The organism is Limosilactobacillus sp. WILCCON 0051 (genome assembly GCF_039955095.1).
GTDB classification, from domain to species: domain Bacteria; phylum Bacillota; class Bacilli; order Lactobacillales; family Lactobacillaceae; genus Limosilactobacillus; species Limosilactobacillus allomucosae.
This window is the reverse complement of the sequence record NZ_CP154878.1, coordinates 403701-519043: the sequence shown is the minus strand read 5'-3', so window position 1 is coordinate 519043 and position 115343 is coordinate 403701. Positions and strand designations below refer to the sequence as shown.

Below are 115343 nucleotides of genomic sequence, written 5' to 3'. Positions count from 1 at the left end.
TCTCAATAGATAAGTTGGCAACATCGTTTTGCGCCCCTTTCAGAGCATCACGACGTGCCTGCTCAGCATCCTTTTGGGCTTGCTCTTTTACGACCTGCGCATCTTTTTGCGCATCCGTAACGATCTGGTCCCGTTGAGCTTCACCAGTCTTTTTGGCCGTGCTGATAATCTTGGCGGCTTCTTGGTGAGAGTTCTGCAATTCAGTTTGACGCTGTGCAGCCAGCTTTTCTGCTTCGGCACGCGACTTTTCTGCATTGTCGATGTCATCGGAAATCTTGGTTGCCCGCTTGTTCATCATATCCGTAACTGGTTTCCAAGCATAATGCTTAACCAACAGCATCAGGATAATAAATGAAACAATGTAAAACAGCATGTCTCCGACGTATAAGCTATTGGATTGAGCCAGAACACCTTGCAACATCTATTGACACCTCCTTGTAAATTGATAGCTTTAGTTATTTTGAACTACTTGTTCATTACAAGGAAGCCAATAACGATGGCCAGGATAGGCATGGCTTCGATCAAACCAACACCAATGAACATCGTACCACGCAGTGCACCAGACATTTCTGGTTGACGAGCCATCCCATCGATCGTGTGGCTAATAACAAAACCGTTACCAATACCGGCACCCAGTGCCGCACCAAAAGCAGCGATACCTGCAGCAATTGCACCCATTTTTATATCCTCCTTAAGATATGTTTATTCCTCAGCAGAAACCTTCTGAGAAATATAAACCGTAGTTAATGTTACAAAGACATAAGCCTGAATAGCCCCAATGAAGACTGAGAAGCCTTGCCAAACAATTTCAAGTGGCAGACTGACCAGGATCGTTGGAACACCGTGTGAAAAGGCCATCTGTCCAAGCAACTTCAGCAGCAGTTCCCCGGCAAAAATGTTACCAAAGAGCCGCAGACCAAGCGTCAAGAAGTTGGCAAATTCCTCAACCAAGTTAATTGGCAGCATAACAGCATATGGCTTGAGGTAAGAGCCAAAGTAGTGCTTCAAACCGTTTTTGCTGATCCCGGCAAAGTGTGCCAGCATGATCATGCTCAACGAGAAAGTCAGCGTTACGACTGGATCGGCAGTGGGACTTCTCACAATCTCGTTTCCGTTCCATCCGATTTGGAAAATCAGACCCAGCTGGTTTGAGAAGAAGATAAAGGCAAACAGTACGAAGGCCAAGAAGCTGTAGTTGCCAACTTCTGATGCAGGCATTTGTTCCCGCACGATACCGTTTGTAAATTCAATCAACCACTCAATTACGTTTTGACCGCCTTTAGGCTTCATTTGCAGATGCCGTGAAAGACCAAATAAAACAAAGAAGACCAAGACAAAAATAATGGTGCCTGAAATTACGTTAGTCGCATTGAACGTAAGGCCGAATAGCTTAAAAGTATAAGCTTCACCGCCCATTTATATTCCACCTCTTTTCTTTATAACAATAATTTGGTTTGTAAATTGGATTCCATCTCGTTGAAACAACCACGAACTGTCCCAAGTTACGATCATTAATATAGCATTATTTCATTAAAATTTCAAAAAAATATCAGAGCCAAAGAAAGCGTCATCATCAGTTCAATCCGTTACGCAGCAAGCAGTTCGAGTTAATATAATATATAAACCAACCTAATAAATTGTTTATAATTTATATCTATTCATTGACATAAATAAAAAAATGATGACATTTGAGATAAAACGTCATCATTTGTTTCTTTTTTAATTGGTCTAGTTGTTTTTCTTACGTTCGCTGGCAGCCTCATCAGGCAGGATCAGATTTAAAACAATCCCCAAGACCGCTGCCACCGCCAATCCCGAAAACTGATATTGGCCTAACTTTAAGTAGGCATTGCCGATCCCGATCACCAGAATTACCGAGCTGATCATCAAATTACGCTTCTTGTTAAAGTCGATTTGGTCTTCAATCATGACCCGCAGACCGCTAGAGGCAATCACACCAAATAATAGGAAGGAAATCCCACCAATAACGGGACCTGGGATTGATTCAATCAATGCGCTCAGCTTGCCGACAAAACTGAAGAAAACGGCAAACAAGGCAGCCCCTGCCAGAACGTAGACGCTATGAACGCGGGTAATTGCCAGGACGCCAATGTTTTCTCCATAAGATGTCACTGGCGGCCCACCAACGAAGCCGGCAATAATTGAAGCCGTCCCATCACCAGCCAAAGTGTGGTTCAACCCGGGATCCTTAAAGTAGTTGCGTTCGGTCAGCTCGTTAAGGACCATGATATGCCCCATGTGTTCAGTCATGGTAACAAACGCAATTGGCGCCATACTTAAAATCGCGCCCCAATAAAAATGCGGCTGATAGGTCACGAACGGAACCTGAAAATCAGGCAGACTGAACCAATGTGCCGCAGCTACTGGCGTCAGGTCAACAATGCCAAACAGACAGGCAATCACATAGCCGCAAACGATCCCCAGCAGAATCGGAATCAAACCCAAAAAACCTTTGCAAAACATGTTAAAGGCAATCGTAACCAGCAATGTCAGCATGGCAACGGCAAAATAGCGCAGGTCATAATGCGTACCGTTCATCGTAGCATCTTTAGCCGCCGTGCTGGCCAAAGAAAGTCCGATCACCATCACGATTGGGCCGACCACGATTGGCGGCAGCACGCGATCAATCCAGTCCGAGCCAATCATCGTAACGATCAGCGATACCAATAAGTACACACAGCCAACCGCGATCGTACCTTGAGCAATTCCTGGGTAGCCCGTTGATTTCATCAATGCCATCATTGGGACGATAAAACTAAAGCTCGATCCCATATAAGCCGGAATCTTGTGACGTGTGATCAGCAGATACATCAAGGTTCCAACCCCTGAACTGAACAAAGCGATTCCTGGATTCAATCCAACCAGAATCGGCACCAGCACGGTTGAACCAAACATTGAGAACATATGCTGCAATGACAGTCCAACCCACTGACCAAATTCTGGCCTTTCATCAACGTCTAAAACGACGCCATCACGATGTGCCATTCAAAAACACTCCTATGCAGATAAAAATAATAGCCCTTGAGCCTCGGCCCAAAGACTACCTTAAAACAACCTACAAGATGGATGATTATTTTAACGCGTCCTTGGAAACCTCTCTGGATTTCATTAAAGGACCGATATTCAAGTTACTAGACTATAGCTTACTTGTTTTCAGAAAAGCTGTCAACTATCGTCTTCTTGCGTATCCCCATTATCCAAGCCGTAATCGGAACCGTTAGCAAAACTCCAATGAAAGAAGTCAATACCATTATCATCTCGGCAACAAAAATCTTATTGTTCATAATCGTTCCAAATGAGTAATGTAATCCAGCAAACCAGATGAAAAGCGTTAAAAAACCGCCAAAAAAGCCAAAGAACAAAGTATTAAAAGTCGTTCCGATAATCTGTCCACCAATTGCCATGCCGCTTTTCATAATCTGCGCAGTCGAGATATCAGGATGCGCGTTCAATACCTCAGTCAGTCCCGCAGCTACAGCCATCGCTGCTTCAGCAATCGCTCCCAGCGTACTTAGAATCGTCGTTGTAACGGCAACTTTTAGATAGCTGATGCCAATCAGAATCGACATTCCTTCCAGATCCTCACTGTCTTCGGGACCAAAGCCCTGTACCATTGCCCAGTGCTCAACACCAATAATCAGCAGCAGGAGAATTCCCATTACGATCAGCGACGCGTAAAAAGCCGTCACCGTTGTTTTTAGATCATCCTCCCCCATAAAAATCGTTACTGCCAAGATAATGGTTCCAGTCGTCAGCGTTACGAACAATGGCGGAACGTGGAAGGCAATCAGTACGATCGCAAAATATAAAAAGCCAAAGTTTAGCAGCAGGCTTAAAAATGATGTCCATCCCTGCTTGCCGCCAACTAAAATCATCAGAATCATCAAGACCAGTCCCAATGCCGTAATCGTACTCATGCTTTTGCCTTCTTTCCTAATAAAAGCGCTGCTAATGCACTGGCAATCGGAATCGCCAAAACGATGCCGATTCCACTGATCAAGCTTTGAACGGTACCCAGACACATATTCATCGAAAACGTGTAGCCCCAGGAATTGCCATTTTTCAGATACAGCAAAGATGAGGTAAAGGTATCGGCCATAAAAATCAGAAACAAGACGTTAACCAGCGGTCCCATAATGGATTGACCGACGCTGCGACCAGCTAAAAACAGCTGACGCTTAGTTGTAGCTGGATCAAGCTGTTTGAGCTCAAAAATCGTTGCCACGATATCACTTGACTCATCCATTACAGCACCAAGCGATCCCAGCAGCGTCTCGGCCAAAAAGAGCGGTCGCGGAACCTGAGTGACATACTGCATCGACTCATAATAAATTCCGCGTTCCTGTGTCAGATTAAAAACCAGCAGACTGATCAGCATTGCGGCAATCGTACCAAAAACCGTTGCCCCCAAGGTAGCCAGCATCCGCCTGGTAAAACCTAAAATCATGACCAGACTGACAATCGTAAAAATCAGTGCCAGCACGCCAAAAATCAGCAGCACGTGCGCGGCCTGCATTTTTAGGTCCAGCTCAATAGCCAGCACAAACAAAATCGTATTGACGATTACACTAAGCAGAGCTAAACTGCCTTGTCTTCTCATCATCAACAACAGCAGCAAAATTACCAGCCAGACTAAAAAAACAATGACGGTATCGCGCTTATAGCCGGCAATGGTAGCATGCAGCTTACCATTTTTTTCATGAACGCGCGTCAAAAAAACCTCGTTGCCGACTCGATACCTCTGATCCATTGCACCGGAATAAGAATAGGTATTGGTAACCGTGAGCACTTGACCGCGATATTTGCCATTCAGCATTTTAATTCTTAGGTGCTGTTTGGTCTGCCAGTCAACGTTTTTAAACTCATCAGTCTGTTTAACGGCTTTTTCGTTATGCACCTGTTCAACTTTTGCCAATGGTCGCTGATAAAAAGCCTCATTATGAAAGGTAAACAGCAGCGCACCCAGCCCGATAACCAGCAAGATCAAAAACTGCCTTGCAAAACCGGCCGAACCTTTTAATTTCTGCATTCTCTCAGATCCTTTATTGGATTTAATTTTAACAATCAGCTACCATTTTACTATTTTTGACAAGTTTGGCTTCGTTTACCGTCAGTTGTTAAAAAATGTTAAGACTTTTATCCGGCAAAATAAAAAAGCCCAGCCCGTGAGCAGATCACAGACTGAACCTTTAATGTCAGAGCAGACTACTTAGTACCAAAAAGACGGTCACCGGCATCGCCTAATCCTGGGACGATGTAGCCTTGCTCGTTTAAGCGTTCATCCAAAGCTGCCGTGTAGATGTCAACATCCGGATAAGCGGCTTGGATTGCCTTAACGCCTTCTGGAGCAGCAACCAGGCAAGCAAACTTGATGTTCTTTTCTTCACAGCCCCGCTTCTTTAAGGCGCCAATTGCATCAACTGCCGAACCACCCGTTGCCAGCATTGGGTCGACAACGAATAATTGACGTTCCGAAACATCGCTTGGCAGCTTGACGAAATATTCATGTGGCTTAAGCGTTTCTTCATCACGGTACATGCCGATAAAGCCGATCTTGGCTGCCGGAATCAAATCAGTGAATCCTTCAACCATGCCCAGACCAGCCCGCAAGATTGGCACAATAGCAACCTTCTTGCCGGCCAGTTCCTTTTGCGTCGTTTTGCAGATTGGCGTTTTGATTTCAACTTCTTTAAGCGGCATGTTCTTGGAAACCTCGTAAGCAATCAGCGTTGAAATTTCCTTGACCGTTTCGCGGAAAAACTTAGTCCCAACGTTTTTGTCGCGAATCATCGTTAATTTGTGTTGAACCAGTGGATGTTCAATAACTTCAAACTTGCCCATGAATATATAACTCTCCTTAAATGTTTCTCAACTATTGTACCAAAAACGGACCTGGTTGCTTAGGCAAAAAGCAAATTTTATCAATTATTTGACCGGTGCCTCAAAATGCTTGCCGCCAGCCGATTTATTCAGACGGTTCATGTAGGCTGCGCCCAGACCGGTTGCATCCAAACCCTGTACCAGAATGGAGGCAACGTCTTTTTGATCGTCAAAGAATCGCAATCCGGCAAACAAATGTGCACTGGCATCACTGACGTCTTCGCCAAGCGAGTAGATGACGGCATTATCCGGCCAGCTGAATGCATCCAGGATCTGTTTTGCAGCCATCACTCCAACCTTAGATGGCTGCTTGGCAATCCAGGAGTTAACGCTTTGCCAATTCGTCTGCGGATCAACGATGGCTACTGGAACGCCTGGTGCATAATGGCGATACTTCATCCCTGGAGCTTTAGGCGTTTCATTGGTCCCAACATGGTGCTGATCCAAGTCGATTGAACCGATCACAGATTCAATCTGAGCTTTGGTAACGGCACCCGGACGCAGAATGGCGGGCTGTGGCGTCGACAGATCCAGTACCGTTGACTCAACTCCTACCCGTGTCGGACCATTATCAAGAATCCCGAAAATCTTGCCATTCAAATCATGAAAGACGTGCTGAGCCGTTGTCGGACTAGGCTTTCCTGACGTATTGGCAGATGGGCCAACGATCGGAACGCCGGCTTTTAAGATCAGGTCCAGCGTCGGCTGACAGTCAGGGTAGCGAAAGGCCACGGTTGCCAGTCCACCCGTAACCGTTTTTGAAAGCGAGCCTGGCTTGATCTTTAAAATAATCGTCAATGAGCCGGGCCAAAATGCCTTCATCAGCTGACGCGCACTGTTCGGAATCTCAGCCGCGTACCGTTCAACCATTTCAATCGATGCGACATGAACGATCAAAGGGTTGTCGCTGGGCCGCCCTTTAGCAAGATAGACGTTTTTGACCGCGGCTTCATTAGTAGCATCGGCACCCAAACCGTAGACCGTCTCAGTTGGGAAAGCCACTAACTGTCCATCTTTAATGGCTTGAGCTGCTTGATCAATTTCATTCAGCTTAAAAATTCTTGTTTCCAAAATCGTGCTTCCTTCCCAAACTTAAAAGTTCCATGCATGAATCATCCGCATACGATCGGCCATATCATGACGAGTTTCGATTTGAGCATGTGGCGCAACTTGATGACAAAGATCTTGAATGCTTTGTTCCTGGCCAAATCCGGTTTCGCCAAACAGTTGACCGTGCGGCGTTAAGTGATCGCTAATGCTTTCAAACAGCCGATGATAAAAGCCAAGACCATGCTCATCTGCAAACAGAGCAACCGGCGGCTCATAGTCTAAAACGGCCTTATCCATCAAAGAGATTTCCGACGTTGCAATATATGGCGGATTAGTAACGATCAAATCAAATTTTTGATCTGCCAGTCTAGCAAACATATCGCTTTCGATTTCTGGCAGATTAGTTCCATGCAGACGCTGATTGGCAGTCGCTACCCGCAAGGCGCCAGCTGAGATATCGCTAAGCGTTACCTGCCAAAGCGGTCTTTCAAGCTTTAGCGTAATCCCAATCGCACCACTGCCGGTTCCCAAATCCAAAACACGCAGCGGCTTATCTTTTGGCATCGCGGCCAACACCCACTCGACCAGTTCCTCAGTCTCGCTTTCTGGAATCAAGACATCGCGACTGACGATAAACATTCGCCCATAAAACGGTGCTTTGCCAACGACATACTGCGGCGGTTCATGATCGGCCACCCGCTCGATTGCCCGCCGAAACCGCACTGCTTCTTCGGATGGCATGCGATCGCGATTATGCATTAAAAGCGTTGTCGTGTTCCAGTCATGAATCATTTTCAAAATAAACTCAGGCGTCTGCGGATCCAATCCGCGTTCTTTCAAGTATTCGGCTGCCCAGCGCTGAGCCTGAAAATAGTTCCAAGACTCACCGGTTGGTTTATTCATTGCGCAGCTGCTCCAGTTTCTTGGTTTGATCGGCAATGATCAATGCCTCGATAATCTCATCCAGATCGCCAGCCATGATCTTATCCAGCTTGTTAAGCGTCAAGCCGATACGGTGGTCGGTAACCCGGTTTTGCGGATAGTTGTAGGTCCGGATTCGTTCAGAACGATCCCCAGTCCCAATTGCATCCTTACGCTTTTGGTCATAGGCACTCTGTTCTTTTTGCTGATAGTAGTCGTAAACCCGCGCTTTTAAGATCCGCATGGCTTTAGCCCGGTTCTGCTGCTGGGAACGCTCGTCTTGCATCGCCACAACGATACCCGTTGGCAGGTGCGTCATCCGAACGGCAGAGGAAGTCTTGTTGATGTGCTGACCACCGGCACCAGATGAGCGATAAACGTCGGTACGAATGTCTTTAGGATCGATATCAATTTCCACGTCCTCAGCTTCAGGCATTACGCCGACCGTTGCCGTTGACGTGTGTACTCGACCAGCCGATTCCGTTACCGGCACCCGCTGAACTCGGTGTGCACCGTTTTCAAACTTCAGCTTGGAGTAGACCTTATCGCCAGTGATCAGCAAAGAGATTTCCTTAAAGCCGCCGACTTCAGTTTCGTTTTTGTCAACGACTTCAACTTTCCAGCCCTGCTTTTCAGCATAGCGCAGATACATGTCGTACAGATCAGCTGCAAACAGACTGGCCTCGTCTCCACCAGCGGCCCCACGAATCTCCATGATGATGTTTTTGTCATCATTTGGGTCTTTAGGAATCAAAAGCACTTCCAATTCCTTTTCCAGCGTGGCCTGCCGTTCTTTAGACGAGGCAATCTCATCTTTGGTCATCGCCGTTAGATCAGGATCATCAATTTCGCGAAGCATTTCTTCGTCATCTTTAATGGTTTGCGTTACCTGTTTATATTCGTTGTACTTTTCAACGGTTTCACGCAGGCTTCCCTCTTCCTTGGACAATTTCATAAACCGTGCCGTGTCGGCAATCACTTCTGGATCACTGATCAGTTCATTGAGCTCATCATAGCGATCGGCAACCGCTTGAAGCTTGTCAAAGATTTCTTCCATTTCCATGATTATTTCTCCTGTTTCTTATTCAGCAGCGGGTGAAAGTAGTGCTTGCGGCAAACCGGGTAGTACGACTCGTTGCCGCCGATTTGAACCTGTTCTCCTTCATAAACGGGATGACCATCAAGCATGCGCAGATTCATGGTTGCCTTATGCGGGCAGAACCAGCAGATGGTCTTCATTTCTTCGATCTTGTCCGCATAGATCAAAAGATATTTGGAACCTTCAAACAGTTCATTACGAAAGTCATTCTTCAAGCCAAACGTCATGACGGGAATGTTTAATTCATCAACGATCTGCGTCAGCTGTAAGACATGCTCTTTGGACAGAAACTGAGCCTCATCGATCAAGACACAGTAAATGCGCTGGTCAATGTTTTTGACGTATTCATAGACATTGGTGTCTTTCATGATTGGGTGGACTTTTCTTTCCAGACCAATTCGACTGGCAATCGTCCCCCGCCCTGACCGCGTATCCACGCCACTGGTCAGTAAAACAACCGGTTTGCCTTGTTCTTCGTAGTTATGAGCTACTTTTAAGACATCGATCGACTTGCCGGAATTCATCGCGCCATACTTGAAGAATAACTGTGCCACGCTCTTTCACCTTTTCTTTGCAATAGTAACTAAATTATACCGAAAATCAGACCTATTTTAAACCGTCTGACTCAAGGCTGCAATTCAGTCGACACAAGTATAAAATTTTATCACAAATTATCGCTGCTGTGGACCTTTTAGATGATTTGAGCATGATGACTTTCTTTTTTTTGATGCAAAGTTTAAAATTGACCGGTACTATAATAAGTTAAAAATTATTTTGCGGAAGGATTTTTTTATGTCACTGAAAAGCTCATTTGCCGAATTTGCTGGCCGCTCCAGCTATTGGTTTTTGCATACCTTCATGCACGGCGGCAGCTCATTGCCAGGCAAGATTACTTTAAAGCTGGATCCCGACATTCTCCAGTCGTTTGCTAAAAAATATGATCTGGTCATCGTTACTGGAACCAATGGCAAGACCTTGACGACTGCACTAAGCGTCCGCGTCCTGCGCGAAAAATACAGCGATGTCTTGACCAACCCCACCGGCTCAAACATGAAGCAGGGAATCGTTACGACGTTTATCACCGCACCCAAGCCAAAGCAAAAAGGGCTGGCTGTCTTGGAAGTTGACGAGGCCAACGTAGCCATCGTCACCTCCTATATCACGCCAGTTGCCTTTGTCTTTACCAACATTTTCCGTGATCAAATGGACCGCTATGGTGAAATCTACACAACCTATGAAAAAATTCTCAAGGGCGTGCGGATGGCACCAAAAGCCACAATCATTGCCAATGGTGACGAGCAGCTCTTCAACACGCAGAACCTGCCAAACCCCGTTATCTATTACGGCTTTAACCATGAGCATCACGATGACTTGAGAGCGCCAGCCAATACTGACGGTCTGCTTTGTCCTAAATGTCAGCACATTCTGCACTACCACCTGATCACCTACGCTGGCTTGGGCGACTACTTCTGCCCTCATTGTGGCTTTAAGCGTCCTAAGCTTGACTATGCCGTCACCAAGCTGGGAAAACTGACGCCAACCAGCTCGACGTTTGAACTTGACGGCCAGGAATACCGGATTGAAATCGGTGGTCTCTACAACATCTACAATGCGCTGGCAGCCTATGCGCTTGGCCGCTTCCTAGGCGTCAGTCAATCACAGATCAAGCATGCCTTTGAATCCGACGAGCGAGTCTTTGGGCGCCAAGAAGAGATCAACATCGATGGTAAAAAAACGACGCTGATTCTGGTCAAGAACCCCGTTGGCCTCAATCAGGTTCTTGATATGATCGAGACTGATCCTGAACCATTCAGCTTTGTCTTTTTGTTAAACGCCAACTACGCCGATGGAATCGACACCAGCTGGATCTGGGACGGCGACTTTGAAAAGCTGACTCAGCATGACATCAAGCAGTATATGACTGGCGGCGAACGCTACAAGGATATCACCACGCGGCTGACGATGGCCGGCGTCGACAAGATCTGGAAAGAACCAGAACTTGCCAGCGTACTGACCAAAATCAAGGATCTGCCGACTGATCACGTTTATGTTTTAGCCAGCTATACGGCCGTTTTACAGCTCCGTAAACTATTGGCCGAAAAAGGATACATTAAAGGAGGGATGGACTAATGACCAAGTACCATCTGAATCTGGCCCATCTTTATGGAGATCTGCTAAACACCTACAGCGACGTTGGCAACATCATCGCCTTGCGCTATTATGCCAAACAGATGGACGCCGACATTGCCGTTAAGGTTGTCAGTATTGATGAGGAATTTAATCCTGACGAGTTTGACATAGCACTGTTTGGCGGTGGCCAGGACTATGAGCAGCTGGTTGTCTCAAAAGACCTGCCCAACAAGAAAGCTGGAATCGAAAAATTTATCAATGACGGCAAACCGCTGCTGGCGATCTGCGGCGGCTATCAGCTCCTGGGGCACTACTATGTTGGCGCAAACGGTGAAAAGATTCCCGGTCTGGGCGTTTTGGATCACTACACGCTAAGTCAGGATCATAACCGTTTTATTGGTGACATTACCATTAAAAATGAAGAAACTGGGCAAGAATACCATGGCTTTGAAAATCACAACGGCAAGACTTATCTGGGCAAGGGTGAGCGTCCATTGGGCAAGGTCGTTTCCGGTCACGGCAACAATGGCGAGGATGGCAGCGAGGGTGCGATCTACAAAAACGTCTATTGTTCTTATTTCCACGGACCAATCTTGACGCGCAACGGTGAAATCGCCAAAAAGATCCTGTTGGCTGCCCTGCATCACAAATATCCCGCTGCCGATTTTAGTCAGGCAGAGGCCCTGGAAATCAAGCCGACCTTCTAGTCAAAGGAATGGTGAATAAATGATTAATGATGATCTCTATGCTACTTTGATCACGATTATCTTTATTGTTGAAAGCTTTTGGGAATTTCGCTTATATGCCTGGCTGCGCGGTAACCAAGATCTGGCCCGTGATTCTCAGTTAAAGCAGCGGCTGGCTAGCACCATGCGCGTTGAAAGCAAATGGAACTGGGGCTCTTGGCTTTTGATTATTCTCTTGCTGATTGCGCCTGACAACTGGGTGCTGCCTTTTGGATGCCTGCTGGTTTTATTTGAAACGCTGGTCATCAAACGAATGGACAATCTTAAAAATTCAATGCAGAATCAATAATAAAAACGTCACGCAGCGCTGCGTGACGTTTTTTTACTGGTCCTTTTCATTTAGATACGTTGCAAACAAGCGATCTCTGGCATCCAGGAAGGCTTGATTGTCGGCACTTGGATGAACGCGATTGGACAAGACGATCATCCCTTGATCAGTCTGTTTGTCCAAAACCATCCACGTTCCCGTATAACCAGTATGCGAAATAACAAAATGATGATCGCAGCTGCGCGAATGGAACAGTTTCCAGCCAAAGCTGCGCAGATGCTCGCCATTCATCGGCGTCTGATCATAAAACAGGCTGTTGATCGTTGCCAGTTCGACCAGTCCATCCAGATTCGTTTCAAGCAAGGCATGACTGAACTTCAATAGATCATCCAGCGTGGCAAACATTCCCGCGCTGCCGCAGTGCTCGCCTAAGACATAGCCTTTAGGATCATGCGTCTGACCGCGAATCAATCCCCGTTCTTTTTTAATCTCGGTTGGCACGCACTTGGCCGGATCCGGGAAAAACGTCGTATCATTCATCTGCAGCGGTCCTAAGATCCGTTCCGTAATTGCTTTTTGAATCGGCTCACCCAGGATTTTTTCGGCAATCCAGCCAGCATAGATCAAGCCAACGTCAGCATAGCGGATCTGCTTATTTAAATTGGGGCCAACGCGCAGAGTGTTGAGCATTTCTTTAGTCAGCTCAGCGGCCGGCAGCTCATCGCGATGCGGAATATAGCCTTCGATGCTGGAAGTGTGCGTAAGCAGATTGCGAATCGTAACTCGATCATCATTCAGCTCTGGCAGCCAGTTGACGACCGGATCATCCCAGTCCAAAAGTCCCGCGTCCTTTAGCTGCATGATCACGGGAACGGTACCCACGACTTTGGTCAGTGATGCCACATCATAGAGCATGCCATCGATCAGTGGTTCTTTGCTTGGCTGCAGCTGAGCCAGACCGGCCACGTTTTTTAAGGTTGTCTTGCCCTCAAAGATTGCCCAGCTGATGCCAGGAACGATGCCATCATCAACCATGGCATTCAAGGATTGGATCGTATTTTGATATTCGCGCATGTTTTGACCTCTTTAATTAGACTCGGTCTTTATTCTAACACATTCACGGTCAAATCGATGGCTGATCACTAGCCAGCTAAGCCATTGAGCCAGTTGCGATAAAGCTGAATTCCAGGCTGCCGCCACGAATAGTCGATGTCTTGATGATTTTGATCAACATAATAGTTTTTCGGCGGCTGAATGGCCATTCCCTTTTGCTGATCACGCCGATACTCATTGTCGAGCGTATCGGCACTGTATTCGGGATGTCCGGTAATATAGATCGAGTGCCCTTCATCAGCCTGATAGATTAAAGGATCAATCGTCTGGTTGGCGGCCAGTATCTTTAACCCTGCTGGCAGTTGCTTAGGCAGTTCAATTTTGGTATGCCGAGACTGCGGAATCTTGATCGTATTGAGATCTTTTAAAAGCGCTGAATCACAGCTTGCGGTTCCTTGATAAACGCCAAAAAGCTTATGGCTCATTTTCTGCTTGGGTAAGCCGAAATCATTCCAAAGTCCTGCTTGAGCTGCCCAGCATTCATAAATGATCGATTTAACGTGATCGTGAGCCCATTCAACGATCTGTTTAAACTCATCCCAGTAGTCAACGGCTTCAAACGGCAGACATTCGACTGGCGCTCCCGTAATAATCAGGCCATCAAAACATCGCTGGCGAATCTGGTCCAGACAGACATAATGCTGCTTGATTATTTTACTGCTGGTATGACGAAAACGATGGGTGGCCGGATACAGAAACGTCACCGTGCAGTCGATCTGGGTCTCTCGCAGGCGCTGCAGAAACTGCCATTCCGTTGCTTCTTTGGTTGGCATCAGATTTAAAATTAAAATCTCTTTTGGATTGATGACTGCTTCGTTGTTCCAGCGTGACGTTAACTTCAATAAACCGTTGCGTGCATTGACTGCCATGATGATTCCTCCTTAAAAACAAAAAACGTCTTCATCCCGATTTCCCGATTAGTTTAGGAAATCATGGGACGAAGGCGTTTCGTGGTACCACCCATTTTCACTGCCATCTCACAATGACAGTCTCATTCAGTACGGACATACTGGGCGAGATATCGGTCGCTTACCGGCTCAGGTAGCCTATTGACCCCTGAACGAACTCCGAGCTCATCTTCAATCATTATTGGTCGGCCCGCTTTCACCTGATCGGACTCTCTTTAACGACCCGTTGTGATCTACTCTTCTCATCACGGTTCTCATTTTTGTGCTTTATTTTTAATTGATTATTAATCTAACATCTTTTTTTCAAATGTCAAGCACTGACTAACCAGCTAAATCTGATTGCCCAAGAACTGACTGTTGTAAAGATCAGCATAAAAGCCCTGCTTAGCCATTAAGGTTTGGTGGTTGCCCGTTTCAATAATGCGACCATGATTCATGACAATGATCTGCTCAGCATTGCGAATCGTCGACAAACGATGGGCCACGACAAAACTGGTCCGATTCTGCTGAATGTCGTTCATGGCATTTTGAATCAAGGACTCGGTTCGAGTATCGACTGAGCTGGTCGCCTCATCTAAAATTAGAATTTCTGGATTAGCCAAAAATGCCCGGGCAATCGTCAGCAGCTGCCGCTGACCCTGGGAAATATTGGACGCTGATTCATCCAGCACCGTCTGATAGCCATCTGGCAGCTCGCGAATAAAACTGTCGGCATAGGCTAATCTGGCTGCTTGATAAACCTCTTCTTCAGTCGCGTCCTCACGACCATACTTGATGTTGTCAAAGATCGTGCCTTTAAACAGCCAGGTATCCTGCAGCACCATTGCAATGTGCGTCCTTAATTGACTGCGGGTCATCGTCCGCGTATCGTGGCCATCAAGATAGATATGCCCACCCTTGACGTCGTAAAAACGCTCCAAAAGATTGATGATCGTTGACTTACCGGCCCCAGTCGGCCCAACGATTGCGACCATATGATTGGTTGGCGCCTTAAGATTAAAGTCTTGAATCAGCGGCTCGTCATTATAGCTGAACTGAACGTCTTTAAACTCAATCTTAGGCTGATCATGACCTGACAACGGTTCATCTTTTAAGATTCGCTCATCCATTTCCGGTGCATCCAGCACTTCAAAGATTCGCTCAGCTGAGGCAATCGTCTGCTGAATCGTACTGCTCAGATTGGCAACCTGACTCAAAGGCTGTGAGAATTGGTTGGTATACTGCAAGAATGCCTGGACGTTCCCCAGCGTAATCTGGCCATGAATGATCTGTACAGCCCCAATCACGGCAACCAGCAGATAGCCAATGTTTTTGATGCAGTTCATAAATGGGAAGATCAGAATCGAGAAGAACTGTGCCAGCCAGGCAGAATGATAGTACTTCTCGTTTTTCTGCGCGAACTTGGCTTCTTCATCTTCTTCATGATTAAACGTCCGCACGATCGTCTGACCAGCAAAGGTTTCCTCGACTTGTGCATTGATCTTGCCGAGCTCCTCTTGCTGCGTACTGAACAGTTTCTGCGCGCGGGGAGCAATCAAGCCAACGATGCCTAAACTCAAAGGCACGATGATCAGCGCAACCAGCGTCAGTTTCCAGCTGATGGTCAGCATCAACGCCAGCACCCCAACAAACGTAATCACACTGGTAATCATTTGAATCAGGCTCTGCTGCAGCGTGGTGGCAATGTTATCCATATCATTGACCATTCGACTCATCAGATCCCCGTTGCTGTGCGTATCATAGAACTTAACCGGCACGACCTTCATCTTGGCTTTAACGTCACGGCGCAGGTTATAGACCACCTTTTGCGAGATATTGGTCATAATAACCTGCTGTGCCAGACTGAAAAGGCCCGAGAACAGATAAAGCAAAACGACGATGATGGCGATGTGCTTGATCTTGTCAAAATCAATCGGCAATGCGGTCAGATGCTGCCCAGCCTTCATCTGAGCATAGCCCTTCATTATTCCTTGATAGATCGTCGTCGTAGCCTGTCCTAAGATCTTAGGCGAGACGATCGACAAAATTACGGAAATAATGGCCAGCACGATCGAGAAAATCATTCCCCAAGCCCATGGCCGCAGATAGGAAAACAAGCGACCAGTCGTGCCCCAGAAATCCTGTGCCTTAGCTCCCTTGCCGTGTGGTCCGCCATGTGGTCCTCTACGCATGCGCTTCATCTCCTTCCTGAATCTGTGAATGCAGAATCTGTTGATAAGTTGGATTGTCAGCCTTCAACTGAGCATGCGTTCCTTGTCCAACCACGCGTCCTTCATCCAGTACCAAAATCAAATCGGCATCGGCAACCGTTGAAATCCGCTGCGCCACGATCACCGTCACGGCCTGCTTGATCTGCGGGTCGGCTTTTAAGGCCATTCGCAGCCGGGCATCGGTTTTAAAGTCTAGCGCTGAAAATGAATCGTCAAAAACATAAACGGATGCTTTTTTAATGATCGTCCGCGCAATTGCCAACCGCTGCCGCTGACCACCCGAGAAGTTGCTCCCGTTTTGCTCAACGACTGCATCCAGACCGCCAGCTTCCTTGACGAAATCGGCTGCTCGAGCTACTTCCAAGGCATGCCACATCTGTTCATCATCAGCCTGATCATTGCCAAACTGCAGATTGCTGCGAACCGTCCCCGTAAACAGCACGGCTTTTTGCTGCGTTATCGAGATCAAGCTGTGCAGATCATGCTGGCTCAAGCGATTGATTGGCTGATCGTTGACCCGAATCTCGCCTTTTTCAATCTCTAAAAGCCGCGGAATCAGATTCACCAAAGTTGACTTGCCTGATCCCGTTCCGCCAATGATTGCCAGCGTCTGACCAGCTCTAACCTTAAAATTCAGATCGGCTAGCGCCAGTCGTTCAGCGCCATGATAGCGAAAATCAACATGATCAAAGCTTAATGAGGCTGGTTTGCTTAAATCAAGCTTTAGCTGCTGATCCTTTGGCGCATCATGAATGCTGATCGGCTTTTCCAAGACCTCATTGACTCGAACTGCCGACGCCTGCGCCCGCGGAACAAAGACAAAGATCATCGAGAGCATCATGAAGCTGATTAAAATCATTACGGCATAACTTAAAAACGCGATCAGATCACCAACTTCCATTGTCATGTTCGCAATCAGATGGCTGCCCATCCAAATGATGCTGACGTTGGTTAGACTCAAAATCAGGGTCATTACCGGAAACATCAACGAGACCAGCGTAAAGGCCTTGATTCCAGTATCCGTATAGTCGCGATTAGCCTTTTTAAAGCGTTCCTGCTCATAGTCGTCTTGATTAAAGGCCCGAATCACCCGCACGCCAGTCAAGCCTTCTCTAAAAATCAGATTGATGCGGTCGGTCTTTTTCTGAATACTCTTAAACAAAGGCGTGGCCATCGACATGATAATAATAATGACTACTGCCAAGATCGGCAGACTGATCAGAAAAATCTTGGTCAGTCTTGGTTCACGCTGGTAGGCCAAAAAGCAGGCCGCCACCAGCATGATTGGCGACTGAATCATCATCCGCAGCATCTGGACGATCACGTTTTGAATCTGAACCACATCATTGGTCGAGCGCGTAATCAGAGATGAGGTTCCCAACTCTGACATCTCACGCTCCGAAAACCGAAAAACACGCTGATAGATCTGAGCCCGCAGATTTTTGCCGACCTTCATCGCCTGCGTGGCTGCAAAATAGATATTGCCAATTGCCATTAACAGTCCAATCAGCGCGACCCCCATCATGATCCATCCTTCATGAGTAATAAACGACAGATCCTGCTTGACTACCCCACGATTGATAATTTCCGAGGTCAGCGTTGGAATCGTCAAGTCACAAACGACCTGACCAACCATAAATAAAACCGCCAAGACAACGGCCCACCATTGTAGATTACGTTTGGCAATCTTAAGCATGACTATTCTCACCTTCTTTATTTTTTAAACATTCATTTTTGATGTTTTGATCAATTTTTAAAATTAACCGATTAAGTTCCGCTTTTTCCTCATCACTCAGCGTTCCGAATAAGGTTTTGCAGAACCATTGATGACGCTGGTGATTTTCTTTTGCCAGTTCAGTCCCCGCTTTGGTCAGACGGACATGAATGACGCGCTTGTCGCTGACGTCACGCTGTCTTGTGATCAAACCGTCTCTTTCCATTCTGGTCAGAATCTCAGTCATCGAACCCGGCTTGATCTGTGCCAGGCTGGCCAATTCACGCTGCGAGATATTCTCATGTTTCGACAATAGGAACAAGACGCGCCCCTGACCATGAAAGCCACGCTGTTTAGGCTTGGATACCATTCGAATGTCCATACCCAATAAAAACAGATGGCCGAACAGCATTTCATCGCTAATCGACATTTTATTTCCTCCAATTAAAATCGTTAGGTGCATAATAGTTATGTACCTAACGATTTTTTAGTTTACTCTCTTTCCCATAATCGTCAAGCTTTTTTTGAGAATAGAAAAAGCACCCGTTTTAACGGATGCTTTCACTGAGCAAAAAACCATTGCCAACCGTCCAGCGTTCATGACCATTGGCAATGTGGATATTTAGTTAAACTCACCAGTCATTGGATCCATCTGTTGGTATTGACCGGTTGCTGGATTGTATTTGTAGATTCCTTTTAAATGCGAGACATTCGGATCCTGCCCTGCACCGCTGCTGGTCCGCACGTCAACCTGCCAGCTGCCATCACTGGTCTGTGAGGTCATGTATTGGTCGCCATTTTCTGGCTGCAGACCAGCGGCTTGGTTAAGTCCATCAACTACCTGATCGTTAACCGTTGCGGCCGCCTGCGATGACTCATTTGCAGCAGCTGTTTGACTGACTGCCGTTTGAGCTGCTGAAGTCGCTGGCTCGGCTTTCTGAACAGCTGCGGCTGATGATTGAGCAGCCGCACTATCAAGACTGCTGGAAGTTGCGACTGCAGCTGATGAACTGATACTTTGCGACGTTTGGCTGCTGGATTCGCTGGCTTTACTGTTTTTAGCAGCCACGTGCTTCTTTGAGGCGCGCTGATGCGAAACTGCTGTCGCTGAGCTGTTGGAATCGGCTGACTGATTATTGCCGGTCGGAGCGCCGACTGATGCACAGCCCGTTAAGCCCAGCACCATTGCTGCCATCAACAATCCCGTTAGCCAATGCTTCAACTGCTTAATCATGTCAACCGCCCCTTTCCAGATTCAATTTTTCATTACTATTGTAACTCATTTGCAACAATAATGTAATATTTTTTCGAACCGGTATTTATGATATCCGCTGCTGCTTTGACGAATCATCAGCCAACTTGCTGCTTTCGTATTTTGGATCAGACCAGCTGCTTGATGGTTTAATTTGCATTTTAAAACACACGTTCGTATAATTGATTAAAAGTTACCTGAAAGGATGCTATTTTGAGATGCTTGACTACCATAATGAGCCACATGGCGTTTATTTGATGATTGACAATAAGTCTTTTTTTGCCAGCATTGAAAGTGTTCAGCGCGGAATCGACCCATTGGATTCCGTTCTATTGGTCATGGCTGAACACGAAAATAATGGCAGCGGCCTGGTCGTCGCCACCTCGCCACTGGCCAAAAAGCACTTTGGCATTCGCAACGTTGACCGCGGCTACAAGGTTCCCAACGATGCCAGGCTTTTAACCGTTCCACCACGACTGGCGCTTTATCGGCAAAAAAACCGGCAGATCAATCAGATTTTTCGTCGCTATGCTGATGCCGATCATTGGTGGCCATACTCAATCGATGAAAGCATCCTTGATTTAAGCAACACCTGGCCATTTTTTGGCGCAACTCCTGAAAAAGCGGCAGCGGCAATTCAGCGAACCGTTTTTAAAGAACTTGGCTTGCGGACTACAGTTGGGATTGGCGAAAATCCATTACAGGCAAAACTGGCCTTAGATCTGTTCGCCAAGCACGCGCCTAATTTTCAGGGACGGCTTTCATATCATGATTTTGCCGCTCGCATCTGGCCACGGCATGATTTGACCAATATTTGGAGCATTGGGAAAAAAACAGCCACGAAACTAAATCTTTTAGGCATTAATTCCGTTGGTGATCTGGCCCATACCGATCCTCATTGGCTCAAGCACGAATTTGGCGTTGCCGGTACTCATCTTTACGCATTGGCTTGGGGTATTGACCGCACTGATCTTTCTGTGCGGCTGACCCCTAAAAATCCCAGCTGGAGCAGTTCACAGGTCATGCCTAAAGATCTCAGTCATCAAAAAGACATTGAGCAGGGCATCATCAAGGTTGCCAATGATGTAATCGATCGGCTCAGCAGGCATCATCAAAAAGCCGGCCGTATTCGCCTGGGACTTGGCTATGCCAATGGCGTTACTGATAGCAATGGCCGCACCAGCTATAGTCATGAGATGACCATTGAGCCAACTGCTGAACGAAAACTGTTGATCGATCATCTGCTTGGTATTTTTCATCAAGCTTGGTCGGGTGCTGCCGTCCGCAATATTTCCGTTGCATTGAGTCGGCTCAGCGATGCCAACACCCAGCAGATCTCGCTGTTTTGATCGATTGTTGATATTCAACATGACCCCGCTGCCATCTGCGGGGTGATTAAAAATTTAATGAGGTAAACCATGGATGATTCACTTGCCAGTGCTGCTCATCAGATTGCTGAACAGGTCTGGCCATTATTTAAACGATTGCCTAAAACCATCTATCATATTCTGATAGTCAATGATCATTATGACGATCAGTTTAACTTCTTTTTTGAGATTTACCGGCCACATTTTAGAACACATTCCTATCCTCTGTATTCAATGTCCAATCAGCAGCTGGATCAGTTGGAAAAACTGCTGCGTCTGTTGCGTGAACGAGAAGGCCTGCAGATCACCATTGATTTTCGTGGCTTTGACGATCAACGCTGGCCAGGAAGTCAGCGCCGCATTGTCTCCCACCCTTATCAAGCACCGACGTTTAAACAGAATCCGATTATTAAGAATTCCGCAGTTTCGCCCACCATGTCAGCTCCAGTTCGCCTGCCTAAGTATCATGACAAAGAAGCAACCAAGATTGCCAGTGCCTTTTTTAAAAATGAATACATTGACTATGGCATGGGTAAGTGGCATGGCTTTCGCATTGCTGAGCTTAATGAGGTTGAAAATGAATTTGCCGCCTTGCCAATTGAAGCTCCCCAAAATCAGCAGAGCCAATTTGCGATTCGATCATTATTGAAACTCGGCATCGATCAAGGCCAGCCAGTACATCTGCAACTGCAGTTTGGCGGCCGCTGCCATGGCATCAGCGGCATGATCTTAGGCACCACCGAGCAGACCGTTTTTATCAAGCCAGCGCATCAGCACCAGTTGGCCCTGCCATTAAAATTGATTCGCCATGGCGAGCTGCTGGTCAATAATGACATTGATCGTGATCAGCAGTCTGAGTCGCTATAATATCTTTTTCAATTAAATCCTTTGCAGAGTTTTCCACGCCCTGCATCATCCCCAAAAGCCCCCGCCTTATTTTGACGGGGGTTAGATTTTTTTATGTTCTTGAACGCGCATCGACCTTTTCAAACGGTAAATTCCAAAAATTTTGCGTTTGAGCGCCACCGAAAAATCGTTTTGCCTACTGCTGATCAGTTGGCGAGGGCTAAAAAGCGAAATGTTACCAGAAAATCATCGGAAACTAATAAAGGCAGCCCCAATTATGGAACTGCCAAAACACCGTTATATCAACAACTTATCCGCTATTACCTGCCCTATTGTGAAATTTTTCGTTACCAGAAATGTTACCAGAATTTCCTTGTTTTTGAGTGTATCTGCTTGTGAATTAAAATAAAAAAAGTGCATCATATCAACGATTAAGAACGCTGACAGATGCACAATGTTGTTAGGATTGGGTATACAGGGAGCATATCTCAACCGCCTTGAAACATTGATATATCAACCTTTTCAGCGTGGTTAAAAATAACGTCAACCCAAATATCAACCCAAACCGTTTTTATGCATCCATGAACTTGGCGAACTTATCAGCAGTCATTTTCTTTTGATTGGCCGTTACATGAGTATAAACATTAAGCGTGGTTTCAATATTGCTATGGCCTAAACGTTCTTTAACGTCAGATACGGGGATGCCTGCAGCAAACAATAAGCTGCAATGAGTGTGGCGGAAACCATGAACCGTGATATGGCGTAAATGATACTTTTCTTGAATATCATCTAACCAAGTTGTTGGTTTGGTTGGCTGCAGCACCTTATTGTGATTGTTGGTAAAAACTAGCTGATTAAGTTTCATACTGTTATAGCCAAGCATAAACAGGCGCTTTTGCTGCTTAGCCCGCCACTCTTTCAAGCAGGCCATTGTTTCAGCATCAATTGAGATGGTACGAACTGAACCGCGCGTTTTTGGCGATTGAATTAGCAAGCGGTTGTTCATCCCTTTTGAAACAGTCTTATTGATTCTGATCGTACCATTCATAAAGTTAATATCTGACCATTGCAAAGCTAGTGTTTCGCCTTTTCGCATACCTGAAAAAGCAAGCAGACGGAAAAACATATATATTTGATCATCGCCATTGGCCTTGCAGCAGTTTAAGAACTTAATCAATTCATCTTTACTGTAAAAGTTATCAAAATCTTTTGGTTCATAGCCCTTGCGTGGTTTAATTACCTTTTTCATTGGGTTAGTATCGATCAATTCCAAGCGAACCGCATAATCGAAGATATTATTGCTATAAACAACGTATCGATTAAAAGTTTTAGGTGCATCCCTGAACCACTGATTAACTGCTTTTTGGCAGCGTAATACAGTTATTGCATCTATATAGTAATCGCCTAACAATGGTAAAATATGCTTGTTAGCAATTCTATCAGTCGTTGCATAAGTAGATTCCTTAACTGTTTGCTTGTACTGACTGAACCAGAGATCATAAATTTCTTTTAGCTTGTAGCGTTTGACGCGTGGTTTTAACTGACCATTGTCAAACGCTTTTTTTGTTTCATAGTAGGCTGCCAATGCATCATCATAGGTCTTAAAACCACGCTTAAAAGTCTTATGGCTATATCCTTTTTCATTGCTTTGGCCTATATAAAGCGAAAAGCCGTACCTTGTACCATGCTTTGTTTTGTAAGATTTAATTTTCATTTTAGTTAACCTTTCTACTTAATGAGACGAACAATAACAAGTGAGAAAAGGTTAACCCCGCTATTGGGGATGCATGGAAATTGATGCTGCAGGGAATTATTTTAGTTTGTGTTTGTCAGGATCATATGGTTCTGGATTATGGCCGTCAAGATGAATTGCTATTTTCGCAATATCCCAAAGTGCTTGATTTAAAATATCAACAATTTTAATTAGCGTTTCTTCGGTCATACCAGATTTAAGATCACGCTTAGAGCTGCTACTATCGCCTTTTTTTGGTTCTTGATAAAAAGCATCATAAACATAAATAAGTAGATCAATTAATTTATTGTGAACCTCTTCGATAACGCCTAGCTCATCTTCAGCAGGATGGTTATCAAGGCTTTGCATTGCAATATTTGCTTTGGTTTTAAAATCAGCATTTTCATCTAGTTTACCAGTATCAACAAGGTGTTTTATTTCATTTTTTAATTTGTATTTTGGGTATCTTGGTAAATTTTTAAACCAATTATTTTTATCATCAGATAGTCCTTGCAGGTATGATGGCGGAACGTTAAAAAATTCAGATAATTTTTGCCAATATTTTAGCGGTGGTTCTCTTAAACCCTTTTCATAATAAGCAATAGCTTGTGGAGTTACATTTAAATAATTTGCTAAATCTTTTTGTGTTTTATGCTGTTCAAGCCTTAATTCTTTTATTCTATTTCTATTTTTAGGCTGTTTGTTCATATTTTTTCATCACCTTTTAAATATAAATAATACTATTACACGCCAAGATTTATCAACAATTTGTCAATAAAAAAGTAATTATGCCAACAATTTGTTGACTAATATATTTACCCGTTTTATTATTTTGATAAAGCCAACGATTTGTTGAGCTTTAAAGGTGGTGAACAATGATGCAACTTACAGATAGCCAAGTTATCGCTATCAAGCGCAAACGTGGTGAACTAAGTCTTTCTATTGGCGATTTAGCACGTCAAACAGGCGTCAATCGATGGACTTTGAGCGATATTTTAAGCAACGATCATCGCCACGTTTCAAAAGCAACCTATCAAAACCTTACTAATTGGCTTATTGATACGTATGCTGCAGGTGAAAGCAAAACAGACTATGAAACTGTTAAGGGGGTTAAGTGATGGACGAAAAGGAAATTAGCCAAATGGTTAAGGATGCAGTTTTGGACGGTATCAATCGCGCCAAGCATCCCAAATATGACTGGTTAGACGTCAAAGGCGTTTGCGAATGGTTAGGAATCAGCCGCGCCACTCTTTACAAATGGCGCAAGGTTGGCCTGCCATATACCACGATTGATGGAATGGCAATCTACAACAAAGAACAGATTAACAATTGGATGCTTAAACACTAAACAAATTGAGACGAGACGAACAATAACAAGTGAGAAAAAACCGCTGCTGAATCAGCAACGGCAAAAGGGATGGTTTTATGATCACGCAAATTAAAAGCGATATGGCCGCCTTAATCGATATGCAAGGCGAACCAATGACCAAAGCAGGCGCTGCTTTCTGGTACGCATATTTGAACGTGGTAATCTTCGCGGTTTTAGGACTGTATGGAATAGCCGCGCTTAACTTTTGTGAACTGTATCGATATGGCAAACGCTGCTTTAAAGAATCGAGGTGAAACCATGATTAAGGATGCAGCATCCACAAACAATGAATTTTCAGAAATGGAAACCGCAATTTTGGCTTTCATCCCCAATGGTATGGAACGGCCACGACCGTTAAATGAATTAACCATGCTAGTTGTTGGAAAAGATAGCTTGAATGAGCGGCGCAAAGTACGCGACCTAATTAATCATTTGGTAGTAGTGCATCATATTCCAATAGGAGCGCGCTACACCAAGCCAAATGGCTACTATATCGCCACCAATGACCATGAACGCGACCTAGCAATCGAACCATTGATTAGCCAAGTCGTTGAGCTTGAGCGGCGAATTCAATCACTGGTCAATACTGATTTTAGCCAAAACAAAAAACCTGCTGAACTAGAGACCTACCACAATCACTTAGCTAAACAGGTTTTGTTGTTTTAAAAAATATTATTTACGAGGTGTATTTTACCATGAAAAATCAATTATTAGACAACCTATTTGATTTAGAAGAAACTTTAGCCAACTTAAAGAGCATTCAATTGTTGCTAGACCGTCAATTTGACGCCTTGCACGATAGCAATCACAAAGAATATGAACTAGAAACCATGACTGCATCAATTAACTATCTATTAGGTGAATTCAGCAAGAACAACAATCAATCTGAACAGTTGCTGCAAAAGATGGTAAAGGTGATTGCTAATGAACTTGATCGATAACGTTAAGAGGTGAAAACATATGTATGAAAAGATTCCAAATGAGCTGAAGAAACTTTCCCAATGGGGTTATTATCACCGCATCTGGAATGATGAAAAAGGAAAATACAACAAAATCCCCAAAAATCCATACAATGGCGGGGATGGTAAAACCAATGATCAATCCACGTGGTCTGATTTTGATACTGCAATGCAGGCGCTTAAAACTTATCCTGATGCAGACGGTTTAGCATTCTATTTTGCCAATGGCTATGTAGGCTTAGATATTGATCATATTGCTGAAGACCTAAATAATGCCAAGAGTGGCGATACCAACCCAAACAATCTTGTAAACAAAGCCCGTGAATTAACGCATGGCAGTTACATGGAAACCAGTATGAGTGGCGAGGGAATCCACGTTATTTTTAAAGGCGAAATTTTAGGCAAACGGCGGCGCAAAGGTAATTATGAAATGTACCAGTCAGGACGTTTTTTTGCATTGACTGGTAACAGTTTGATGGCTGAACCAGAAATCAAATCGCTTAATAGCCATGATATGAAGATTCTTTATGAGCATTATTTCCACGATGAAAAAGCTGCAGGCCCTACCCAAAAGCAAGTTGAACCCGTTGCTGCTAACAATCTATCAGACGATGAAATTATCGAACGCGCTGAGAATGCATCCAATGGTGAACGCTTTAAATCATTCATGGATGGTGGTTGGGAATCATCCTATAGTAGCCATTCTGAGGCTGACATGGCGTTTGCGAACGATTTAGCTTTTTGGTGTGGTAAAGATTTTGGGCAAATGGATAGAATTTTCAGGCGGTCATCTCTTTACCGCAAAAAATACGATGAAAAGCGCGGCAAAACCACGTATGGCTATGAGCTGCTTAACAAGGCGATTAATGAAACGACAAGCGTATTTAACCCGCATCAACCGCTGAATTTGAATTATGATATGAGCTTTCTACAAAACAACGGGGACGAAACAAAAGGCTTACGGGAAAAAGAAACTAAAACATTGCCAAATTGGGCTTATCTAGACGGCTTAAAAGTTAAAGCATATCCTGCTGCTTTAGGCCATGCAATTTTAGAAGAAAATGATTATTTCTATACAAAGTCAATCGATGGCGCTACCAGTAAAGTTTATTATCAGCTTTATCAATACAACCCTAAAACAGGGCTTTGGGTTGCAATTGGTGATCAAACAATCAAGCATCTAATTTCGGTAAAATTGGTTAGCGTCAACGCTTGGACTGCCAAAACAGCAAGAGAAACATTCCAATACGTATCAGATGGAATTGAAATTAAGCCTATTTCTGAAACTATCGATAACATTCAACCACGTTACGCGCATTTCAAAAATGGCGTTTATGATTTTAAAACGAACCAGATACTGCCACATTCCAAAGAATACTATTTCACTAACGGCCGCGATTATGACCTAGAACCAAATAAAGACGCGCCTGAAACGAATGCTTGGCTAGTTGAATCATTTGGTGATGGCTATAAAACTATGATGGAATATATCGGTTATATGTTTTATAGGAGCTATGAGCCAATTCAAGCATTTGTGATAGTCAAAAGTGGAGGCGGCGAAGGCAAAAGTACCTTTTTCAGAGAGGTAGAAGAACTAATTGGTGATGGTAACTATTCATCCCTGCCATTATCGAACCTTACGCCGCCACTTGGAAATGGCAATAAAAATTTTGACGTTGCTGAACTGTATCATAAACAAGCTAACATTAATGCTGATATTTCAAATAGTATCATTGGCGATACAGGCGCGCTGAAACGAATTACAGGCGGCGATACAATCAGCACTAACGTTAAGAATCACGGAATGATGCAGGCTGAATTTTATGCCAAGTTACTGTTTGGCGCTAACGAACTGCCACCATTCAGGGACAATACACATGGTTTTGAAAGGCGTATTAACGTACTGGAGTTTAGTAGCATCCCTAATTTCAAAGAAAAATATAATTTAAAAACGATTAGGGATGAACGCGGCGCATTTGCTTATGAGTGCATCCAATTGGCAAAGCAGGCTATGGAAAGAAATAGCCTTACTCAAACAGAAAGCATCAAAAAGAACCGCCGCGAATGGATTAACAATAATGATCCCGTGCAAGAATTCATTGATGAATGCTGCACGTTAGGAAAAGATTGCTATATTGAAAAGTCTAATCTTTATGATCAGTACAAAATTTTTTGCCGCAAAAATGCACATAATCCATTAAGCAGCCAAAAATTTAAAGCAGATTTAAAAGTAAAAGGAATTTTTGCAATACGAAAAAGAATCGGTAATGAACGCCCTTATGTTTATGTTGGAATAAGTATGCCATTATATTCTTCAGCTAAAAACATTGTAAAAATGACTAGCTAAGTTTGGACCAACTTTTAACAGTTTGTCCCAACTATGGACCAACTTTTTAACGCTACAAATGCCGTTATATTAACGTTGTCCCAAAAGGACTAAGTTTTTTGAGAAATTAAAATAAAATATTTTATAGTTAGTTAGTTTATTTAGATTATATAAGAATATATAGACAATATATAAAAACTCAAATTTTTAGGACATTTTGGGCCACGCCTACAGCCACAAGGGTTTGAGGGCCATTTCAAATTGGGACAAGTTAGGCCACTTTTTGGGACAAAAGAATAAGCATAGAAAGGAATGATCAATCATGCTGCAGACTGATATTATTTCAAACACTGACCACAAAGAATTGCAATCAAGCATCAATGCTTTTATTGAGAAATATAATTGCGTTTGGGAGGTTAAGCAGATTTTATATTCTACTGCTTGCAATAAAGATGGTGATATTGTTTATTCGGCTGCAATCGTTTTTGACGATTTTGAATAAGGGACTGATGCCACTTGGGAGCATTGTTTAACTTTACAAGCGTGGACGACAAGGCAACTGCTGCTAACGTTAGAACGTTCTTCAGAGAAGATTTATCGCATCTGGAACGCTTATCTGGTCAATCATTAAGGAATGCCCTAGCATCGCCTAGATTGTCGGAGAATGGCAATAATGGCAACCACGCTTTCAATGGTGTTGAGAATGCAGCTATTAATTCAATCGATGCCAAGAACGAATTATCAATCGTGGCTGAGGTCCTTAACCAATGTTCAGAAAGTACCAGAAAGCTAATTACTGATCGTTACATTAGCGACTTAACAGTGTGGCAGGCTGCCAATGCAATTGGTTATGGCCGTACCAGATATATGGAACTATTCAATGCTGCTTGTAATGAGTTTGCAGAACGCTATGCTGCACGCGGCCATGAATTGCGTATCTTTCAATAACTAAACATGAACCCTGCTGATAGCTATCTATTGGCAGGGTTTTGTATTGCAGCATCCCCCCGCCACGTTGCCAATATAAGAGCAATCTGCACATTAACTTGGCTAAACACGCGTGGCAGTTATCAATCTGTTCTTCGAGGGGGCTTTCAGACGCAATGAAAAGCAGCGACCGTTTATAGTTGATCGTTCATGCCTGCTAATGAATCCAATTTCAGCTTTATTTATTAACCACTCGAAGAATTCATTTGTGGACTTAACGAATATCGAATTGATAATTAGCGACCCGTTAAATTGACGGGTTAGCTTGTCTTCATCATTTATGGACTTAGCAAACGTTGCATCGATCATTAACCCCAAGCTATAACGGCTTTCAGACGCAATGAACTATCATGATGCCTTGCAGTCCATTACTTGGCTTAGTCTGAGTTGCTGCAGTCAATCCATAGTCAGGCAAAGCAGTTAGTTATGATCAGATATTTTCATGTTTTATTTTAAATTTCGTTCAATTCAGAAAAAGAACAATCTTTTTGCATTCTTTTTTTAATTGAACTTTTTTTACAGAGTTTTCCACGCCCTGCATCATCCCCAAAAGCCCCCGCCTTATTTTGACGGGGGTTAGATTTTTTTATGTTCTTGAACGCGCATCGACCTTTTCAAACGGTAAATTCCAAAAATTTTGCGTTTGAGCGCCACCGAAGAATCGTTTTGCCTACTGCTGATCAGTTGGCGAGGGCTAAAAAGCGAAATGTTAACCCAAAATAAGAAAAAGCGGCCTAATCAAAAGACCGCTTAAACATTGTTATATCAGTAATTCACTTGCTATTGTTCGCCCCATTAAGTCAACCCAAATATCAACCCAATTTCCTTGTTTTTGAGTGTATCTGCTTGTGAATTAAAATAAAAAAAGTGCATCATATCAACGATTAAGAACGCTGACAGATGCACAATGTTGTTAGGATTGGGTATACAGGGATCGAACCTGTAAATTATGGATTCAGAGTCCACTGCCTTACCATTTGGCTAATACCCAATAAGTTGAGTTGATTGCTTTTAACAACGATTATTAGTATACATAATAATCTATATTGAGTCAACACTTTTTCCAAAATTATTTTTAAAACTATTTATCGTCCAGTTTGTTACTTGAATTTGACTCACCCAATTACGGTTGAGATCAAGTTTCGAATGCAGAATCCATCTAGACAATCCATGCAAGAGACAAAATGCTAAAAGCAGTACTGCTATCCGCAAAATCATAAAATTGCCAACACCAGTTCACCTTCATCATAATACTCAGTCTAATCTAAGCAGACAGTATCCAGTTCAAAATTATAAAAGGACCTTTGATTAATATTTTTCAATAGGAAAATAGCCGACTTTGTGAATGAAATCAAGTCCTAAACGATTGCAATTACCGGACAAAGAGTTTAGTAATTGCAGGTGATATTTTATGAATATATACAGTCCAAAGTTAAAAGGCAAAATCGTTCATGAATACTTTGAACGAAAAGATAACATCAGTATTAGCAAATTAAGCAGACAGCACGACATTGATCCTCGTCGGGTTGGCGAGTGGATCCGCAACTATCGGCTTCGAGGAAAGCTTATTGCCTAACCCATCAAACGAAAATTCAGTCAGAAGTTCAAAGAAGATGTAGTAGACTACCATCAAACCCATGAGGAAACCTTGGAACAAGTTGCCGCAAAATTTGATGTACGTCCAACTTAGGTCAGCTCCTGGAAAAGCATGGCTCAAAAGCACGGTAGCGCAGTCTTGGCATCTCAGAAAGAGAAGGCAGTAAAAACTATGGAGCACAAGCAAAAAGAACCACAACAATGGACGAAAGAAGACAGCGACAAGCATGAAATGACGGCTGAAACGGGTATTTATCGAAATCGCCATCGCCTTGGACCGTTCAAGAACCACTATTTACCGTCGTTCTTTCGTTGCACCAATCAGCTCAGTTTAGCAAATAAAAAGGTCAATGTGCAAAAATCGCACATTGACCTTTTAAAATTATCAAGTTTTACCTTTGTATCACCCACACGGGGATCGAACCCGTAACTCCGCCTTGAGAGGGCGACGTCTTAACCAATTTGACCAGTGGGCAATAGTAACGTACATGTATTAGTTTACGTTACTATGATGGATTTTGTCAATCAATATTTCGAATTATTCATAAGAAAGTTCAATTAAATATACCGATTCGCGTGGAATATGCGACGTCGTAACCCAGACATCATGATATCCCGGAATATCACCACGCGTCTGCTGATAGAAATAATCTAACAGCTCGCCATTTTTGGCAACGAATTCTGGCGCCAACCGATTAACCATTAATTTACTGTCTGGAAAATAAAAATCAGAATCAGCGATCTTCAAATTATCGGGAATCGTAATCGAAATCGCATTTGAATAGAGTGGCATCCGCGTTTTGATCAACTCGGGATGATGATTGATCTTGGACAAAACGTAGTACAAAGTATCAGAATTACTGGCCATCTTATCGCTTCCTTATTCTCTCTTCTCTTAATTTCACCACTGCATTTCATTTTAGCAGAAAGGGCTTAGAAAAGTTAAGTCATTCCTCCAACCGTCTTTCATGATTATTTAACGAAATGTCGAATCAACCAATTAACCAGCCAGAAAAGCAGGCCATAAGCTGCAGTACCCAGTATGATCAGTCCCAGCCAGATCACAGTCTCTTTTTTCAGCTGACCTGAAGCAGCAATCATTGTCGCTGTGCTCATCCCACCAAGCAATGCGTATATTCCTACCGTCATCAATAGGCTTTTTTTAGAGTTGATCCTCTCCAGCAGCCAGTCAAGATAATACCATTGAATCAAGGCAACCAAGCTAATGACAGCTATTATCTTCCAAAAACCAAGCGGCGGTGGAAAATCTGCTCCCAACAGTGCTATTCCGAGACTGCCAATAATAAAGACAGCCGTTTCGCTGATTTTAATTTTTTTCATAACCAAATTCCCCAATTATAATCAAAGGCAATCAAAAAGCATGATTCTGACCATCATCAAAATCATGCTCCTATTGTTATTTTAATCAAAAGTCGTCTTGAGGCCAGCCCGTTCAACTGCCTTTAAAAGCGTTAAGACGATCAATGTCTCAATTGGCCAGGAAATAACCTCTTTGGGCAGTCGTACCATCAATAGTGCCATAAAAGACATCGCACTGCTGCCTTGCCCTATTCCCATCAAATAAAGCCAAAGCGTCGTAAAAAAAACATTGGTAATCAGGATCTGGCAAAATTCATAAATCAAGATTCGCCGCCAGTTGATCTGCTGCTGATATAGGAACATCCCGGCAATTATTCCTGAAATTGCAGCTGATAGAGTGAAGCCAGGGAAAAACATGGCCCCAGAGCTCAACAGCGTATTACTAATCAGATCGTTGATAATCATTGACAGCGCGCCGATCCAGGGCCCCAGTAAAAAGCCAATCAGTGCCGTAGCAATAAAGCCTAAACCAATCTTTAAGACTGCCGGATCACCAATCGACAGCTTCTCCAAAATAATCTGCAGCGCAATCAGCATTGCTGCCAGCGCCATTCTCTTAGTATCAAACTTGGGACCGTGCAGTGACAATATTTTCATAATCAACATCTCCCTAAAATTTTTTGTTAGGGAACAACATTGACCATGGTCTCCGGTGGTGAATGCGGAAAATACAAGCAGCCGCAGCTTCCTTCCGGTTTCCACATTCCGCTCCACCGGACAATAACTCATATTTTCCTACCCCAACGCTTGATATTGTACGACTTAAAGCTTTCCTTTTCAATATTTGATCTAATATCATTCGTATTTTAATTCAGATGGTAATTTAGACATTTGAGATTGGATTTACTCATAAATTACCTGACAACTTAGCGTATAATTTAGTTAGCTTATTTTTTACAGCAAAGAAAGGATTTTAAAAATGGCCACTCAAATCAGCAATCAATTTTTAACCCTGGCAGATGGCAACCAAATGCCGCAAGAAGGTTTTGGATTATATAAAATCACGGATGAAAAAGAAGCCGTCAACGCCATTAAGTGGGCATACGAAGCTGGTTACCGTTTGTTTGATACGGCGCAGATGTATGAAAATGAAGAATTCGTTGGTGAGGGTCTGCGGCAGCTGTCCGCACCACGTGAAAGCTATTTTGTTACGACCAAGGTTTCAGAAGCCAACCAAGGCTACGACCAAACCAAGCAGTCAGTTGTCAGCTCATTAAAAAAGCTTGGCCTAGATTATGTTGACCTGCTTTTGATCCACTGGCCGGTTCACCAACACTTCTTTGAAACCTGGCGAGCCTTTGAAGACTTGAAGGCAGAAGGATTGGTACGTTCGATTGGCGTTTCCAACTATGGCATGGTGCATTTGGAATATCTGGCAACCAAAGCGCGTGAAATGCCGGTTTTGGATCAATTGGAGGTTCATCCCTGGCTGACGGAAAAACCAATGCTAAAGTTCAATGCCGAACACAACATCATTACGCAGGCCTGGAGTCCACTTGGCCGCGGCAAGCGTCTGGATGATCCAGTGCTGCTTAAATTAGCTGCGGCACACGGAAAAACGCCTGCTCAGATTATCCTGCGCTGGCATCTGCAAAACGGCATTGCGATCATTCCAAAATCCGTTCATCAAGACCGCATCAAAGCCAATGCCGATATTTTTGACTTTGAGCTATCACCAGCCGAAATGCAGCAGATTGACGGGTTAAACACCAATCATCGCATCAGTAAGGAACCGGAAATGGTCTACGAGTTCGGCTACCAATACCCATATTAATCTTCAATCGTCATTAGACAGCGTGGTGCAGAGCTTTTCTGCGTCACGCTGTTTTAAAATCTCTTAAATTTCGTGTTAGGCTGTCTTCAAATTAGACGTCACTGGAGCAAAAAGGTAAAATAACCTTACAACTGCCGCAAAGGAGGGAATCGCCATGCGACGTTTTTTTAGCACCATCATGCTTTATGCCGTTATCCTGATTGGCTTTAGCTGGGTCTATCATAATAACGACAATGCACGGGCTGCAGTAAATCGAATCGCCTATGTCGCGCAGGCCAACTTTCAGCAGCTAAAGAGTCGCGTGACTGGTCAAAAGGCTACCACTACCGCTTCAGCCAAGACGCAGCAGACCAGCAGCGATTCAGATTCGGTCAGTGGTCGCTGGAAGAAAACAACGGCCACCGTCTATGTCAGCTATGAAAACCAGACACTGCAGCAGGCCGCCTTGGATGCAATCGCCAAATGGAACGCTACCGGAAGCTTTAAGTTCACGCAGACCAGCAACAGAAAAAATGCCGATATCGTCATGACAACCATGAACAAAGACAATGATGCCGCTGGAATGACTCAGATGAGCGTTGATTCATTAACCGGCTATTTCGTTCATGGCACGGTCTACTTAAATACCGCCTACCTGCTTGATCCCTCCTATGGCTATACCATGGAACGAATCGTCAACACGGCCGAGCATGAATTGGGGCATGCTATCGGGCTGCAGCATACCAACGACATCTCAGTCATGCAGCCAGCCGGATCGCTCTATACCATCCAGCAGCGTGACATTGATGCCGTCAACGAGCTTTACAGCAGCCAGGCCAGCTCCAGCAGCTCAGCTAACTCCAGCATCAAAACCTCAACTCAAAACGTCGCTGCCAATTAAAAAATCGCTAAGATTGATCAACCAATCTTAGCGATTTTATTTTACTTTATACCAGCACCCAGCAGACTGCAGCCAGAACTGCCGGCAGCATCTGCATTGCCCAGACCTTTTTGCCAACCGTCAGACCGCCATAAAAAGCAACGACAATGACAAAGCTCAACAACAACAGCCACACTTTAATCAAAACGGTGCCGCTAAAAAGCCAATAGCTGATGATCAAAGACAGCCCCAGCATACCGTTATAGATGCCTTGATTGGCAAATGACACCCGCGCTTCTTTTTGACCAACGTATTCTTCTGAAAGTCCAAATGCCTTGGCCTGCTTAGCGGGACTGGCAAACATTTCCAACCCCATAATCCCCAGATGCTCAATTCCAACCAGCATTGTTAAAATCAGTGCTAAAATCTCCATGAATATCCCCCATTGATTAAATGTCTAGCTAATTATTGCAAGAAACCTGGTTAAGTGCAAGCAATCAAGGATGCAAAACGCGCCCGTCGCCAGTGGCAAACGAGCGCGTTTCTTATTTAAGATGTCGATAGATGTGAAACAGCCAAAGCCAGGTACCAAGCAAAAAAATACAGTAGCCGGCACTAAGCCAGGCCAGCCAATGAATGAACGGCAAGACTCGCAAAGCCGCGATGACATAAAAGCAGATGGTCAGTACGCACCAAACCGCCAGCCTGGTCTGCACCCGTTTCAGTTCCGTCTGCAGCTTTTCTTTTTTCATGCTTTATTTCACCGTCATTTGCAAAAGCGTTGCTAATAAAGCACCTGCCAACGGTCCCAGCATCGGTACCCAGGCATAGTCCCACATTGCACTTGATTTGTTCGGTACTGGAATGATCGTATAGGCCAATCGCGGTCCCCAGTCACGAGCCGGATTCAGCGCAAAGCCAGTCGTCGTCCCCAAACCGGCCCCAATCACAAAGATCACCAGCCCAACAACGACCGGTTTTAACCCAGTCGTAAAATTCCCTAGATTATAAAGCACCAGCATAAAGACAAACGTCGCAATCAACTCGCTCAAGAAGTTGAACAGATTGCTGCGAATCCCAGGGACGGTTGAAAAAATACCGATATTGTTGTGCTTAGGATCCTTGGTTGCCTTAAAATGCGGCCAGAATTGGATCATGACTAAAACAGCACCTAAAAATGCTCCCAAGAACTGCCCAACTAGATAAGGCGCCACCTGCGACCAGGGAAAGGTTCCAGCTACGGCAAAAGCAATAGTGACCGCGGGATTTAGATGTCCCTGCGCACCAAACGAAGCCGCCACATAGACTCCCATAGTTACGGCAATCCCCCAGGCAAACGTTACATAGAACCAGTCGCTTTGACCACGCGCCATCGTCTTATTTAGATTCAAGCCTGCACCGACACCGCATCCCAAAACGATCAGTGTCAGCGTGCCCAAAAATTCTCCCAGCATTTATGATTCTCCTTAATTAAATGGTTTTAACAATTTAATATTTAGTTTTCAAAACTACATCCATTAAATTAAAAAACGCCATTCGCCAGTCCCAGCGAATGACGCGAAAAATTATTTTTCGTTTTCCTTCATTTGTGCCCGCAATTGATCGCCAACTGCCTCAAAGCCTGGTTTGCCCAACAGACCAAACATGTTCGTCTTGTAGGCCTCAACGCCCGGCTGGTTGAATGGGTTGATCCCGTTTAGGTAGCCGGAAATGCCCATGGCAACCTCAAAGAAGTAGATCAAACTGCCCAGCGTGTATTCATCCTCGCGAGGAATGTGCACTGTCATGACTGGCACGCCACCGGCATTGTGCGCTGCCACGACGGCTTGGTAGGCCTTGGTGTTGACCCAGTCCATGTTCTTGCCCTGCAGGTAGGCCAAACCGTCCAGATCGTTTTCAGCTGCTGGAATCGTGACGTCATGGTTTGGCGTGTCCAGCTTAACGACCGTTTCCATCAGATTGCGCATGCCTTCTTGGATGTATTGACCAAGCGAGTGCAGGTCGGTCGTAAAGTTGGCGCTGGATGGGTAGATGCCCTTTTGATCCTTGCCTTCAGATTCACCAGCCAGCTGCTTCCACCATTCGGCAAACATCGTCATGTTCGGCTCGTAGTTTTCCAGCAGCTCCGTCGTAAAGCCCTTGCGGTACAAAATGTTGCGGTAGGCTGCGTACTGGTAGGCCTCGTTTTGCGTCAGATCTGGGTTGGCGTACGACTTTTCCGCGTCAGCCGCCCCTGCCATCAATTGGTCGATGTCAGCCCCAGAAACGGCGATCGGCAGCAGACCAACTGCACTCAGGACTGAGTAGCGGCCGCCCACGCCATCCGGAATCACAAACGTTTCCCAGCCGGCATCGTCAGCTTCAGTCTTTAAAGCGCCGCGCTTAGCATCAGTCGTAGCGTAGATCCGCTGGTTGGCTCCTTTTTCGCCATACTTTTTGACCAGCAGCTCCCGGAAGATCCGGAAGGCAATGGCTGGTTCCGTAGTCGTACCAGACTTGGAGACCACGTTGACGGAGAAGTCGCGGTCGCCGATCAGCTGAACCAGATCATGCAGGTATGACGAGCTCAGTGAGTTGCCGGCAAACAGAACCAGTGGGAACTTGCGGTCGGCTGGCTTTTGCGAGTAGTAGAACGAGTCGTGCAGAAAGTCAATGGCCATCCGCGTACCCAGGTATGAGCCGCCGATCCCGATTACGACCAGGACTTCTGAATCTGATTGAATCTTTTTGGCCGCCTTTTTGATGCGGTCAAATTCTTCATGATCATATTCCGTTGGCAGATGCAGCCAGTCGCGGAAGTCGGCACCGGCCCCCGTTCCGTTGCGCAGCTCGCTGTCGGCCGCGTTGACCATCGCCTGCATTTCGCCCAGTTCGTTTTCGTGCACGAACTTCTTCAGTGCACTGGCGTCAAATGAAATTTGCGTCATTAAAAAACACTTCTTTCCTTAAATCTATCCAACATATGATTTCACAATAAAATAATAGCCGATTGTGGAGCCGGTTTCAATGCTGATCTGGAACTTGTCACTATTAATGAAATTGTTAATAAGCATTATGCTTGTAAAACACACGGTTGCACAAATAAATACAAAAATCAGACTTCAAAAAGCGCCACCCTTCAAATGGCGACGCTTTAAGCAATCAGAGTGTTGATTCAGTTAAGCAGATTGATTATTTTGAAGCGTCTGCATTAGCTGGGGCACTGACTTCACCGGCTTGAACCTTGTCTTCTTTCTTTAAGCCGAAAGCACAGATGATCGTAACGACTAAAACGATCGCCCCTAAAATATAGTAGGTGTGCTGGAAGCCAAATGCATCGTACCACTTACCTGCTAAAGTCGAGAAGATAAAGACCGAAATCTGCTTGGCAAAATTAGATGCTAGCGCATAAACCGTCGCATACAGTCGCAAATCAAATGAACCGGAGATGTACTTCATGATTGAAACCAAAACCAGCGGCATTTCAAAACCAGCCAACAGCCGTAAGACAATGACCCAGCCAACCGATGGCGACATTGCAGAACCAATAATCCGTACGCCCAGGATCAAGCCATAGATAATCAAGCCGTTTTTTGAACCAATCTTATTGATAATGTAAGGCATTGGAATCATCAGCAGAAATTCAAGCGCCGTCTGCGTACTGGTCATGTAGCTGTATGCCAGCGTCCCTTGAGCCGCAGTATGGAAAAAGCTCTTGAAAAAGATAATAAATTGCTGATCAAAAACATCATAGATTGCTGACGTTCCAATATAAAACAGCGAAAGGTACCAGAAATTCTTTAATTTAAAAATCGAACCCAGCTGCTTCATATTTAATTGTGAGGAAGTCTTGTCAACCCCAACGGCAGCCAGATTATCAAGGTGAATCTTATCGCTAAAGACCAAGCAGCATGTCAGGATCACTGCTGAAACCGTGCAGGCCCAAAAGATTGAGTTGGGGCTCCACAAAAACAGCCGACCACCAACCAGAGAAGCAATTGCACCGGCCAACGAGCCACCCATTCTGGAGTGACCATATTCAAATTTATTAGTCAGACTGGCCCGCTGCACGTATTGCTCAATTACCGAAACCCCACCATTTAAGATAAAGCTAAGATAGATCCCGGTTACAAAGCCAACCAGTGCCGTATTCACCTTTAATAATGGATGAAAGACCCATTGGAAATATGGACCGATTAAAATCATCCCGATTGCAATCGTGATTACCAGGTTCTTTTTCATTACCAAGCGGTCGGAGATAACTCCAAAGATTGGCTGGAAGATCAAAGAAACCCCTGACATCATCGAAAAGACGAACCCAGCTTGAACACCATTGAAATGGGCTTCTTGTTCAAGCCAAAGCGTCAAATAGCCAAAAACGATTGCCCAGGTAAAGTGCGTAATTGGAAAACCCCAAAAATCCTTGGTTGCATGCTTTTTAGGCGTTGTTTGTTCATTATTCATGATAATTCCACCTCAATCTAATCGTAGTTATATGGAACTGGCTTGCCAAAATCTGGCGTACCATCGTCATTCCAATCAAAAGGCTTGACCAGCGTATGGCGATTCGGATCATACAGAGGGTCGCCCTTGATTTCGGTATAGTCGCGGCAGTGATATACCATCAGATCAGTTTTACCGTCTTCGGCCACCGTAAACGAATTATGTCCCGGTCCATACTGGTGTGTCGTCAGGTCACTTTGAAAGACTGGTTCTTTAGACTTGCTCCAGTTGTCCGCATTTAATAGATCAGCATCATCAGAGCAGGTCAACATCCCCATTGCATAGTTTTCGTCAGTTGCACTGGCAGAATAGGTCATAAAGAAGCGGCCGTTGCGGTGAATAACGGCTGGTCCCTCGTTAACCCAAAAGCCGCGGATTTCCCAATCATATTCTGGTTTTGAAAGCATGACCGGTTTAGTAGCCAGCGTCCAGGGATTTTTCATTTTAGCGATGTAGAGATTGGAATTGCCGCGAATGGCTGGATCTTTTTGTGCCCAGACATAGTAGTGGTCGCCTTGCCAATCAAATTCGGTAGCATCTAAAGAGAAGGTGTCCTTATCCGTCTTGATCTGCCCTTTTTCAATCCATTCTTCTTCGGCACAGACAGGATTTTCCTGGTCGCATTCAATGCAAAACATACGATGCTGGAACATGCCATTGTTATCAAATTCTTTGGTATGTGAAGCTGCGAAGTAGATGTACCATTTGCCATCAATAAAATGAATCTCTGGCGCCCAAATCAACTGGCTCATTGGACCACTGCCATCAGGGTGCTTGCGCCAAACCGTTCTTGGTGCAGCATGCGCAAGTCCTTCTAAAGTTCTTGCTCGTCGAATCTCAATCCGATCATATGATGGTACGGAAGCCGTAAAGTAGTAATAGCCATCAGTGTGCTTATAGATATATGGATCCGCACGCTGAATGATTAATGGTGCCGTATAGGCCAATTTACTCATTGATAATTCCTCCTAAAATATTTATCCGGTTAACCTTCTATAATGTAACCGATTTCTGTACGCCTTTATATAACATTTTTAATATTTATCCGCATAAATTATTGATAAACAATATTTTGATTGTCTATAATCAATATTGCAGTTAATGCACAGCGTTTACACAACCTTTTCATTGATTGTTTTTAAGGATTAATCATCTAAGGAGTTTTTTCGTATGGAAACATCCATTTCAAACGACTGGCTACCGGTCTATAAAGCATTGGCAAACCCTATTAGACTTCAGATTATTCAGCTGCTGGCGAGAAAGGCCCAAAGTATTTCTGCACTGGCTGCTCAGCTGGGCGTCAGTGAAACGATTACTGCTAAGCACCTCAATCAGCTAGCCGCAACCGGAATCGTTTCCTTCTCGCATCAAGGACACTTTAAGATTGCCAAGCTGCAGGTTGATCAGATCAATATCAAGTTCCCCAATATCATCTACCCTTCTTATAATGCCTATACGGTTAAGATTCCCGTTGGCCACTATACCAATTTCTCAGTTGCTCCCTCATGCGGTTTGGCAGGACGAGACGGCTATATTGGCCGCGTTGATCATCCATCATATTTCATGGATCCACAGCGCATCTTTGCCGGCATGATCTGGTGGAACAATGGTTTTGTTGAATACCAGTTTCCCAACCATCTGACCAGTCATGATCAGCTGCGAATGATTGACATTACAGCCGAACTGGGCTCAGAATTTCCGTTTTCCAACAACAACTGGCCTTCCGACATCACCGTTTCGCTTAATAGCGTTCCCTTAGGCTACTGGACCAGCCCAGGCGACTTCTCAGACGTCCACGGCAAATACACGCCAGCCTGGGTTCCCAGCAATGTCAATCAGTATGGCTTGCAAAAAGTCTTTCGTATTACCGACCATGGCTCCTATCTTGACGGTGAGCCATGGTCCAAGGTTTCGTTAAGTGATCTCCCCTATCAAAATGATCGTTTCACGCTGCGCTTTGAGATTCAGAATTTTGCAACGCATAAAGGCGGCTGTACGATTTTTGGCAAGGGTTTTGGCAACTATAATCAAGATATTGAGGTGAAGGTCTATTCAGCCGATTGATCAAACAACAGCTAAAGAGCCGCCCAGCAGACAGCTGAGCGGCTCTTTAGTTTTAGATACACAGTAATTAAGATTTTGAGTGGCTAGGATTGTTCAGAGCAGAGAATAGGCAAAGAGTTATAAGAATTATTCGGCATATTCAACATTGCATTCAAGCATCTTGAACAGGTCCTTGATCTGCTGTGGCTTAATAGTAAAGCTCAGGATCGTGTGGTGACCGCCACCGGCATGCATCCAGAATTCAGCCCCATCACGCAGACCAGTCGTTGGCGTCCATAATTGCTTGGCAACTGGCAGATGCGGCGTTTCCTTTTCTGGCTTGTGGCAGTCAACACTGTAACCGATGATCTTGTAGCCGTCACGGAAGTCAGAGAGCGTAACGTCAATGGCCTTGCCTTCTGAACCGGTAAATACCAGCCGAGCCGGATCATCCTTGCCGCCAATGTCCAGTGGATGTACCTCAACGCGTGGCTTATCAGAGGCAATGGTTGGGTCAACTTCCAACATGTGCGAGCCAAGGATAGCTTCGTGACCATGACGCAGATCCAGCGTGTAGTCTTCCATAAAGGCCGTCTTTTCATTGTTGGACAGAATCTTCAGCAGCCGATCCATTCCGGCCGTCTTCCAGTCACCTTCTGCCCCGAAGCCATAGCCATCCCGCATCAGCATTTGCGAAGCCAGACCTGGCAATTGCTTTAAGCCGTGCAGATCTTCAAAGTTGGTGGTAAAGGCCGTGTAACCCTTGTCATCCATGAACTTCTTGATGGCAAGATATTCACGCAGCTGGTAGCGAACCGATTCAACGTACTTTTCATGATCGTTGTCGCCTTCTACCATTTCGTATTGATCTTCAAGCTTCTTGTATTCAGCATCAATGTCTTTTTCATCAACGGCATCAACATATTCAACCAAGTCGCCAACTGGCCAGTAGTCAACGGTCCAGCCCAGACGGATCTCGGCTTCAACCTTGTCGCCTTCCGTAACGGCAACATTGCGCATCGTATCGCCAAAACGAACGATCTTAAGCTTAAAGCTTTCATTGTAGGCAACGGCAACCATTTGCCAATCAGCGATCTCTTGTTGAACGTCTTCATCGCCCCAGTAGCCGTAAACGATCTTGTTGCCCTTGTTAAGGCGCGCGTTGATGTAGGCATATTCACGATCACCATGAGCCGATTGATTCAGGTTCATGTAGTCAAAGTCGATCGTGTCATATGGAATGTTGTTCAGATATTGCGTAGCCAGGTGCAGCAGCGGCTTTTGCAGCAGGCGCGTACCGCGAATCCAGTTTTTGGCTGGCGAGAAAGTGTGCATCCAGGTAACTACCCCGGCAACCTTGTCGTTGTAGTTGGCATCCTTCATAAATTGCGTAATGCCTTCTGCCGTGGTCATAACGCCCTTAAAGACGATTGGGTAGGGGAGCTTGCCCGAAGCATTTAATTTATCGACAATGTCTTGAGCGTCTTTAGCAACTGACTTTAATTGTTCTTCACCGTACAGGAATTGTGAACCGGCAACGAACCAAAATTCATAGTCTGAAATCTTTAACATAAGTTTGATCTCCTTTTACAAGAAGTTTTAGTCTGCTAAGCTGCTGAAAACGGTTTAAGCAGCTTATGTGATAAGAATAGCTTATTTGTCCGTACAATTCAATTACTTTTATCGAAATTTATCTGATGAATTACCAAATGCCGCTAGTGAGCTTTCTTAGCTTCAGATTTAGCCAGATGTTCCCGCAGGCCTGCTTCGATTTCTTCCAGCGACTTGCCACGCGTCTCGATAAAGTACTTGTGCGTGAACCAGACACAGATGAAACAGATGATCCCATAGGTAATAAAGGTATTTGACAAGCCCATGGCACTAAGCATGGATGGGAAAGTCAGCGAGACCAGCATGTCGGCAATCCAGTTGGTAGCCGATGCCAAAGAAGTCCCTAACCCACGAATGTTCAATGGGAAGACCTCACCGATCAGAACCCAGGTGATTGGTGCCCAAGTACATGCGTAAAAGGCAACGTAAACGGTCAAGCAGATGGCGCTGACATAAGCAGCCGCCTTGCCGCCAGCATTAAAGTGCAGGATCCCCGCCATGATAAACAGTGACAGTCCCATGCCGGTAGCACCGACACACAGCATCTTCTTACGGTCAACGTGGTCCATCATCAGCATAGCGACAACCGTTACGATAACGTTGATCGTCCCGATACCAATGTGGGCAAGCAGAGCAGCTGCAACACCCCAGCCAACCTTGGTAAAGATAGTTGGTGCATAAAAGACGACTGAGTTGGAACCAATGATCTGTTGAAAGATTGCCGCGCCCAGACCAGTAATCAGAGCGGGACGAACCAGTGGACTGAACAGTTCCTTCCAGCCACCAGCCTTTTGCTTGGCCTGTTCATGAATTTCTTTTAATGAGTTGTCAACGGCAGCCTTGTCGCCTTTGTTGGTGTTCATCAAGACGGCCCGTGCTTCATCTTCCTTACCGATCTTAACTAAGAAACGAGGCGATTCTGGCAGGAAGAATGAACCAATAAACAGAATAAATGCAGGTAAGGCAGCAAAGCCAAGCATCCAGCGCCAGCCAGTGTACATGCCTTCAAACGTGTAGTTCAAAATGTAGGCCAGCAGAATCCCAATCATGACCATCAGCTGGAACATCGTCGCCACGGCACCATGAATCTTTTTAGGCGCCAATTCGTGCAGATAGGCCGGAATCAAGGCTGAGGTGATCCCAACCCCGATCCCTAAGATGATCCGCGTCACCAGTAAAGTCCAATATTCTGGTGCAAAACCAGATCCCAGAGCCCCAATCGCAAAGATAATCGAAGCCCAGATCAGCAGCTTGCGCCGGCCATACTTGTCCAAAAACTTAGACGTACCCAAAGCACCCAGCGTCGCACCGATCAAAACTGAACTGACGACCCAGCCCTGCTGCCAAGAGTTAAGATGCAGCTGCTTTTGAATGAATAGGATCGCCCCAGAAACCGAGGCAATGTCATACCCAAACAACAGTCCACCTAACGCCCCAAACGTATAGATGAAGCCGTTTGATACTTTCTTCATAATAAATCCATCTCCCAATAATGGTTGTTGTCCCATTACGACTATCAGCTTTTTGAAACCGTTTCCCGGAAAACGCTTACGGTTACTATTATATGTTTTTGTCCGTATAAGTCAATACTGATATTGTTTTTTTATACGCAACATTTTTGCGGATGAATAATAAATACCAAACAAAAAGCCGCCTGCAGTATTTTGCAGACAGCTCGTACATAATTCAGCCGTTATTAGTTTAATTTACGCACTGAATCATTAAAAATCAGTTTGGCATCATATTCAATCGGCTTAACCTCTTCACCATCGATCAAACTCATAATCATCCGGCCAGCATCTAGTCCCATTTTTTCTTTAGGGTGCTCAATCGTCGTCAGACGCGGCGTAAAGTAGCGTCCCAAAACATAGTCGTCAAAACCAACAATGCTGACGTCTTCAGGAATCTTTAGGCCAGCTGAGCGCACCACGTCCATTACTTGAATTGCCAAGGCATCGTTATAGCAGACGATTGCCGTTGGATGATCAGGCCGTTCCATAATTTGAGTCACGCGCTGAAAAATCCGATTCATATCCTGCCCCGACTGATACATGACGGTCTCACTCAAGTACGAGATGTCAGGGTATTCCATATAGGCATTGATAAAGCCTTCCATCCGGCGCGTTCCCTGCAGATCATCAACCTGAAAAATACCCAAGATCCGCTTGTGGCCTTGTTTGATCAAATACTTAGTCATCTCGTATTCAGCTTTTTTATCCTTGATTTCCAAATAAGGCGCCTGCAGCTGCGGGTAGTGGGCGTTGATAAAAACCATTGGCAAATGACTCTGGGCGATTTTTTGATAAAGATCCATATTGGTGTTGGCCAGCGCACTTTGCGTCGGTTCCACGATCAGTCCAGCAATCTGCGTATCAAGCAGCCGCTCCAGACTGCGCCGTTCATTTTCTCTTTGGTTGTGCGTATTGCTGACGATTAAAGAATACCCATGCGCAGAAACGATTCGGTCAATCCCGCTGATAATGTTGGGAAAGATGTAGTCAACCAGATGCGTCGTCACCAACCCGATCATTTTGTTGTTGGCTTTAGGCGGCTGTTGGCTGTCCTGCCAATCATCAACATACATGCCGCCACCTTGGATTCGGTAGACGTAATGCGCGTTCTGCAGCTCGCTGATTGCCCGTCTGACCGTATAGCGGCTGACGCCAAACGTTTCCATCAGGTTTGATTCCGTGGGCAGCTTGTCGCCGACTTGATACTTGCCGGACTCGATCTCTTTTTGAATTGCTTTTCTGATAATTTCATATTTAATCTCTGCCATTGAACCAGCCTCTTATATTTTTCATTGTAATGATGATTAATTCTTATTTTACGATAGTTTTAACAATTTTATGTCATTTAAGCAATAAAAATCCCGCCAATTCGCATTCACAGCGTAATCTTGGCGGGAATTTGTTCAATGCTTGCTGTCAGGCGTGCAGTTAGTTTTCACGCTTGGCATGATCCTTGGAATGCGCGTTGTTTTGACCATAGTAGGCATTGGCACCGTGCTTGCGGTAGTAGTGCTTGTCCAGCAGATACTGCGGCAGCTCCAGGTTTTGACGCGTCAATTGCATGGCATGATAGTCCTCTTCAGCTACTACCTCCAGCACCTTGGCATTGTAGACGGCCTTGTCTGGCGTTGGTCCCCAGGCAAATGGTCCGTGCTGTGAGACCAATGCGGCTGGCGTTGCTTCATAGTCCAAGCCGCGTTCTTTAAACGTCCGCACGATCGTCTTGCCCGTGTTGCCTTCGTAGTCTTCTTCAATCTCTTCTTTGGTCAGAGCATCGGCAGCTGGCACGTCGGTATAGAAGGTATCAGCATGCGTCGTGTTCAGTGCTGGGACGTCCATGTTGGCCGCCGCAAACGAAACGGCCCATGGCGAGTGCGTGTGCACGATCCCGCCAATCTTTGGGAAATGGTTGTACAGATAAGTGTGCGTTGGCGTGTCGGAAGATGGGTTCATGTCACCTTCTACGACCTCGCCCTTCAAGTTGACGACAACCATGTCTTCTGGCTTCAGCTCATCATATGGAACTCCAGATGGCTTGATGACGTACAGCCCCTTTTCACGATCGATTCCTGAAACATTGCCCCACGTAAATGAAACCAGTCCCAGCTTGGGCAGCTGCATGTTGGCTTCATAGACTTCTTGTTTTAATTCTTCAAGCATGTTGTATTCCTCCCAATTAATCCAGCTTCATTGACTCACCAGCTGCTTTTTCAGCCGGCATTGCCTGCTTATAGTTGTCGATAAACTTCTCGTAGCCCTTAACGCTTTCCGGCTCTGGCGACAGCGTAGCGATTTCCTGATTGGCAAAGACCTCGTCATCAAGAAAATCAGCCAGGTCTTTACCATGACTGTCAGCAGCATACAAAGCCAGTACCGCCATGCCCCATGGACCACCTTCACCAGCATTGCTCATGACGCTGATTGGCGTGTTTAAGGCATCAGCCAAGACTTGTTGGGCAACGACCGGCGTCTTAAACAAACCACCCTGTGCAATCAAGACATCAGTGCGGATATGTTCCTCGCGCAGCAGAATGTCCATGCCGATCTTTAATGGCGCAAACGCAGAATAGAGCTGGACCTTAAACAGGTTGGCCAGATTAAACCGGCTGTCCGGCTTGCGAACCAGCAGCGGCCGTCCTTCATCAACCCGCGTGATGTTTTCACCAGACAGATAGCTGAAGTTGACCAGCCCGCCGCCATCCTGCTCACCGCGCAGCGAGGCATCAAACAGTTTTTCATACAATTCGTTTGGCGACAGCGTAACACCAAGCAGCCGCGCGAATTGATTGAAGACTGCCGCCCAGGCGTTGATGTCAGACGAGCAGTTATTGGTGTGAACCATCGCAACCGGCGCTCCATCCGGCGTGGTAACCAGATCGATATCACGGTGAACCTGGCTGAGTTTTTGATCCAGGACAACCATCGAAAATGCCGACGTCCCGGCTGAAATATTGCCGGTGCGCTTACGAACAGCATTAGTGGCAACCATACCAGTTCCAGCGTCACCTTCGCTTGGTGCCAAAAGCGAGCCGGGCTGCAGCAGACCGCTTGGATCCAGCTTTTTAGCCCCAGCCGCCGTCAAATGACCAGCCGTTTCGCCTGCCACCAAGACCTTAGGCAGGATTTCCTTGATATCCCAGTCATATTGATCAACTTCCGGCAGACTGGCAAACTTATCCAGCATTGCAGCATCATAGTCATGCGTAGCCTCATCAATCGGAAACATTCCTGAGGCGTCGCCAATTCCCGTCGTCTTTTCTCCCGTCAGCTGCCAGGTTACGTAACCATCCAGCGTCGTGATAAAGTCAATGTCTTTTACATGTTCTTCATGATTTAAGATTGCCTGGTAAAGATGCGCGATACTCCAGCGTTCTGGAATATTAAAATCAAACAGTTCCGTCAGTTTGGCAGCTGCTTGACCAGTAATGTTGTTGCGCCAGGTTCTAAATGGGACCAGCAGCTGGTTTTCCTTATTAAATGGCATATAGCCGTGCATCATGGCGCTGATGCCGATCGCACCGATTCTAGTCAGCTTTAGATCATATTTTTCACTGATTTCAGCAGCCATCTTGGCATAGCTGGTCTGAATCCCTTCCCAGACCTTTTCTATTGGATAGGTCCAGATATGATGATCCAATTCGTTTTCCCATACGTAGTCTCCACTGGCAATCGTCTGAAAATCATTCGTAACCAGAACCGTTTTAATGCGTGTCGACCCCAGCTCAATCCCCAGGGCTGTCTGGGCATTTTCAATCTTTGTCTTGATTTGTTCTTGATCCATAAGGCAGGCTCCTCCTGACTAAATAATTTGTTATGGATTGATCTTAGATAACGATTACATTTTAATATTTTTGTCCGTATAAATCAACCGGACAATTCAATAAATAAAAAGAGCCGTCATTGGGAGATGGATCATGACGGCCCTTTTGAGAGTAGATAGTAAACGTCTAGGGTAAAGCAATTATTTAACGCAACGAATCATCTGAATGAAGACGCAGGCCAAAACGGCAAAGGCAATTGCTACTGGGAAGACCAGGCTGTAGCCGGCCATGCCAACCAAAGCACTGGTAACGATCGGTCCAGCCGTCTGCCCAAGCGTCGTGGCAATGTTTAAGATCCCGAGGTCCTTGCCGGCTTCTTCTTTGTTTGGCAAGACGTCAACGTTTAAGGCCTGGTCAACGGCACCATAGACGGCATAGCCCAGCCCGGCAAAACCGGCAAACAGAATCATGGAAAATGAAGTCTTCATGACCCATGGCAGCAGATAGCCGATTGCCAATAGCAGCGAGGCAATGTTGACCGGAATCTTGCGCCGGCCCAATTTGTCTGAGATCGCGCCTGAAGTCAAAGAGCCAATCAAGGCAACGACCATTGTGACTACCGACATGATGGAGATCGTCGCCGCCGCGGCCGTCTTGCTTTGACCAATGTAGCTTTCCAGAATGTAAAGCTGGTAGTTTAAGATCATGTAGTAGCTGAAGATCAGCAGCGTCCGTCCGGTGAAGGCCAGCCAAAAGTCGCGCGCGTTGTGCATTGGCGGACGAAATGAGGCTAAGAACTCCTTGAAGCCGCCCTCGACTGGTGGCAGGTCTTTAGAAGACTTTTCCCGCGGCCAGACAACGATCGTGGCAATTCCGGCCAGACCCATCAAGATACCGGCCGTCGCAAAACCGGGGATCTGAATCGTAATGAACTTGGCCCCGATCAGCGTCCCTAATGAAGAGCCGACCGTCGTCCCAGCCGAGTTGAATGCCGACATCGTAGCCCGCATGTCGTCTGGCACTCGATCAGACAATGTTGCAATGACTGGTGCCAGCATCATGTTCAAGCCGAACATGCAGACACAGTAGATGATCCCAATCAGCCAGGCGTTGTCGACGATCCCGATCAAAAACAGGGTTACACCGGCTAAGATGGCGCCCCAAAAGATCCAGGGCGTCCGGCGGCCAAACCGAGAACGCGTCCGGTCAGACAGATTCCCAAACAGCAGATTGGCAACCAAAGAGGCAATGGCCGTAGCCGCGTTGACGTAGCCAAAGATGGTCGTTGAGGCGGCCTCGCCGGCAATGTCGCGCAGGTGCTGCGGCAATAAGACGGCCGAAACGATTGCCAGCCCCGTCATCCAAAGAATGGCGCAGACAAAGAAGCCGGCCGTAAAGCGGATGCGCCCGCTTTTATCTAACTTGATTTCTTCTGGTTTTTTAGCAGTATCCATAGTGATTATCCTCTTTTCATAATCTTGACGTCCCATGGTGCCAATTCAACTTCTTGACCGGCCGCCACTGAGGTATCAGTCAGCAGCTCAGTGGCCGCAAACGGCATTATGATCGCTTGGTTCTCATCTGAATAATTAAAAATAAAATCAATCTTTTCTGCCTGTTCATTAATGCCGCTCTTAACGATCAATGGGAATTGGACCTGATAGCTGCCAGCCAGGCCTAACACGGCAACGATATGCTCAACCAGGCGCATAACGATGGCTTCATTTGGCCAGCAGCCCAGATACCAGGTCATCCCTTTGCCAAACTTATTTTCAGTAATGGCCGCGTATGATTTCCAGTGATGATCATAGGTAGCCAAAACCTTCGCGCCATCAGTTTCCAAAAGCTCAGCCCAGTTGCTGATCTGACCATCAACATCCTTAAAGACGCCAGCACTGTCAGCTAAGCCTTCGCCATTCGGGTCGACAAACATTTCATAATGCGCGCCCACTGCTTGGCTGATGATGCCCGGCTGTCGAGTCGTTCTAACCTTGACGTGCTCGTTGGCAACACCATCTTTAAACGTGTAGAGAACATGGCCGCCATTTTCAACGTAGTCATTCAGTTTCTGTAAGAACTCATCGGTTGCCGTATAAAGCATCGGTACGACCAACAGATCATACTTTGCCGGATCAATCAGCTTAGGATCCAAGACGTCGGTAGCGATGTTTTGACGATAGAAAGCATCATACAAGCGACGGAAAACGTCATTATATTTGGCGTCCTCACCAATGCCAAATTCCATCCACGGTCCAGATGTTGCCGTCAGACTGGCATTATCAACGACAAAAGCAACCTTGGCCGTGTGTTTGAGATTGATCAGATCAGCTGACAGCTTTTTAAAGGCCGCTCCGACTTTTTTGGCTTCGTTATAAACTGGATTCGGTTGGAAATCATGACTTAAGAGCCCTTTCCAATAAGTCTCAAACGAATTGTGAATTGAATGCCAGTGCCAGTATTCAACCATGTTGGCACCACTGGCAACATGTGAGAAGGCCAATTGGAAAAGCTGGCCAGGGTATGGCGTCCAAGTCTTAAATGCCTGAGCCTGCGTTTCTAAGACCAGGTAGTTCTGCTGCTTGATCGAACGAGCGATGTCACCAGCAAAAGAGATTTCGGCCCCTGTCAACTGACGCTGAGAAGGATGATAGACATCGATTCCCACAACGTCTAAAGGCTTGGCAACTGCGAAATGATCAACGTCGGGCTGTACCCCATACGAATAGCCGCGCCATTCAAAATCAAAGTTGTGCGTAATGAATTGATTATCATGCGTATACTCGCGCACGATCGCCGTCTGCCATGCCAGATAATCGGTCACCAGCTGGCGTTGATACTTGGCAAATTCACCGGCCAAGCTGCCATTGATCGTTCCATTAACGTTTGGAAAGTCTTCCCAGGCATTAATCCGGTTTGACCAGTAGTCCAAGCCAAATTCGGCGTTCAAAGCATCCAGATCACCATTAAACGCCTGCTTTAGATAATCGACAAAGCCGGCCTGCACGTTGCGGCTGGAAGTTCCATAATGCTTGGTCTCATTGTCAACCTGATAGCCGATCACGTTATCATACTCACGCGTTACCTGCATCATCTGCCGAATGATTCGCTCAGCATAAAAACGGAAGGTCGGATTGGTAATGTCCATAATCTGACGAGCACCATATGGCAGACGATTTCCTTGTCGTTCAACTAACACATCCGGATATTCTTTCGCCAGCCAGGTTGGAAAAGCATAGGTTGGCGTACCAACTATTACTTTCATACCGTTTTTATCCATTTTATCCAAAGTATAAATCAATTTACTGAAATCAAATTCACCATCATGCGGCTCATAGGTGCTCCAGGTACTTTCACCAATGCGAACCACATTGATTCCGGCTGCCTTCATCATTTCAATGTCTTGATCAATGCGATCGTAAGGGAGATATTCGAAATAATAAGCAACCCCATATAACAACTGTTTCATTTTTGCATCCCTTTCTGCTACAATTTAGTAAGCGATTTCTGAAAGCTGATGTCTATATTATGAAAGCGCTAACCAAAATAGCGAAGGGCCTTTACCATGAAGAAATGTCCCTTTTCCACGAAAGATCATTTATACGGATAAATTGTTCATTTTCGAGGTATAACCAATGCAAAAATATCAATCAAAAATTCTGCAAAATGCAATCCGCCTGCCTGCCATCAATTGGAATCTTTCTTTTTTCGGCGGCCATTTTCAACATGTCAATGCTGGCTGGCATGTCGGCATCGAACAGCATCTGGCTTTTGAGGTGATTCAGATTCTTTCAGGTCAGGAACGCGTCAACCTGCATCGTAAATCCTACCTACTGACGGCTGGCGATATTCTGATTATCCCGCCCAACCTGGCCCATGACATTACCTGTGTTGAAGAGATGGACTATTTCAACTTTCACTTTGACCTGGATGATGCCGGCTTCATTCGCCTGTTGATCGAAAACGGTTTGATCTATTACCCAAACGCCACTCAGCAAAACATGGCCCTGCAGCCCAGTCTGCAGGCACTAAATCAGTTGGTTGACCCAACCATGGACTATTCGTTTGAAAGCAAGCTTTTGATCCAGCGCTATCTTACCGATTTTTTGCTGGCTTTGATTCATCAGACCGGCACGCATTCATCAGCCTATAACCTAAATCAGCTGTCCTATGCCTCATCAATTGCCAGCGAGGTTAAAGAACAGCTCGAACTGCAGATCCATGTTTACCTGACTGAGGGAATTGACCCGCGCGAGGTTGGCAGATTGACGATTGAACAGATCATCAGCACGCTGCAAATCAGTCCCAGCTATGGCTTTGAATTATTTAAAAGCGTCTATGGCGAGTCGCCGCGAGCCTATCTTTCTAAGCTCAAACTGCAAAAAGCCCAGCAGCTGCTGTTGATGCCCAAGCTTTCAATCGGTGAGATCAGTACAGCGCTGGGTTACCAGGAAGCCTCCCATTTTTCCCGCCAGTTCAAGCGCTGGTGTGGTCAAACGCCAATGCAGTACCGCCAGACTGCCAAGAAGCATTCACAAGAACAAGCCAAATAAAAAAGGATCGCGAATTTTGCGATCCTTTTTTATTGATGTTTGATTAACTAATCCAGCTCATTTAGTTTCTGCAGCAGCTCATGAACCGTTTCAGCATCAATATCTGCCATCGTCAATGAACGCAGAGGAATATTGGCAAAAACCGGTGCCAGTTCAGGCGACATCAACTTGTCAAATGTAGCTGTCAAATTCATTTCAGCAATGATCTGCTTGATTCGTTCGTCAGCATTTTCCATCAATTCGCCAACGTAGGTCTCATCGGTAATCTTGCCAAGCGGATTCGTCCCAATCGTCAGCTCAAATTTTTGCCGCAGCCGCATGTCACGCGACGAGCTGCCGACTAAGATCTCATATTGACCGTTATCGGCTTCCCAGGTTTCATTTTCTGGGTTGTACCAGGCAAACGCGCGTCGTGAGAGCTTAACGGTCAGATGCTTGGTCTCGCCAGGCTGCAGCTCAACTTTAACGAAGTCGCGCAGTTCATCAACCGGCATGATCGTCTGACTGGCGTGATTGGCCACATAGATCTGAGCAACTTCCTTACCTGCCTGACTGCCCGTGTTTTCCAGATCAAAGCTGACTGCAACGTCATCATGGTTTTCATTGATCGTCAGGTTTTGATAGGCAAACGTCGTATAGCTTAAGCCATGACCAAATGGGAAGCGCACGGCCAGCTGCTTGGCATCATAGTAGCGATATCCCATTAAGATGCCTTCTCGATAGACCTCATGCCGACGATCCTTGCCAAAGGTTGGATAGGTTGGATTGTCGGCTAGCTGCTTAGGGAAGGTTTCCGAAAGCTTGCCAGAAGGATTGACTCTGCCAGACAAAATATCCCAGGTAGCCTCACCGACTGCCTCACCAGCCAGATAAGTCTCAACAACAGCTGGCGTCTTTGGTTCCCAAGGCATCTCAACTGCCGAACCGTTTTGAAGAACCACGATCACGTGCGGGTTGACCGTCAGCAGCTGTTCAATCAATTCATTCTGGTTGGCTGGCAGACTGATGGACTGTTTGTCAAAACCTTCTGATTCCATTGTTTCAGGGAAACCAGCAAAAAAGACCACTTGATCGCTGTTTTTGGCCAGCTCCATTGCCTCTTTAGTCAGCTGTTCATCCGCTTGATCACTGTCCAAACGATAGCCCTGTGCATAAACGGCATGATCAGGCATTGCTTCTTTTGGCGTTACCACGCGATGAGCATTGACATGCGAGCTGCCGCCACCTTCAAAACGCGGCTTTTGGGCCAGCTCGCCAATTACTGCCAGCTTGGCGGAATCGCTTAATGGCAGCTCCTGATTTTCGTTTTTCAGCAAGACGATACTGTCATCAGCCAGCTGACGGGCAAACTCATGCTGCGCTTCCATATCATATACCGGCGCTGGCGTCTTTGGATGACCATAACGCTCAGCCATTTCTAAAACGCGCAGTGCGGAACGGTTCAGCGTTGACTCTTGAAGACGGCCCTCCTTAACGGCTCGGATGATTTCTTCTTTTGAGGCTTCCCCTTTGCCTGGCATTTCCAGATCCAAGCCAGCCTTGATCGCAGCCGTATGATCAACCACGGCGCCCCAGTCTGACATGACCAGACCTTGATAGCCCCATTCGTCACGCAGAATATTGGTTAAAAGACGCTGGTTTTGCGATACCTGAACGCCATTAAGCTTATTATAAGAGCACATGATCGTGGCTGGGTGTGCCTGCTTCACGATGCGCTCAAACTGTGCCAGATAGATCTCACGCAGCGTTCGTTCATCAACATCCGATGAATTGGTGAAGCGCTGATCTTCACGGTTATTGGTGGCAAAATGCTTAACGCTGACACCAACGCCAGTGCTCTGAACCCCCTTGACGTAGGCCGTTCCCATCCGGCCGGCCAGCAGCGGATCTTCAGAGAAATATTCAAAATTACGGCCGGCTAATGGACTGCGCTTGATGTTGACCCCAGGCCCCAGCAGCACACCGATTTTTTCAGCACGAGCAGCCGTTCCCAACTGTTCACCCAGTTTTTCCAGCATCTGATCATCAAATGAGCTGGCGGTCAATGCCGAACAAGGAAAACACACGGCTTCAATACTTTGATCCATGGCACTGTGCACGTTGACCTGTTTGCGCAAGCCAGAAGGACCATCCGTCATCAGCATGGGGTCCATTCCTGAAACCTTGGCCGTAAACCAAAAATCCGTTCCTGAAACCAGGTCGGCGCGTTCTTCCAGCGTCAGGCCCTCAACAAAATTCAAGTCTACTTTTGTCATACTGCTACCTCATTTTCAAAAATATTTGCAACCGCTTTCTGATGCCATTATAATGTTTTTCAAATTCTTTGCCTATCTAATCTTGCTAATCATTATCCTAAATTGCGTTTATTGAGGTGGACCATGACCGAATCATTAAAATTTCTCCAAAACATGCAGGAAATCACTCAACTAGAAATCGATCAGCTGAATGCAGCCGGTCAGCTTACCGATGTCTGGAACCGGCCGGCAATTGTCAAGCTGCCTGACTCACATCTGAAAAAACTGGCTGCTGTCGCTTTTGAACCTGGAATTTTTTTGCTGGCGCCCAGTTCCGTGATTAGAGGCGCCTTACTGGTTGATTCAAAACGACGGCTTTTGATCTGGCAAAATCTGCGCAGCTGTACTCAGCATCATTTGGAGCAGGCCGGCAGCGCCATCTGGTTCGGGCTCAACCAGCATTGGCCAAAAATTCATAAAACATTTGAAAACGAGCTGCCATTACCAGAACACATTTTAGAAAACCATAACAGCTATGAACTGGAAAAAAGAATGCTGAGCGCGGTTCGCAACGGTGATGATTCAAGCTATCAGCATTATTTTCGCCTTTTAACCAGTTCAGGGGCTTTTGGTCAGGTTGCCAAGGATCGGCTGCGCAATCAAAAAAATCTTTTGATCTGCCACATCACTTTGCTGACCAGACAGGCAATTGAAGGCGGTCTTGCCCCCAACGAAGCGTTTGCTCTTTCTGATCAGCTCTGCCAGCAGGTTGAGAGTCTGCAGACGATTGAGCAGCTAAACGCGCGGCTGCAGGCAATCGGTCAGATCTTTATTCAGCGCATTCAAAAAAATCAGCAGGCACAGAATAGTCAAAAGGGCCTGCTGACGCAAAAAATCGAGGCTGCCCTTCGCGATCACTGCGGCCAAAACTATTCTTTAGATGACCTGGCTCATGATCTGCAGCGCGACAAATATTATCTGGCCCATCTTTACAAGCAGGAAACCGGCCAGACGATCAAGCAATACGAAAACTCATATCGAATCAGCCGTTTTAAATCCATGCTGCTCTGGACCGATCAGCCAATTACTGAAATTGCTGCCGTCCTTGGCTTTGCAACCCCCAACTATGCCTCGCGCTGCTTTAAAAAAATCGTCGGTATTGCACCGCAGCAGTACCGCCAGCGCCACCAGCTGAATCTTTTGCAGCAATAAAAAATACCTTGGGCTAATATTTTGGCCCAAGGCATTTTGAGTTATTCAGTTGCTTTTTCCGCTGCCGCAACCAGTTCTTCAAGCGACTGACTGCCGAAGATCACTGGTCCGTCATTGATAATCGTGGCCGGTACGCTCATAATCTGCCGTTCTTTTCTTAAAGCTGGGAAATGCTGCAGATCAATCATCGTCGCTGTGATCCGCGGATTAAGCGAAGCCATCCGCTGACAGGCTGCCACGACATCCGGACAGAAGTGACAGGTTAAGGAGACCCCAATCTTAATGTCAGTCGACGGCAGCTTTTTGATTCGTTCAGCCAGTGCCGGCTCAACGCTTTGCCCTGGGCCACCCACATTGTAGATTCCTAAAATCAGTGACGTCAATTCATGACCAGTTGGCACGCCGGCATAGTGCAGACCGGTATCGGTACCATCAACGACCAGGCGCAGCTGAGGCGTGTAAACCAGGCTGTCTGGCGCGGTGGCCTTTTGAATCTTAAGATGATCACTGAGCTTTACCAGTTCACCAATAAAGCTGTCCATCTCTTGACTCAATTCCGTATCGTCTTCTAAAAGCTGCAGTGTAACGTCTTTGGTCAGTCGGCTAAAGACCCCCTGCATCTGGGCAACCAGGTCTGGCGTAAACCAGTCGCCAGTATGATGAGCAACCGACTGCTCGCTTTCAACCTGTGAAGTCTGGCCAACCGTAGCTGCTTTAGGAACCTCCTTTTTGACATGGATCGGGATTCCCAAACGCTGCTTTTGTTCCGTCACGTATTTTTCTGCACTGGTAGCTGCTACTGCTCCATCAGCCGCGGCAGTGATAATCTGACGCAGCTGCTTGACGATGACGTCGCCCGCTGCATAGACGCCAGGCAGATCGGTTGCCCCATTTTGATCAACGTGAATATAGCCGCGCTCATCCAGGTCAACGATGCCCTTTAACTGTTCAGTAGCTGGCTTTGTACCAACATAGATAAAGACGCCAAAGGTTTGATCGCCATCATCGACATGGTAGACCGTTTCCTCGCCAGTTTGATTGTTGACCATCGTCAGCGATTTCAAGTACTGATCACCATCAACGCGCTTGACCTCAGTATGGTACAAAACGCTGACTTTTGGATTATCGAGAGCCCTTGAAGCAGTTAGCGGCGCACACTTAAAATGATCACCCCGTACGAGGACCGTCACGTGCTTGGCAAACCGCGTCAGATAGTCGGCTTCTTCAGCGGCTGAGTAGCCACCGCCAACGACAAACACCTGCAGCCCGCTAAACAGCTCTCCATCGCAGGTTGAGCAGTAGGCCACGCCGCGCCCACGAAACTCTTCTTCACCTGGGAAGCCAACTTTGCGCGGACTGGCTCCCATCGACAAAATGACGCTGCGGGTCTGGTAGACGCTGCCGCTCTTGCCCGTCAGTTTTTTAACGTCACCATCAAGCTCAAACTTAATGATATCGTCTTTTTGAATCTTGACGCCAAAATCAGCGGTCTGCTGCTGCATCTGATTCATCAGCTTGGTGCCGTCAATGGCCGCATTGCCGGGATAGTTGTAGACCGTTGAAGTCGTGGTAACCTGACCGCCAACCGTGTCCGCCTCTAAAATCAAGGTATCCAGCGTTGCCCGACCAGCATAGATGCCAGCAGTCAACCCCGCAGGCCCAGCGCCCACGATAATCAGATCATAAATATGTTCTGCTGCCATTTTAATCACCTGCAATCATTAAAGCTTGCCGACCAGATCCAGACTTGGCTTAATGGTATCTTGACCCGGCTTCCAGTTGGCTGGGCAGACCTGATCGCCATGCTCGCGAACGAACTGAGCAGCCTGCAGCGTCCGCAGAATCTCTTCGGCGGAACGACCAATCCCCATGTTGTTGATGGTATATGATTGAATCTTGCCATCGGGGTCAACGATGAATACGCCACGGTAAGCCTGTCCCTCGTCTTCGTTCAAAACGTCAAACATCCGCGCCAGTTTGCCGGCTGGGTCGGCCAGCATATGGTACTTGATCTTGCCGATTTTTTCAGATGCTTCAGCCCATGCCTTGTGAACGAATTCAGTGTCTTCTGAAACGGAGTAGATTTCCGCGTTGGCCTGCTTAAAGGCTTCATAGTTGTCCTGCAGCGCTTCCAGTTCGGTTGGGCAGACAAACGAAAAGTCAGCTGGGTAGAAGAAGAAAATGCTCCACTTGCCAAGAACGTCCTGCTTGGTTACATCCATCGTCTCGCCATCCTGATAGGCACGCACCTTAAAGTCTGCGATTTCTTGACCGATAAAGTTCATTATAATCCTCTCCTTTAGTTTAGAATGATTATTAACTACATCTATAATTTAACACTTTTACCGCTCAATGTAAATCAAATCACTTTTAATTTTGCAATTGCTTTACTTTTTTTAGATTTGTTTTTGAAATCGATAACCAAAACGTGCTCTGCCCATTAAAATGCTATCAAGTTTATTTTAACAAGTTTTATTTTCTTTGGAAAGCGGATACAATATCATAAGCTAAAAGCGGGAGGAATAAGCATGCAGTTTTTTGAAGACGGCTATCTGCCAACAATCAACACTACTTTTTCATTTTTTGGCGGTCATGTCGAAACCGTCGAGCCTGGCTGGCGTTGGCCAACTGAACACCACCCAGCCTTTGAGATCATGTACATCATGGATGGCGCGCAAAGAACCGTTACCGAATCAACAGAAAAAATCATTAAGGCCGGTCAAATGATGATCATCCCTATTGGCATGGAGCATACCAACTATTGCTGGGGCAATGAATCAATGACTTTTTTTACCATGCATTTCAATCTTGACGACCCAGCAATCAAATATCTGCTGGTGAAAAACTTTACCAACCAGATTATTGATCAGACCGCGCCTTACTATAACGAACTGCGCAAATCGCTTGACTAGGCTTTTTGTTGTTTCTGGTGCTTTACGGCCGGCTTCTTTATCTGTGCCATTCTTTGGATGACTGGGATGGCGATCGTTTTGGCCTGCCTTTTCATTCAGTTAATTCGTTGCGTTAAATAATTTTTGGCCTTGATCGTTGGTTTATCAGCTCAACTCTCTAAAACTCCTATTGTAAAATCGCTAAAATTCATTAAGACCTACGATCAAGCAACCAATAAAAGCGTTTCGCCATTTCAAAATGACGAAGCGCTTTTTAATTGATTCAGATTCAGTGTGATTTAGCTAATTCAGTATCAAGCTTTTAGAACACCCGCTGCTCGGCTTGGAACTTAACCAAAGGACCAGCCGTTACCTTGGCACCGTCACGATGATTGCCAAAGAAGTCGGCATCAAAGACGATTGGCGTACCATCAGGATTTTCATAGCGCTCTTCTGGTTCAAACGCCATCCCCAGCGTAGCGGTCGCAATCTTGGCGTCGTTGTTTTGAGGCAGGAAGTCCGCCAGATTGGTCTTAAGATACAGGCCATCAGCTCGCTTTTCCAATTCCAGGACGACTTGATCCTTTTCGTCAACAAATTGGTTCTGATCTTTGCTGCATGACTGGGCACCGTTGAAGTAGGCATTGCCCGCGCTCCATATTGGCAGGTGGTTATAGTAGTGATCGCTGTTTGGCGCGTAGATTCCGCAATAGCCATCAAACTGACGGTCCCATTCCTCAAACGTTGGATATTCTTCAAATGGCTGGGTACCGACTTTAAAGTTATAGGTATCCCAGGCATCTGGCTTGTCATGCATCATTTCAGCCAGCTTTTGCATTTCCGGCCGCAGCTTTTGCTGAACGAAGACATTGTTGTAGAAACGATTGTCGCCATGTTGGAACGTCATAAAGCCCATTACTTTGGTGCCGTGATGTTCATGATATGGCGTAAAGCGGTTGGATGGCAGGTTGACCGAATTATTGTCTGTCCCAACACCGACCGCGGTAAAACTACCGGCAATCAGATTATGCACCATGGCAATTCCCTGTGCAGCAAACCGAATTGAGCGTTCAGAAAGGAACAGGTTGTTGTCAATCAGGGTTGGGCCATGCGAAACTTCTACCCACATATCTTCACCAAGCCCTTGCAGCACGTCGCCTACGTTTTCTTCATCGACCTCAAAATGTTCAGGCAAAGAGTTGTGATCAAAGACGTTTTGCGTAATCCGCGTTCCTTGTGCCTGCCAGTCCAGCCACAACCCACGCGTACAGTGGTGAATGTGATTATGACGGTAGATCACGTCAATGGCAGCATGCATCTTGATTCCGCCAATTTCGGCTCCCACCAGATTTTGGCGAATATTGATGTTATAGATATCGTTTTCTTCAATCAAGGAGAAGACACCGCCCAAATGGCCAACGATCCCGGTTTGGCCACAGTCGTGAATGCGATTGCGCCGTACGATATGCGAGCCGACGTGTTCTTTATCCCAGCCTTCATAAGATGCCTGACAGATCACATCACGTTCCGTCTGAGTACCATCCTTGTATTTCCACTTGGACCATTTGTTGTCATTGTTTGGCTGCAGATACTTGCCAAGCGAGATGCCAGAACACTTGGAATGCGAGATCTCACAGTTCTCAATGATCCATCCCTTTGACCAGTGCGGACCAACCATCCCTTCTTGGTAAGCTGTTGGCGGAGCCCATTGCGTCGCTGCTTTGGTAACGCCAAATCCCTTTAAGGTAATGTAGCCGATCCCTTCTGCCTGCGGGTAAAAACAGCTTTGACGCACGTTGATCTCCACGTTTTCCTGATTAGGATCAAAATCATGGAAGTTGGCATAGATGATCGTTTCATCCGTAGCAGTATCTTGTTCTGTATACCAGGTGTAGATCGTAAAGTCAGGATCCCATGATTTTTCATTACGTACGGGCTGCTTTACCTCAGCCAGCGTATTGACCTCATACAAGGCCTTATCATTTAGGTAGACCTCGCCTGTATGAGCCAGAATCCGCGCATCGAACCAGTCACCAAAAATCTTGGTCGTGTATGGATTGCGCTCGCTAAACATGCTGTTGGGAATTCTTACCTGCCAGATGCCATCTGCAGTCTTTTTCCAGTCTTTAACGACTTCCGCTCCAGTAATGACGGCCTTTAGCGGTTCGACTGACTCATAGACGATGCGCTGGTCTGCCGTACCTGCATGCTTTGGATTGACGTTTTCACGATAGACGCCTGGAAAAACCCGTACCTTGTCGCCTGGTAATGCAATATCTGCAGCTGCTTGAATCGTTTTAAACGGACGATGCTTGCTCCCATCACCATCAAACGGTGCCCGTGCATCAACATAGATTTTCATGAACTTTCATCCTTTCCGTAATTTCCACATTAAGAAAGCTATTTTTCTTGGGCTTGACGACGATCTTCAATTTCGTGGTTGATCTTGTCAACATCAGCATCAGACAATGGATACTTGCTGATAACCCACATGCCGACGATTGCTAAAACAATTGGCAGCCAGATCATTGAAATCGTGATCCCATTCAAGGCCGTTGCCGATTGGGCAGCCTTAGTACCGTCAAAGTGGCAGGCTGCATTAATATATCCTGGAATGATCCCGCCAAGTGCCAGACCAATCTTGAAGAACAGTCCCATCAAGGCATTGATGATCCCGGCAACTCGTTTCTTAGAGTTCCATTCGCCATAGGAAACGACTTCTGGAACCAATGACCACATGTAACCAGTAGCTGCCGTAATCCCCCACTGCATGATAAAGCGGCCAATGTAGCCCAGGGCAATGCTATCCTTAAATTGTGGCCATGACCATACCCAAAGAAGCAGCGTTCCGACAATAAACATTCCCAAGAACAGTTGGAAGAATCCTTTTTTACCGATCTTACGCCGCACGATTGGCCATAAGAAGACTAAGAAGATCCCTGGAATTGATCCAATCAGATTGATTGAAGCCATCCATTCCGAGTGGCCAATGTTGTATTGAACAAAGAATGGCCAAACCGTATTGCCAAAGAACATGAAGGTAAAGCCAACCAGGAAAAAGCAGCCTAATACCCGCAGCGGCTTGTTGCGACGCAGCTCATTCCAAAGGTCAGAAAACTTAACGGAAGCCGTTTCTTCTTCAGTCGGCAGCACCCGTTCGTGAACGCCAAAGTAGGTGCAGAGCAACAGAATAAAGCCAATCAGCATGTAGATCGACATGACATGGAAATAGGCTCCAGCAGCATGTGGCGAAGCATAGTTACCAAGATTGAGCTTAATGCCAAACATCCCAATGTCTTTTAAATGCTTGTCAGGAGATGCCATCTGAACAAATAATGGCAGAAAAGTGTAGACCAAGAGATTACCAATGTTTGCTTCCGTCATCCGGACCGTCGTTAAAGTGGAGATCTCATCGTTATCCCGCGTCAGCGAAGCATTCAGCGAGCCATAAGGAATATTAACGAATGAGTAGATCAGCGCCGTTGCCAGGTACATCAAGAAGGCATAGGCAACATTGCCGCGGACGGCTGGAATTGGCAAGAACAGCATGGCACAGCAGATCGTGAGCGGAATTCCAAAATAAATCAAAAATGGCTTGTATTTGCCGCCGTGCTTAAAGTGACTTTTATCGACAACCGTTCCAACCCAAGGATCCCAAAAAACATTGACCCAGCGAACAACCAGAAAAATCGTGGCCCCCACGGCTGCTGAGATTCCAAAAACCGTTGTCAGGTAAAACAGCAGCATTGAGCCAATTGTCCCAAAAATCAGATTTTGTGCCAAGTCACCGGCACCATAAGCGATTCGCTCGCCCCAGGACAGTTTGGCGAACTCATCGACTTGCTTGTTTTGTGGCTTGTCCATAGTTTTTACACCTCTTGTAGATTTGATTCAAACAGGTGCAGCGCTGCACGTTAGTTTGTGTTTTCAACCAACGACCAAAATCTAACATAGCCTTTTTGAAAACGCTACCCTAAAATCAATTTTTTTATCATTCCTGAGTTAGAATTTTTGATTTCGCTAAAATAATCAAGCTCTTTTCTTCATATAGCGTCAACAAAAAATGACCGCTGACAAAAACACGGTCATTCAGTAATAAAATTTAAAAATACACATGATTATTTTTTCATATTACTTCTTAAAAAGATAGTCGTAAAGGTTCCAATCGGCAATTTTGGCTGCATCAGCGCGAGCTTCTTTAGGCGTTATCCCGGTTAAGGTATGGAAAACGCGTGAGAAATGAGCTTGATCAGCAAACCCATATCGTTCGGCGAGCGCTGCCATTGACAGATTGGTACCAATTAGATCCTCAATTGCATGATTGATCTGAACCAGGCGTTTAAATTGGCTGATGCTGACCCCGACCTGTTTTTTAAACTGGCTGCCAAGATAGCGACTGGACAATTCCACCGCCATTGCCAGCTCATCGATGCTTTGGTCCGCAGTCGGATCACTCATCAGCTGCCAAAAGACTTTGCTGACGGCTGCAGTCATCTTGGCATCAACCATCTCACGGCAGCGTGTGGCCATATCCACATCGGCTGCCTCAATTGCCGCCAGGACCTCATTGTAAGACGTCAACGATTCGATATGTCGTACGTATTGATCATTCAGTGAATATACCAGTTCATAATCCAGCCCAACTTGAAACAGCGCGCGCAGATTTACGGAAACCGAGATAATCCCCCAGTTTTTAACGTTGCGCAGTGCATCTTGATTGTCTGCTAAAATGCCGATCCGACCTGAATTGATATTTTTAGAGAATATAATCGGCAAGGCAGCCAGATTTCCCTGTGCGATTGCTTTTTTGACTTCTCGCTCATACAGATAGCTAACGTGACCGCCCTCGCTGCTCATCCGAAGCTTCAGCAATTGGGCATCAAAGTCTCTTGAAATACGTGCTTGATGAAATTCGTCACTAATGGTTTCAAAATCGATCGGCAGTTCTAATAACCGTCCCAACACCAAAATCTGCTGCAAAAACTGTCTTTCTTCCAGATAAACCGTCTTCAGCAGCTTAGGCATATACATAACGGCATGACTGCTGAACTCATTGCTGTTTTGATAGCGCTGACTGACGTTGACAATTACTGGTCCAAAAAAGACAACTGTTTGATCACGCCATATTAAGCAGCTGTAAAGATTTTGACTGTGCCGCAAAAACTGCAGCGTTTTATGTGGACAGCGGCGCAAGATTTTTAGATAGTCCATCAATAACAGCTTACCTTGGCGAAACTGCAGACTATACTGGCCACGGTCGTACTCCCAGATTGTAGCCGGTACCCCTAGTGACTCCAGATACTCAGTTACCATTTCCATTCTAATCCGTCCTTTGTTCAAAAAATAATTCTAATCTTCAAGTTACTGTGTTAGCGATTACATAAAATAATAGCATGAGCTAGGGAAAATTAATATGTTGCTGATTTTAAGATATTGGGTCAGTCTGTCTCTAGGCTGTCAGGCTGACTATTTCCTTAGCTCTCTTTATTGAAATCAGCCATTGACTATAAAACACTCCAATTCTATTTTTCCCCGCTCATATTCATTGATAAATAGAATATTGGTTATTATCGTTTTGCCGATTGTTTTTAATAATGGGCAAAACTCATTTCACAAATTTTGCTGTTAACTCGGTTTAGACAAGTCCGTTAACCTGTCTACGAATTCGGTTTAATTATGATCATCTTAATAAGGACAAATGGCTTGATTCGCTGATCGCTGTTTGTCTGCTTTTTTGATCCTATATAATAGTAGAAAAAACTTTAAATATCATAAAAGCGTCATATAGAATTGCCCTAATAGCAAGTCTGCATGACGCTTTTTAATGATGCAAATGAGTTTTTAAGCTGTTAATTGATGAAATAAGTTTTAAGGATTGGACCAACCAGCTAGTCTTCACGACGGAAGTTCAATAAAGCATGGCACAGGTCTTTAGTCTGACCATAAACTTGATGGTAGATTGCATACAGTTCATCGTACTTGGCGACATTGGCCGGCTTTGGCAGGTACTCCTTGCCAAAGTGAACGAACTCCTTGGCACAGTCCTGCAAAGAGTCAAACCAGCCCAGACCAACTGCGGCAATCATGGCGGCCCCCAAACCAGGCCCCTGTTCATTGGTTAAGGCAACGACCTTCTTATTGAAGATGTCAGCCTGCATCTGAAGCCAGAAGTCACTCTTGGCCCCACCGCCGATTGCTACAACTGTGTCAAACTCTTGACCGTTTTGATCATAGATATTCAAGATATCTCGAAAGCTAAAGGTGATCCCTTCCATAACGGCTCGACAGAAGTCATAGCGATCCTGCATGCTGTCAACGCCAATAAAACTGCCGCGAATATCAGCATCAGCATACGGCGTCCGTTCACCAACCACGTATGGCGTAAAGATCAAGCCATTTGCGCCCAATGGCCGTTGAGAAGCCTTTTCGACCATCGTCGTGAAGTCTTCATCCGGATCAAACTTGTGCTTGAACCAATTCAGCGAATGGCCGGCTGCCAAAGTAACCCCCATTGAGTAGTAAGTGTCGGGAATTGCATGGCATTCATATTGAATCTGACCGTGATAGTTGACGTCAGCATTTTCTTCATATTTAAGCACCACGCCAGAAGTCCCAATCGAAGACATCACCATGTTTGGATGCAAGATGCCGGCCCCAACCGCACCACAGGCATTGTCACCGCCGCCGCCATAGATCTTGGTAGCAGTCGAAAGGCCCGAAAACGTTGCATAACTGGCGGAAACATTACCAGCGTAGTCAACTGATTTCATCAATGGTGGGCACATGCTCATTGGAATATCAAAGGCCTCACAGATTTCCTGGCTCCATTGCCCCTGCTTAATATCCAACAGTACGGTCCCCGTAGCGTCTGAATAATCCATGCCTAGGTTGCCGGTCATACAGAAACGAACATAGTCTTTAGGCAGCAAAAACGTCTTTGCCTTTGCCCAGATCTCCGGTTCATTTTCCTTGACCCACAGCAGTTTAGGCAGTGTGAATCCTTCTAGTGGCTTATTGCCGGTAATGTCAACAAAACGATCACCCAGCTTATCCATGATTTCTTGGCACTGTTTGGTCGTACGCGTGTCGTTCCACAAAATAGCTGGCCGCAAAACCTGATTGTCCGCATCCAAAAGCACCAGCCCATGCATTTGACCAGAGAATGATATTCCCTTGATTTCTTCTTTTTTAATCCCATCTTTTAAGATCATGCGGTCAATACCGATCGTTGTCCCATAAAGCCAGTCTTGTGGATTCTGCTCACTGTAGCCTGGCTTAGGCTGACTCAGTGGATAGTCATAGCTTTGCTGAGCGGCGATCTTGCCAGAACGATCCATTGCCGAAACTTTAACGGCACTGGTTCCCAGATCGACTCCGATTACGTATTCGTTCATAATATTTCCTCCAAGAAAAAAGGATCCGCAGCCAGCTGCGGCGATGCGAATCCTTTCTATTAGTATTGTTAGAGTTTCAAGTGACTACTTAGCCAGCGTTTCAATCATAAAGTGGTTGATCGTGTCCTTAACCTGTTCAAGGTGGTCAGATTGCGTAGCAGCCCGCAGTTCGCTTTGTGGCGTGTCCAAAACGGTTGGTTCGATCGACTTGAAGTCTTCCTTGCCTTCTTCGATGGACTTGCCCAGACCTTCGTCCCATGATGCGTAACGATCCTTGAGTACCTTGTCCAGGTAGCCGTCTTCCTTAAGGGCAGCAGCAACCCGCAGACCAGCAGCAAACGTGTCCATGCCGACAATGTGGCTGTAGAACAGGTCTTCTGGCTTCCAAGAAGTCCGACGTGGCTTAGAGTCAAAGTTCAGACCACCATGAGGGCCGATTTGACCTGCTTCAACGACTTCGTACATAGCTGCCGTAGCTTCGTACAGGTTGGATGGGAATTCGTCGATGTCCCATCCGATCAGCTTGTCACCTTGGTTGGCATCCAATGAACCCAGCATGCCGGCTTCACGAGCAACGCGAATTTCGTGTTGGTAAGTGTGACCAGCCAGGTTAGCATGGTTACCTTCCAGGTTCAGCTTGAAGTCTTTGTCCAAGCCGTATTCCTTCATAAAGTTCAGCGTCGTTGCTGCGTCAAAGTCGTATTGGTGCGTCGTTGGTTCCTTTGGCTTAGGTTCCAGCAGCATTTGAGCATCAAAACCGATTTCGTTTGCGTAGTCCTTAGCCATGTGGAAGAACTTAGCAATGTGTGATTGTTCGCGCTTCATTTCAGTGTTCCAGAGTGATTCGTAACCTTCACGGCCGCCCCAGAAGACGTAGTTTTCAGCACCAACCCGCTTGCCGACTTCCAGACTGTGCTTCAGCTGTGCACAAGCGTATGCGTAGATCTTAGCTGATGGAGCCGTCCCAGCACCAGCCAAGAAACGAGGGTTGGTAAACAGGTTGGACGTGTTCCACAATACCTTCATGCCAGTCGTCTTTTGGTATTCGACGATCTTGTCGACGACCTTGTCCAGGTTTTGGTTGGTTTCACGCAGTGTGTCGCCTTCTGGAGCCAAGTCGCGGTCGTGGAAACAGAAGTAGTCAACACCCAGCTTGTCATAGAATTCAAAAGCATAGTCAACTTTTGCCAAAGCATTGTCCATTGGGTCAGTATACTTGTCATATGGACGAACCGCCGTGCCATCACCAAATGGGTCAACCAGCCGCTGGTCAAACGTGTGCCAGTAGGCAACTGAGAACCGCAGCCAATCCTTCATCTTCTTGCCCAGAATTTCTTCTTCTGGGTTGTAGTATTGGAATGCCAGACGTGAGTTCAGGCCTTTGTGTGGACCTTCATACTTAACTTTATCAATACCTTGCCATAAATCACTCATAATATGGGCCTCCTGAAATTTATTAGTTTGAATAAACAACTAACTTACGGTTTTTAATATAGACCATGCCTGCTGTTTTGTAAACCCTTTCTAGCAAAAAATTTCAGAATCAGTCGATCCTAAACAGCGGCTTTTAAAATATATAATGAAGAAAAAAGGCTTCATCGCCAGCAGTAATTTTCTAAAAAGCTGCCACCTGGTTCTTTACTAAAAATTCACGCGACTATTTTGAAATTTCGCTTGCTTTTATTCTTGAAAGCGGTTATATTATATTCGCGGGTTGGTTTTAGCTTCAAACCAACTAAAGCAATAGGAGTGTTTTATAGTTAAGGAGTTGTGTAATCATGCGCAAAGTATCTGCGGGCTTTATTTACTTTTTCGGGGCCCTCGGCGGTTTGCTCTTCGGTTACGATACTGGTGTTATTTCCGGGGCCATTCTGTTTATTCAAAAACAGATGCACCTGGGAACTTGGGAACAAGGCTGGATCGTTTCCGCGGTACTGCTGGGCGCCATCTTAGGTTCATTGTTTATCGGGCCATCTTCTGATAAGTATGGTCGTCGTAAGCTGCTATTATTGTCATCGGTTATCTTCTTTATCGGTGCGCTTGGCTCTGGATTCTCACAGGGATTCTGGTCACTGCTCTGCTTCCGGATCGTTTTAGGTTTAGCCGTTGGGGCATCATCTTCAATGGTTCCTACCTATTTAGCCGAGCTTTCGCCAGCCGACAAGCGGGGCATGGTTTCCAGTATGTTCCAATTAATGGTCATGACTGGTATTCTGGTTGCCTACATCACCAACTGGTCGTTTGAACACATGTACACTGGTTGGCGTTGGATGCTTGGCTTTGCCGCTATTCCTGCTGCCATTATGTTCTTTGGTGCCCTTTACTTGCCAGAATCCCCTCGTTATCTGGTTAAGATTGGTCGTGAAGACGACGCGCGGGCTGTTTTGATGAATATGAACCACAATGACAAAGGCGTCGTTGATAAAGACATGACCCAGATTGAACAACAAGTCCACATGAAAAATGGTGGCTTAAAAGAACTGTTTGGTCCGATGGTTCGTCCGGCTTTGGTTGCAGCAATCGGTCTGGCCGTCTTCCAACAGGTCATGGGCTGCAACACTGTGCTCTACTACGCACCAACGATCTTCACTGATGTTGGGTTTGGTGTTAACGCTGCGCTGTTGGCTCACATTGGGATCGGGACCTTTAATGTCATCGTTACGGCATTTGCCCTTTCAATCATGGATAAGGTTGATCGTAAGAAGATGCTGATCTATGGTGGCCTTGGCATGGGGATCTCATTGTTTGTCATGAGTGCCGGGATGAAATTCTCTGGCGGTTCAAAGGCAGCGGCCGTCATCTGTGTCGTTGCCATGACGATTTACATTGCTTTCTTCTCTGGTACTTGGGGTCCTGTTATGTGGGTCATGTTTGGTGAAATGTTCCCACTTAATATTCGTGGCCTGGGCAACTCATTTGGTTCCGTGGTCAACTGGACTGCCAACCTGATTGTTTCATTAACCTTCCCAACCCTGCTGGACTTCTTCGGTACGGGTAGTCTGTTTATCGGCTATGGCGTCCTTTGCTTCTTCGGTATTTGGTTCGTCCATGCCAAGGTCTTTGAAACCCGTGGCAAGTCGCTGGAAGATATTGAACAGAAGCTTCGTGATCACGCTGGTTCCAAGAACTAATCTCAGTCATTATTCAAAATCCCACTCAAATCTTAAATCTAAATCTAATCTTACTTGCTGAATCCTAAACCCTCTCAATATATCGATAGTAAGTATTTTGCCTGGCAGTTTTACTGTCGGGCTTTTTTATTGCGCTTAAAAGCGAGCAATAAAAAAACTCGCCTCAATGACGAGTCTTTTTACTTAATGTTGGAAACCGATTTCGGCCACTTTAAGATCAACGAATAGCGATCCATATCTAAAAAACGATGGATAGCCATTGAGCTGGCGCCTAAAAGCGATGCCATTTCAGATCCTTTAATCATCTGCAGTGGAATATCGATCTGGCGGTCCTGCAGCCAGTCGCGCAAATGCTGATATAATTCAGGCATCTCATCAAACAGCGGTGAATCAAAGTAGACTGCCTGCGGACCAAAACTGACGATTGCATCATAAACCAGCTTTTGCAGATGCCCCATTGCTTGGGCAATCACGCGGACGACGGTTTCATCATGCTGCCGATACATCTCATATAGCCGTGCTGGTCGCAGATTATCCAATCCCTTTGCTTGAGCAATCTGAGTCAGAATCGCATCTTCAGAGCAGAGCGCCTCAACTTTGACCAGCTGTCCATTCTGACCAACGACCAGACTGCGGCCAATTTCGCCAGCTCGACCATGAAAGCCGCGATACAGCTGCTGATTGGCAATGATTCCGGCACCCACGCCACGATGAATGCTGATGGCCAGCAAGTCGCGGTATGATTCCCGATCGCCAAAATCACGCTCAAAAATCGCGGCCAGGTTGGCTTCATTCTCCAAAATCGTCGGGACATGAAACTCATTTTCAAAATAGGCGGCCAGGTCAATGCCATTCGTACTGATAAATGGCGCGTCAACGATCTGATTATGGTCAACGATACCATGAACAGAAAAGCCAATCGCCAATAAGCCATGGATCGTATCATCGTTTTGTTCCATCTTCTGCAGCACTTCTTTGATTGTCTGCATGATCAAAAGCATATCGCGTTTTTCCAATGCAATCTGCTCATAGCTGATGATCTCACCATTAATATAGCTGAACATAACCCGCAGATGACCAGTGCCGATTTCAAAGCTGGCGACAAAGCCATACCGCTTGTTCAAACAGACCAGATTCGGTTTGCGCCCACCACGATTGGTCGACTCACCCTGTCCTAGTTCTTCAATGAATCCTTCATCATTTAGTTCATTATAAATTGCGGAAACAGTTGATTTATTGATTTTTAATTCACGTGCGATGTCAACCCGAGTCGTGGCAGGATGATTGAACAGCTGCTGTAGTACCAGCTGCCGATTCGCTACCCGGACCAGGCTGCGACTATCGTTTTTCATGTTGAAATTTCCTTTCTTTGTTAGTATGTATTTTAAACTATCTCTAGTTTACCCGTTTTTAAATGAATTATAAACCAATTGTTGTATAAAAAAAGAGAAAAGCAATTCTGCTTCTCTCTTGTCTTTGTTTTTATGTTTAGGCAAATGCCGTTGCAATGCTGCCGACTACGATCAAAACGATTCCCCAGAAGGTAAATTTCGATTCGCGTGGGCTCTTGTGCTCATGCAGGACCAAGATTCCGCCAAACGTTGCGATAATCACGTTCAGCTGAGTGAAGACAAAGGCAACCGTAACCCCAAGCATCCGAGCCGCGAAGATGTAGGCAAATGCCGCAATCCCCCATGAGATACCAGCCAGAATGTTGGTGTACTGTTCTTTTTGCGTAAAGGCCTTTGCATTGCCCGAAGCCAGGTCATAGATGATGGCCCCCAATAAGATCCCCAGTACTTCTGGCAAGAAGATGCCGACTGAGTCTTCATGCGCCAGGATCGGCATCTTAGGGAACGATGAGTAGATCCAGTAACCAATCGTTGTTGCCAACAGAAACAAAACATCCTTGGTCGTAACGTTTTGACCATTGGAACGATCGGTAAACGAGGTCATCATTGCCCCAATAATAACGATTGCCAATGCGATAAAGCCAATCGTCAGTGCCCGTGCCGAGTGCCATTCGCCGAAAATCAGGACCCCGATGATCGAGTTACCAACTAATTGAAAGACGGTTGACAGTGGCACCGTATTGGAAACCCCGATTCGTTTGAATGAAACGAACTGACCAACCTGAGCCGTTGACCACAGTGCCCCACAAAGCAATGAGAACAAAAATGCCTTCATGCTTACTTGCGGATGCATGATCAAAAAGGCAACCAAACCAACTAAGGAAGCCCCAGCGCCAATCCCAAAAATCTGGTTGGCTTCTGATCCACCAACCTTACCAGTAATCAGCGGCATAAAACCCCAGCCCAACGCTGGAATTAAAGCAATAAGATAAGCCATAATCAAAATCTCTCTCTCTTAAAAATTTCGATAAAAGTAGTTAAAAACTTTACGAAAAATAACTATACCTTAATGCAATCGTTTTCACAAGTATTTATATTCCTAAAGTTAGTAAAGTCGTTGGTGGTATCGATATCTTAAAAGCATTTACCATCAGCATTGCAAGCGATTGCTCAAAAATTTGGTCTAAAATTGAAAAGGTTTGCAATTTTATTTTCGAAACTGATATTTTTAATCATCAGTCTTACCACTTGGCGTAATGGCATGTGGGGCATATTCACGGTCAGGGAAAAAGAGCGTAAAAGTCGTTCCCTTGCCTAGTTCGCTGGCAACCTTGATTGTTCCCCCATGCAGCTCAACCAAATGATGGACGATCGCCAAACCAAGCCCCGATTCACCATACTGCGTGTTCATTCGCGAGCGGTCGGCTTTATAGAAACGCTCCCAGATTTGCTCCGTCTGCTCTTTAGTCATCCCAATCCCGTTGTCCTTAACCGCAAATTCAGCTCCCTTTGGCAGTCGCCGACCAGAAATCTCAATTTTGCCATTTTTAGTAAACTGAATAGCATTTTGGATGATGTTAAACATAATCTGGACAAACCGGTCATAATCGGCATAGACACGCAGAACCTTGGGCAGATCCACAGCCAGTTCATCATTTTGCACCTTGGCCTTTTTTCGCAGCTGAGCCTGAAGATTATTGACCACTGCCGTTGCATCAAAGACTTTGCGGTCCATTGAAATCTGATTGGTCCGGATCTTTTCATAGTCTAGCGTATCGTTGACCAGACGAATCAAGCGCCGCGTGTCATTTTGCATCAATTGAATACTGTGCTTTTTGTCCTCTTCTGGAATCGCATCGTAGGCCAGACCTTCCAGTAAGCCGTTGATCGTCGTCAAAGGTGTCCGCATTTCATGAGCTGCATCAGCCATAAAGCGCCGCCGCCGTTCTTCTTGTTGACGAATCTCTTCTTGTGACGCCTGCAGTGCATCCGCCATCTGATTGAAGTCGCGGCCCAGATCATCAAGTTCATCATTTGATTGAGTATCAATATGCACTTTATAGTTGCCGCGTGCGATCTGGTGCGTTGCTCGGCGCATTTTACTGATCCGCTGCGTGGTTGAGCGGGCCAAGAGATAACTGACCACCAGTGCCACCAGCATCGCGATTACAAATGTTGCCAACAGATTGTTAAGGATCTGGTGCCGACTTTGCTCAACCGTTGATACAAAAGTCCCAATTGAAACTACCGCGACCAGCTTTCCCTGATAAAAATATGGTCTTAAAATATCGGTCATGCTTGGATGCGGACCCGGCTTTGACTTTTCTTTTGTTCTGTTTTTATCAGAGACGTCTAAACGGGGATGATCGATTTTCTTTTGAATCGTCTTCCCCTGCTTTAGGGCCTGCCATTCTTTTTTGGTCAGCGTCGCCGTATAGCCGTTGCTGGCAAAAATTTTCTTTTGGTCGGCATCATAAATCGCAAAGTGCACGTTTTGCCGCGCTAAAAGATTTGCATTGCTTTTCAGCGATGACGTCTTTAATCCCTTAAACTGGCGCGTTGTCTGATCATATTTAATGGAGTCTTGAATCAGGCTATCGGCGTCCTGCTGCAATTCTCGCCAGGTATTGGTATACAAGGTTCGATTAGTAACGTTGATAAATGAGATGGTTACAATGATCAGCAGTGTGCAGATGACGGCAAAAAAGCTCAGCATCTGCCGGTAGATCAGCTTCATTGATCCTCAACCTCGCTGTCATCAAATTTATAGCCAACGCCCCATACCGTTTGAATAACTTGGGGACCAGCCTTTTCAATCTTTTGACGCAGCTTTTTGATGTGTGCGTCAACTGTTCGTTCATCACCATAGTATTCATAGTTCCAGACCAGCTGCAGCAGCTGTTCTCTGGTAAATACCTGTTTCGGTTTGGAAGCCAGCGTCTTTAGCAGGTCAAACTCTTTGGGCGTCAGGTTTTCAATCTGCTGGTCATCCAAAAATGCCTCGCGCGTCTTGGAATTCAGCTTGAAATGCGGCGTCTGCACGTCAAAGTCACTGGCAATCTGCTGTGTGCTGCTGCTGAGCTGATTAAGCTGGGTGCGGCGATACAGAGCTTTAATCCGGGCAATCAGTGCAATCGTACTAAATGGCTTGGTAACGTATTCGTCAGCACCCATTTCAAGCCCCAGCACCTGATCGCTTTCCGAGTCACGTGCCGTCAGCATGATGATCGGCACGGTTGGCGAAATTTTGCGCATTTCAGCTGCCACCTGCATCCCATCCATCTTGGGCAGATTGAGATCCAGCAAGACAATATCCCAGCCCGTTGGATCCTTTTTAAACATTTCCACGGCTTTAACGCCATCTTGCGCATAGCCAGCCTCCCATTTTTCTTTTTTGAAGAACATTGCCATCATTTCGCATAAGGTTTGATTGTCCTCCACCATTAAGATTTTCATTTTCTTCACCCCGTCAGTAATTCTTGATTGATTCTAAAAGTCATTATACGGCATTGATCTACTACAATAGGAATATTTTGTGACCAAAGTGCGAAACTTTAATAAATTCAGCACCGTTGTCCAATTAATCATGCCGCTAAAATTCTTGTCGCGTGCATTCAGAAATCAAATATGTTAAGATTTACTCTGTAACGGGGATGTTTATGGATTCGACGGGTATAGTTCGAATTCCGGCTGCGTTTCGAAGGTTGCGGCTTCGTAAAAACGCTCAGTTTCAAATTATAACTGCAAACAATAATTCAAACTCTTACGCATACGCTGCCTAACAAGTAAGCATGCGTAAATCCGGCTGGGCTCGTCCATGGTGCAGTACCGGGTTTTATCTAACAGTGGACTTACGCTTGCTGCTCCGGCTTGAAGCGACAAGAAGAGACCAATCAAGCTAGTTGTGTGGGTGAGCCCTGATCAGCGGCGTTCCAGACAATGAACCTTAAATAGCTGAGATATGAACGTAGACGCCGAAATGGCGATATATTCGGACGCGGGTTCAAATCCCGCCATCTCCATTTATAACTTGTTCAAGAGTGTTGATAGGCGGTTAAAATGCCGATATATCAACACTTTTTTATTTCCGCCAGCCACTGTCAGGCGTTACTTTACCAAGAAACTACGGACAACTCGGCTGAAATATCCAGCAAGCATTCTCAAGCAAGAGGATGCTTGTTTTATTTATATCAAAAAACCTCTAAGCAGCTGGCTGTTTCCCAGCTGCTTAGAGGTATTGCTAAGCCTGCGCTAACGCTATTCAATTTTCATAATCGGTAGATCTTAATCAACGTTTTATTGACCAGCAGATTCGCTGGCAATGGCTTTGATGACATCAGCCTCAACGTCACCAACATTTTGCCGTTTTAGATCATCCTCAAAGTCCCGTTGAATCTTAAACAGTTTATCGCTTAAAGCGTGGTGGATGTTGCGGCCAACCGGACAGTCCAGATTGACGTGTTCGTGGAAATTAAACAGCTCATCTTTGTTTTTCTCCACTGCCACATAGACGTCATAAAACGTAACCTGATTCAGCGGTTTTAAGAGCTTGATGCTGCCAGGTCCTCGTTTGGTATCGATCAGTCCCGCCCGTTTAAGATCTGACATTAAAGTCCGGATGATTACCGGATTGCTGCCAATGCTGTCGGCCAACATGCTGCTGTTGACCGTTTCTTTATCGCTAAAATAGTCAATTGCCACCAACATGTGAATCGCAATCGTAAATTTAGTTGAAATCTGCATTTAAACACTTCTTTATTATAAATCTGCTTAAAAATATTTTATTACAGATATTAAAGAATTGCTAATCAGCTTATGCTTCAACGACTGAGATCCGCTGTTGAACATGGTTGCCCTTTTCAATCTCGTCAATCATGGCAACCGCATAGTCAGCATATGAGATCACGCTTTGCTGGCGATCGTTAAGCATGAATTCTTCGCCGCCCAGCAGATACTTCCCCGTCTTTTGACCATCAGCCTGAAAATCAGCTGCTGGTGAAACATAGGTCCATTTAACGTCTTTAGCAGCGCGCAGAATTGCCAAAGCCGAGCCATGCGTTGCACTGACTGGCTTGTATGCATCCGGAAAATCAGGCTGCAGTTCCAAAGTTGAGGTATGTTCAGGATTTACGTACAGTGAGCCCGCACCGCCAACCACCAGCAGCCGCGTATCGGTTCCTTTCAGCAGATCAGCCAAATAGGCAGCTGCCTTGGGAATTACGTAAAGATTCGTTAATTCCCAGGCTCCAACTGCATCTACGACTGCGTCAAAATCCTGCAGATCTGTCTTTGTCAAGTCAAAAACATCTTTTTGAACATAGCTGGCAGCCTGCGTATTGTTTTCATGACGACCAAATGCAGTCACGTCTAAGCCACGTTCAACGGCTTCACTGATAATTTTTTGCGCAGCCCGACCATTAGCGGCAACAACGGCAATCTTCTTACTCATTTTTAAATCACTCCATTTTGTAATATAACAAGTTACAATTAATCGTTGTTTATAATATATTATATTACAAACTATTTGTCAAGAATTTAATTACAAAAAATCAGTCTCCACACCGGGAAACTGATTTTAATTTATTATCTAACAGTCTGATGGGCATTCGCTGAAAGCTAGTTATCCGCAATTACGACTTTGGTACCTTCAGGCAGGTTTTGCTCCATCCACTTAGCGTCTGGAACCGACAGCCGAATACAGCCATGCGAGCCTGTTGACTTGCCCAGCTTGGCAGCTTCCTTTAGATTATATGAGCCGTCTGCTTTAGTAGGAACCGAGTGGAAAAGATATTCGCCATGATTGAGCCAGGAAACATAGTAGTTGGCGCCTTCACCCAGCTCTTGATTATAAAAGCTGTCGCCGCGCTCAGCTTGAACGTAAAAAGTGCCAGTTGGCGTAGTACTCTTCATCTTACCGGTCTTGGCATCTTTTTGATAGACCCCGCCTGAACTGTACATAGTGTAGATCAGCTTAGAGCCATCATAAAGATAGGTCCGGTTGCCCTTTAAGCTGACCTTGACCCAAAGATTTTTAACCTTGCTCAAGTCTGGGTACGGAACGGTTTCAGATGATTTCTGCCAGTCAATTGGCGTCCGCATATTGCTTTGGGATTTGGAACTAGAACTGGTTGCCTTGGATTTGGCAGTCGTAGCAACCGTCTTGTTGGTGGCAGCCGGCTGCTTAAGATGATTATTATACATATAGCAGCCGCCTAAAATAATTACAACTAAACAAAGCAGCCAATAAATCGTATGTCTTGATTTCAATTTTCTTTCTTCCTATTTCTATAGTAAAATTGTAGCAAATTCGAGCGATAGGGGAGTCTGACTTGCGCACCAATTTAAAAATTGCCTATCTTTCGGCAATCGGATTTGCTACTGCAGCTATTATTTTATCAAATTGGCACTAATAATGCTTGGGGGAATCAATATTGACCGTTTTTTTAAAGAAAATATGGCAATTAATCAACACCCACAAATGGCTCAAAGATCTGCTGCGAGCCGATTGTCTGTACTGTTTGATAGTCGGCAGCTATAATCTTTTTTGCCTGTTTGTTCCTCAATTATTGCATTCAGTTTCGCTTTACGTTTTCGGGGGATATTTTCTGCTGCTTAATCTTTGCCTGCTGGGGCGGACCATCTTTTTGAAGGCCACAGCTCATTAATATTAATTCATATATTATATAAATCGCATCGTCTTGCTTATCAGCAGGCGATTTTTTTGTGGCTGCCAATGCTAGCCAAACGCTAAATTTTGGTTTTGATCAACGAATCTTCAATCTTGTTGCTTAATGTTATGATAAAATGACGCTGATATAATTGTTTATTATCTATTAGGAGCTTTTCGTTAATGAAAAAATTTATCGCTATTTTTCTAACCTGCTGGCTGGCCTTACTGAGCTGGTTGCCGAGCGTTCATGCCGAGACATTTATAAACGCCAATCAGCTGGACGCATCAGCAGCTTTGGCACTCGATGCCAAGACTGGTCAGATTCTGTATTCGCAAAACATCAATCAAAAGCTGCCAATCGCTTCAATCAGCAAGCTGTTAACGGTAATGGTCATTGAAGATGAGATCAGCCAGCATCAATTAAGCTGGAACACTAAAATCAAGATCAACCAAAAAGTGGCCGCCATTGCCGATGACCCTGAATACTCAAATGTCAGTCTGACGCAAGGCCAGTCCTATACCGTCTCTGATCTGGTCAAAGCTGCACTGATCAAATCAGCTGACGGTGCAACGGTTGCTCTGGCCGGCGCTTTAGGCGACAGCACTGCGCAGTTTAACCAAAAGCTGCAGAAAAAGGCGCGGCAGATCGGGATTAAAGATGCCACCATCGTTAACAGTGTCGGCCTGACCAACAGCCAGCTAAAGGATCTGGCCGTTAAAAACATTGATGACAACGCCGAAAACAAGATGTCAGCCAAAGACGTCGGTAAAATGGCGGCCTATCTGGTCAATCATTATCCCGATCTATTGAAGATTGCCGGTCAGACCTCTTTTCAACTGGATGGCTCAACCGTCAACAATATCAACAAAATGCTGACGAATTCCCAGTATCAGACCAGCGGCGTAACGATTGACGGTTTAAAGACCGGGACTTCAGATGCTGCCGGTGCCTGTCTGGTCAGCACGGCGACTTTCCAAAATCGACGCATCGTAACGGTCGTGCTGCATGCCAATGGCGACAGTACAGACGCCCGTTTTACGACAACGCAAAAGCTGTATCAGCTGATTGCCAACAGCAGTCTGACTCCGCAAAAAGTAGCTCTGCCCAAATCGTTTTATCAAAGAAGCGTTGTCAAGTTTCTGTTTTTCAAGCATCAGATCAAGCTGCGCCCCCGTTCAATCACGATCTGGGAAAACGCCAGTGATGCCAACCAGTCATCCCGCTTGACCATCTATGACCATTTAACGGCTAAAACCAACCGAAGCGGACAGTTAAAAGCACCGATCAAAAAGGGCCAGTCGCTAGGATATTCCTACGTAAAGGTAAAAGGCGTTCAATTTATCAATAATCACGGCTTAAGGCTGCCATTGATCAGTCAGACGACCGTGCAATAGATTATAAGTCAGTGACTGCCACTGGCTTTTTTATTTTCCGCCATTCAGATTCGATTAAAATCAGCTTTGATAAATTAAGTTTTTAATGAACTTTTTTATCCTTCATCAACAAAAAACAGGCGTATAATTTATCCCAATGTATAAATATTTATTGAGAGAAGGAATTCAGCTATGGATTCACAGTCATCCAACACCAAGATCAAGCTTGGTGCACTGGTCTTGATGATTTTTTCGTCAATTTTTGGCTTTAGCAACTCTTTGACTGCCTTTTATCAAATGGGCTATGCCAGCATCATCTGGTATATCGTGACCGCAGTGCTGTTCTTTTTGCCTTCCGCATTGATGTTTGCCGAATATGGCGCTTCATTTAAGGCAGCTCGCGGCGGCATCTTCTCATGGCTGCGCGGCTCGATCGGTGAAAAGCCAGCCTTTATCGGAACTTTTATCTGGCTGGCAGCTTGGGTCATCTGGCTGGTGTCGTCAACCCAGTTCTTCTTGGTTTCAGTATCAACCATGATCTCGGGACATGATCAAACGCAGACTTGGCATTTGTTCGGCCTCAGCGCCAATCAGACATTAGGTATTTTAGAAATCGTCTTTTTATGTATCGTTACTTTAATTGCCTCTCAAGGGATCGACAAAATTGCCAAGATTTCCTCGTTTTGCGGCATTTTTACGCTGGGCATCTCAATCATCTTTATCCTGGCCAGTCTGCTGGTATGGATATTGGGACATGGTCAGCTGGCTGAGCCAATGACGGCCGCCAGTCTGATTCACTCGCCAAATACCGCGTTCGTCTCACCAATTGCCGTCATCTCATTTATCGTCTACGCGTTGTTTGCCTATGGCGGTCTGGAGACGATGGCTGGCGTGATTGACTCGGTTGATCAGCCAGAGCGGACTTTCCCCCGCGCCATGATCATTGCCATGTTTTTGATGACTTTCATCTACATTGCCGTAATTTTTCTTTGCGGAGTCTGTACCAACTGGCAGGCCGTCTTAAGCGGTAAAAAAGTCGATCTGGCCAACGTTGAATACGTTTTGATCAACAATATGGGACTGGTAACGGCACAAAAGCTGGGACTTTCTCATGCAGTCGGCGTCATGCTGGGCAAGGCCTTTGCTCGCTTTACGGCACTGACTGACGTCTTAGGCGGCCTGGGAGCAGCTTTTGTCATGACCTACTCGCCAATCAAGTCGTTTATTGAAGGATGTGATCCGCGCCTTTTGCCAAAAAAGCTGACCGCTATGAATAAGTACAAAATGCCTTCATTTGCCATGTGGATTCAAGTCATCATCGTTTCGGTCATTATTTTGTTTGTTTCGTTTGGCGGCAATGCTGCGGGACGCTTCTATACCATTCTCACCGATATGATGAACGTTTCATCATCAGCGCCATATCTGTTTTTGGTAGGGGCCTTTCCATTCTTTAAGATGAAAAAGAATCTGGCGCGCCCATTCGTGTTCTACAAGAATATGACGGTTGCCTGGATCGTCTCGATTATCGTCTGGCTGGTACTGGCCGTAGGAATCATCTTCACCTGCATTGAACCGCTTCTTGAACACGACTACGCCACCGCTTTTTGGACGGCAATCGGCCCATTGGCATTCGGCGTTGTAGCCTGGATCTATTATTCATGGGCTGAGCATAGGCATGTTTTAGATGACAAGCCCGCTGCAGAATCAAATGATGATTAGCCAAAACCGATCAAATAAAAACCGCACTGTCACTTGACAGTGCGGTTTTTATTATCTAAAAGCGCTACTTAAGACTGGCCGCCATTTGAACCAAGGTATCGATGCTGTGGGCTTCCATCGTATAAACCACGTTGCCGCGCATCCAGTTCAAAACCTGAGGCCGCTGACCATCGCCTACGCTGACCTCAAAAGTCCCCGTCCCACGATCGTCTGGTGCCGGCAGATAAAATTGTTCCAATAAGTCAACAATGTGGCGTGCAGTTGGCACTGGGTCTTCACCATTCACTGCCGCAGCATGAACCGTCAGCTGCCAATGTCCTTCTTTCCACGTCAGATAGCGCTGACCAGCCCCCGCGTCAATCGTTCCCGTTAAGCTATGACCAAGATCAACGGTTGGCAGGCCAGCAGTATTGCTGTCATCATAGTGTCTGATTGCCTGGGCAGCCGCAGCCTTGCTGGCATAAGTCTTTTTACTTAAGATCAGGTAAGGCGTCTGTGAGCTTAAAGTTGGATCATTCAAGCGCTTAGCCGTGTAGCCGACACTGTAATAGATCGTGTAGCTGCTGGCATTTCCAGAATAGCGAACGTTTAGATGACCATTAGTCGTAGAAAGTCCTGGCGTGGTGGGCAAAAGAACGTTCCCCAGCTGCGCGCGGATCGACTGATTAAAAGCTGCCAGACGCTGTGAATCGCCGCCGGCTGGATTGACCGCACTAGTCTTGGTTTGACTGGCAGCTGAATTATCAGTTGTTGATTTTGCCGCAGCTGATGAAGAACTGGCAACTGACGATGTTGAGCCATTACTGGTACTTGATTGACTGGCTGACGATTGCGCGGCTTGTGATGATTGGTTAGCCGCTGTTGACTGGGCTTTCTTGCTTGTTTTTTTGGCCGACGAATGCTGCTTGGCCGTCTTAGCACTGCTGGAACTGGATGAAGCCTTTTGACTCGATGTCGTTGCAGAGCCGCATCCAGTCAGCAGCATGGCTAAAACCACTGCACTGGCCATTAGATTGAATTTCCGTTTCATGTCTTTTCCTCCCATCAGCAGACTTGAGAAAACGTTTTCTTTTAATTACATTATCCATCAAGTTCGCATCAAAAACAAATTCAATTCGGCAAGCACAATGAGCGGCCATTTTAGGAGCCTTCGCGGCTAATAAAAAGCCGCTGGGATTCTTCATCCCAGCGGTAATTAATCAGGTTTGGCTAAAATACCAAGCGAGCACCCAGTACCAAAATGGAAATGGCAATTACGATGCCCATGCATTCAACGAAAAGGCAGCTGATGTTGATTGTCGTTGCTACCCAGGGGGCCGTTTGCGGCAGGTTATCCTGCACATCCTTTAACACGACAAACAAACTGCCCAGACCCATGACGGCAAAAACAATCAATGCGCCGAAAAGAGCGGCCTGGTTGAGAGCAGCAACAGCAACAAACATAGTAAAACTTCCCTTCTTTAACTTATTTGCAAGGCTTATTCTAACACAAGCAACTATTAAATCCACCCCACTTCCCTTGACAACTGATGGCATTTATGATTGAAAATGTTTGAAAAATGAATAAATTCGTTTTTAACCCATAAATGCCGTTTAAACCTTGATTAAATCGGAATTTATGCATATTTAATTTTTAAAATATTTTTTTAAAAATTTTTGGCGCCTTTTTAAAGACAGCGCTTTCACAATTGACTTGACTACTTCTAAGCGTTTTACCATTGATTTTGTCAATATTTGTTCACAATCTCATATGTTATTTTTATCATGTTTAAATAAAAAATAACTCCTCGTCCCACTTTCCAGACGAGGAGTTGTTTTTTGCTTAAAGAACCGTCAAATGCATCTCGCCATCTCGTACCAGCTTCATCTTTTTCATGATCTGGAAACCAACGACTGAGATCAATGCTGGCAGTGCCATTCCGCAGACAACGTAGGTTACAAATGAGCCAGTACCTTGCCCCCAGAAGTAGATCGGCGCGATAAACGAGTTAAGACCCAGGCCCCCAACCGTGTAAGTAGCACGGAAATTAAACAGAACCGTTGCCAATGGAGCACAGACTGCAGCGGCAACAACCGGTGGAATCAGCTGCAGTGGATTGACGATCAAATTAGGGAACTGCAGCTTAGGCGTAACTACAAATTGAGCAATATTGGCACCAACCGTGTTCTGCTTCCAAGACATTGCCGTAAAGCCAACGAATTGAGCCGTCGTACCAATTGCAGCCGCTGCGGCAGAAACTGGATCCAGCATCAGTGCCACCGCTAATGCCGCTGAAGAAGCCGGCGTCATCAAGAACAAGGCCCAGACTACCGAGATAGAGACCGAGCCAAGCACTGGGTTGACCGCCATCGACTTGGCAATAAATCCACTGACGGCAATCAAAGCTGGCGTTACAACTGCAGCCAGACCCAGACCAGCCAGCGTCCCGACCATGGTTGCCGCAAATGGAACCAATACCATGTCCAAAGGCGTCTTACCAGAAAGGTACTTGCCCAGCAGTGCCGCAATCAGCGCTGCACAGACTGCCGAAACTGGCTGACCCGTAGTAAAAACTCCCGTACCAGCTGCCTGAACGGCGGTCTGACCCGTTGCCGTTACAGTCGCAACACCCTTGGCCGCCGTAACAAAGTGCACCGCGTTGGAACCAACCGTCGCTGCAATCATTGAGCTGAACATTACCAGCGTCGTCGTTCTTAATTCGACAGCCACGGCAATTCCCAGGGCTGGGGCTAAAAGATCCTGTGCCAGCGTCCCGGCCATATACAGCGGTTGGAAGTGAACAAAACCGGCAATCGTCTGCATTAACAGTCCCATCCCCAGTGTAACCAGAATGGCGTTGGCAACCGCGGCAGAAATGTTATAGGCATATTCCTTAACGGTTGTTTTGTGCGCGGCTCTTTCACGAGCACTCATGCTAAAGTTCGCTTGTTTGGTATTGGCTGCTTGCTCCATATGCATTACCTCTTTCTTCTCATACGTTTTTAATAAAAAACATCCACTGCCGATTCAACAAGCAGTGGATGTCAAGCGAGGATCTAAATTCATGCTTGTCCACTACCACGTTTTCGGTTTCAGGCGCGCGTCGTGGACAGAGATCTCAATGCTAAAAAGCTGGGATTCTTGACCGCACGGCACGCACGATAATAATGACCAGGACTAGGATAATAATGATTAGGACAATTGCTGATGGTGTCATTGCGATCAAGCTCCTTTCTTAGAAAAAAATGAGATTTCTTAATGCATTTATAATATCAAATCAAAGCGATTATGCAAGACGTTTTTTATAGTTTGTCTATTATTAAGTTGGTTTATGTTAAAACTACAAAAAAGAGCCGCTGCAAGCGACTCCATTCACAATTCATATTATTTTTTTAATGGGCATAACGTTAATTATATTAACAGAGAATCAGCTTAACGCTGTCCCCGATCGCCATTGTTCTTAAGCCGTGGCACGTATTTAATCAACGCGGCCAGCAGGCAATCAACATCTTCAATCGTATTGTAGATACCAAAACTAAATCTTAACGTCTCCCAGACACGAGGACTGTCTTGACCGTACATGGCTACCAAGACATGCGAAGGGTCCAGCGAGCCAGACGTGCAGGCCGATCCCGCCGCACCGACAATGCCATCCAGATCCAGATTCGTCAAAAGAGCATCGTTAGGGACACCTTTAAACCAGATACTGATGACTTGTGGCGCCATTTCCTCGTTTAAGCGACCATTGACCGCAAAGTCGATTCCATTGGCTTCCAGTCCATCAACCAGATGCTTTTTCAAATCCAGATAGCGCGCGGCCTGCTCTTCTAAATCGGCCAGGTGCAGCTCAATTGCTTTGGCAAAACCAGCCGCTGCCGGTACGTTTTCAGTCCCTGCCCGCCGTTTAAGCTCTTGGTCGCCACCGCGGATGAACGATGGGAAATTAATGCCCCGCCGCCGATATAAAAAGCCAATCATCTTGGGACCGTTCAGCTTATGACCAGAAACCGAGAGCAGATCAATTTTGTCTTTTTGGACGTCAATTGGCACGGTTCCATAAGCCTGAACCGCATCCGTGTGGAACCAGGCATTGGTTGGTGCCACGATCTCACCGATTTCATGAATTGGCAGATGACTGCCGACTTCATTATTGACCGTCATAATCGAGACCAGAATCGTATCGGGACGAAGCGCCCGTTTCAGCTCTGTCAGATCAATCTGACCATTTTCATCAACATCAAGGTAGGTAACCTCATAACCTTGCCGTTCCAGATCTTCTAAAGGCCTTAGAATTGCCTCGTGCTCAAATCGCGTCGTAATGATATGTCGTCCTTCACTGGCACGAGCCAATGCCGTCTGCTTGATGGCGGTATTGTCGCTTTCCGTTCCACCACTGGTAATCACGATCTCATCATCATAAGCAGCGTTGATTGACTTGGCCATCACATGACGGCTGTCTTCCAGGACCTGTTTGGCAATCCGGCCATAATAGTTGGTTGTCGAGGCATTACCAAAGACATTGGTCATCTTATCAGTCATTTCAGCAACGACCTCTGGAGCCATTGGCGTAGTGCCGGCATTATCAATATATACTCGCTTGTCCAAAATATTCGCTCCCATTTTTTGATTTGGTCAAGGTTCTTGTTCTAGCGCATTCCCTAGTATAAACCTTTGCCGTCCAGACGCAAAATAAAGCCGCTCAGCTTGGGGGAACTGAGCGGCTTTGTTAGTGCTTTATTCAATAATTGGGAGTATTTTTGAGAAAAAGTAGGGGATCATCAAATCAATCACCGTTGCTTGATTAATTTGATTGTCATTATCTTACCGATTAAATGCAATTAAGCTGTGGCAGATTTGTGAAGTAATTGCGAATATTACTTAAGAAAGCTTAATCATAACAGCATCTCAGTCAAAATCATCTGCTGATTTTCGCCTGCCAGCCAGATTCGTTCAGCTGCCGACAGATCCGTGCCAGCTGGTGGCGCTGATTTTTAAAGAAGCTGTTTTGGGCCGTTACCAGATAAAGCGCATGCTCAATTGCCAGTCCGTTCAGCTTCCACTCAAAAAGCTGTCCGGCTGCCAGTTCGTCTTCAACCAGCGCTTGGTACATAAAGCTGATGCCCACGCCGTCTTTAAGCAGCTCAATAATGGCATTGGGACTGCCAATCTCAATTACCTGTTTAAAATCTGCCAAGGAACTGCCATGCCCCTGCAGCCATTTTTCCAGAATCTGTCGTGTCCCGGATCCCGGTTCGCGAACTAAAAGCGGATAGTCAAACAAATTTTCTAGATTGACCGCTGCCTTAAGCTGGCGGCTGCCAAACAGGGCAAATTTTTCTTGGCCAATGGTTTCCCAGACAAAATGCCGATGATCAAAATCTCCCTCAACTAGTGCCGCATCCAGTTCTCCTCTTTGAATCTGGCTGAGCAGTGTCTGCGTATTGCCGATCTGTGTCGTAACTGGCCAGTCCTGCTCGATCATTTTAGCCAGCACCTGGGGCAGTAGAAAACTGCCAATTGAAAGCGTCGACCCTAATCTTAATGGCGCAGTCTGTATTTTCAGCTCTGCCAGCATTTTTTGGTTCTCATTCCTTAGAAACGTCAAATAATCAACCAAGCGCTTGGCACCAGGAGTCAAGGCTACTTTCTTTCCCTGATGATCAAGCAGCTTGAATCCCAGCTCTTTTTCCCAGGCGTTCAGCTGCTGTGAAACGGCCGGCTGCGTAACAAACAGCAATTTGGCGGCTGCCGTCAGCGATCCTGTTTTTGCAACGGCCAGCAACGTTTCGCTGCGATGATCGAGCAGCGGATCTGGTTGCATAAGCGTCACCTCAATTTTTAATAAGTAAAACTTTGAATATCTAAAAAATACTAATTTTTATTTATTAATATAACATGATAGGCTTAAATCATCATCAATCTGAGTTAAGAGAAAGGGTTTTGGATATGATTAAGACATTATTCTCACGGCAGTTTGTCGTAGCATTTTTGCTTACGCTGCTGTGCTCTCTGGCAGGCTCTTTTTTAGGCGGTCTGCCTTACCTGTCCGTAATCGGTGCTTTGGTAATTGCCTTGATTCTAGGGATGCTGATGCAGTTTGCTCAGCCCGCCGTTGCTTACAGTCAGCCTGGAATCGGTTTGATCTCCAATAAATTTTTGCGGCTGGGCATTATTCTTTTAGGATTTAAGCTGAATCTGATTGCCTTGGCACAAGCCGGCATCAAAACGATCATGCTGGCAGTCGTGATCGTTTCGGGGACGATTCTATTGGTTTATTCCTTGGCGCGGCGCTTCGGCGTTGATCGGCACCTGGCAATTCTGGTCGCCAGCGGAACGGGAATCTGTGGTGCGGCCGCCGTAATGGGAATCTCATCACAATTTGACAATGCCGCCAACGAAACCGAAGCTGAGCGTCAGCGCGAAAACAAGGTCGTTGCCGTTGCCATCGTTGCGATTCTGGGAACTTTATTCACGCTTTTGGAAATTGGCATCAAGCCGCTTTTACACATGTCTGCCGTTCAATTTGGCGTTATGACGGGCGGCTCGCTGCACGAGATCGCCCATGCCGTAGCTGCCGGCAGTGCCGGTGGTCCGGTCAGTCTGGACACTGCAATCATTACTAAGCTTTCACGAGTCTTGATGCTGGCACCGGCCGCGATGATTATTGGGTGGTGGTACCAAAAACAAGGGATTAAAGATGGCTCAATCGTTTTAACGAATGACCAAAAACGCGTCCCGATTCCCTGGTTTATGGTCGGCTTTATTCTGGCCAGCGTGATTGGAACCTTTATGCCATTAGGCGCCACGGTTATTGCCGGTCTGGTTAAGCTGGCCTACCTGGTCTTGGGAATGGCAATGGCTGCCCTTGGCATGAGCGTTAACTTTAAGGTCTTGCTGACGCGCGGCCGCAACGCGCTGTTGGCTGCCATTTTAGGCTCGGTGGTATTATTGACCTTCGTAGCTGTCATGAGCAAATTATTCTTCTAAATGCCAAAAAAGAGCTGAGGAATTCCTCAGCTCTTTTTTAATTGCTTACAACCGTATTATATTCAGCACCGTTTGGCAGCGTGAACTCAAGATTGTTGATTCCATCATAGCCATTTTGAACGGCATAGTTGTAAAGTCTGGTTTCCGTATTGGTAACATGTTTTGGCTTTTCGCCAATCGATTTGCGAATCGCCTTGGAGACTCGGTTAATCTCAGTCGGCGTGACTGCCTGGAAAGATACGCCATCAATCGTGGCACTGATTCCCTGCAGATGATCGATCTTGACGTTGCTCAGTGCCGGACTGTATTTGGTATAAAGCGTCGTAACGGCTTTAACTGGCAGATCAGTCCGCACGCCATCGCCAGCCGCCTGCAAAAGCTTATTGGCAACCGTGATCGAGCCATTTTTCTTAAACTTGTTGATAACGGCCTCTAAAATCTGCTGTTGACGGTATTGACGGCCATAGTCGCCTCTTGGATCATCATAGCGCATCCGGGAATATTTAAGCGCTTGACTGCCGTTCAAATGCTGCTTGCCCTTTTTAAAGTGGTGTCCCTCATAGGTAAAGGCAAACGAGTTGTTGACCGTTACCCCGCCAACTGCATCCACGACTTTTTCCAAGACGCCCATATTGACGGAGGCGTAATAGTCGATCTTAATGCCAAGCAGATCCTCAACCTGTTTCTTCGTTTCCTTAACGCCGCCCAGCGAGTAGGCCGCGTTCAGCTTAACGTAGGTATAGCCGCCCTTGACTTTGACCTTGATTGGAATATCACGGGAAATAGCAGTCATCCGTACCGTTTTCTTTTTAGGATTGACGGTAATGACTTCAATTGAGTCTGTGTTGCCGGCTCCCCAATTCTTGCGCCCTAAAGCCCCTGAATCAAGTCCCAGCGTTAAAATCGTGATCGGCTTACCCTGCCGCAGTTTCTTATCGACTTTTTCGCTGTTGCTGAATACTTTTGAGGCTGCTTGATGAACTTGATAGTACTCATAGCCGCCACCAGCTGCCAAAGCGATTACGATCAGCGCCAGCAGCCATTTAAGCCAACGCCATTTCTTCTTTTTGGGCGTTTTGGCTGGTTGTGTTTTTTCTTCCATTCTTCCGTTCGCATCTATAATTAAGAACCTTGCAAAACAACTTTTGGACAGTTCTCAATCAATAACGCGATCCTTCCCGTCATTGATTTGGCAGTCACATAAATAATTGCCACGTTTAGCCTGACTAATTCAATTTAGCAGAAAAAAACAGTGATAATCTGGTTTCACCGAAAAATTTAACAATCAATAACTTTCTTTAAAAAAATTTATAAACTATTTCAAAATAAAAAGCACCGTTTCGGTAAAACGATGCTTCGAATCATTAAAGTCTGATTTTAGTACCAGCCATTGCTCAGCCAGTGCTGTTTGGCATTCGTCCAAGAACCGTAACGACCAGCAACGTACTGATCAGCTACGCGTTCTTGGTTGGCAGGTGAGTAGTCGCCGTTCAGGTAGGCTGCGCTCAATTGGTACTTACCGATGTATTGACCATTGCGTGCGCCATAGTTGTTGCCGGATTCATGAGCGGCGATCCAAGCCTTGGCATCTGCTTCAGAGCCGTAAGCCGTGGAAGTGTAGTTGGAAGTGGTTTGTGAAGTTTGAGCAGCAGCTGATTGCGTAGTTGCTTGAGCGGCTGGCTGAGCAGTCGTTTGAGCATCAGTTGCCTGGCCATCAGTCTTAACAACCAATTGTTGACCAACGTAGATCTTGTTGATGTCTTGAATGTTGTTTTGTTGAGCCAGCGTTTGAACCAAGCTGTTGTCATTAGCGAACTTTTGAGAAATGCTGGACAGCGTGTCACCGGACTGAACCGTGTACAGCGTGTCAGCGTTGGCAACCGTAGCCGTAGCAGCAACGCCAAAAGCAACGGCACCCAAAGCAGCGGTAATCTTCTTAAAGTTCTTCTTCATAAAAATCAAAACCATCCTTTATCAATTATCAATTCGTTTTTATCATTTCCTTATCAACGTCCCTTATCATACACGCTCAATATTACTAATTGATAACAAGGCAATTGCGTTTTAAGAGTTTTTTACGGCTATTTTGTAACATTCTGTAATAAAGTCATAACCATTCAAACGGCCTTCTGATTATAAATGTTGTTATATCAATATTTTTCGGTTTGGCTAACTTTTTTATATCGGTATTTGAAATATTGCAAAAAAAATCGTAAAAAGTCACACAAAAACCATTTTTATGATTTCAGCGGCTTTTTACGACCAGATTTTAAGGCTGAATCACGCCTTATATTACATTAATGTTGCAAAAAAATTCTCCAGGTAAACGGCAACGCCATCCTCATTATTAGATTTGGTCAGATGATCGGCAGCTTTTTTGACGTTATCCAAACCATTTGCCATTACTACGCCATCGCCAGCATCGCGAATCATCTCATAATCATTATCAGCATCGCCAAACGTCATCAGGTTGGCAAAATCCCAGCCATAGTGCTCCAGCAGTGCCTGCAGACCCACGCTCTTGTTGACCCCGTTTGGCAAAAATTCCAATACCATTGGCTGCGATTGGACAACATTGACCTGCTGCCGCAATTCATCGGGAACGGCTGGCAGAACCTCCTGACTCATCTTGGCAGCCGGAATTGCCATAATCGCCTTGGCATAGACATGGTCGCCACCCGGCAGGTCATTGAAGTGTGCGTCTTTAAATTCAATGTTTTTTAAAATCGTTTTATAGATGGAACGCGGCATGTCCATGATTTCATAGACGCGATCAAAGTCTAAGACATCTAGCGAAAAATCGTGCTGCTTGGCAAAATCAAAGACTGCCTGCAGCTTGTCTTTTGCGATCCCATGTTCTGATAAGGCAGCCCGCGTTTGATTATTGACGACCAGCCCGCCATTAAAAGTAATCGTGTAGTCGTCAGCCGTGGTCAGACCTAATTGTTCAATATAAGGCCAGATCGCGTTGATTGGCCGACCCGTACAGAGCACGATTTTGATGCCTTGTTCATGCAGCCGTTTCAAGACCGCCTCGTTTCGAGGACTGATCTCTTTTTGGCTGTTGAGCAGCGTGTTATCCATATCTAATGCAATCATTTTAATCATAAGCGTTTCTCTTTTCTATTTATTTTTCAAGATCGTTTTAACAATCAGCCGCGTAAAGTATGCATTTCCCTGCTCATTCATATGAACCTTGTCCTGCGCAAACCACTCGGCATGACCATTGGCAGCCTGATTCCAGTCAATCACGTGCACGTTGGCATTTTGCTTGGCGGCCTGCTTGATCTGATCGCAAACCGTCTGTTCCCAGTCACGCGTCGGCACGTGCGGCGTGATCCAATAAACCTGATGATCCTTACCAATTGCCGTTAAGATATCATTAATCGTCTGCGAATCCATCGCGCCATTGGTTCCAAGATTTAAAATCACGTTTTTCTGCAGCTGCCCCTTAGCTTTAAGATCTTTAATAACAGCTGGCGTAGCGCTCCCCTGACGCCCGACTTCAGCATCGACATAAGCATGCGGCATAATTTCTTGAATATCCTGAGATGCATCGGCCATTACCGAATCACCGATTGCCGTGACTTTCAGCTCTGAGGCTGCTTTAAGCTGGTTTGAGGTCAGGCCATATTTTTTCTGCAGCGACTTGCTGTTGACGTTAACTTTAGCCGTCTTTCCTTTTGCAATCTGCTTATTTTTAGCAGCCGTAGCCTGGCGACTCTTTTCAATGCGGGTCTGAACCGCACTTTTTTTAGCCGGCTTGCTTGGCAGCATCAGACCGCACAGCGCGATAAAGCAGATGATGACGACTGGGCCGACTTTCAGCCATTGGTGCCAATCATGCATTTTAAAGTCGATCCAATGACGAATGCTGGCCGGCAGATACCGCCACTGATAATGAGCAAGCGGCTGTTCAACCAATCGATAGGAGAACTCGCTGATCGCTAAAATCAGCAGGCATTCAACCAAGGCATTGATTACTGGGTGCCGGCCAATCTCAACGACTCGTTCATAAAAGACCATAACCGGCAGCTGGTAGACGTAAATGCCGTATGAACGCTGACCGATCCAGGTAAAGAAAGGGTTGGTCAGCCAGCGATTCATATGACTGCCTGGATGAACTACCGTCGCAATCAAAATCATCCCAATCAGGCTGTAAAAAAACATGCCGCCACGATAGGTCCAACTGCTTTGGCCCGGCAGCGTAAAAAAGCCCAGCAGCGTGATCAGCAGTGCACCAATACCGACTCCATCCAAGATTCTGGCAGCATGTGCCGTCAAGTTGGCGTTAAGGCGATCAATCGGCCAGCATAAGGCCAGCCAGGAACCCAAAAGCAGCGAAAAGGCTCGGGTATCGGTTCCATAGTAGACTCGGTTGATATTTTGCGGATCAAACAGCAGCGCCATTTCAACTGCTGAAGCAACCGCCAGGATAAAGACCGTCCACTTGATTTTGGAACGTTTGCGCAAAACCAAAAACAGCATGAATAAAATCAGCGGCCACAAGAAGTAAAACTGGGCCTCAACGCCTAACGTCCATAAATGCGTAAACGGCGACTCTCCATTGAAGCGATCAAAATAAGACTGGCCATGGCCGATTTCCCACCAGTTGTAGACCCACAGCAGATTAGTAGCAATGGTGCTTTTGATGTTATGCAGCAGATCGCGAGCAAACAGCGTAATATAAGCCGTCGTGACCGTCAGCATAACGATCAGCACCGGATACAGCCGCCGCAGACGCTTAAGGTAAAATTTCGTCAGCTGAATGCCGCCCGTTTGATCCATTTGCCGCACCAGCTGTAAGGTAACGAAATACCCAGAGATCAATAAGAACAGCGGCACGCCCAAATAGCCGCCTGGCAACGTTGTCGGCAACAGGTGATAGATGATCACGCCAAGCACGGCTAGCGTTCGGACGCCATCAATTCCTGTCACATATTGCTTGGACCGCATAGATTTCCCCCCAAATAAAAAAATAACAACTTTTATTATAATCACAGTTGACCAACAAGTCTCATCAAAATGATTTTTTTATAAAACAACGGTCGCGACAGTCTTTTTCTGCCCCGACCGTTGTTAGAAATATCAGAATTACTCAATCAGCCGACTCGGTTTTCACGCAGAATCGCCTTGACCAGCTGATCGGCTTCTGGGGTTCGTTTCCATTCCTCCCAGTGATCCATTGACTCATCTTGCATCTGATAGTGCGTGTTGATGAAATGCTCATAATTGATCACGTTTTGTGAATGCGGGATATTCAGCTTTAAAATGCGAACTTCCTTAATATAGCCACGCTCAGCAGCCAGCTCGGCACGGCCGTTATGAACCATATTGCCGATTTCATAATATTTGGTGCCATCATTACGCGTAATTTCTTCTATTAAGGTAAAGACTTCATGCTGTTCTTCCATTTAAACAATTCCCCTTTCGCATCTATTGTATCAGAAAATAAAAATCATCGCCGTGGACCGACGATGATTGGCATAAGAGAGAAAGAGAATTGATTAGAAGGTAAATACTTAATACCTTGTGACTATATATTACAAAATATTGTAAGCGCTGTCAATAGTTATTCAGATTTTTTCAGCTGCTAGCATAAAATAAAAAAGAAGAAACGACAAACCGCTTCTTCTTTTTATAATTATTGTACCGTAACCGACTTAGCCAGGTTGCGCGGCTTATCAACGTCCAAGCCCTTGCCCAGACTCGTGTAGTAGGCAAGCAGCTGTGCAGGGACGACACTCAAAAGCGGCGTCAATAGTTCGTCAACGTCTGGAATGATGATATTGTCGTCTTCATGTGCCAGATGACGTGAAACAATCGTTAAAACAGCAGCGCCCCGTGACTGCGTTTCTTCCAGATTGCTGCGCGTAAGGCCCGCCGTCCGATCCTGGGTAATAATAGCAATTACCGGCGTTTGGTTTTCAATCAGCGCAATCGTACCATGCTTAAGCTCGCCGGATGCAAAGCCTTCCGCTTGAACATAGGAGATTTCCTTAAGCTTCAAGGCTGCTTCCAAAGAAACCGACCAGTCAATGCCCCGGCCAATGTAAAAGGCGTTGCGTGGCTTAGAGAGGTAGCGAGAGGCCAGCGCTTCAATGTCTTCTTTTGAGTCGGTAATTGACTGCATCCCGTTGGCAATCGTTCCCAGCTGGTGCTTTAAGTCGAAGTTTTGAGCAGCATCGCGACTCAGGTATTCACCCAATGCCTTGGCCAAAATAGCTTCAACCGCGATCTGAGCCGTGTAGGCCTTAGTGGAAGCAACGGCAATCTCTGGGCCAGCGTACAGCAGCAGGGTAAAGGTAGCCTCACGAGAAAGCGTTGACTTATCAACATTAGTAATCGTCAGGCTTGGCCAGTTGTGTTCATTGACGTGTACCAGTACTTCGCGACTGTCAGCCGTTTCACCACTTTGCGACAGGAACAGGAAGAACGGCTTGGAGCTAAGCAGCGGCTGCTCGTAGGCAAATTCTGATGAGATATGAACCGTAGTCGGCACGCCACAAAGCTTTTCGAACATCCGGGCCCCAATCAGGCCGGCATGATAGCTGGTCCCGGCACCGATAATGTAGATATGATCGGATTCCGCCATTGCCTGCAAAAGCTTTTCGCTGACCTGTGGCTGGTCGTCACTGTCAAAGTATTCTTGAACGAGCTTGCGCATTACGGCAGGCTGCTCATCAATTTCCTTTAGCATATAGAATGGGTAGGTACCCTTATCGGCAGCACTTGGATCCATGTCAACCTTAAAGGAATCGCGCTTCTTTTCCGTACCATCGAATTCTTCAATCGTTACATTGTCTGGCTTGACGATCACCAGCTCATGGTCGTTGATTTCCATAAACTCGTTGGTTTCATCAATCATCGACATGGCATCAGAACCTACCATGTTATAGCCTTGGCACAAACCAACCAGCAATGGGCTCTTATTCTTAGCCACAAACAGCGTATCTGGCTGTTCGCGATCCATTAGGGCAAAGGCATATGAAGAATCAGGACTGATCAAGCGCAGAACCTTAAGCAGCGCGTCCTTGGTATCCATCTTGTAGTCGACGACAAACTTGTCAACCAACTGAACGATAACTTCCGTGTCGGTTTGACTCTTGAATTCAACACCCTTAAGATATTCTTCTTTCAGCTGCTGATAGTTTTCAATGACCCCGTTGTGAACCAGGTAGAATCGTTCATCATTGGAGTAGTGCGGGTGCGCGTTGGTTTCATTTGGAACACCGTGCGTCGCCCAGCGAGTGTGGCCAATCCCAGCCAACCCTTTAACTTCTGGCGTTAAGGCAGCTTCCAGGTTGCTGATGCGCCCGGAACGCTTAACCAGGTAGTCATGTCCTTTTTCGTCGTTGACGTAGATGCCGGCGGAGTCGTAACCGCGGTATTCCAGACGCTTCAACCCGTCGATCAAAATGGAAACGCTGCGATCGTTTCCTGTAACACCAACAATTCCACACATAATATTTCCCATCCTTCAATAAAATTGGTATAGATAACTTTAAAATCAAGCTATTATTTAATAACACTATTGTATATTAATAATTGCCGGCCCCAATGTCAATCGATTAACCTCGATTGGTATAGAGTCGGCAATTTTTTAATAGTTTTAAAGGCGTCACGGCAACGATTCAGCCCCTCGCTGCCGGCCTAAATATTATCTAAGATTATTTAACTTCAAGCTCGCGGCGGGCAACTTCCGCGATTTTTTCAACATAGGCATGGACCAGTTCTTTGGTTGGCGCTTCAGCCATGATTCGCAAAAGCGGTTCAGTACCAGAAGGACGAACCAAGACACGCCCATCACCGTTCATTTCTTTTTCAACATCGGCAATGACAGCCTTCAAAGCTGGATTGTCCATCGCAGCTTGCTTGTCAGCCACAGTAATATTGACCAGTTCTTGTGGATAGGTCTTGACATCAGATGCCAGTTCCTTAAGGCTCTTGCCACTGGATTTAACGACCTGCAGCAGCTGCAGTGCCGTCAGCATCCCATCACCAGTCGTATTATGGTCAAGGAAGATAATGTGGCCTGACTGCTCGCCACCCAGATTGTAGCCTGACTTCAGCATTTCTTCAACGACATAACGATCGCCAACCTTAGTCTGCACGCTCTTCATGCCATGAGCCTCCATTGCCTTGTACATTCCCAGGTTGCTCATCACCGTGGTAACGATGGTATCTTTTTTCAAGCGGCCGTTTTCATTCAGATACTTGCCGCAGATGTACATGATCTTGTCGCCGTCAACCAGATTGCCCTCGCTGTCAACGGCAATGCAGCGGTCGCCATCACCATCAAATGCCAGACCTAGATCGGCATGGTTGGCAACGACGGCTTCCTGCAGACTTTCCGGATGCGTTGATCCACAGTCGAGGTTGGTGTTGAGACCATTAGGATTGGCATGAATCGGCGTAAAATCAACATTTAAATCCGCCAACAGATTGGAGACAAAGCCGCTGGTAGCACCATTGGCAGCATCAACAACCACCTTTAGGCCAGACAGATCCGTTGAAATCGTCTGTTCCAAAAAGGACGTGTATTTGAGCGCGCCTTCGTGGTAGTCCTCAACCGTTCCCAAACCAGCATCGGATGGTCGTGGCAAAGTATCCGTTTCAGCATCCAGCAGCTGTTCGATCTCATATTCCAGCTCATCGGAAAGCTTGAAGCCATCGCTGCCAAAATACTTGATTCCATTATATTGGATTGGATTATGACTGGCCGTGATCATTACACCAGCATCGGCCCCCTGTGCTCTAACCAGGTAGGCAACGCCAGGCGTAGTGACGACGCCTAAGCGCAGCACCTCGATGCCGACCGAAAGCAGGCCAGCAACCAAGGCATTTTCCAGCATTTGACCGGAAATTCGCGTATCACGGGAAACCAAGACTTGGGGCTGCTTGCGTTCTGAGTGCCGAGTCAAGACATAGCCCCCGGCACGGCCAACCTTAAAAGCCAGTTCTGGACTCAGGTCGCGATTGGCCACGCCACGAACGCCATCAGTTCCAAAATATTTTAACTTCATGTTTCTCCTCGTTTCTGGGCTAAAAAGCTCCGTTAAAATTCACTATGTTTGATTATACTACTTTGTGTCATTTTCGCTTGCCGAAACCGACGAATTATTTGACTGACTGCCAGATGACGAGCTGGCTGAACTGTGCTTGGCTGAAGAAGCACTCGCAGACTCCGCTGAACTGCCAGAATCAGACTGCGTTATCGCCGAACTGGTCGCTGAAGACGAACTGGAATTCTTGTCGCCACTGTCAGTCTGGCTGATTGGCACGGTTACGGAGACCGTATTTGGCATGATCACCACGTTCATTGTCTGACCGCTTTCATTGATTGCCTGCAGTGTTACCGTCCGATGCAGCGTACTTTGCGCGTTTTTAGGCACGTTGACATAAGCAATTACTTTGGCAACCTGCTGAACCTCGCTTTTGGCCCCAGTAATCTGAACCTTTTCCAGTGCAGCTTTGGGTGTTCCGATCTGATAGCTGCCATTTAAGGTTTTAGAGCTTAAGCGTACTTCTACCGGCACCGTCGCGGTATTGCGCGATTGAATGTTGACCTTGATCTTAGCTGGCGTGATCGTATAGCTCAATTCCTTATTCAAGCCCGATGCCTTTAGACGCACCTCATGCTTACCGGTTCCCAGCTTGGTCAGATCAGCATAGACCTTAAAATTTTGCGTATTGGCCGTGGTCGTTACCAAGGCAGAAGGTCCGGTAATCTTGATTTTGACATATTGTGGAAAGCCGGTGACGACGTACTTTTCCGAATTCGACTCAACCTCCAGCGGTATCTTGAGCGTCTGCGTCTTATTGGCCATCAGCGCAGTATTTTGGCCATTTTGCGATGACTGACGCGTATCGCTGCTTTTGCTGCCAGTAACGTATATAAATAATAGGATTGCCAATACCAAGGAAACGATTCGCAATACCCAGACGTGGTCGAACAGGCCCATCTTGTCATTTTTCATGCTGATCGCCTCCCTGCTTACGAAAACGCTGCATTAGATTGGTAAGAAAATTCTCGGGACTTGGATGCTGAGGAGTTTCGGTATAAAGCTGCGCCCGCAAAAACTTTAGGTAGTCTTTACGTGACATGCCCCGCATCAGCTCGTTGTTTTTGGTGATCGAGACTTCACCAGTTTCTTCTGAGACCACAATCGTCAGCGCGTCGGTAACCTCGCTGATGCCGACTGCCGCGCGGTGCCGCGTCCCAAGATCTTTAGGAATCAGCTTCGAGTCAGAAAGCGGCAGATAAGCGGCAGCGACAGCGATGCGATTATTTTTGATGATCACGGCCCCATCATGCAGCGGCGTATTTGGAATAAACGTATTGATCAAAAGGGCCCCGGTAACTTCGGCATCCAATGGTATCCCCGTTTCAATATATTCTTCCAGACCGGTTTCCATCTCAATACAGATCAAGGCCCCGATCCGTCGTTTAGAAAGATATTGAATCGCCTGGTCCAATTGCCGAATCAAGTCCTCTTCCTCTTCGTTGGCTTTAGGCGTACGGGCAAACAGCGCGCCACGACCTAAATGCTCCAGCCCCCGCCGAATCTCTGGCTGAAAGATCACGACAATGGCGATGACCCCCCAGTTGATGACCTGATCCATCACCCAAGAAACCGTGCTGAGCCCGATATACCAACTGATCAGCTTAACCAGGATGATAATCAGAATCCCTTTGAACAGCTGCACGGCCTTAGTCCCGCGAACCAGCATCAACAACTCATAAATCAAAAACCAGATGACTAAAATATCAATCAGATTGACCAGATTATGCCAGTTGAGGAGTGATGCAAGAAACTGCAATATATATCTCTCCCTTCTGCCTTAAAATAAAATTCTTAAATATGATTATATCATTAAAAATGTTCGTTATTTAACCAGTCAAGTCGATTGTCTGTTATGCTAGGCGTAAGTTTTTTAAAGAGGTGGTTTTTTGCCTAGACTGTCTTATCAATGGAAATTAAGACTTTATTTTTTGATTCTGCTGGCAACTCTGCAGCTGCTGTTAAAGTCGCCGTTTAATTTTATGGTTCTGAACGTTTTTCTAGCCTATCTGCCAATCGAGTTTAGTTTTTGGGTCCAGCATTTTGCCGATCGACGCTCACTGGCTTTTTGGTCGCTGCTGTTTTTATGGCTGATTTTTTATCCCAATGCTCCCTACGTCATGACTGATCTCTTCCATCTTTCATGGCTGCATCCGCATACCAGTACTACTGGCATCTTACGTACTGATCCTAAGATGTGGCTGATTTTTGCGCTGATGGTTCTGTCGGCATTCAGCTGTGCGATCTTTGGCACGGTCGAGATGGCCCGCCTCAGTCGACTGTTAGAAAAAATGCTGACGCCTAAATTTTCCCATAGTCATTTAATTTGGGTTGGCTGCTTCTCTTTTCTAGCCGGCATTGGCATCTATATTGGCCGTTTTTTGCGTCTGCACTCAATCTACCTTTTTATAACGCCATCATGGTTCTTTAGGCAGCTGTTAAGCATCTGGAGCTGGCCGATGATTGAATTTGTCTTGATTATGACCATATTGCAGCTGCTGATTTACTGGTGCCTGCACGTGATCAAGCAGACTGATTTGATATAATTGATGATTCTCGTCGCCAACTGGGACGGGAATTTTTTTTGCCAAAATAAAAACCAGGATCGTCAGTGACAATCCCAGTCAAATTCACAAGACTTTTTATTCAGCTTCCCGGCCGATAATGCGGACCTCAGTTTCCAAGCTGACACCGAATTTTTCTTTAACGGTTGCTTGAACATGATGAATTACGTTTAGATAATCCGTTGCCGTACCATGATCAACATTAACGATAAAACCGGCATGCTTGGTTGAAACCTGCGCGCCGCCTGAGGTATATCCCTGCAGACCAGCATCATGAATCAGTTTGCCGGCAAAGTAGCCTTCTGGACGCTTGAAGACTGAACCGCAAGATGGCAGTTCCAACGGCTGCTTGGCGGCTCGCCGTGCATTCAGATCATCCATCAACGCGGTAATCTCAGCTTGATTCCCTGGTTTGAGATCAAACACGGCTTCCAAGACGATGCCGTGGTTATCCTGAACCGCGCTGTGCCGATAGCCAAAATCAAGCTCTTCATTGTTATAGTGCTTGATCGTTCCATCTGGCAGCATTGCAGTGACTTCACTGGCAACGTTTTTGGTTTCACCACCATAGGCACCGGCATTCATAAAAATTGCCCCACCAACGCTGCCAGGAATGCCAGCAGCAAATTCAAGGCCAGTCAGCGAATGGTCGCGAGCTGCCTTGGTCGTTTCAATGTATGAGGCCCCAGCCTGAGCAATGACGCGATTGCCTTCAACTTGAATCCCATTCATCTGGGTCAGAATCATGGTCAGACCTTCAATACCGCCATCGCGCACGATCAGATTGCTGGCATTGCCGATTACCGTCAATGGCATGGCATTGGTATTGGCAAACTGAACCAGCTTTTGAACTTCCGCAACGTCTTTAGGAAACGCCAGCCAGTCTGCCGGACCGCCAGTTTTAGTATTGGTGTACTTTGAAAGTGGCTCGTCTTTTAAGATTTGAATATCAGGAAATTCCTGCATCAGATTATTTGCCATAAATTCGTTCTCTCGCTTTCTCAACAAAAATTCGTCAATCTTTTCTTATTGTAGCATTCTTTTGGAAATTGACGATCCGAACCTCTACAATAGTACTAGATAATTTATTTGCGAGGTTGACTGCAATGACCAAATTTATTTCTTGGAACGTCAATGGATTAAGGGCCGCAATCAAGCATGGCTTTTTACAGGTTTTCACTGAAATGGACGCGGATTTTTTCTGCATCCAAGAAACCAAACTAGCGCCTGGCCAATTGAATCTTGATTTGCCCGGCTATCATCAATACTGGAACTATGCCGAAAAGAAAGGCTATTCGGGTACGGCCATCTTTGCCAAACAGCCACCGCTTAGCGTTCACTATGGCATTAATGTACCAGAGTTTGATCATGAAGGCCGTGTCATCACTTTAGAGTATCCTGATTTCTATCTGATCAATACCTATGTGCCCAATTCCGGTGCTGAACTGAAGCGCTTGGATTTTCGACACGATTTTAATGAAGCTTTTTATGAATACGTTAATCAGCTGAGTCAGCAAAAAAGCATCGTTTGGTGTGGCGATCTCAACGTGGCCCATCAAGAAATCGACTTAAAAAATCCGCAGAGCAATCATCATCATCCAGGATTTACCGATGAAGAGCGCTTTGACTTCTCCAAGCTGCTAAAAAGCGGTTTTACTGATACGTTCCGTTATTTTTATCCTGATCAAGAGCACAGCTATTCTTGGTGGAGCTATCGTTTCCACGCTCGTCAGCGCAATGCTGGCTGGCGGATTGATTATTTCGTTGCCTCAGCCGATCTTGACTCACAGCTGATCGATGCCAAGATTCATGATCAGATTCTTGGCAGTGATCACTGTCCCGTCGAATTAGACATTCAGTTATAGGAGGGAATTAAAATGAACTTTGTTGCGATGGACTTTGAAACTGCCAGTGGCAAACGCTGGTCGGCCTGCTCGCTTTCTTTAGTCGTCGTTCGTCAAAATCAAATCGTTGATGAGTTCTACACCTTGATCAATCCACAGACGCCTTTTTTCTGGCGCAACGTTCAGATCCATGGCATTCATGAAAAAGACGTTGCCAATGCCCCTGTCTTTCCTGAAGTCTGGGAGCATATTCAGCCATTCTTTGATGCCAACAAGCTGGTGATTGCCCATAACGCCTCATTTGACAACAGCGTTCTCAAAAATACGCTGACTCATTATGAATTGCCGGTTCCCAGCTTCTTATCATTGGACACGCTAAAGACCAGTCGCCAGTTCTGGCCGCAGCTGCCTAACCACAAACTCAATACGATCTGTGATGCATTGAATATTCAGCTGCATCATCACCATAACGCGCTTGATGATGCTCAGGCCTGCGCCAATATCCTGCTGACGCAAAATCGCCAGTTCGGCCCGGAAATGATCAAGCCGTTTATCGTTAATGTCTAGTCATCGATTCAGCAAAAAAGCACCGTCAGTTTTGACGGTGCTTTTTTGGACCGGCTGACCGCCGATCAAGAGAGTTTTAATGTCTTGAGAAAGCCTATTGATCCATGCCGCGTTTTAAAATCTCAACGTCCCATGGCCCCAGTTTGGCTTTCGGAGCGGCTCCGGTCAAGATATCCACGAAGCCGGCCTGCTGCAGATCGGTTGGCAGCAGGCGCGACTCATTGCGCAGATTAAGCACAAAGTAGAGTTCCTGTCCGTCCTTAACGCGCCGCGTAATTTCAAGATCGGTTGTTTGGCTGGTTAGGCCGGTAAGCCCAGTCCGATCAATGACGTGCTCAATTACTTTGCCAAGTCCCTGATCATCTAAACGCGTGCCAACGTACCAAGCCAGTCCCTTGCCAAATACATTTTCGACTACGGCTGGCGTGCCGGCATAAAATTCACTGGCATAATGAGCCAATGCCCGAGTTTTTGATCCCGTCAGATGAATCTGATCACACAGCAGCCGCCCTTCATACCGCTGCGCTGACTGATCAAAAGCTACTTTGACGGTTTGTCCTGGTACCGTCGCATCAGTTTCTTCAACCCAGATGCCCAATACCTTGCTTAAAGGACCTGGATAGCCGCCCAAGTAGACGTTGTCGGATTCATCAACCATCCCTGATGCATAGGTTGTCAGCAGATGGCCGCCATTTTGCACATAATCGCTGATCTTTTCGCCCAGTCCCTTTTTGACCATGTACAATACTGGCGCGACGATCAGATCATATTGTGAAAAGTCATCGTCAACGCCAATCACGTCAACCGGAATCTGGTGCTGATAAAACTGACGGTAATAGTCCATGATCAAAGGCACATACTGCAGATCCTGCGTAATCCCGGCCACGTACTCAAAGGCCCAGAAATTGCTCCAGTCAAAAACAATGGCTGCTTTGGCCGGGGTCGCGGCATCCTTAAAATCGGCACCCACTTTTTTCAGATCATGTCCCAGGCGTGCTACTTCTTGAAATGCGCGCGTATCAGTTCGCTGCGAATGGCTGATTACGGCGCCATGAAATTTTTCGGATCCCCCTACGGCCTGCTTCAACTGAAAATACTGAACGGTGTCAGCACCATGAGCCACAGCCTGCAGTTCCGTTGCCCGCATTTGATTAGGGCGCTTCAACGGACTGTATGGCTGCCAGTTGACCTGCGAAGGCGTTGATTCCATCAGCATGAACGGCTGGTGTTTCAATCCCCGCATTAAGTCATAGCGAAACGCGGCCACATAGGCTGGATCGTCATAGGCTGGGTAGCTGTCATAGGCAATGATGTCTTGATCCTTGGCCCAGGCATGATAGTCGATCCACTTATTAGGCGTGCCATGGAAATTGGTCAGAATCGGTGTCTGCTTGTCATATTTTTCAATCGTCTGTTTTTCAAGATTATATAACGAAAGCATTGCATCCGACTGAAAACGCAGATAGTCAACCGACAGCCCAGCCACGATCGTATGCGTGCCTTCTGCTCCCCAGGCATCGCCCAGCTCGTTGGGAACTTGAATCTCATCCCAGTCATAGATCGTATGGCTCCAGACATTGTTGTCCCAAGCCTGATTTAGATTATCCAGCGTTTGATAGCGCTGCTTGAGCCATTCTTGAAAAGCCCGGCGACAGTTTTCACAATAGCAGTTGCCGCCATACTCATTATTAACGTGCCAAGCCACGATATGCGAATTGCCAGCATAGCGCCGGGCCAATTGATCAACCAATCGACCTGCTAATCGGCGATAGTTGGCTGAACTTGGGCAGAAATTATGGCGTTGACCAAAGACGTGCCGTCGCCCTTGATAGTCAACTCTGGCGACATCCGGATACTTTTTAAACATCCAGGCAGGCATCGCGGCCGTGGAAGTTGCCATAACGATCTTAAAGTCAGCCTGACTCAGCTTTGCAACGATATGATCCAGTTTTTTAAAATCATATTCGCCTTCACGCGGTTCTAAAAGGGCCCATGAAAAGACGTTGATCGTTGCCGAATTGATGTCGGCCTGCTTAAAGACCTTGATATCGTCATCCCAATCTGTTTCTGGCCATTGATCAGGATTATAGTCACCGCCATATAGAACGGTCGGCAGTCCCTGCTTCATACTTCTCCCTCCAAGCCTTTATTTTTTATATTCTGCTTTGGCAATTGGCTGGCCATGCTCAACCTTGGCTCCAAGCCGAAGCTCTTGCAACTGAACTTTTTGCGGCTGTGTTAAAAAGTCGACAACGATATCATCATAACCGCTTTGTAAAATCAGATCACGGTTGAATTCCATCAACAGCTCACCGGCATGCACGGTCTGTCCTTCTTGGAAATGAATATTAAAGCCGGCACCACGCATATTAACCGTACCAATACCCACGTGAATTACCAGGCCAATGCCGTTAGCTGATTCAATTTCAAAGGCATGCTGCGTTGAGAAGGCAAACTTGATCGTACCATCAAACGGTGCATAGATGCGGCCATCGGCTGGCTTAATCGCAAAGCCTTTGCCAGGGAAGCCTTTCGTGCCGTCTTCATTGATTATGGAAGCAAGATCAACGACTTTTCCATCGACTGGAGCCAAAAGCGTTAACGTCGTTTGATCGGCAGAGACATTCTCAACTGCTTCTTCACCGTTGCCAGCCGCAAGTTCATTCTTTAATTCTTCAACGACTTGAGCATGCTTTTTTTCGCTCAGCGTAACCTTGCTTAAGAAAATGACGATTGACAGCAGCGCCAAAACCATTGGAATGTAAAAGGCCATGCCATCAAACGTACGAATGCTCTTGGCAGTCATATCAGCTGCCGTAGCGCTGCCAGTCATGCCACAGGCTAAGGCAATCCAGCCAACCAGACCATTTGAGATCGCGCCCGTCAGCTTATCAATCATCGGCCGTACTGCTAAAACAACGGCTTCGTTTCGCTGACCAGACTTAAGCTGGCCATATTCAATCGCATCCGTCAGCGTCAAAACCGTTACCAGCTGAGCACAGTTGACGTTGAACAAAACCAACCCCAGATCCATTACATAGACGTTGCTGCGGCCAAAGATAAAAATCAGGTAGGCCGCTACCATGCAGCATTGACCAATCGTAAACAGCCATTTTCTTGGTACGTATTTGTTAAAAATCGGAAACAGCGGGCTGACAAAGAAACCAACGATCGTCGCAATTACCCCAACGACCCAGAAATGACCGGGTTCGCCGATAACGAACTTGTACAGATAGAACAAGACCCCATTGGTAATAACATAGGCACAAGAATACATCAGGTATGCCAGTGCCGGCCACATGATCTGGTCGTTATGGAAAATTGCTGAAAAGACGTCCTTGATCGAGGTTTTTTGTTTGGCTGATTGCCGAATAATGTTGTCGTTTTCCTTAGTTCCCAAACAAACCGCCAAAGCACTCAGCAACGCCAGCAGCGTAACGATTGCCGCAAAAGCAAACCAGCCGGCTGGACCTTCAGTACGATGCCCAGTTGCCAGATAGGTAAAAGTCGTAACGATTGGCACTACGATAATCGTCAAGCCATTCCAGCCAATCGTGCCGGCAAAGGCCCCCAGTGAGGTATAGATGCTGCGTTCATGCGAGTCTTCGCTCAACGCTGGTACCATGCCCCAATAGGAAACATCAGAAAAAGAATAGAAAATATCAAACGTAATGAAGATCACGACAAATAAAATCGCAAACAGGACCCAGTTGACCTTTGCCAAGCCAAAAATTCCGGTAAACAGGACTAAAAGCAAGGCCCCACTAACGATATTGCCCCATAAGATCCAAGGCTTAAACTTGCCCCAGCGTGTGTGCGTATTGTCGACGATATTGCCCAGCAGCGGATCGATAACCAGCTCAATAATCCGTACCCCGACAATCAAGCCGGTAATCAGTCCGATTAAACGGTTGGCAACTGATTTGCTTAATCCAGCAAACATGCCGCTGGTAACAAAAATAATGAAATAATTGCTCATAACGCCATAAAAAGCAGAGTGGCCGACATTCCCAAAACAAAATGCCGAACGAGAAATCCACTGCTGCTTGCTTAAATGCTGCCGTGGCGCTGCAGTCTTGGTGGTAGTATCCACGATAATGCCTCCCTTTATTTACTCTCACTCAAATCCATCTCGTAATCGATCGTTTCGTTCTAAATGCATTTATTTGAAATCGCTTACAACTAATATTGTACGCATTTAACGAGTAAAGTAAATAATTTATCATAAAAAATAAATCATTTACCATATTTAGTAAATGATTTATTCGATCCAGCCATTATCACAGATATATCTTTCATTTTATTTCAGTTTAAAACTTTCACGCATAATTAAATTGGTATCAACCAATGCATGAACGTGCGGCCGCTCTGGATTAGCGATTGCATCCCGGAGAATATTCAGCGCCATACGGGAAATCACCTTTTGATTGATGTTATACGTCGAAAGCGGCGGCGATACGTATTCGGCAATATCGCTGTTGTTGATGCTGATGATGCTGGTATCACGCGGTACGATCACTCCAGCATCGTTAAACGCCTGGAGTACCCCAACGCTTAAGGTATCCGAGGCAATTAAAAAGCCCTCCGGCAGCTGATCACCGTATTGCTTGATGGCCGCTTCTCCCAACTGGCGACCGTTTAAAACACTGAACGAGCCACTGGAAAAGACATCCGCCTGTTTAAATTCAAGTTCCTCAGCCACGACTCTAAAGGCCGTTTCCCGTGAGTCTCTTTGTCTTGGCCGCTTACCGATCTGTGGACCGATACCGCCAATAAAGGCAATCCGCTGATAGCCGGCATCAGCAAACTGTTCCAGGGCATCACGCACCGTCATCGACAGATTGGGCTGTACTGAATCAAACAGATGCGGCAATGGATCCGTGTCAACAAACACCCCCGCTGGCAGCAGCCGATGCAGTCGCTTAAAAACGTTCAGCTCAACGTTGTCGTCACCAACACATAAAAAGCCTTGAAATTCGTCTGCCTGATCAATCAGCTCCTCGGCATATTGAAAGACCTTGACCTGCATGCCGGCATCTTCAATCGTTTTCAGCAGGGCATCCTTAAGACTGGCAAAATATGAGTCCTGCAGCTGTTCTTGGTTGTTCATCCGAAACAGCAATGCGATCGTGGGTGCAACTGCTGGCTTCTTGCGGTCTTTCCAATACCCCAGCTGGTTGGCAACTTTTAAAATCTTGTTGCGCGTCGTTTGGGTAACTGAAAGCGTCTGATCGTTATTGAGCAGGCGCGAGACCGTAGCTGGTGAATAGCCAGAGCGCTGGGCAATCTCTTTGATGGTAACCATTTGCTCACCTCTTCTGCTTAGTTGCGTGCTTTTATTATACCTTATTTAGTAAATCTAAGTAAATAATAAGTAAATAAAATCGCGAAACAGCCAGCTGCCGTTCCGCGTTGCTTGATTATTCATGATCAGCTGCCGCGGGCTGAAACTCCATTAGAACTGCCGCACGCTGCTGACCTTGTTGATCAGTCACCCTAGCCTCACCGGTCTTGACAAAGCCATACTTTTGATAAAGCTTGATGGCCGGCACGTTATCGCTAAAAACGTCCAATACCAGCTTTTGCAGGGTACTGTAGTTTGCAAACCAGTACGTAGCCTCATCAACTAAGAGGCTGCCAATCCCGTTTCGCCAAAAGTCCTTTAAGACCGCCACCCCCAGCTCGCCTACCTGCGGCCGATCAGCCAGTTCCATGATCGTAACGATACCAATGGGATGATTTTCGTACTGAGCCAGTAAAATCAATGAGTCAGTACTGTCGTTAATATCATAAAGACTGTACGCCTCCTGTTCGACCGTCAGCGTGTCCAGATGCGGCACCAAGATGGCCGAGCTCTCTTGAGAAAGCTGTTTGAGCAGGTTCAGGATTGCCTGTGCATCATCTGGCGTGGCCAGCTTGATTCCAACCGTTTCAGTCATAATCTGCCACCAAGCGTTCCACTAATGATTCAAAGTGCCGTCCATGCGGTTCAAAACTCAGCTCACGGGTCTGTTCATCATCAGTCCGCTTAAAATTGATTGCCAAAAATTCTGCCGGCAATTCGTCTTCAATAAATTCTGCCCATTCAACCACACTGATGCCATCGCCATCAAAATATTCTTCCAGTCCTAAGTCTTCAGCCCCGCCATTCTCAAGTCGATAGATATCCATATGATAAAGCGGCAGGCGTCCTGATTGATATTCACGAATAATCGTAAAAGTCGGGCTCTTGATCACGTCTGAAATACCCAGACCAGCTGCCAGTCCTTTGGTAAAAGTGGTCTTGCCAGCTCCCAGATCGCCATTTAATACGATTACGTCGCCAGCCTGCAAAAACGGAGCCAGTTTCTTTCCTACCGCCATCGTTGCTTCTCGATTGTGTAAAGTTAGTTGAGTCATTATCATTATCCTTTGCTGGAATTGACCATTTTGATCAAATCAACGATCATGGCCTTCGATAGTTCCTATTTTATCGTATCCTGCCCGTAGATCAAAAAGGTCGCTTGACTTTTGTCAAACGACCTTTGCGTTTACAGTGCCTGAGCAGCCGTAATCAGAGCAACCTTATAAACGTCTTCTTCGTTGCATCCCCGTGACAGATCGGCAATTGGTGCATTCAAACCTTGCAGAACCGGACCGATAGCTTCAAAACCACCCAAGCGCTGAGCAATCTTGTAGCCAATGTTGCCGGCTTCCAGACTTGGGAAGACAAAGACATTGGCATGACCTGCAACCTTGGATCCAGGAGCCTTCAATTCTGCAACGGCTGGAACGATTGCCGCGTCAAACTGCAGCTCGCCGTCAACAGCCAGTTCTGGATCTGCTTCCTGGGCCAGTTTAGTCGCTTCGGCAACCTTGGTAACCATTTCGCCTTTTGCTGATCCCTTGGTTGAAAAGCTCAGCATGGCAACACGGGGATCAATGCCAAACAGTTTGGCCGTCTTGGCACTTTCAACGGCAACCTCAGCCATCGTTGGCGCATCCAGTTCAATGTTGATGGCACAGTCAGCAAAAATGTAGCGCTGATCGCCTTTTTGCATCAAGAATGCCCCGCTGATCCGCTTGATGCCAGGCTTGGTCTTAACGATCTGCAAAGCGGGCCGGACCGTGTCGCCAGTTGAGTGAACCGCGCCAGAAACCATCCCGTCAACTTTGCCCATGTAGACCAGCATCGTAGCAAAATAGCTGACGTCTTTTAGCATTGCGTCGACCTGTTCTGGTGTATTCTTACCGTGACGCCGTTCTAAAAGCGCGGTATGCATTGCCTGATAGTCAGCGGCTGGGTAGGTCTGCGGGTCCATGATTTCAACCCCCGTCAGATCAATGTCATCCTGTTTGGCAGCTGCTTTGATCTTGGCTTCATTTCCCAGCAGAATCGGCGTCAGCAGACCATCATGCGCTAGACGAGCTGCTGCGCCAAAGATCCGTTCATCCTCACCCTCTGGAAAAACGATCCGCTTGTCTTGTGATGAAAGCTGTGACTTTAAGTGTTCAAATACATCCATTATTCATAACCTCATTTCAATTGTGCGTCAATATCAACATGTTCGGGCAGACGCCAGTCAATCGGTGTCTCACCCATTGCCACCAGGGCCTCATTGGTTTTAGAAAAGGGCTTTGAGCCAAAGAAGCCGCGGTTGGCAGAAAAAGGACTGGGGTGCGGTGATTGCAGAACAATGTTGGTCTGCGTGTTGATCAAAGGAATTTTTGATTGGGCTGCCTTGCCCCAAAGAATAAACACCACTGGTCGCGGCCGTTCAGACAACGCATGAATCGCTGCATCCGTAAGCTGCTCCCAACCATGACCGCGGTGCGAGAACGCCTGACCAGCCCGAACGGTGAGCACGGAATTTAACAACAGCACGCCTTGATCGGCCCACTTTTTTAAATAGCCATGCTCAACTGGCGGATAGCCAAGATCGTCTTGCAGCTCTTTATAGATGTTTTGCAAAGAAGGCGGAATCTTAACGCCTGGCAAAACTGAAAAACTGCAGCCGTGTGCCTGGTGCGGTCCATGATAGGGATCCTGTCCTAAGATTACCACCTTTACCTTTGAAAAGGGAGTCCATTCAAAGGCTTCAAAAATATGATGCATCTCTGGATAGATCGTCTGATGGGCATATTCGTCAGCTAAAAAAGCATGCAGCTGGGCATAGTAGGCAGATTCAAACTGGGGCTCAAGCACGCCCCACCAATCGTTATGGATAAGTTGTTTCAAAGTCAGCACCTCGTGAATATTTTAACATGATTATTACAAATACGATACCTATTTTGATCGCGTTAATTGACTGTTTTTATTGCCGACAGCTGTTAAAATGGTAGTTAGATATTTAGGAAAAGTGGTGATTTCTGTCATGCGGCAATTGTACATCCGCGACCGTTCAACCGACTTGAACAGTGCTACCGTCATTCATGACGAAAGCGGCCATTCATGCTACCTGTTAGCCGGTAAATGGGGGATTCGCTATGATGCACTTTCATTATATACGATGAGCGGTGAATTGTTAGCCGAAGCCAAGCAATTAACGCTCGGTCTTACGCCAAAATTCGCTCTTTATTTAAATCGGCGTCAAGTTGGCACGATCGGCAAATCACTGGGACTTTTTCATGAACTGATCTATATCCACGGTCTCAACTGGATTGTCGTCGGCTCATTAGTAAGTGGACGCTTCAAGGTCTTTTGCGGCAGCCGCTTGATCTTTGCAGTTGAGCCGGTGTCAAATACTGGTGGCTTCTGCAGCTGTTTAAGCGTCACCAATCAAGCCGATGAGCCATTAGCGATCTTAACGGCCACCATCATCAACCGCTGGGCCAGACATCATGATCGCCAGCCGCTGCGGGAACGATTGCGTCAGCTGAATCCGATGTCATCAACTGACCAGGGCGATCTAAGCATGGGATTCGTGCCTAAAACGCTGCTTAATGATCAAAACATCGGCAATCATCAGCCAGAATAAAAACGGGGTGCATCTTTTTTAGAATGCACGCCCGTTTTATTTTGCGCAAAATCTGATTTAGTAATGTTTCAAAACACGTTCGATCTGGCGCTCCTGCTCACGCTTCTTGATCGACTCGCGCTTGTCGTATTCATGCTTCCCCTTGGCCAATCCCAGCAGTACTTTGGCATAGCCATGCTTGATATACATTTTCAGTGGAATCAGCGTAATCCCTTTGGTCGACAGCTCACCGGCAATCTTTTTAATCTCTTTTTTATGCAGCAGCAGCTTGCGATTGCGCAGCGGATCATGATTAAAGAAGGTGCCGTTGTCATATTGGCTGATATGCACGTTCATCAGCCATAATTCACCGTTATGAAGCTGAGCAAAGCCATCTTTAAGATTGACGCGCCGAGCTCGGACCGATTTGATCTCAGTCCCAGTCAAAGCGATCCCGGCTTCATAAGTCTCTAAAACTGAATAGTCGTGACGCGCTTTTTTGTTCTGCGCGATTAGATTATCATCTTTTTCGTGATGGGATTTTTTTGCCATCTTGTTTCCCTCCCGTCATAGCTTAACGCGAGCGGCGATCACCATTGTTATGGCCGCGCTGGGAACGCTTGCCGCCATCATGCCGACGTGAAGGCCCACGATCAAACAGATGATTGCTGCGCCGCCCATTACCGTTGCCATTGCTGCGGTAGGAACGCTTACCGTCTTTTTTGTCTCGCTCGCCATGGCTGAATCTGCCGTGCTTGTCGTCACGACTGCCGCGTCCTCGCCCATTAAAGCGGCCATCGTTTTTACGCGGCACCCGCAGCTTGGTTGTCGGCGCTTCCTCAGGGTTAACCAGTTCAAAGTCCACCTCGCGCTGATCCTTGTCTACTCGAATCAGCTTAACCTTGACTGGCTGACCGATTTGGAAGATATGGTGATGGCGGCGGCCAACCAATGCCATGTTGGATTCCAGATACTCGTAGAAGTCATCGTTCATGACACTGATATGGATCAGGCCTTCAACGGTATTTTCCAAAGCCACGAACAAGCCAAACTTCATGACGGAACTAACAACGGCATCAAACGTCTCGCCAACATGATCTTCCATGTATTCAGCCTTCTTCATGCTGTCAACGTCGCGTTCCGTATCAATGCCCCGCCGCTCGGTAACCGAGGTGTGCTCAGCTACTTCTGGCAGCCAGTCGCGATATTTGGCCTTGGCTTTTTCTGTCGTGCCGTTTTCAGCATACCAGCTAATCAAGCGGTGCACCATTTCATCAGGATAACGCCGAATTGGCGAGGTGAAGTGCGTGTAGTATTGGGCTCCCAAGCCAAAGTGACCGACTTCTTCATCAGCATACTTGGCCTGCTGCATACTGCGCAGCATCATCACCTGGACCATCTGTTCTTCTGGCTTGCCGGCCACGCTCTTTAAGACGTCTTGGAGCATCTTGGGCTTGACGTTTTTCAAGTCACCCTTCATTTCAATGCCAAAGACGCTGAGCAGCTCAGCAAAACTCTTGATTCGATCGGCATCCGGCGTTTCATGAATCCGATACAAAAACGGTACGTGCAGCTTGTAGTAGTGTTCGGCTACGGTTTCGTTGGCTGCCAGCATAAAGGATTCAATCATTCGTTCAGAAGTTCCCCGCTCGCGCAGCTGAATGTCGGTTGGGTGACCTTCCTCATCAACAATGATCTTGGCTTCTGGCGCATCAAAGTCAATGGCACCACGATCATGCCGATGCTTTAAAAGAATCTGGTGCAGCTCGCCCATTGTTTCAAACATTGGCACCAATTCTTCATATTCTTTGATAACCTGTGGATCATGATCTTCTAAAATTGCGTTGACGGCTTTATAGGTCATCCGAGCATGAGAACGCATTACACTAGGGAAGATCTCGTGCTTGACGATGTTGCCCTGGGGATCAATCTCCATCTCACAGCTCATTGCCAATCGTTCCTCATTCGGATTCAAGGAACAGATGCCGTTTGAAAGTCGCTTTGGCAGCATTGGAATTACACGGTCCGTTAAGTAGACTGAAGTTCCTCGTTTAAAGGCCTCTTTATCCAGTGCCGAGCCCGGCTTAACATAGTGCGTAACGTCAGCAATGTGAACCCCCAGATGATAGTTGCCGTTATCAAGCTTCCAAGCCACGACGGCATCATCAAGATCTTTGGACTCAATACTGTCGATCGTAACCAGCGGCTGAGCGGTAATATCTTTACGCCCCTTCTTTTCTTCAGGCAGCACGTGATCAGGAATGGCATTGGCCTCATCCATGACTGCTTGTGGGAAGACATGCGGAACGTCATGGGCATAGACAACGGAGAGAATATCAATCCCAGGCTGATCCTTGTCGCCAATAACCTCGGTGACCATCCCCGTCATGATCTGCGGCGAATCATCGCTTGGATATGATGAAATCGTGGCATTGACGATTTCGTTGTCCTCTGGGTGCAGACCATCATCAGTGACAAAAAAGCGGAAATTGCTGAGCTTTTTGTCTTTTAAGATGATCTCGCCAATAAAGCTTCCCATCGTAATGTTTTTAAACTCACCGACTACATGCTCATAATGACGCGTCAGGATTTCCGTTACCTGTCCTTCTGGTCCCTGGTCGCTGCCAGGTTCGGGAGCACGCAGAATTTTGACTTCGACCTCATCACCGCTCATTGCATGCATGGTGTGATCAGGATTGACATAAATGTCTGGCTGCTCCGGATCATAAGCCACAAAGCCAAAACCCTTCGCATTGCCGCGAAAGACCCCACTGATCGTCTTAGGCTTGATAACCGCCTTAAATTCACCCTGATCGGTTACCATGACTTTTTTATCCCGTTCCAATTGTGCCAGTGCCTGAACGATCGGCGTAAATTGATCTGCTCTGTTCATTCCCAGCTGCTGGGCAATTTTTTCAGCCGAAAAGCTGAGTTCTTGATGATCGAGTAAACGCTTGAGTATTTCAAGTTGTAATTGTGTCATCCATATACCTCTTTAAAATAAATAAAAAGCCTCCTGATATTGGCAGGAGGCACTTAAACTAGTGTGAAGAAACATAGACCAGCGCCAGTGCCAGGATAAAAAACAGGGCACCAAAGATGGTCGTAGCAATCTGCATAACCGCTTCAAAACCGCGAGCCTTGCGCCGACTGAACAGGTCGCCAGCTCCCCCGGTCAAAGCGGACATGGCATCGTTGTCATTCTTGGCTGGCTGCATCATTACGCAAGCAATCAAAATGACGCAGACAATCAAGAAGAGGGTCATAATCGTATTATACAAAAAAATTTCCTCCTATTTCACCCGCTATATCCGTTAAATAATACCATATTTCCAGTCATTTGGCTAATCATGCGCTGATTGTCGGGCTGCCAGATTGATTCGAGCCTGATTGGCAATGTGATTTTTGCCCCGCAGCTGGACAACCAGTGTATCGCCCGCTTTCAGTCGCGTATCGCCATGTGGAATCAGCTGATTTTCACCACGATAGATACAGGTGATCAGAGCACCGACCGGCCAATCAAAATCCTTGATCAGACAGCCATCCAGCCTAGAGCCGACAAAAATTGGCGTGGTCATCTGTGTCAGCCCCAGCAGTTCTTTTTGTGGCTGTTTATGCATCATATTGGCAAACATGGCCGCGTATACTGGCGTGCCGCCCATCAGATCAACGACCAGCCAGGCCACGATTGAGACGATTGCCAGTGGCATAAGATGCGTCATCGTGCCGACCATTTCGGTAATCAAAAGAATAGCAGTAAACGGCGCCTTGCTGATGCAGGCAAAGTAGCCGGCCATGGCATAGATTACATAGTTGGGCAGATATCTGGCCGGAATCAATCCCCAATGCATCATGATTACGCAATATAGAGCACCAATAATGCCACCTAACGTCAGAATCGGTAAAAAGATCCCCCCTGGCAGCTCAGTAGCATAGCTGATCATCGAAAAGACAAAGCGCAAAGCCAATAAACCCAGCATTACCTTAAGCTCAGCCGGCATCTTAGGCAGCGCAACGACCAGATTATTGCCACCACCCAGCGTTACTGGCCACCACCAGGCGATTGGAATTACCAGCAGAAACGGGATGATTGGATAACAGACTGGTTTGAGAAATTTTATCTGGTGCATCCATTTAGGCAGCTGTAAGATAACGACCTGATACAGTCTGCCCAGCAAGCCCAGTAAAATCCCCAACAAAATCAGATGCCAATACTGTGAAGCCGGAAACAGCACCTCATGCGGCACGTTCAGATCAGGTTCCAGGCCAAAGAACGCCATCGAAACCAGATTAGCCGACAGTGAGCTGATAAATACCGACAGCCAGACCAGCGGCGAGAAATTATGATAAACCTCTTCTAAAATAAACATCGTGCTGGCAATTGGCGCGTTAAAGGCTGCCGAAAGCCCGGCTGCCGCACCGCTGGCAATGCCGACTCGTCTTTCAATTTCAGTTCTGGCATTTTTTTCGGCAATCCCTTGACCAACCGCAGCTCCCAGCTGGATCGAGGGTCCTTCACGGCCTAAAAACAGCCCCGAGCCGATGCTGATGATGCCGCCAAAGAATTTACGCCAAAGAACCGGCCACCATTTTTCATCAAACTGCCCCGTCAGCTGACCTTCAACTTGCGGAATCCCTGAACCTTTAATATCCGGATTTTTTTGAACCAGGTTGCCTAAAAGCAGTGCAATAAAAATACTCATGCCAATCCAAGGCAGCAGCCAGACCGGATGCCCATGAAAATAGGCAAATGCTTTGATAACCATACCCAATAGATTTTGAATTGCCCAGCGAAAGAGACTGACAACCAAGCCTGCCGCCAAGCCAATTAAAACGGCGCGGCCTGCTTGGCGCAGATTTGAATAACTGAGTCCTGCAATTCTAGTTGTTTTCACTTTCTTCTCACACCTAAAAAATTTTTTACCTAATCAGTCTAGCACAAATCAAAGCAATCAAAA

Annotated in this window: 105 protein-coding genes, 2 tRNA genes, 1 other RNA gene, 1 riboswitch and 1 other annotated feature (1 of these 110 only partly in view); of the genes, 30 read left to right on the top strand and 78 right to left on the bottom strand. The window is 46.1% G+C overall.

Annotated elements, in window-relative coordinates; translation table 11 throughout:
- From atpF to ABC765_RS02325, 11 genes are all read right to left on the bottom strand, one after another.
- A protein-coding gene (atpF, locus tag ABC765_RS02375) for a F0F1 ATP synthase subunit B (RefSeq protein ID WP_033934402.1) crosses the window boundary here: on the bottom strand, nt 1–421 show its 5' portion. It extends 95 nt beyond the left edge of the window; 421 of the gene's 516 nt are visible here — the first part of the coding sequence; it begins with the start codon at nt 419–421; its stop codon lies beyond the left edge, outside the window.
- A gap of 44 nt (nt 422–465) precedes the next feature.
- Nucleotides 466–678: a F0F1 ATP synthase subunit C gene (gene atpE / locus ABC765_RS02370; RefSeq protein WP_006500291.1), complete on the bottom strand. Its 213-nt coding sequence runs from the start codon at nt 676–678 to the stop codon at nt 466–468.
- Nucleotides 679–702: 24 nt separating this feature from the next.
- Entirely contained in the window at nt 703–1416 is a 714-nt protein-coding gene (gene atpB, locus ABC765_RS02365; protein WP_033934401.1) for a F0F1 ATP synthase subunit A, read from the bottom strand.
- A gap of 312 nt (nt 1417–1728) precedes the next feature.
- Entirely contained in the window at nt 1729–3006 is a 1278-nt protein-coding gene (locus tag ABC765_RS02360) for a solute carrier family 23 protein (protein ID WP_347952824.1), read from the bottom strand.
- Between the two features lie 158 nt (nt 3007–3164).
- Entirely contained in the window at nt 3165–3938 is a 774-nt protein-coding gene (locus ABC765_RS02355; RefSeq protein ID WP_347952823.1) for a YibE/F family protein, read from the bottom strand.
- Nucleotides 3935–5050, bottom strand: a complete 1116-nt coding sequence (locus ABC765_RS02350) for a YibE/F family protein (protein WP_347980633.1) — start codon at nt 5048–5050, stop codon at nt 3935–3937. The genes ABC765_RS02355 and ABC765_RS02350 overlap by 4 nt, the downstream gene beginning before the upstream one ends.
- A 176-nt stretch (nt 5051–5226) precedes the next feature.
- The gene (gene upp / locus ABC765_RS02345) at nt 5227–5862 is read right to left on the bottom strand and encodes a uracil phosphoribosyltransferase (protein ID WP_347980632.1); all 636 of its coding nucleotides are present in this window, start codon (nt 5860–5862) and stop codon (nt 5227–5229) included.
- A gap of 84 nt (nt 5863–5946) precedes the next feature.
- A complete protein-coding gene (locus tag ABC765_RS02340) occupies nt 5947–6972 on the bottom strand; it encodes an L-threonylcarbamoyladenylate synthase (RefSeq protein WP_347980631.1) in 1026 nt (341 codons plus the stop codon).
- A 21-nt stretch (nt 6973–6993) separates the two neighbouring features.
- Nucleotides 6994–7854 (bottom strand): peptide chain release factor N(5)-glutamine methyltransferase, encoded by an 861-nt coding sequence (prmC, locus tag ABC765_RS02335; protein WP_347980630.1) that lies wholly within the window; start codon nt 7852–7854, stop codon nt 6994–6996.
- Entirely contained in the window at nt 7847–8929 is a 1083-nt protein-coding gene (gene prfA, locus ABC765_RS02330) for a peptide chain release factor 1 (protein ID WP_347980914.1), read from the bottom strand. Before prfA ends, prmC begins: the two co-directional genes overlap by 8 nt.
- Before the next feature lie 8 nt (nt 8930–8937).
- Complete coding sequence (locus ABC765_RS02325) at nt 8938–9525, bottom strand: thymidine kinase (RefSeq protein WP_034541238.1); 588 nt, start codon at nt 9523–9525, stop codon at nt 8938–8940.
- Nucleotides 9526–9763: 238 nt separating this feature from the next.
- On the opposite strand from ABC765_RS02325, the gene ABC765_RS02320 reads away from it, so the two are divergent.
- The 3 genes from ABC765_RS02320 to ABC765_RS02310 are packed head-to-tail and all read left to right on the top strand — an operon-like array spanning nt 9764 to nt 12136.
- Nucleotides 9764–11101, top strand: a complete 1338-nt coding sequence (locus ABC765_RS02320) for a Mur ligase family protein (RefSeq protein ID WP_347980629.1) — start codon at nt 9764–9766, stop codon at nt 11099–11101.
- Nucleotides 11101–11808 carry a glutamine amidotransferase gene (locus tag ABC765_RS02315; protein WP_347952818.1) on the top strand — a complete coding sequence of 236 codons (708 nt, stop codon included), beginning with the start codon at nt 11101–11103 and terminating at the stop codon, nt 11806–11808. The genes ABC765_RS02320 and ABC765_RS02315 overlap by 1 nt, the downstream gene beginning before the upstream one ends.
- Nucleotides 11809–11827: 19 nt before the next feature.
- Nucleotides 11828–12136: a hypothetical protein gene (locus ABC765_RS02310; protein ID WP_347952817.1), complete on the top strand. Its 309-nt coding sequence runs from the start codon at nt 11828–11830 to the stop codon at nt 12134–12136.
- Between the two features lie 33 nt (nt 12137–12169).
- Here ABC765_RS02310 and ABC765_RS02305 read toward each other — a convergent pair whose 3' ends face one another.
- The 6 genes from ABC765_RS02305 to ABC765_RS02280 form a co-directional block, all read right to left on the bottom strand.
- Nucleotides 12170–13189, bottom strand: a complete 1020-nt coding sequence (locus tag ABC765_RS02305; RefSeq protein WP_347980628.1) for a serine hydrolase domain-containing protein — start codon at nt 13187–13189, stop codon at nt 12170–12172.
- 68 nt (nt 13190–13257) lie between these two features.
- Nucleotides 13258–14097, bottom strand: a complete 840-nt coding sequence (locus tag ABC765_RS02300; RefSeq protein ID WP_347980627.1) for a homoserine O-succinyltransferase — start codon at nt 14095–14097, stop codon at nt 13258–13260.
- Nucleotides 14098–14158: 61 nt separating this feature from the next.
- Nucleotides 14159–14394, bottom strand: a binding site (T-box leader).
- 71 nt (nt 14395–14465) lie between these two features.
- Nucleotides 14466–16316 (bottom strand): ABC transporter ATP-binding protein, encoded by a 1851-nt coding sequence (locus ABC765_RS02295; protein WP_376752311.1) that lies wholly within the window; start codon nt 16314–16316, stop codon nt 14466–14468.
- Complete coding sequence (locus ABC765_RS02290) at nt 16300–18042, bottom strand: ABC transporter ATP-binding protein (protein ID WP_347980625.1); 1743 nt, start codon at nt 18040–18042, stop codon at nt 16300–16302. The genes ABC765_RS02295 and ABC765_RS02290 overlap by 17 nt, the downstream gene beginning before the upstream one ends.
- On the bottom strand, nt 18035–18490 hold the full coding sequence (locus tag ABC765_RS02285; RefSeq protein WP_006500309.1) for a MarR family winged helix-turn-helix transcriptional regulator: 456 nt from the start codon (nt 18488–18490) through the stop codon (nt 18035–18037). The genes ABC765_RS02290 and ABC765_RS02285 overlap by 8 nt, the downstream gene beginning before the upstream one ends.
- 192 nt (nt 18491–18682) lie before the next feature.
- On the bottom strand, nt 18683–19294 hold the full coding sequence (locus ABC765_RS02280; protein WP_347952811.1) for a hypothetical protein: 612 nt from the start codon (nt 19292–19294) through the stop codon (nt 18683–18685).
- Between the two features lie 236 nt (nt 19295–19530).
- Here ABC765_RS02280 and ABC765_RS02275 point away from each other — a divergent pair, with 236 nt between their 5' ends.
- Both ABC765_RS02275 and ABC765_RS02270 read left to right on the top strand, forming a co-directional pair.
- A complete protein-coding gene (locus ABC765_RS02275) occupies nt 19531–20661 on the top strand; it encodes an excinuclease ABC subunit A (protein ID WP_347980624.1) in 1131 nt (376 codons plus the stop codon).
- A gap of 69 nt (nt 20662–20730) precedes the next feature.
- Nucleotides 20731–21546, top strand: a complete 816-nt coding sequence (locus ABC765_RS02270; RefSeq protein WP_347980623.1) for a hypothetical protein — start codon at nt 20731–20733, stop codon at nt 21544–21546.
- A gap of 550 nt (nt 21547–22096) precedes the next feature.
- Here the strand turns inward: ABC765_RS02270 and ABC765_RS02265 are convergent.
- Both ABC765_RS02265 and ABC765_RS02260 read right to left on the bottom strand, forming a co-directional pair.
- The gene (locus ABC765_RS02265; RefSeq protein WP_347980622.1) at nt 22097–23239 is read right to left on the bottom strand and encodes a site-specific integrase; all 1143 of its coding nucleotides are present in this window, start codon (nt 23237–23239) and stop codon (nt 22097–22099) included.
- A gap of 96 nt (nt 23240–23335) precedes the next feature.
- The gene (locus ABC765_RS02260) at nt 23336–23965 is read right to left on the bottom strand and encodes a helix-turn-helix transcriptional regulator (RefSeq protein WP_347980621.1); all 630 of its coding nucleotides are present in this window, start codon (nt 23963–23965) and stop codon (nt 23336–23338) included.
- Between the two features lie 167 nt (nt 23966–24132).
- Here ABC765_RS02260 and ABC765_RS02255 point away from each other — a divergent pair, with 167 nt between their 5' ends.
- The 8 genes from ABC765_RS02255 to ABC765_RS02220 all read left to right on the top strand — a co-directional run bounded on the left by ABC765_RS02255 (nt 24133) and on the right by ABC765_RS02220 (nt 28859).
- The gene (locus tag ABC765_RS02255) at nt 24133–24375 is read left to right on the top strand and encodes a helix-turn-helix transcriptional regulator (RefSeq protein WP_272223378.1); all 243 of its coding nucleotides are present in this window, start codon (nt 24133–24135) and stop codon (nt 24373–24375) included.
- On the top strand, nt 24375–24605 hold the full coding sequence (locus ABC765_RS02250) for a helix-turn-helix domain-containing protein (RefSeq protein WP_242075204.1): 231 nt from the start codon (nt 24375–24377) through the stop codon (nt 24603–24605). The genes ABC765_RS02255 and ABC765_RS02250 overlap by 1 nt, the downstream gene beginning before the upstream one ends.
- Before the next feature lie 77 nt (nt 24606–24682).
- A complete protein-coding gene (locus ABC765_RS02245) occupies nt 24683–24880 on the top strand; it encodes a hypothetical protein (protein ID WP_347980620.1) in 198 nt (65 codons plus the stop codon).
- 4 nt (nt 24881–24884) lie between these two features.
- Entirely contained in the window at nt 24885–25292 is a 408-nt protein-coding gene (locus tag ABC765_RS02240; RefSeq protein ID WP_347963333.1) for a hypothetical protein, read from the top strand.
- Nucleotides 25293–25321: 29 nt separating this feature from the next.
- Nucleotides 25322–25567: a hypothetical protein gene (locus tag ABC765_RS02235; RefSeq protein WP_272216458.1), complete on the top strand. Its 246-nt coding sequence runs from the start codon at nt 25322–25324 to the stop codon at nt 25565–25567.
- Nucleotides 25568–25586: 19 nt separating this feature from the next.
- Complete coding sequence (locus ABC765_RS02230) at nt 25587–27932, top strand: phage/plasmid primase, P4 family (protein WP_347980619.1); 2346 nt, start codon at nt 25587–25589, stop codon at nt 27930–27932.
- 301 nt (nt 27933–28233) lie between these two features.
- Nucleotides 28234–28413 carry a hypothetical protein gene (locus ABC765_RS02225; RefSeq protein ID WP_347980618.1) on the top strand — a complete coding sequence of 60 codons (180 nt, stop codon included), beginning with the start codon at nt 28234–28236 and terminating at the stop codon, nt 28411–28413.
- A 14-nt stretch (nt 28414–28427) separates the two neighbouring features.
- Nucleotides 28428–28859: an ArpU family phage packaging/lysis transcriptional regulator gene (locus ABC765_RS02220; protein ID WP_347980617.1), complete on the top strand. Its 432-nt coding sequence runs from the start codon at nt 28428–28430 to the stop codon at nt 28857–28859.
- A gap of 958 nt (nt 28860–29817) precedes the next feature.
- Here ABC765_RS02220 and ABC765_RS02215 read toward each other — a convergent pair.
- Nucleotides 29818–29889: transfer RNA gene (locus tag ABC765_RS02215), tRNA-Gln, on the bottom strand.
- A gap of 420 nt (nt 29890–30309) precedes the next feature.
- Here ABC765_RS02215 and ABC765_RS02210 point away from each other — a divergent pair.
- Together ABC765_RS02210 and ABC765_RS02205 are read left to right on the top strand one after the other, a co-directional pair.
- On the top strand, nt 30310–30474 hold the full coding sequence (locus tag ABC765_RS02210; protein ID WP_347952808.1) for a transposase: 165 nt from the start codon (nt 30310–30312) through the stop codon (nt 30472–30474).
- Nucleotides 30475–30606: 132 nt separating this feature from the next.
- Nucleotides 30607–30924, top strand: coding sequence for a hypothetical protein (locus tag ABC765_RS02205; protein WP_347952807.1), 318 nt, complete (start codon nt 30607–30609; stop codon nt 30922–30924).
- Here the strand turns inward: ABC765_RS02205 and ABC765_RS02200 are convergent.
- The 4 genes from ABC765_RS02200 to ABC765_RS02185 form a co-directional block, all read right to left on the bottom strand.
- Nucleotides 30898–30970: transfer RNA gene (locus ABC765_RS02200), tRNA-Glu, on the bottom strand. The two genes, ABC765_RS02205 and ABC765_RS02200, sit on opposite strands and share 27 nt — an antisense overlap.
- Nucleotides 30971–31032: 62 nt before the next feature.
- Nucleotides 31033–31362, bottom strand: coding sequence for a hypothetical protein (locus ABC765_RS02195; RefSeq protein WP_006500314.1), 330 nt, complete (start codon nt 31360–31362; stop codon nt 31033–31035).
- 104 nt (nt 31363–31466) lie between these two features.
- On the bottom strand, nt 31467–31835 hold the full coding sequence (locus tag ABC765_RS02190) for a hypothetical protein (RefSeq protein ID WP_347980616.1): 369 nt from the start codon (nt 31833–31835) through the stop codon (nt 31467–31469).
- Between the two features lie 81 nt (nt 31836–31916).
- Nucleotides 31917–32471 carry a folate family ECF transporter S component gene (locus ABC765_RS02185; protein ID WP_347952805.1) on the bottom strand — a complete coding sequence of 185 codons (555 nt, stop codon included), beginning with the start codon at nt 32469–32471 and terminating at the stop codon, nt 31917–31919.
- Nucleotides 32472–32525: 54 nt separating this feature from the next.
- Nucleotides 32526–32619: riboswitch (THF riboswitch) on the bottom strand.
- A gap of 174 nt (nt 32620–32793) precedes the next feature.
- Here ABC765_RS02185 and ABC765_RS02180 point away from each other — a divergent pair.
- Nucleotides 32794–33648, top strand: coding sequence for an aldo/keto reductase (locus ABC765_RS02180; protein WP_347952804.1), 855 nt, complete (start codon nt 32794–32796; stop codon nt 33646–33648).
- A 154-nt stretch (nt 33649–33802) separates the two neighbouring features.
- Nucleotides 33803–34528, top strand: a complete 726-nt coding sequence (locus ABC765_RS02175; protein ID WP_347952803.1) for a M57 family metalloprotease — start codon at nt 33803–33805, stop codon at nt 34526–34528.
- A gap of 46 nt (nt 34529–34574) precedes the next feature.
- Here the strand turns inward: ABC765_RS02175 and ABC765_RS02170 are convergent, their stop codons facing one another.
- The 6 genes from ABC765_RS02170 to ABC765_RS02145 all read right to left on the bottom strand — a co-directional run bounded on the left by ABC765_RS02170 (nt 34575) and on the right by ABC765_RS02145 (nt 39945).
- Nucleotides 34575–34940: a DUF1304 domain-containing protein gene (locus tag ABC765_RS02170; protein ID WP_347980615.1), complete on the bottom strand. Its 366-nt coding sequence runs from the start codon at nt 34938–34940 to the stop codon at nt 34575–34577.
- A 112-nt stretch (nt 34941–35052) separates the two neighbouring features.
- Nucleotides 35053–35259: a hypothetical protein gene (locus ABC765_RS02165; RefSeq protein WP_347952801.1), complete on the bottom strand. Its 207-nt coding sequence runs from the start codon at nt 35257–35259 to the stop codon at nt 35053–35055.
- A gap of 3 nt (nt 35260–35262) precedes the next feature.
- On the bottom strand, nt 35263–35961 hold the full coding sequence (locus tag ABC765_RS02160) for an MIP/aquaporin family protein (RefSeq protein WP_347963323.1): 699 nt from the start codon (nt 35959–35961) through the stop codon (nt 35263–35265).
- Nucleotides 35962–36072: 111 nt separating this feature from the next.
- Nucleotides 36073–37434 (bottom strand): glucose-6-phosphate isomerase, encoded by a 1362-nt coding sequence (locus ABC765_RS02155; RefSeq protein ID WP_347952799.1) that lies wholly within the window; start codon nt 37432–37434, stop codon nt 36073–36075.
- Between the two features lie 244 nt (nt 37435–37678).
- On the bottom strand, nt 37679–38950 hold the full coding sequence (locus ABC765_RS02150; protein ID WP_347980614.1) for an oligosaccharide MFS transporter: 1272 nt from the start codon (nt 38948–38950) through the stop codon (nt 37679–37681).
- 17 nt (nt 38951–38967) lie between these two features.
- Nucleotides 38968–39945, bottom strand: a complete 978-nt coding sequence (locus ABC765_RS02145) for a glycoside hydrolase family 43 protein (RefSeq protein ID WP_347952797.1) — start codon at nt 39943–39945, stop codon at nt 38968–38970.
- Nucleotides 39946–40159: 214 nt separating this feature from the next.
- Between ABC765_RS02145 and ABC765_RS02140 the strand changes: the two genes are divergently transcribed.
- Nucleotides 40160–41053 carry an ArsR family transcriptional regulator gene (locus ABC765_RS02140; RefSeq protein ID WP_347952796.1) on the top strand — a complete coding sequence of 298 codons (894 nt, stop codon included), beginning with the start codon at nt 40160–40162 and terminating at the stop codon, nt 41051–41053.
- A 126-nt stretch (nt 41054–41179) separates the two neighbouring features.
- Here the strand turns inward: ABC765_RS02140 and araA are convergent, their stop codons facing one another.
- The 7 genes from araA to ABC765_RS02105 form a co-directional block, all read right to left on the bottom strand.
- Nucleotides 41180–42604, bottom strand: coding sequence for an L-arabinose isomerase (araA, locus tag ABC765_RS02135; protein WP_347952795.1), 1425 nt, complete (start codon nt 42602–42604; stop codon nt 41180–41182).
- 143 nt (nt 42605–42747) lie between these two features.
- Nucleotides 42748–44115, bottom strand: coding sequence for a sugar porter family MFS transporter (locus tag ABC765_RS02130; protein WP_180305063.1), 1368 nt, complete (start codon nt 44113–44115; stop codon nt 42748–42750).
- A gap of 224 nt (nt 44116–44339) precedes the next feature.
- Nucleotides 44340–45422 carry a GntR family transcriptional regulator gene (locus ABC765_RS02125; RefSeq protein WP_347952793.1) on the bottom strand — a complete coding sequence of 361 codons (1083 nt, stop codon included), beginning with the start codon at nt 45420–45422 and terminating at the stop codon, nt 44340–44342.
- 160 nt (nt 45423–45582) lie between these two features.
- A complete protein-coding gene (locus ABC765_RS02120) occupies nt 45583–46314 on the bottom strand; it encodes an L-ribulose-5-phosphate 4-epimerase (protein ID WP_006500325.1) in 732 nt (243 codons plus the stop codon).
- A gap of 16 nt (nt 46315–46330) precedes the next feature.
- Nucleotides 46331–47935: an FGGY-family carbohydrate kinase gene (locus ABC765_RS02115; protein ID WP_347980613.1), complete on the bottom strand. Its 1605-nt coding sequence runs from the start codon at nt 47933–47935 to the stop codon at nt 46331–46333.
- Between the two features lie 180 nt (nt 47936–48115).
- A complete protein-coding gene (locus tag ABC765_RS02110) occupies nt 48116–49369 on the bottom strand; it encodes an MFS transporter (RefSeq protein WP_347980612.1) in 1254 nt (417 codons plus the stop codon).
- 5 nt (nt 49370–49374) lie between these two features.
- The gene (locus ABC765_RS02105) at nt 49375–51381 is read right to left on the bottom strand and encodes a beta-galactosidase (protein WP_347980611.1); all 2007 of its coding nucleotides are present in this window, start codon (nt 51379–51381) and stop codon (nt 49375–49377) included.
- Nucleotides 51382–51547: 166 nt separating this feature from the next.
- Between ABC765_RS02105 and ABC765_RS02100 the strand changes: the two genes are divergently transcribed.
- Nucleotides 51548–52465: an AraC family transcriptional regulator gene (locus tag ABC765_RS02100; RefSeq protein ID WP_347963320.1), complete on the top strand. Its 918-nt coding sequence runs from the start codon at nt 51548–51550 to the stop codon at nt 52463–52465.
- Nucleotides 52466–52512: 47 nt separating this feature from the next.
- On the opposite strand, the gene ABC765_RS02095 is transcribed toward ABC765_RS02100, so the two are convergent.
- Complete coding sequence (locus tag ABC765_RS02095; protein ID WP_347963319.1) at nt 52513–54720, bottom strand: glycoside hydrolase family 3 C-terminal domain-containing protein; 2208 nt, start codon at nt 54718–54720, stop codon at nt 52513–52515.
- A 123-nt stretch (nt 54721–54843) separates the two neighbouring features.
- Here ABC765_RS02095 and ABC765_RS02090 point away from each other — a divergent pair, with 123 nt between their 5' ends.
- The gene (locus ABC765_RS02090; protein WP_347963318.1) at nt 54844–55911 is read left to right on the top strand and encodes a helix-turn-helix domain-containing protein; all 1068 of its coding nucleotides are present in this window, start codon (nt 54844–54846) and stop codon (nt 55909–55911) included.
- 41 nt (nt 55912–55952) lie between these two features.
- Here ABC765_RS02090 and ABC765_RS02085 read toward each other — a convergent pair whose 3' ends face one another.
- Nucleotides 55953–57614 (bottom strand): FAD-dependent oxidoreductase, encoded by a 1662-nt coding sequence (locus tag ABC765_RS02085; protein WP_347980610.1) that lies wholly within the window; start codon nt 57612–57614, stop codon nt 55953–55955.
- Between the two features lie 18 nt (nt 57615–57632).
- Nucleotides 57633–58196 (bottom strand): alkyl hydroperoxide reductase subunit C, encoded by a 564-nt coding sequence (ahpC, locus tag ABC765_RS02080; RefSeq protein ID WP_006500333.1) that lies wholly within the window; start codon nt 58194–58196, stop codon nt 57633–57635.
- Nucleotides 58197–58439: 243 nt separating this feature from the next.
- Between ahpC and ABC765_RS02075 the strand changes: the two genes are divergently transcribed.
- Complete coding sequence (locus ABC765_RS02075) at nt 58440–58823, top strand: cupin domain-containing protein (RefSeq protein WP_347963316.1); 384 nt, start codon at nt 58440–58442, stop codon at nt 58821–58823.
- A gap of 301 nt (nt 58824–59124) precedes the next feature.
- Here the strand turns inward: ABC765_RS02075 and ABC765_RS02070 are convergent, their stop codons facing one another.
- The 5 genes from ABC765_RS02070 to xylA all read right to left on the bottom strand — a co-directional run bounded on the left by ABC765_RS02070 (nt 59125) and on the right by xylA (nt 67630).
- Nucleotides 59125–61164, bottom strand: a complete 2040-nt coding sequence (locus ABC765_RS02070; protein ID WP_347980609.1) for a right-handed parallel beta-helix repeat-containing protein — start codon at nt 61162–61164, stop codon at nt 59125–59127.
- 38 nt (nt 61165–61202) lie between these two features.
- Nucleotides 61203–62666: an MFS transporter gene (locus ABC765_RS02065; RefSeq protein ID WP_347980608.1), complete on the bottom strand. Its 1464-nt coding sequence runs from the start codon at nt 62664–62666 to the stop codon at nt 61203–61205.
- A gap of 267 nt (nt 62667–62933) precedes the next feature.
- A complete protein-coding gene (locus ABC765_RS02060) occupies nt 62934–64121 on the bottom strand; it encodes an AraC family transcriptional regulator (RefSeq protein WP_347980607.1) in 1188 nt (395 codons plus the stop codon).
- Nucleotides 64122–64690: 569 nt separating this feature from the next.
- Nucleotides 64691–66196, bottom strand: coding sequence for a xylulokinase (gene xylB / locus ABC765_RS02055; RefSeq protein ID WP_347963313.1), 1506 nt, complete (start codon nt 66194–66196; stop codon nt 64691–64693).
- A gap of 84 nt (nt 66197–66280) precedes the next feature.
- Nucleotides 66281–67630: a xylose isomerase gene (gene xylA, locus ABC765_RS02050; RefSeq protein WP_347980606.1), complete on the bottom strand. Its 1350-nt coding sequence runs from the start codon at nt 67628–67630 to the stop codon at nt 66281–66283.
- 344 nt (nt 67631–67974) lie between these two features.
- Here xylA and ABC765_RS02045 point away from each other — a divergent pair, with 344 nt between their 5' ends.
- Nucleotides 67975–69327, top strand: coding sequence for a sugar porter family MFS transporter (locus ABC765_RS02045; protein WP_347980605.1), 1353 nt, complete (start codon nt 67975–67977; stop codon nt 69325–69327).
- A 179-nt stretch (nt 69328–69506) separates the two neighbouring features.
- Here ABC765_RS02045 and ABC765_RS02040 read toward each other — a convergent pair whose 3' ends face one another.
- From ABC765_RS02040 to ABC765_RS02025, 4 genes are all read right to left on the bottom strand, one after another.
- The gene (locus ABC765_RS02040; RefSeq protein WP_347980604.1) at nt 69507–70679 is read right to left on the bottom strand and encodes an ROK family transcriptional regulator; all 1173 of its coding nucleotides are present in this window, start codon (nt 70677–70679) and stop codon (nt 69507–69509) included.
- 136 nt (nt 70680–70815) lie between these two features.
- Nucleotides 70816–71676 carry a GRP family sugar transporter gene (locus ABC765_RS02035; protein ID WP_347980603.1) on the bottom strand — a complete coding sequence of 287 codons (861 nt, stop codon included), beginning with the start codon at nt 71674–71676 and terminating at the stop codon, nt 70816–70818.
- Between the two features lie 231 nt (nt 71677–71907).
- Nucleotides 71908–73416 (bottom strand): HAMP domain-containing sensor histidine kinase, encoded by a 1509-nt coding sequence (locus ABC765_RS02030; RefSeq protein ID WP_347952776.1) that lies wholly within the window; start codon nt 73414–73416, stop codon nt 71908–71910.
- Nucleotides 73413–74135 carry a response regulator transcription factor gene (locus tag ABC765_RS02025; RefSeq protein WP_033934368.1) on the bottom strand — a complete coding sequence of 241 codons (723 nt, stop codon included), beginning with the start codon at nt 74133–74135 and terminating at the stop codon, nt 73413–73415. The genes ABC765_RS02030 and ABC765_RS02025 overlap by 4 nt, the downstream gene beginning before the upstream one ends.
- A 193-nt stretch (nt 74136–74328) precedes the next feature.
- Between ABC765_RS02025 and ssrA the strand changes: the two genes are divergently transcribed.
- Nucleotides 74329–74704: a transfer-messenger RNA gene (gene ssrA, locus ABC765_RS02020) on the top strand.
- Between the two features lie 271 nt (nt 74705–74975).
- Here ssrA and ABC765_RS02015 read toward each other — a convergent pair.
- The 3 genes from ABC765_RS02015 to ABC765_RS02005 all read right to left on the bottom strand — a co-directional run bounded on the left by ABC765_RS02015 (nt 74976) and on the right by ABC765_RS02005 (nt 76880).
- Complete coding sequence (locus ABC765_RS02015; protein WP_347952775.1) at nt 74976–75422, bottom strand: Rrf2 family transcriptional regulator; 447 nt, start codon at nt 75420–75422, stop codon at nt 74976–74978.
- A gap of 70 nt (nt 75423–75492) precedes the next feature.
- Complete coding sequence (locus tag ABC765_RS02010) at nt 75493–76128, bottom strand: NAD(P)-dependent oxidoreductase (RefSeq protein WP_270361666.1); 636 nt, start codon at nt 76126–76128, stop codon at nt 75493–75495.
- A 167-nt stretch (nt 76129–76295) separates the two neighbouring features.
- Nucleotides 76296–76880 (bottom strand): L,D-transpeptidase, encoded by a 585-nt coding sequence (locus ABC765_RS02005; protein WP_006500353.1) that lies wholly within the window; start codon nt 76878–76880, stop codon nt 76296–76298.
- Nucleotides 76881–77529: 649 nt separating this feature from the next.
- On the opposite strand from ABC765_RS02005, the gene ABC765_RS02000 reads away from it, so the two are divergent.
- Both ABC765_RS02000 and yjeM read left to right on the top strand, forming a co-directional pair.
- Nucleotides 77530–78744 (top strand): serine hydrolase, encoded by a 1215-nt coding sequence (locus ABC765_RS02000; protein ID WP_347980602.1) that lies wholly within the window; start codon nt 77530–77532, stop codon nt 78742–78744.
- Between the two features lie 171 nt (nt 78745–78915).
- Complete coding sequence (yjeM, locus tag ABC765_RS01995; protein WP_347980601.1) at nt 78916–80442, top strand: glutamate/gamma-aminobutyrate family transporter YjeM; 1527 nt, start codon at nt 78916–78918, stop codon at nt 80440–80442.
- 64 nt (nt 80443–80506) lie between these two features.
- Here yjeM and ABC765_RS01990 read toward each other — a convergent pair whose 3' ends face one another.
- From ABC765_RS01990 to ABC765_RS01970, 5 genes are all read right to left on the bottom strand, one after another.
- A complete protein-coding gene (locus tag ABC765_RS01990) occupies nt 80507–81472 on the bottom strand; it encodes a hypothetical protein (RefSeq protein WP_347980600.1) in 966 nt (321 codons plus the stop codon).
- 179 nt (nt 81473–81651) lie between these two features.
- Nucleotides 81652–81885, bottom strand: coding sequence for a hypothetical protein (locus tag ABC765_RS01985; RefSeq protein WP_347952770.1), 234 nt, complete (start codon nt 81883–81885; stop codon nt 81652–81654).
- Between the two features lie 379 nt (nt 81886–82264).
- Nucleotides 82265–83395 carry a PTS transporter subunit IIC gene (locus ABC765_RS01980; protein WP_376752310.1) on the bottom strand — a complete coding sequence of 377 codons (1131 nt, stop codon included), beginning with the start codon at nt 83393–83395 and terminating at the stop codon, nt 82265–82267.
- A 459-nt stretch (nt 83396–83854) separates the two neighbouring features.
- Entirely contained in the window at nt 83855–85042 is a 1188-nt protein-coding gene (locus ABC765_RS01975) for a cysteine desulfurase family protein (protein WP_347980599.1), read from the bottom strand.
- A gap of 295 nt (nt 85043–85337) precedes the next feature.
- Nucleotides 85338–86243 (bottom strand): LysR family transcriptional regulator, encoded by a 906-nt coding sequence (locus ABC765_RS01970; protein ID WP_347980598.1) that lies wholly within the window; start codon nt 86241–86243, stop codon nt 85338–85340.
- A 125-nt stretch (nt 86244–86368) separates the two neighbouring features.
- Between ABC765_RS01970 and ABC765_RS01965 the strand changes: the two genes are divergently transcribed.
- Entirely contained in the window at nt 86369–87409 is a 1041-nt protein-coding gene (locus ABC765_RS01965; RefSeq protein WP_347980597.1) for a putative sulfate exporter family transporter, read from the top strand.
- 37 nt (nt 87410–87446) lie between these two features.
- On the opposite strand, the gene ABC765_RS01960 is transcribed toward ABC765_RS01965, so the two are convergent.
- The 9 genes from ABC765_RS01960 to cdaA all read right to left on the bottom strand — a co-directional run bounded on the left by ABC765_RS01960 (nt 87447) and on the right by cdaA (nt 98233).
- On the bottom strand, nt 87447–88511 hold the full coding sequence (locus ABC765_RS01960; protein WP_347980596.1) for an LCP family protein: 1065 nt from the start codon (nt 88509–88511) through the stop codon (nt 87447–87449).
- 275 nt (nt 88512–88786) lie between these two features.
- On the bottom strand, nt 88787–89368 hold the full coding sequence (locus tag ABC765_RS01955) for a LysM domain-containing protein (protein WP_148313170.1): 582 nt from the start codon (nt 89366–89368) through the stop codon (nt 88787–88789).
- Nucleotides 89369–89701: 333 nt separating this feature from the next.
- Entirely contained in the window at nt 89702–90517 is an 816-nt protein-coding gene (locus ABC765_RS01950; RefSeq protein ID WP_347980595.1) for a Cof-type HAD-IIB family hydrolase, read from the bottom strand.
- A 15-nt stretch (nt 90518–90532) separates the two neighbouring features.
- Nucleotides 90533–92365 carry an acyltransferase family protein gene (locus ABC765_RS01945; protein WP_347952764.1) on the bottom strand — a complete coding sequence of 611 codons (1833 nt, stop codon included), beginning with the start codon at nt 92363–92365 and terminating at the stop codon, nt 90533–90535.
- A gap of 146 nt (nt 92366–92511) precedes the next feature.
- A complete protein-coding gene (locus ABC765_RS01940; RefSeq protein WP_006500368.1) occupies nt 92512–92823 on the bottom strand; it encodes a hypothetical protein in 312 nt (103 codons plus the stop codon).
- 230 nt (nt 92824–93053) lie between these two features.
- Entirely contained in the window at nt 93054–94874 is a 1821-nt protein-coding gene (gene glmS / locus ABC765_RS01935) for a glutamine--fructose-6-phosphate transaminase (isomerizing) (RefSeq protein WP_347952763.1), read from the bottom strand.
- A 205-nt stretch (nt 94875–95079) separates the two neighbouring features.
- Nucleotides 95080–96435 carry a phosphoglucosamine mutase gene (glmM, locus tag ABC765_RS01930; protein ID WP_347952762.1) on the bottom strand — a complete coding sequence of 452 codons (1356 nt, stop codon included), beginning with the start codon at nt 96433–96435 and terminating at the stop codon, nt 95080–95082.
- 57 nt (nt 96436–96492) lie between these two features.
- Nucleotides 96493–97389: a CdaR family protein gene (locus tag ABC765_RS01925; RefSeq protein WP_347980594.1), complete on the bottom strand. Its 897-nt coding sequence runs from the start codon at nt 97387–97389 to the stop codon at nt 96493–96495.
- A complete protein-coding gene (gene cdaA, locus ABC765_RS01920; protein WP_347952760.1) occupies nt 97379–98233 on the bottom strand; it encodes a diadenylate cyclase CdaA in 855 nt (284 codons plus the stop codon). Before cdaA ends, ABC765_RS01925 begins: the two co-directional genes overlap by 11 nt.
- 130 nt (nt 98234–98363) lie before the next feature.
- Here cdaA and ABC765_RS01915 point away from each other — a divergent pair, with 130 nt between their 5' ends.
- Nucleotides 98364–99020 carry a DUF1361 domain-containing protein gene (locus ABC765_RS01915; RefSeq protein ID WP_347952759.1) on the top strand — a complete coding sequence of 219 codons (657 nt, stop codon included), beginning with the start codon at nt 98364–98366 and terminating at the stop codon, nt 99018–99020.
- Between the two features lie 96 nt (nt 99021–99116).
- Here the strand turns inward: ABC765_RS01915 and murB are convergent, their stop codons facing one another.
- Nucleotides 99117–100019, bottom strand: a complete 903-nt coding sequence (murB, locus tag ABC765_RS01910) for a UDP-N-acetylmuramate dehydrogenase (RefSeq protein WP_347963307.1) — start codon at nt 100017–100019, stop codon at nt 99117–99119.
- Nucleotides 100020–100144: 125 nt separating this feature from the next.
- On the opposite strand from murB, the gene ABC765_RS01905 reads away from it, so the two are divergent.
- Together ABC765_RS01905 and ABC765_RS01900 are read left to right on the top strand one after the other, a co-directional pair.
- Nucleotides 100145–100903, top strand: coding sequence for an exodeoxyribonuclease III (locus tag ABC765_RS01905; RefSeq protein ID WP_347980593.1), 759 nt, complete (start codon nt 100145–100147; stop codon nt 100901–100903).
- A 12-nt stretch (nt 100904–100915) separates the two neighbouring features.
- Nucleotides 100916–101449: a 3'-5' exonuclease gene (locus ABC765_RS01900; protein ID WP_347952756.1), complete on the top strand. Its 534-nt coding sequence runs from the start codon at nt 100916–100918 to the stop codon at nt 101447–101449.
- 94 nt (nt 101450–101543) lie between these two features.
- On the opposite strand, the gene ABC765_RS01895 is transcribed toward ABC765_RS01900, so the two are convergent.
- From ABC765_RS01895 to ABC765_RS01865, 7 genes are all read right to left on the bottom strand, one after another.
- A complete protein-coding gene (locus tag ABC765_RS01895) occupies nt 101544–103577 on the bottom strand; it encodes a beta-galactosidase (RefSeq protein WP_347980592.1) in 2034 nt (677 codons plus the stop codon).
- An 18-nt stretch (nt 103578–103595) separates the two neighbouring features.
- Nucleotides 103596–105542, bottom strand: a complete 1947-nt coding sequence (locus ABC765_RS01890; protein ID WP_347952754.1) for a glycoside-pentoside-hexuronide (GPH):cation symporter — start codon at nt 105540–105542, stop codon at nt 103596–103598.
- A 207-nt stretch (nt 105543–105749) separates the two neighbouring features.
- A complete protein-coding gene (locus ABC765_RS01885) occupies nt 105750–106754 on the bottom strand; it encodes a LacI family DNA-binding transcriptional regulator (RefSeq protein WP_347952753.1) in 1005 nt (334 codons plus the stop codon).
- Between the two features lie 115 nt (nt 106755–106869).
- Complete coding sequence (locus ABC765_RS01880) at nt 106870–107388, bottom strand: GNAT family N-acetyltransferase (protein ID WP_347952752.1); 519 nt, start codon at nt 107386–107388, stop codon at nt 106870–106872.
- Nucleotides 107381–107848: a tRNA (adenosine(37)-N6)-threonylcarbamoyltransferase complex ATPase subunit type 1 TsaE gene (gene tsaE, locus ABC765_RS01875; protein ID WP_347952751.1), complete on the bottom strand. Its 468-nt coding sequence runs from the start codon at nt 107846–107848 to the stop codon at nt 107381–107383. Before tsaE ends, ABC765_RS01880 begins: the two co-directional genes overlap by 8 nt.
- A gap of 131 nt (nt 107849–107979) precedes the next feature.
- Nucleotides 107980–108954 (bottom strand): phosphate acetyltransferase, encoded by a 975-nt coding sequence (pta, locus tag ABC765_RS01870; RefSeq protein ID WP_347980591.1) that lies wholly within the window; start codon nt 108952–108954, stop codon nt 107980–107982.
- Between the two features lie 11 nt (nt 108955–108965).
- Complete coding sequence (locus ABC765_RS01865; RefSeq protein WP_347980590.1) at nt 108966–109667, bottom strand: uracil-DNA glycosylase; 702 nt, start codon at nt 109665–109667, stop codon at nt 108966–108968.
- Between the two features lie 136 nt (nt 109668–109803).
- Here ABC765_RS01865 and ABC765_RS01860 point away from each other — a divergent pair, with 136 nt between their 5' ends.
- Entirely contained in the window at nt 109804–110406 is a 603-nt protein-coding gene (locus ABC765_RS01860) for a hypothetical protein (RefSeq protein WP_347980589.1), read from the top strand.
- Between the two features lie 57 nt (nt 110407–110463).
- On the opposite strand, the gene smpB is transcribed toward ABC765_RS01860, so the two are convergent.
- The 4 genes from smpB to ABC765_RS01840 all read right to left on the bottom strand — a co-directional run bounded on the left by smpB (nt 110464) and on the right by ABC765_RS01840 (nt 115280).
- Nucleotides 110464–110937, bottom strand: a complete 474-nt coding sequence (gene smpB / locus ABC765_RS01855) for an SsrA-binding protein SmpB (protein ID WP_039945957.1) — start codon at nt 110935–110937, stop codon at nt 110464–110466.
- A 22-nt stretch (nt 110938–110959) separates the two neighbouring features.
- Nucleotides 110960–113368 carry a ribonuclease R gene (rnr, locus tag ABC765_RS01850; protein WP_347980588.1) on the bottom strand — a complete coding sequence of 803 codons (2409 nt, stop codon included), beginning with the start codon at nt 113366–113368 and terminating at the stop codon, nt 110960–110962.
- Between the two features lie 58 nt (nt 113369–113426).
- Nucleotides 113427–113666 carry a preprotein translocase subunit SecG gene (secG, locus tag ABC765_RS01845; RefSeq protein ID WP_033934341.1) on the bottom strand — a complete coding sequence of 80 codons (240 nt, stop codon included), beginning with the start codon at nt 113664–113666 and terminating at the stop codon, nt 113427–113429.
- 63 nt (nt 113667–113729) lie between these two features.
- The gene (locus tag ABC765_RS01840; RefSeq protein ID WP_347980587.1) at nt 113730–115280 is read right to left on the bottom strand and encodes a chloride channel protein; all 1551 of its coding nucleotides are present in this window, start codon (nt 115278–115280) and stop codon (nt 113730–113732) included.
- Between the last annotated feature and the right edge of the window lie 63 nt (nt 115281–115343).

What these genes read in the sequence shown, in the direction of transcription:
- atpE (WP_006500291.1), bottom strand. Translation starts at nt 678, where the DNA reads ATGGGTGCAATTGCTGCAGGTATCGCTGCTTTTGGTGCGGCACTGGGT.
- atpB (WP_033934401.1), bottom strand. Translation starts at nt 1,416, where the DNA reads ATGGGCGGTGAAGCTTATACTTTTAAGCTATTCGGCCTTACGTTCAAT.
- ABC765_RS02360 (WP_347952824.1), bottom strand. Translation starts at nt 3,006, where the DNA reads ATGGCACATCGTGATGGCGTCGTTTTAGACGTTGATGAAAGGCCAGAA.
- ABC765_RS02355 (WP_347952823.1), bottom strand. Translation starts at nt 3,938, where the DNA reads ATGAGTACGATTACGGCATTGGGACTGGTCTTGATGATTCTGATGATT.
- ABC765_RS02350 (WP_347980633.1), bottom strand. Translation starts at nt 5,050, where the DNA reads ATGCAGAAATTAAAAGGTTCGGCCGGTTTTGCAAGGCAGTTTTTGATC.
- upp (WP_347980632.1), bottom strand. Translation starts at nt 5,862, where the DNA reads ATGGGCAAGTTTGAAGTTATTGAACATCCACTGGTTCAACACAAATTA.
- prmC (WP_347980630.1), bottom strand. Translation starts at nt 7,854, where the DNA reads ATGAATAAACCAACCGGTGAGTCTTGGAACTATTTTCAGGCTCAGCGC.
- prfA (WP_347980914.1), bottom strand. Translation starts at nt 8,929, where the DNA reads ATGGAAGAAATCTTTGACAAGCTTCAAGCGGTTGCCGATCGCTATGAT.
- ABC765_RS02320 (WP_347980629.1), top strand. Translation starts at nt 9,764, where the DNA reads ATGTCACTGAAAAGCTCATTTGCCGAATTTGCTGGCCGCTCCAGCTAT.
- ABC765_RS02315 (WP_347952818.1), top strand. Translation starts at nt 11,101, where the DNA reads ATGACCAAGTACCATCTGAATCTGGCCCATCTTTATGGAGATCTGCTA.
- ABC765_RS02310 (WP_347952817.1), top strand. Translation starts at nt 11,828, where the DNA reads ATGATTAATGATGATCTCTATGCTACTTTGATCACGATTATCTTTATT.
- ABC765_RS02305 (WP_347980628.1), bottom strand. Translation starts at nt 13,189, where the DNA reads ATGCGCGAATATCAAAATACGATCCAATCCTTGAATGCCATGGTTGAT.
- ABC765_RS02300 (WP_347980627.1), bottom strand. Translation starts at nt 14,097, where the DNA reads ATGGCAGTCAATGCACGCAACGGTTTATTGAAGTTAACGTCACGCTGG.
- ABC765_RS02295 (WP_376752311.1), bottom strand. Translation starts at nt 16,316, where the DNA reads ATGAAGCGCATGCGTAGAGGACCACATGGCGGACCACACGGCAAGGGA.
- ABC765_RS02290 (WP_347980625.1), bottom strand. Translation starts at nt 18,042, where the DNA reads ATGCTTAAGATTGCCAAACGTAATCTACAATGGTGGGCCGTTGTCTTG.
- ABC765_RS02285 (WP_006500309.1), bottom strand. Translation starts at nt 18,490, where the DNA reads ATGTCGATTAGCGATGAAATGCTGTTCGGCCATCTGTTTTTATTGGGT.
- ABC765_RS02280 (WP_347952811.1), bottom strand. Translation starts at nt 19,294, where the DNA reads ATGATTAAGCAGTTGAAGCATTGGCTAACGGGATTGTTGATGGCAGCA.
- ABC765_RS02275 (WP_347980624.1), top strand. Translation starts at nt 19,531, where the DNA reads ATGCTTGACTACCATAATGAGCCACATGGCGTTTATTTGATGATTGAC.
- ABC765_RS02270 (WP_347980623.1), top strand. Translation starts at nt 20,731, where the DNA reads ATGGATGATTCACTTGCCAGTGCTGCTCATCAGATTGCTGAACAGGTC.
- ABC765_RS02265 (WP_347980622.1), bottom strand. Translation starts at nt 23,239, where the DNA reads ATGAAAATTAAATCTTACAAAACAAAGCATGGTACAAGGTACGGCTTT.
- ABC765_RS02260 (WP_347980621.1), bottom strand. Translation starts at nt 23,965, where the DNA reads ATGAACAAACAGCCTAAAAATAGAAATAGAATAAAAGAATTAAGGCTT.
- ABC765_RS02255 (WP_272223378.1), top strand. Translation starts at nt 24,133, where the DNA reads ATGATGCAACTTACAGATAGCCAAGTTATCGCTATCAAGCGCAAACGT.
- ABC765_RS02250 (WP_242075204.1), top strand. Translation starts at nt 24,375, where the DNA reads ATGGACGAAAAGGAAATTAGCCAAATGGTTAAGGATGCAGTTTTGGAC.
- ABC765_RS02245 (WP_347980620.1), top strand. Translation starts at nt 24,683, where the DNA reads ATGATCACGCAAATTAAAAGCGATATGGCCGCCTTAATCGATATGCAA.
- ABC765_RS02240 (WP_347963333.1), top strand. Translation starts at nt 24,885, where the DNA reads ATGATTAAGGATGCAGCATCCACAAACAATGAATTTTCAGAAATGGAA.
- ABC765_RS02235 (WP_272216458.1), top strand. Translation starts at nt 25,322, where the DNA reads ATGAAAAATCAATTATTAGACAACCTATTTGATTTAGAAGAAACTTTA.
- ABC765_RS02230 (WP_347980619.1), top strand. Translation starts at nt 25,587, where the DNA reads ATGTATGAAAAGATTCCAAATGAGCTGAAGAAACTTTCCCAATGGGGT.
- ABC765_RS02225 (WP_347980618.1), top strand. Translation starts at nt 28,234, where the DNA reads ATGCTGCAGACTGATATTATTTCAAACACTGACCACAAAGAATTGCAA.
- ABC765_RS02210 (WP_347952808.1), top strand. Translation starts at nt 30,310, where the DNA reads ATGAATATATACAGTCCAAAGTTAAAAGGCAAAATCGTTCATGAATAC.
- ABC765_RS02205 (WP_347952807.1), top strand. Translation starts at nt 30,607, where the DNA reads ATGGCTCAAAAGCACGGTAGCGCAGTCTTGGCATCTCAGAAAGAGAAG.
- ABC765_RS02195 (WP_006500314.1), bottom strand. Translation starts at nt 31,362, where the DNA reads ATGGCCAGTAATTCTGATACTTTGTACTACGTTTTGTCCAAGATCAAT.
- ABC765_RS02190 (WP_347980616.1), bottom strand. Translation starts at nt 31,835, where the DNA reads ATGAAAAAAATTAAAATCAGCGAAACGGCTGTCTTTATTATTGGCAGT.
- ABC765_RS02185 (WP_347952805.1), bottom strand. Translation starts at nt 32,471, where the DNA reads ATGAAAATATTGTCACTGCACGGTCCCAAGTTTGATACTAAGAGAATG.
- ABC765_RS02180 (WP_347952804.1), top strand. Translation starts at nt 32,794, where the DNA reads ATGGCCACTCAAATCAGCAATCAATTTTTAACCCTGGCAGATGGCAAC.
- ABC765_RS02175 (WP_347952803.1), top strand. Translation starts at nt 33,803, where the DNA reads ATGCGACGTTTTTTTAGCACCATCATGCTTTATGCCGTTATCCTGATT.
- ABC765_RS02170 (WP_347980615.1), bottom strand. Translation starts at nt 34,940, where the DNA reads ATGGAGATTTTAGCACTGATTTTAACAATGCTGGTTGGAATTGAGCAT.
- ABC765_RS02165 (WP_347952801.1), bottom strand. Translation starts at nt 35,259, where the DNA reads ATGAAAAAAGAAAAGCTGCAGACGGAACTGAAACGGGTGCAGACCAGG.
- ABC765_RS02160 (WP_347963323.1), bottom strand. Translation starts at nt 35,961, where the DNA reads ATGCTGGGAGAATTTTTGGGCACGCTGACACTGATCGTTTTGGGATGC.
- ABC765_RS02155 (WP_347952799.1), bottom strand. Translation starts at nt 37,434, where the DNA reads ATGACGCAAATTTCATTTGACGCCAGTGCACTGAAGAAGTTCGTGCAC.
- ABC765_RS02150 (WP_347980614.1), bottom strand. Translation starts at nt 38,950, where the DNA reads ATGAATAATGAACAAACAACGCCTAAAAAGCATGCAACCAAGGATTTT.
- ABC765_RS02145 (WP_347952797.1), bottom strand. Translation starts at nt 39,945, where the DNA reads ATGAGTAAATTGGCCTATACGGCACCATTAATCATTCAGCGTGCGGAT.
- ABC765_RS02140 (WP_347952796.1), top strand. Translation starts at nt 40,160, where the DNA reads ATGGAAACATCCATTTCAAACGACTGGCTACCGGTCTATAAAGCATTG.
- araA (WP_347952795.1), bottom strand. Translation starts at nt 42,604, where the DNA reads ATGTTAAAGATTTCAGACTATGAATTTTGGTTCGTTGCCGGTTCACAA.
- ABC765_RS02130 (WP_180305063.1), bottom strand. Translation starts at nt 44,115, where the DNA reads ATGAAGAAAGTATCAAACGGCTTCATCTATACGTTTGGGGCGTTAGGT.
- ABC765_RS02125 (WP_347952793.1), bottom strand. Translation starts at nt 45,422, where the DNA reads ATGGCAGAGATTAAATATGAAATTATCAGAAAAGCAATTCAAAAAGAG.
- ABC765_RS02120 (WP_006500325.1), bottom strand. Translation starts at nt 46,314, where the DNA reads ATGCTTGAAGAATTAAAACAAGAAGTCTATGAAGCCAACATGCAGCTG.
- ABC765_RS02115 (WP_347980613.1), bottom strand. Translation starts at nt 47,935, where the DNA reads ATGGATCAAGAACAAATCAAGACAAAGATTGAAAATGCCCAGACAGCC.
- ABC765_RS02110 (WP_347980612.1), bottom strand. Translation starts at nt 49,369, where the DNA reads ATGGATACTGCTAAAAAACCAGAAGAAATCAAGTTAGATAAAAGCGGG.
- ABC765_RS02105 (WP_347980611.1), bottom strand. Translation starts at nt 51,381, where the DNA reads ATGAAACAGTTGTTATATGGGGTTGCTTATTATTTCGAATATCTCCCT.
- ABC765_RS02100 (WP_347963320.1), top strand. Translation starts at nt 51,548, where the DNA reads ATGCAAAAATATCAATCAAAAATTCTGCAAAATGCAATCCGCCTGCCT.
- ABC765_RS02095 (WP_347963319.1), bottom strand. Translation starts at nt 54,720, where the DNA reads ATGACAAAAGTAGACTTGAATTTTGTTGAGGGCCTGACGCTGGAAGAA.
- ABC765_RS02090 (WP_347963318.1), top strand. Translation starts at nt 54,844, where the DNA reads ATGACCGAATCATTAAAATTTCTCCAAAACATGCAGGAAATCACTCAA.
- ABC765_RS02085 (WP_347980610.1), bottom strand. Translation starts at nt 57,614, where the DNA reads ATGGCAGCAGAACATATTTATGATCTGATTATCGTGGGCGCTGGGCCT.
- ahpC (WP_006500333.1), bottom strand. Translation starts at nt 58,196, where the DNA reads ATGAACTTTATCGGTCAAGAAATCGCAGACTTTAAGGTGCGTGCCTAT.
- ABC765_RS02075 (WP_347963316.1), top strand. Translation starts at nt 58,440, where the DNA reads ATGCAGTTTTTTGAAGACGGCTATCTGCCAACAATCAACACTACTTTT.
- ABC765_RS02070 (WP_347980609.1), bottom strand. Translation starts at nt 61,164, where the DNA reads ATGAAAATCTATGTTGATGCACGGGCACCGTTTGATGGTGATGGGAGC.
- ABC765_RS02065 (WP_347980608.1), bottom strand. Translation starts at nt 62,666, where the DNA reads ATGGACAAGCCACAAAACAAGCAAGTCGATGAGTTCGCCAAACTGTCC.
- ABC765_RS02060 (WP_347980607.1), bottom strand. Translation starts at nt 64,121, where the DNA reads ATGGAAATGGTAACTGAGTATCTGGAGTCACTAGGGGTACCGGCTACA.
- xylB (WP_347963313.1), bottom strand. Translation starts at nt 66,196, where the DNA reads ATGAACGAATACGTAATCGGAGTCGATCTGGGAACCAGTGCCGTTAAA.
- xylA (WP_347980606.1), bottom strand. Translation starts at nt 67,630, where the DNA reads ATGAGTGATTTATGGCAAGGTATTGATAAAGTTAAGTATGAAGGTCCA.
- ABC765_RS02045 (WP_347980605.1), top strand. Translation starts at nt 67,975, where the DNA reads ATGCGCAAAGTATCTGCGGGCTTTATTTACTTTTTCGGGGCCCTCGGC.
- ABC765_RS02040 (WP_347980604.1), bottom strand. Translation starts at nt 70,679, where the DNA reads ATGAAAAACGATAGTCGCAGCCTGGTCCGGGTAGCGAATCGGCAGCTG.
- ABC765_RS02035 (WP_347980603.1), bottom strand. Translation starts at nt 71,676, where the DNA reads ATGGCTTATCTTATTGCTTTAATTCCAGCGTTGGGCTGGGGTTTTATG.
- ABC765_RS02030 (WP_347952776.1), bottom strand. Translation starts at nt 73,416, where the DNA reads ATGAAGCTGATCTACCGGCAGATGCTGAGCTTTTTTGCCGTCATCTGC.
- ABC765_RS02025 (WP_033934368.1), bottom strand. Translation starts at nt 74,135, where the DNA reads ATGAAAATCTTAATGGTGGAGGACAATCAAACCTTATGCGAAATGATG.
- ABC765_RS02015 (WP_347952775.1), bottom strand. Translation starts at nt 75,422, where the DNA reads ATGCAGATTTCAACTAAATTTACGATTGCGATTCACATGTTGGTGGCA.
- ABC765_RS02010 (WP_270361666.1), bottom strand. Translation starts at nt 76,128, where the DNA reads ATGAGTAAGAAGATTGCCGTTGTTGCCGCTAATGGTCGGGCTGCGCAA.
- ABC765_RS02005 (WP_006500353.1), bottom strand. Translation starts at nt 76,880, where the DNA reads ATGTATAATAATCATCTTAAGCAGCCGGCTGCCACCAACAAGACGGTT.
- ABC765_RS02000 (WP_347980602.1), top strand. Translation starts at nt 77,530, where the DNA reads ATGAAAAAATTTATCGCTATTTTTCTAACCTGCTGGCTGGCCTTACTG.
- yjeM (WP_347980601.1), top strand. Translation starts at nt 78,916, where the DNA reads ATGGATTCACAGTCATCCAACACCAAGATCAAGCTTGGTGCACTGGTC.
- ABC765_RS01990 (WP_347980600.1), bottom strand. Translation starts at nt 81,472, where the DNA reads ATGAAACGGAAATTCAATCTAATGGCCAGTGCAGTGGTTTTAGCCATG.
- ABC765_RS01985 (WP_347952770.1), bottom strand. Translation starts at nt 81,885, where the DNA reads ATGTTTGTTGCTGTTGCTGCTCTCAACCAGGCCGCTCTTTTCGGCGCA.
- ABC765_RS01980 (WP_376752310.1), bottom strand. Translation starts at nt 83,395, where the DNA reads ATGGAGCAAGCAGCCAATACCAAACAAGCGAACTTTAGCATGAGTGCT.
- ABC765_RS01975 (WP_347980599.1), bottom strand. Translation starts at nt 85,042, where the DNA reads ATGGGAGCGAATATTTTGGACAAGCGAGTATATATTGATAATGCCGGC.
- ABC765_RS01970 (WP_347980598.1), bottom strand. Translation starts at nt 86,243, where the DNA reads ATGCAACCAGATCCGCTGCTCGATCATCGCAGCGAAACGTTGCTGGCC.
- ABC765_RS01965 (WP_347980597.1), top strand. Translation starts at nt 86,369, where the DNA reads ATGATTAAGACATTATTCTCACGGCAGTTTGTCGTAGCATTTTTGCTT.
- ABC765_RS01960 (WP_347980596.1), bottom strand. Translation starts at nt 88,511, where the DNA reads ATGGAAGAAAAAACACAACCAGCCAAAACGCCCAAAAAGAAGAAATGG.
- ABC765_RS01950 (WP_347980595.1), bottom strand. Translation starts at nt 90,517, where the DNA reads ATGATTAAAATGATTGCATTAGATATGGATAACACGCTGCTCAACAGC.
- ABC765_RS01945 (WP_347952764.1), bottom strand. Translation starts at nt 92,365, where the DNA reads ATGCGGTCCAAGCAATATGTGACAGGAATTGATGGCGTCCGAACGCTA.
- ABC765_RS01940 (WP_006500368.1), bottom strand. Translation starts at nt 92,823, where the DNA reads ATGGAAGAACAGCATGAAGTCTTTACCTTAATAGAAGAAATTACGCGT.
- glmS (WP_347952763.1), bottom strand. Translation starts at nt 94,874, where the DNA reads ATGTGTGGAATTGTTGGTGTTACAGGAAACGATCGCAGCGTTTCCATT.
- glmM (WP_347952762.1), bottom strand. Translation starts at nt 96,435, where the DNA reads ATGAAGTTAAAATATTTTGGAACTGATGGCGTTCGTGGCGTGGCCAAT.
- ABC765_RS01925 (WP_347980594.1), bottom strand. Translation starts at nt 97,389, where the DNA reads ATGAAAAATGACAAGATGGGCCTGTTCGACCACGTCTGGGTATTGCGA.
- murB (WP_347963307.1), bottom strand. Translation starts at nt 100,019, where the DNA reads ATGGCAAATAATCTGATGCAGGAATTTCCTGATATTCAAATCTTAAAA.
- ABC765_RS01905 (WP_347980593.1), top strand. Translation starts at nt 100,145, where the DNA reads ATGACCAAATTTATTTCTTGGAACGTCAATGGATTAAGGGCCGCAATC.
- ABC765_RS01900 (WP_347952756.1), top strand. Translation starts at nt 100,916, where the DNA reads ATGAACTTTGTTGCGATGGACTTTGAAACTGCCAGTGGCAAACGCTGG.
- ABC765_RS01895 (WP_347980592.1), bottom strand. Translation starts at nt 103,577, where the DNA reads ATGAAGCAGGGACTGCCGACCGTTCTATATGGCGGTGACTATAATCCT.
- ABC765_RS01885 (WP_347952753.1), bottom strand. Translation starts at nt 106,754, where the DNA reads ATGGTTACCATCAAAGAGATTGCCCAGCGCTCTGGCTATTCACCAGCT.
- ABC765_RS01880 (WP_347952752.1), bottom strand. Translation starts at nt 107,388, where the DNA reads ATGACTGAAACGGTTGGAATCAAGCTGGCCACGCCAGATGATGCACAG.
- tsaE (WP_347952751.1), bottom strand. Translation starts at nt 107,848, where the DNA reads ATGACTCAACTAACTTTACACAATCGAGAAGCAACGATGGCGGTAGGA.
- pta (WP_347980591.1), bottom strand. Translation starts at nt 108,954, where the DNA reads ATGGATGTATTTGAACACTTAAAGTCACAGCTTTCATCACAAGACAAG.
- ABC765_RS01860 (WP_347980589.1), top strand. Translation starts at nt 109,804, where the DNA reads ATGCGGCAATTGTACATCCGCGACCGTTCAACCGACTTGAACAGTGCT.
- smpB (WP_039945957.1), bottom strand. Translation starts at nt 110,937, where the DNA reads ATGGCAAAAAAATCCCATCACGAAAAAGATGATAATCTAATCGCGCAG.
- rnr (WP_347980588.1), bottom strand. Translation starts at nt 113,368, where the DNA reads ATGACACAATTACAACTTGAAATACTCAAGCGTTTACTCGATCATCAA.